Below are 115343 nucleotides of genomic sequence, written 5' to 3' on the forward strand. Positions count from 1 at the left end.
CTATTGGAGCCCCACAAGGAGTTTATCTCCGTAAACTCGTTTTAAAAATGCGCATTATCTCAGGAAAATACAAAGGGAAGCGGTTAATGGCTCCGAAGAAACTACCTGTCCGTCCCACAACAGATTTTGCAAAAGAAGCACTTTTCAACATTCTTGAAAATCATTTTTACCTGCAGGAAATTACTGTTCTTGACCTTTTTGCAGGCACAGGCAATATCAGTTATGAATTTGCCAGTCGCGGATGCCAGGCCGTTTCCAGTGTAGATGCCCATCCGGGCTGTGTGCAGTTTATACAGAAAACATCCCGGGAACTTGATTTCCCCATACGTGCCGTTAAAAGTGATGTATTCCGTTTTCTGGACAGGGCACGTACCAAAACGGATATCGTTTTTGCCGATCCTCCTTATGAAATGGCCCAGGAAGAATTCGCCCGGATACCTGATCTCGTCTTTGCTAATGACCTCCTGGAAGAAGGTGGTTTTCTTATTGTGGAGCACTCCAAATTCACCAAAATGGAACACCTTCCTCATTTCAGCTTTGAAAAGAAATACGGGAATTGTGTATTCAGTTTTTTTGAATGGCCGGATGAGCAGGAAGAAGAAGAAGAAACCGAAGATCAAGTTACAAAAAAATAACATAAAAAAACCGCGGAACATTAAAAAGTTCCGCGGTTTTTCTTAATCGCCTTTCCGATCCTAAAATTCGGACGGCCAGCTATTGTTGGAGATATTTACATCCGGAAGTTCTTTATCCGGGTCTATCTCTATTTTCTTTATTTCTTTATCCGCTTTCAGCAGGTGGGTCCATGCCGCCCCACGCTGCCACACTTCAACAGGAAGTATCTTTCTTTCCTTACTTCCGTCCGCATAAATAACTTCAAAAACTACCGGCATTGGCAGATCTCCCCTGTTACCGAAATTAAGGAGGTATCCCCCATCTACAGGACGAACACCATCTAACGAAAGGTCTATGTTCTCATTACCGTAGAACCAACCCTTCCAGAACCAGTTCAGGTTCTCACCGGCAACATTCTCTATGGTATTAAAAAAGTCTGATGGTTGTGGGTGTTTGTAGGCCCAGGCTTTGATATAAGCCCGGAATGCATTGTCAAAACGTTCATGCCCTAGGATGTATTCCCTGAGTATTTTTAATCCTATGGCAGGCTTGTAATAAGCAACCATACCCAGGTTATGGCTCTGTGCGACATCCGGGTAGGTAGAAATGCTCTCCCGCCCTTTGTCCGTAAGCCAGCCAACCAACCTACGGGCTTCTAATCTGGAAGGATATTCGCCATTGTTAAAGGCCTCTGTACTGTAGTGGTTGATAAAGGTATTGAACCCTTCATCCATCCATGCATAACGTCTTTCGTTGCTACCCACGATCATCGGGAACCAAATATGACCGAATTCGTGATCGGTAACTCCCCATAGTCCGGCGGTCTTTGCCTTATAGCCGCAGAAAACGATTCCCGGATATTCCATACCGCCAACGTTTGAAGCAACGTTTACAGCCACGGGATATGGGTATTCATGCCACATTTTGGAATAGTGTTCAATGGAAGCTTTGGTGTATTCGGTAGAACGTGTCCAGGCCATCTCTCCATCGCTCTCATCTGTGTATACCGATTGCGCCATGGCTTTCTTTCCACTCGGCAAATTGATACGTGCAGCGTCCCATATGAATGCTTTCGAACTTGCAAAAGCAATATCCCTCGCATTTTCCATTTTAAAATGCCAGGTGATCTTACCATCTTGTTTAGGCCGGGTAGTTGAAGTATTTCCTACTTCATCCGGGGTAATAATATAAACGGTTTCATCACTTTCGGAAGCCTTTTTCATCCGGTTCTGCTGTTCTTTGGTCAGCACATCACCGGCATTCACCAACGCTCCCGATCCTACCACGATATGATCGTAAGGAACGGTAACTTTATAATCGAAATCGCCATATTCCAGGTAGAATTCACCGGCACCGAGATAAGGTTCCACATTCCATCCTTTGATATCGTCAAAAACAGCTACTCTCGGGTACCATTGTGCCAGGGAATAAACAACACCTTTATTCATATTAAGACGACCCATTCTGTCCATACCTTTTTCCGGTATTTTGAACTCGAAGTTCATCGATACGGTGGCTTCTCCCCCTTTTGCAGGAATCGGTTCGTTAAAGAACACCTGCATACGGGTATCCGTAATGATATATTCGGAAGATGCTTTTCCCCTGCGTCCGGCTTTGGCTGTTACATCCGATACTTTATATCCGCCGTCTACATCTCCGGAATACCTGTTCCCTTCGATAGGAGTGGTTAAAGTTCCCCTGGAATCCTCCATAAAACGATTCTGATCCATTTGAAGCCAGATAAAGTCCAAAGGCTCCGGACTGTTATTGTGATATGTGATGGTGATCTTTCCTTTCAGGTAATTGGCCTCATCATCCAGTTCCGCTTCAATTTTATAATCGGCACCATTCTGCCAGTATTCCGGGCCGGGGACACCGGAAGCAGAGCGGTAAGTATTGCCCCGGTTATACATAAATTCGTCAAACAGTCCCTGGTTATTGCCATCGGCTTCCTGTGCATATGCACTGACAGAGAAGAAAGCAATAACCACCAGGACTTTTTCCATTAAATGTTTCATCATTTCGTTTGTGGTTTAAGTGATTATTTTCGTTAATTAGAAACTTTCGCGCTAAAATACACAAACATTCGGAGTGTCCCTAGAAGATTTAACAAAGGGTTAACTCAGCAAAGATAATTTTTCGGAGGTCTCCTTTTAACTTCTATTGCTTTCAGTTGCAGACACACAATTTTTAATTCCCTTTTTTCATTTTAAACCCTTTTGTTTCCGAACTATTCACCCCGCCTACCCTAATTACACGCATTGCATAATTTATCTTACTTTTGAAGTATGATTCGAACCTTTACTACAACCATTCTGTTATCCTTGTGCCTGTTTGCCTGTAAAAGGGAAAAACCACAGGTTTCCGACAAAGAGGGTACGGAAATCCGGGTGAACTACGCCAAGGGGTTCCAGGTTACCCGTTTTGACACCTATACCCGGATAAAAGTAACTGCTCCCTGGCCGGATTCCGACGAAAGTTTCACCTATATACTGACGGAAAAAGGCAAATCTGTTCCGGATAGTATAGATTATGATGTACAGGTAGAAATCCCTGTGCAGAGCATCGTGGTAACTTCCACAACACATATTCCTGCCCTGGAAGCCCTTGGGACGGAAGACCTTCTCACCGGATTCCCGGCTATCCGGTACATCTCATCCGAAAAGACCCGGAAAAATGTGGATAACGGCCACATAAAGGAACTGGGAAATAACGAAAGTATCAATACAGAAGTACTCATAGACCTGCAACCCGATGTAGTTGTCGGATTTGCACTCAACGGTAGTAATAAGGCTTACGAAACCATAAAAAAGTCCGGGATTCCCGTTGTTTTTAACGGGGACTGGGTAGAAGGATCCCCGTTGGGCAAAGCCGAATGGATCAAATTCTTCGCCCCTTTCTTCGGTAAAGAATCCCGGGCAGACAGTATTTTTACCCACATCGAAAGCGAATATCTCCATGCCAAAAAACTGGCCGGGGATATTAAGAAAAAACCCACTGTACTAAGCGGCGCCATGCATAAAGACGTGTGGATACTTCCCGGGGGGAAAAGCTGGGCCGCACAATTCATAAAGGATGCCGGAGGAAATTATCTCTGGGAAGATACAGACGATACGGGAAGCCTGTTCCTTAATTTCGAAAGTGTCCTGGACAAAGCTGCCGAAGCTGATTTTTGGATATCCCCTACCTTGTTTACAGGATATGAAGAGCTCAAAGCAACCAATCCACACTACGGAGAATTCAGGCCTTTCCGGAAGAAAACGATATATACCTACAGTAAAACCAAGGGCGCCGGAGGGGGAATGCTGTATTTCGAATTGGGTCCCAATCGCCCGGATATTATCCTGAAAGACCTCATTCACATCTTTCACCCGGAGAAACTTCCGGAATATGAACCTTTCTTTTTTAAACCTCTGGACAAATAAAACAAGTAAATAGTTTGAACCCGGTAAAATCATATAAGATCCCTTTTATATTATTCGGTTTACTCCTTGTTCTGTGTTTCTTTGTAAACATCAGCCTGGGGTCGGTCCGTATTCCTTTCAGCCAGATCGTATCCGTGCTGTTCAACGGAGAAACAGAGAAACAGGCATGGGATTACATTATTTTGAATTACAGGGTGCCAAAAGCTATTATGGCTGTACTCACGGGGTCCGGTCTTGCTGTAAGCGGACTTCTTATGCAAACCCTGTTCCGCAATCCCCTTGCAGGGCCATTTGTGCTGGGTATCAGTTCCGGAGCGAGTTTGGGTGTAGCACTTCTTATCATGGGGGCCTCCACCCTGGGTATCTCCTTTTTTCTGAGCAGCGTGTCTTTTGCCATAGCCGCCACTTCCGGAAGCTTTTTGGTACTTCTTGCCGTAATCTCCGTATCTTTAAAAGTAAGGGATACGATGGCAATTCTCATCATAGGTCTAATGTTTGGCAGCATAACCTCCGCGGTAGTGAGCGTATTGTCTTATTTCAGCAGCGCGGAAAAGCTGCAACAATATATATTCTGGTCTTTCGGAAGCCTGGGAAATACCGGGTGGAATGAGCTTTTATTACTTTCCATACTGGTTTTGGGCGGAATTATAATGAGCGTATTATCTCTCAAAAGCCTGAATTCCCTTTTACTCGGAGAGAATTACGCCAGAAGTATGGGGACCGACATCCGGCGAAGCAGGCTTTTGATCATAGCGGCTACCAGCATCCTGGCAGGGGGGATTACCGCTTTTGCCGGGCCCATAGCATTTATAGGGCTTGCAGTGCCGCACCTTACGCGACAGGTTTTTAATACCACCAATCACCGCATATTATTACCGGCTGTTATTCTTTACGGAGCGGTTTTAATGCTGGTATGCGATGCCATAGCACAGTGGCCAGCCAACGAACATACCTTGCCAATCAATGCCATTACCTCTATTGTTGGAGCACCGGTGGTCGTATGGCTTTTGGTACGCAAACGAAAAATGATCTTTTAACGGAAGGAATAAGAAAAGTCCTCATGACAGAAAACATTACATCCAAAGCTAAGAACACAGTTCTCCGGGCAGAAAAACTGTCAGTCGGCTATACGTCTGGAAAACAGGTTTCCGAAATAGCCCGGGATATCTCGTTTAGCCTGGATCTGGGGGAACTGACCGGGATTATAGGCGCAAACGGAATAGGAAAATCTACCTTGTTACGAACACTCTCCGGAATACAACCTGCTCTTTCCGGGGATATAATACTGGAGCAAAAATCTCTGGGCCGATATACCCACACCGCACTCGCACGGAAAATAAGCCTGGTACTCACTGAACAGCTGCCTTCCAGGAATCTTACGGTTGCCGAAACCATAGCTCTGGGCAGGCAACCCTATACAAACTGGATAGGCAACCTGACCAAAAGGGACTCCCTTAAAATAAAAGAAGCCATCACTCTGCTCGACCTTGAAAATATACAGCATCAGAAATGCTACGCACTGAGTGACGGACAACTGCAAAAAGTTATGATAGCCCGGGCCATAGCACAGGATACCCCGGTAATTATCCTGGATGAGCCCACCACTCACCTCGATGTTTATCACAAAACTCATATTCTCAAACTTCTAAAAGACCTGGCGCATCAGACCCGGAAGAGCATTCTTTATTCTTCACACGAAATAGACCTCTCCATACAATTGTGTGATAAAATGCTGGTTATGACAAAAAACCAGGCAGATTTCGGCACGCCCTGCCAACTGATAGAAAAAGGTAGTTTTCAACGTCTCTTCCCTCCCGATCTTATTGAATTTGACCGGAACACCGGGACTTTCCGTATAAAATAACAAGCATATTGTTTTTTAAATAAGCCATAACAGGCTTAACGGTGTAAATTAAAAAATTCTATCTTTGGAAAATAAATACCCATCAAAAAAATAGCCATATAAATGACTGAAAGTCTCCTCCTCTTTACCGTAGCTGTCATATCCGTTGTTGTGGGTGTATTTGCAGGTATATACATACAGGGGCTAAAATCTAAAACCCGCACCAGTACCTGGGCCGAGAGGGAAAACCAATTGCAATCGGCAATAAACGGGCTACGTGGTGATATGGAGAAACTGCATGCGGAAAAGGCAGATATTCAACGCGACAAGGAAGCTACGGGGCTTCAACTTGCCAGAAGGGAAGCAGAGCTGGAAAACCTCCGGCAAAAGAACGAAGAACAAAAGGAAGAAGTAGAAAAACTCCAGGAAAAATTCACACGGGAATTCGAGAACCTTGCAAATAAAATACTGGATGAAAAAAGTAATAAATTCACCCAGCAAAACAAGGAGAATATAAAAAATATACTCTCTCCCTTGCAGGAAAAGATCATGCTCTTCGAAAAAAAGGTAGAAGAAAGCCAGAAAGAAAATATAAGTATACATTCGGCACTGAGAGAACAATTGTTAAACCTGCAAAGCCAGAACCTGAAAATCACCCAGGAAGCGGAAAACCTTACCAGGGCGCTGAAAGGGGACAGCAAAATGCAGGGAAACTGGGGCGAACTGGTACTAGAACGCGTACTCGAAAAAAGTGGGCTGGAAAAAGGACGTGAGTACGAAATACAACAGAGTTTTACCAAAGAAGACGGTTCCAGGGTACTCCCGGACGTTATTATACACCTGCCGGACGGTAAGAAAATGGTAATAGACTCCAAGGTATCCCTTACCGCTTACGAACGTTTTGTAAATGCGGAAGAAGAGCAAAAAGAGCTCTTTATGAAAGAACATGTCAACTCCATAAAACGACATATAGAGCAACTTTCCGGAAAAAAATATGAAGATCTCTATGAAATGGAAAGTCCGGATTTCGTGCTTATGTTCATTCCGATTGAACCCGCTTTTGCCATCGCGATTAACCAGGACAATTCATTATACAATAAGGCTTTTGACAAAAACATCGTCATTGTCACCCCTTCCACCCTGCTCGCAACATTGCGGACCATAGACACGATGTGGAATAATGAAAAGCAACAACGCAACGCCATAGATATAGCCAGGCAGGCAGGAGCCCTTTACGATAAATTTGAAGGGTTCATAACGGACCTGACCAAAGTGGGTAAAAAAATGGACGAGGCCAAAACCGAGTATAAAGGGGCTATGAGCAAACTTTTTGAGGGCCGGGGCAATATCATTACCAGTATCGAAAAGCTAAAAAAAATGGGAGCCAAAGCCAAAAAATCACTCCCTGAAGCCGTTGTAAAGCGCGCCGGTGAAAACGAAGAAGACGAATAATACCAACAAAACTTTATCTATCTGTATATGAAAAAAGCCGCTATCATTATCCTGCTATCCGTTGTAGCTTTGTTTCTCATTTACTATGCCTTTATCTATTTTGTGCCTTACAGTACAGGGGTGCGTTCGGGAGAATTGATTAAAATAAGCCACAAAGGGGTTATGGTAAAGACCTGGGAAGGCGAAATCAGCCAGGGAATATCCGGAGCACAGATATTCAGCTTTTCCGTGTTGCCCAGAGATAAAAAGGTAATAGAAGACCTCAAAGAACTCCAGGGGCGCTATGTTAAAGTAGATTATGTAGAACGTATGACCACCTTTTTCTGGCTAGGCGATACCAAATATTTCGTAACCAACGTAGTAGAAGAACCTTCCCCCCATCAAAGAAAATTTTAAATATGACTACGCTTTTTAAGACCGTTGCAGAATCGGAAGTCACTATTTCGGAACTGATGCTGCCTTCTCATACCAATTTCAGTGGTAAAATACATGGAGGATACATTCTTTCTCTTCTGGACCAGATCGCTTTTGCATGTGCTTCCAAACACTCCGGGGCCTATTGTGTAACTGCTTCCGTAGACACGGTAGATTTTCTGATGCCCATAGAGGTAGGAGAACTGGTAACCATGAAAGCTTCTATCAATTTCACAGGAAATTCTTCCATGATAGTGGGCATACGGGTTGAGGCGGAGAATATACAAACCGGTGCCGTAAAACATTGTAATTCTTCCTACTTTACTATGGTAGCCAAAGACGATAATGGTAAAAATGTAAATGTTCCGGGCCTTATTATACGTTCGGAAAAAGAATTACACCGTATTCACAAAAGCATCAAACGTATAGAACTGCGCAAAGAAAGACAGGCGCATGCCTCTACCGTACATCTTACTACAAGCACGGCAGATATCTCTAAAAAATATAAAATCAGAATAGATATCATTGACTAGTCTCCTTTTTCACGACAACAATATCGTTTAATTACACGATAAAATTGAATATCGCTTAAATAGACGATAAACAAATAAATCGTTTTTAAAAGCGATATTTGTAAATATCGCTTTTTTAATAGATATTTGTTACATGACCAGTGTTATTACCGGAGATATTATCAATTCCCGCGAGGCTCTTTCTACCGTACAATGGCTTTCCGTATTAAAGGAAACCTTATCTCATGTATCTGTGGCTCCTAAATATTGGGAAATATTCCGGGGCGATAGTTTTCAGGTAGAAATACAGGATTACTACAATGCTTTTCAAACAGCGGTTTACATCAAAGCCAGCCTGAAAGAAATCAAGGGCCTCGACGTACGGATGGCGATAGGAATAGGGAGCAAGACCCACGAAGCGGCCACGATCTCCGAATCCAACGGAGGAGCTTTTATTTTTTCGGGAGAATTGTTTGAAACCTTAAAAAAAGAAAAGAAAAACCTGGCCATAAAAACCGGAATACATACTATAGACGAGGACTTAAACCTGTATTTCCGTCTCGGGCTTATAGCCATGGACAACTGGACCCCAAACTCCGCCGAAATTGTAAAACTGACCATTGACAATCCGAAAATTTCCCAACAGGAACTAGGAGATCTTATAAATATTAAACAAAACACTGTTAGCGAACGGCAAAAGAGGGCTTATCTGGATGAGATCATAGCCCTGGACCGTATGTACAGGCTTAAGGTCGACTACATAGAACACGCCCCCGGGTAATAATTGATATATCCCGAACAACGAAACCATATTTTGCATACCTCCAAAGCCCGAAAACCAAACACTGAAAACTTTTCTGCACCATGGTACTCTTATTAAAACTTTTATTAGCACACCTCATCGGCGATTTTATTTTGCAAAACGACCGTTGGGTCAAAGAAAAAGAAGAAAAGAAACTCGCTTCAGGAAAGTTATATATACATGCTGTACTGCACGCCCTGCTTACCCTTATTTTTTTATGGGATACCAAATTCTGGTATGCTCCGCTTATCATAGGCCTTACCCATTTTTTTATAGATGCGGCCAAACTGTTATTGCAGACCCCAAAAACCAAAAGACTACTTTTCTATATAGACCAGTTGTTACATCTTCTGGTCATTTTTATCGTATGGTGTTTAATGCAGGGCACAGTCCCCGCATTTTCCTTGTCCCAAAACCAATTACTATTGCTTACCGGCGGACTGTTCCTCACATTTCCGACATCCATCCTCATTAAGATAACCATATCTGTTTATACACCGAAAACAGATATGGAAAAAGACGATTCCCTGGAAAATGCCGGAAAGTATATTGGCATACTGGAGCGATTGCTCGTATTTATTTTTATTGTAACCGGGCATTGGGAAGGCGTAGGATTTCTTATCGCGGCCAAATCCATATTCCGTTTCAGCGACCTTACCCAGGCCAAAGACCGAAAACTCACCGAATATATTCTCATCGGTACCTTGCTCAGTTTCGGGACGGCCATTGTTGTCGCCATATTGTGTTCTTCACTATACTGATCGCACCTTATGACAGACCAGGATAAATACATGCAAGAATTGAGAACAGTAATGGAATGTTACAATTCTATAAGCGATGATTCCTGGTCATTGCTAAAGTCCATAACCGGGTTCCGGAATATAGAGAAAGGAGAAATACTACTCCGTCAAGGGCAGATAGCAAGGTACCTTCATTTTATTTGCCAAGGTGCCATGCGAATATATTTTACAGATCCGGACGGCAACGTGTACAATAAGAACCTCTTTATGGAAGGAAATTTTGCAGCTTCCAAAGCTTCGTTACTTCAAAATTCTCCCTCCTACTTCACCATTGAAGCCCTGGAAGACTCCGTACTATTAGACATCGAATATGAAGGTTACCGCAAACTTATCCGGGAAAAAGAGGATATCCGAAATTTCTATATCGCCTATATCGAAAAAAACTGGATCATTGAAAAGGAACAAAGGGAAATATCCTTTGTCATGGAAAATGCCACCGACCGTTATGTGAAACTACTGGAAAAACATCCGGATATAGACCGCCGCATCCCAAAATTACATATTGCTTCCCACCTGGGTATTACTCCTACGCAATTGAGCAGGATACGAAAAAAATTAAAATAAATTCCAAAATCAACCTATGTAAAGGCATACTTTATTTCCCGGAATTACTTTTGTCCCGATGCATCAATGAGTGTTTACCGGTAACACAAGTAATCTAGGATTAACAAAGAGAAAAGGTATGCAATTAATAGAAAATCTGAAGTGGCGCTATGCTACCAAAAAATTTGATCCTTCGAGGAAAATTTCTCCTGGAGATCTGGATAAATTGAGAGAAGCTATCCGGTTATCCACAACTTCTTATGGTTTGCAACTTTACAAGGCATTTATTATATCGGAACCGGAAATCCGGAAAAAGCTCCTGCCGGCCTCCTGGAACCAAAGCCAGGTAACCGATGCTTCCCATCTTATAGTTTTATGTCATTATACGGAAGCAAATACCGGTCACGTAGACGAATATATAAGGCTTCGGGCGGAAATACAGGATGTTACAGTGGAAGATCTGAAAGGGTACGGGGACTTTGTAGCACAGAAATTACGGGAAAAGTCCCTACATGAACAGAAAGAATGGAACGCCAGGCAAACCTATCTGGTATTGGGTCATCTGCTCAATGCCTGTGCCGAACTTAAGATTGACGCATGCCCTATGGAAGGTTTCGATCCGGAGGCATACGACCAGATTCTCGATCTTTCCGCCATGGGACTCAGTGCTTCCGTTGCCGTAACTATCGGTTATAGGTCACCCGAAGATAGTTCCCAGTACGAGAAAAAAGTGCGGAAAGATCCGAAAGACTTATTCGTAGAACTTTAACACGACTAAATGAATCAGCTAAACTTATCCGCACTGGCGTTTATCGGAGGCATTTTTCTGGCTATCCAGGGAGGTTATAATGCACGTCTCGGGGTTTTGTTAAAAAGTCCCCTGCTGGCATCTGTCCTCGCATTTTTTTTCAGTACCGTATTTGCATTGATCATAGCTGCCATCAGTCTGAAAAAACTTCCGGACAGGGAAATGATCAGACACATTCCCTTTTACCTCTGGTTTACGGGAGGCCTCTTTTCCGTTTTCGGAATCAGCTTGTATTACTATGTCATTCCCAAACTAGGGGTGTCTACGATGATTTCTCTCGGGCTATGCGGACAACTTATATTTGCCGTTATCGCCGGGCATTTCGGATGGTTACATTTACCTACGGAGCCTTTAACATTAAAAAGAATTCTCGGAGTCCTCTCCATGATGGCAGGAATTTTACTAATTAACATGAAATAAAAATGAAAACACAAGAAAACATACACAATCTGACCTCTTTATGGAAAACAGTAAGTAGTCCTTTCGGGATGTATTATCCTAAACAAGATTTTGACTATGCCATTGTTCCCGGTTCCGACTGGCCCAATCGCATATGGCCCAACAGGGACATTCCGGAAAGCAGCATTAAAGACATAATCCGGATCATGCGATCTGCTTCTGTAAAATTGACACTGCCCTACTGGGACATTTATCAAAATGAAACTCCTCTACTCCTGGAATCTCACGGTTTTTCAAAAACCTTTGAACAGGTAGGGATGTCCATGCCTCTTACCCGACACCTCCCCGAGCAAAACCGTCTGGACATCCGCCCGGTTTCTGACAAATACGAAGCCGCAACCTGGGCCACCTTATACCCGAAAGCTTTCGGATATCGCATAGGAGAAAATATATGGGACGCAACGCCTGGTAAAGTCCATTTTTATCTCGCCTATTACCAGAACAGGCCAATTGGCACGGCTATTATACATTATACGGGAAAAGTAGCCGGTATACATGGTGTAGGTATCCTTCCGGAAATGCGAAGAAACGGTTTCGCGGAAGAGATCATGAACTTTGCACTTAATCAGGCCGTGGATCACGGAGCCGAATATGCCACCCTGCAAGCCTCCGCTATGGGAAAAGGCCTTTATATAAAAATGGGATTTGCAGAGGAGTTTGTTATGAAGAATTATCAATTGTCTTAGCAGGAATCCGGGGATAGGTACCGCAGATAGCCCGGTACTTGTCCCTTTGATTCTGGTGCTGTGTTTGGGAGAAAAGATATTAATCTGTAATTTCGAAACCATATATATGGTTAATCTCAAAAAGCATCTCTATCCCAGCATTATGAAAATAATATATCTATGCATTCTGTCCCTGTTACTTCTTTCCTGTACGTCCCCAAAAAGTAAAACCAGGTTTATTGATGTTTCCGAAAGAGGATATTCTCACAGTGTGGAAATAGACATGGGAACATCAAAAATGGTTATCTTATCCGGGCAAATAGCGGTTGATGAAGAGGGAAAAATTGTAGGCACCGACAACTTTGAAAAACAGACCGATCAGGTTTTCAGGAATATAAAATCCCTCGTAGAAAAATCGGGCGGAACCATGGACAATCTCATTAAGATCGATTGTTATTTTACGGATATTTCCAGACTGGCCGACTTCCGAAAGATCAGGGATCGCTATATAAATGCGGAAACGCCTCCTACCAGTACGGCCGTAGAAGTTACCCGGTTGATAAACGGGGACCTGATGATTGAAATAGGGGCTATTGCAGTGATTGAGAAGTAATAGAATTCTTGCCTGTTGTATGACAATCCGGACATTCTCAATATAAGTTCCATTTAGTCTGCTTGTATTATTTTTAATTTAATCTCCTGAAATTTATTATAAACCATTTCTAAATCATCTGGCACCTCTTTTTTTAAGTTGCTTAATTTCCCATAAATAGTGTCTTTAGTGGTAAAGATTTTAACACTTATTCCCCCCCCATCATTTTCCCCATAAGTGCCCGATTTTTTAAATGACTCTTTTAAATTTAAGATTTTTGATAAAAATGTATTATTTGATGCTGCATAGGATTTTAAAATTCCTTTCTCCATCAGCTCTCCTTTTTCCCATATTTCCTCTACAAGATAAACACTATCATTATCCATCTCCAGAATATTGTATTTTTCAATCTCAAAATTCTTTGGAAATGAGTTGTTGAACTCGTAAAAACTCACCTTTACGGGCTTGTTTAATGATACTTGCGGTGTTACGATCTTTGGATCTTTTTGTTCTTTTTCCTGTGAGTTACAGGAAAGAAAACAAAGGAGCAATATAATGTATAAAATCTTTGTCATCAGTCAAGTTAATAATTAGTAATTAAACTTCTATCGCTTCTCAAAATATCCCATTGCCATTTAAATAAAGAATACATATTATTTTTAAAAATATTATCTCCCGAAGAGTAAAAACCTTTACTTAAATCATTAGGGTCAACCGGATTACCTTTTTGCCACTCATAATCCATATAATTATCCGTATATCCTTGATAAAATTTAAACGAACTCATTGAATCTGAAAAGATATGGGGAAGACTAAATGAATGTCCACATTCATGAATTACTGTTCTTTTACTAGATAACCCTGCATTAAATACAACATAATGGTTCCCCCAAACATTTGTTTGCGAATCTAATGAGCAAATTCCGGCAGTTCTTCCTTGCTGGATATCTGTATAAAACAAATAGGTTTGAGTATTACTGTTATCATCTATTTGCCCGGTCGGTGGTCTATGTCTTCCATATTTCTGATATAAGGTTTCAATGTTCTCCCTTATATTATCAGCACTCATTGAAGAATAATTGCTTAAGAAATGAGCTACATCATTATAGGATACCAAACGGGATAAATTTAGTACTTCTAATGCCACTACTTCAGCCCTTACCAATGCCTGATTAAACGACTGTTTTTTAAACAAAAATTGATAATCGTTCCTTAAGCTTGCCTGTATATTGCCGGTAATGACATTCACCACTACAATTTTTGCCTTTGGAATCATATCATTTTTATATACCATAAGTTTACCTACTTGCTCTTTTTGATTTTTTAACTGAGCAAAAACCTTTATTTCAGTATGCCTTGTTAAGGGTTTATCCTTAGATTGTATGTTAACTGCTCCCCTTACATGATAGAATTCTCTCCTATTATTACCTCCTAAATCTTTAATTTGTTTATTTCCTATAAGCGTTTTTAAATCAATCTTATCCGGAGTTATAACAAGATTAGAATCGCTCGATTCAAATATTAGTTTTGTGTCATCATGTACTAAAGCTTCAAGTTGTTCAATTTCCAAATCTAAAGTAATACCCTTGTCATGCATACGAGAACCATGAGCAAATTGTGCAGTTGTAGTATGTGGGAAAATAGATAACCAGGCCGGATAATAATTCTTTCCATAAGGGACAATTGGGTTTACATCCTTTTTAGGTTTGTTGTATTCATCCTTTAAAGCTTCGGGATTTTTACAAAGCGGAGTTTTAATACCAATTGTTGCTCCATTATTATCATTAGTAACCTTTTTTATAGGATAAATATATTCATCCCTTAACCAATCAAAACCATATTCTCCCTGATAATTAATTGGTCGCCTAAAATGAACCAGGAACTTCTTAAGTGTCGATGATATTTGCAACTCTTCATTAACCTCAAATTCCCGTCCTCCGGCCCTTATTTTATTTATTACCAAAGTCCTTGCCATTGTTATGTTTCTTTTTCAGTTTGTTGCCAGATCTTATTTATGCTTATAGATTGTAATTCTGCGGTACCATCCGCCTGTACTCTCCCGGAATAAATCATTTGTTGCCGTCCATCGTCTAAGTCCTGTCCCTCTTTATCTGCCATTTCTATCTCCAGGGTTTCTCCGGCGTCTATATTTTCCGTGCGCACGAAAAAACAGGCATTCTCCCCGTACTCTGAATTCTTTATTTTTCGGGAAGCCTCCTCATCCATCCAGTAACTCTCCACCACTTTAGGAGCATGGTCGGCACCTAATATTGCTCCCGGAAGCATCCGGGCAATTTGTATAAATTCTTCTGCTACGCTTCCGGCACTGTCTACCTGCAACGGATCGGTAATGGTAATTTTTCCTCCCGTGCTGCACATACATTCGGAATCGTGAAACAGGAACTTTTTGTTTTTGCCCAGGGTGGTCTTTTTACTGGTCTTTGTCCATTTTTGCAATGCAGGCACACATGGCAGATAATCACTGTTAGTAGGCTTCAATTTGCACTTTCCGAAGGTTTTGGGTACCTGCCTGTCCATATCTGTAGCCTTGAGTTTTCCCTGCACCCTTATTTTACGGTTTTCGGTCACCTTGAGTTCGGCAGGAGTAAAGCCCTGATCACATTGTAATACTGCTCCGTTACATACATAGATCTTATCGCTCATCTCTCAATAGTTTTAAACGGGTTTCGGTTTCTTTTCTGTAAATGTCCCCTATGGTCACCAGGGTTTTCACTTCTCCTCCTTCTATCCTCCCGGACTTCGGTTTAAGGTCGTAATGCCCGGAATAGTCAAACGACAATGCATGCTGACTTCCTTCATCCGCCAGGCTACCGACCAAAAGGTTCAGCTTTTTTCCAGGGAATTTCGGATGGTCCGTCTGTAATTCTCCCCGGAATTCCAGTTTCCCGGTATCCAGAATACGGTAAAAATCCTTTAGTTTTCCCTGCCATAAAACAGGTAACAAAAGTCCTTCGACAGCATCGTGAAGTACAAATTCCCGGTTCGTGGTGAAATATTCCGAATATGCTTTGTCGAATATGTCCGGGAACAAAAAACGGTAAAAAGTATCTTCCGTATAACACCGCTGTATATTGTCCTCCTTTAATTGCCATTCATAATCGGCTATATACTCCTTCAGGTCCGGGTAACGTTTCTCCAGGTCCGGCTTTATCCTGTTCCATTTTTCCCTGACCTCAGCAGTATTTTCCAAACGCAATATCTTTAATCCGGGACTTACCTGAAAAGTGAGGTCATTATTAACGCTGGCCAGCTGCAAAGCTATCTGCATAGCTTTTGAGACCTTTTTAACGGGGAATCCTCTGGAATCTACAGGGGTTTGTTTTTCACATTTCAACCGGTACCGCAGCATTTCCGTATTAAAATAGCCTTTGCATTCCAGGGAATACGCTGTTTTTATTCCGGAAAAAAAGGAGCGCTCCCCCTTTTTGATCCGGGTTTTTATCCAGGCCTCATAACCGTGTATTCCCGGCTCCGTATGGAGTCGGAGCACATAAGAAGTTTCTCTGGATTCGGTCAGGTTCATGGGACGTTGTTGTTTATCCGGAAACCGGGTATACTTTTACATCTGCCTTTTTTATCGGAATTTCTTCCTGTTCTCCCTTCAGAAACAGTCGGGCACCGGTATTTCCTTCTTCCACCCGGATCACCAATTGTACCCGTTCTTCTTTATTTTCCGCAAAAGCTTTTTCAAAAGCTTCAAATATCTCTCCTTCGTCAAAATAGGCTTTCATCCTGTAGCGGTCACCTTTATTGTTCTGCCAGGTTACCAGGATATGGTTTGGCAGTGCTCTTTCTTCATAAGATACAATCTCCGGATTATTTCCCGTAGTAAACAGGTCTTCCCCGTTATAATAAGTTATGAGTATCTCGGAGACGGTTTCATCCTGTCCGGAAAATACCATTTCCGGGTGCCATTGGTAACGCTTTCTGTACGTGTCCCATCGTTCCAGGGGAACCGGTTCTTTCCGAACGGCATCTTTCACATCTTCTTCTATTGTACTTCGGATGTGCTCCTCTAAAGACACTTCGGAATCCGGCATAAACTCTTCTTTTGTTATCACCGTATCTTTAGCCCGGAACCAGTCTATTTCAACCTTTTTCCCGCTTCCTGCCATCCATACGGCAACTTTTCCTCCGGGAGCCATTCCCACATTAATAACATCGTAAGTCTTCTTCTTTCCCGTCCGGTCTTCAAAACCTTCCCTGAACAATTTTGCAATCTTTTCTTCCGGAAGTTTAAAACGTCCCGTATAAAACTTGTTTTCGCGATAAGATAACCAGGTGATATCAAAAGAACCGGGAATTTCCCTTTTATCATCATCCGAGTAATGTGACGGCCCGGGCATTCCCCAGTCCTGTCCGTTTTTAGCCCCCAGGGTATGCCCGGTGGGAATACGTACCGAGGAGCCATCCCCGTAATAAAAAGTTCCTTTATATACCTCCATAGGGTAATTCTTCGGCGCAGACACCGAAGGTATCCATTCATATTTTTCCATGGTAGTCTGGCTTGTACAGGAAAGCACTCCTGTTATCACTGTTACTAAAATGATATTGCGTATTATGTTCATCCGCATTCTTATCCGTTATGTATTACTCGTTGTCTTTGTCCGTTCTCCCAGTTTGGCCGCATAACAGACGTAGGTCCGGGAAGCCAGTTACTGTAATAGGCTGAGAAATGCAGGTACCGGTTCCGAAGCCATCGCAATGTTTCCCTGTCCTGCTCATTTTCAAAAGACATCGGTCCCAACTCTCCTTTCACATAGGCATCCAAACGCGACTTCACACCGCTCAGTTCACCGGTTACGGGATGTTTTCTACTCAGTTTTGACATTTCCATCGCTACTTTTTTCGCTATGCTGTATTCCGCCATGATATGTAACGGAATATCCCCGTACCTGCTGCTAATGCCGGTCCTGTTCCCGTTCAGGTTTCCCCAGAAATTGTTGATCCTTATTTCTTCGGGAAGGTACCACCCTTGTTCAATTAAAAATTGACGGTCTTGTTCCAGGTTAGAAATGGAAGCATTCCTGTTGAGAAAACGTTCTTCATCCGCATTATCTTCATAACCGCCTCCGATATCGGAATGTACTCCCGGTAAAACTTTTTCTACTCCTTTTCCCCCGGCACTGGCTATATTGGTAAGGCTGAAGTTTACCCGATGCTCATCGGCAGCTGCTAATTGAAAGGTGTTTCTGGATTTTTTTATGGCATCCAGGTTCAGTTGGCGGGTATCGTTACTGTGGATCAGCCCGTAGGAAGCCACCGTATCGTATAGTCCCACAAAGCGGACTACGATCATTTTGGCTTCAATTCCTTCTTCTGCCAGCGCCTCTCCCAAAGCGCCGCTATCCACATCATATCTTATAATACGCGGAGGTGTACGGGGATTACCCTGAATAATTTGCTTTACGTCTCCTTCCTTTTGGGTTACTTCATGCACAAAATTACGTGCCGCGGCAGCACCCCGGCTAAATCCATAGGTATCGAGAACCAACAGGTCTATTTCAAAAAGATTTCTTCTGCCAATATTTTCCACTACTTTTTCACAGGCTTTCACCACTTTGGCCCGTACCCCGGCACCACCGGTCCCGAAACCACCACCGAAAGTCGTATCCTTCTCAAAATCTTCCGTTCCTATTCCCTCTATATAGATAGCCAGTTGCTTTTGCTTTTCCTCGTTTTTAATTTCATAGAAAGGTTCGAGCCGGGCTACATTGGAATAGTAATTTTCAAAACTGTTCTGCCCTTCGATATACCTGTCTGCGAGCCCGGCATCAAAAGACAGGTTGTTTTCTCTTTTTTCGTGTTCCAGCCTCGAATCCGTATTATTACGGTTGTTCCAGGTACCGTCAAAAAATACCCCGACGGTGACATTTACCGCATCTTCGGACAGGTTTTCTTCATAATCCGCTTTCCCTACATACACTGTGGAAGTCTGAACATTTACACCACTCAGTACCTCCCGGCTTTCCTGTTCCGGGGCTCCTGTTCTTTCTGCGGTTAATAAAACAGTAGCGTTAGCATTTTCCATGATACTAATTGTTATTCTCCGTAATCCACTCCTTCGGCACTGGCAATAGTGATCAGCCCCCCTGCGTTGGTTTTTATTTCCCCGCTGGTATCTGTTATTATTTCCTGTGCCTGTTGTTTATAAGTAGTGCTCAATACCTTGATCTCCTCGTTTACCCTGACATCTTTGTTATTGGCCCTGAACATATGATCGTTGGTCACTATTTCCGACTTGTTATTCCCCACCTGAATATCCAGGTCTTCCTCCACATTGATCTGCATGTTTTTCGCATTCAGGGTCATGGTTTCATTGGCGGTGATATCTATATTATTTCCTACGGTATCTATAAAAATAATATTCTTGTTCTTGTCTGTAATTGTTATGCTCTCCGCTCCTTTGGCATCACTGAGCTTTATGATGTGACCACTACGGGTGTGGATCACTTTAAAGTCGTTTTCCGCCGTGGCGTATCCGCTGGACTGTTTGCCATTGTACAGGGCACCCGTAACATAGGGTTTCTCGGCATTGCCTCCTTCAAATGCCACCTGCACCTCTTCTCCCACTTCGGGTATAAAGTAAAAACCTTTGTTCCCTCCGCTGTGAGGTTGTACCATAGGTATCCACGGGCTTTCGTAATCCCAGTGAAATTTGACCTTCACCCTTCCTAATCCTTTGGGATCGTTATTATCGGTTACTATGGCCGACTGGGTCTCAGCTACGGGTGGTGTGAAAATATTGGTATAGGGGGGAACTTCTACCGAATCGGGCACCGCGGTAAATTCGTTGCTGTAGTTTCCTTTGCCATCGCAATGATGCGTTATGGAGGTCACGTAATAATTGCCATAGTACTTTTCCTGTACCAGGTCTTTGGGATTTTGTGTCAGGCCGAATTTCGGCTCTTTGATACCTATAATATCTCCCACATGAAAACGCGTATCTTCCGACACTCCCGTGGCAAGTACCAGGCGGGAGACTCTTGCCTGGGCCTGAGTTTTCACCCTGCTCAGCAGGTGGCTACGGGCATTGCCCTCGGCAAGGGGATGATGGTAAAACAACTCCGATTCCCCCTCCGGGTACATTTTTTCCGATGTTTCCACCATGTATTGTAAAAGGCCCTGCGAATTGTGTCCTATTTCCGAAGACCTGGCATGCTGCACCTCCGCCGAAGCAGCGTCATACCCGGTATATTGAAAACCGAGTGGCCTGGCGCTGATCCTGATATCAAATTCTTCCAGGGTGCGCCCGTATTCCAGGGAGACCTGCCTGCCTTTCGGCCTGCCGAATACCAGCTCTTCACCATTGAAATAAAACCATTGTCCTTTTTTCTGTGCCAGGCGGCGTAAGAAGTTGAAATCGCTTTCTTTATACTGTACGATATAATCCGGTTGTTCGTCGTCCGCATTCTGGGTAAACCGTACCTTTCCCGTGTGTAACCGGGTAGCTTCGTGGATGATCTTAGTAAGACTTTCTCCCACAAAATTCCTGGTCTTGGGCACACCGTCCATATAAATAGTGGGACTGTGGCCGGAAACGACAATGCCGCCCGCATCTCCCCCGGCGCGGGCCAGACTGGCGTCGGTTACCACCCCGCGAAATACATGCGTATCCTCTTCTCCGAAGTTTTTGGGAGTAATCTCCACGTGAACGGCGCCACCTATATAACGTTGCATCCTCTCCAGCGCATTTTCGGAAAATCCCTTATGGAATACCTCCACAAAGGAAAAGGTATGATGGCCGTTTACCTGCTGGGTTATTTCCAGGTTGTCGAATTCTATAATATCCTCACCATCTATGCGGATTATTACACTGGTCTGGGTTGCCATAGCCTGTGTTTTTTAGTTAAAGTATATGTATATATTCGGTTCATTTTTTTTATAGATCGGGGCTATTTCTACTTCTTTTAAGCTTATGTCACTTTAAAAAGTTACTATTTGCACGCTCATTAAAAAATATTAATGTATAGTATCCTTTATATAAACATCCTTTTCAAAATAACTTCTATGCTCATAATAGTTATGATTTAATGAATCCGGTACATGGTTCTCTGTATAGTAATATTCTACAATAATCCCCCTGAATTTCTTTGGGCCCGGAGTATCATAATATCGCCCGAAAATTACGGTCCAGGGATAATTTCCTTCCATCTTAAATGCCTTTTTTATATCCGTTTCTATATTCAGATTACGAGTTGTATCCGTTTCAACTTCTTCTATATTTGAAAAATCTTTATTAAAATTTTTCGAATAATCTTTTGGTACTACCACCATGACCATTGAATTTTTATCCTTAAACAAAGGTTCCTTTAAACTAATAACTGCCTGAATAGGCCTGCCTAAAGAAATTGTATCATTGTCATATTGTATCGTATAATAATTACTTTTATTAGGAATAGTATCTCCCTTATTATCAAAAACCCAATTCCGGTTTAAATGAGGTTTCCCCCCGATATTCTTAATTTCCTTTATTTCCTGCAAAACACCTTCTTCATTGTAATATTTCCATTCTCCTATCGGGAAGTCTTCATGAATTATTTTTCCCTCGGATTTAATTTTTCCGTTTTTATGAAAATTTTTTCTCCATATACTATCTTCACTCATTTCCGTATTCATTTGTAAAGAATCAGGAAGCTTAATTTCTATTTGGGATGTGGAATTCTTTTCTTCCTTCTTCTTTGTTTTGTTATTACATGAAGAGAATAGCAGGAATCCACTTAAAAATATATAATAAACAATGGGGCTATTGTCTTTTATTTCTTTCATTGTATTAATGTATAGTATCCTTCACAAATACATTCTTGGAAATAAGGGTTTCATTCGTTCTCATTTTCACATTTCCATCCTTATCTTCACCTTTTTGGATAATAATATCCTCAACAACCCCATTCAGCAAATTATTCCCGGGTTTGGTAAATACTGCTTCAAATGAAAAGTAACCATGTCCGAGAGTATCCTCGTATATAAAGTGTTCCGTTTTTTTTATTTCTTCCAGGCTTATAAAGTCCTCTTTGGGGTCAATGGCAATATGAAGGAAAACATACCTTTTATCAATATTCGAAGGCCTGATAGTATCTAATCTTGATACAAGGTTATACCATAATTTTCCTAGTATGAGTCCCTGTCCGAGGGTAACAGTATCCGGGAAATCAATAACTACAAATTCTTCGATATTTTTATTTTTTTGTTCGTTAATGTCAATTATCTTTTTACTATCTGGTTTTCTGTTTCTATCACAGGAAATCACAACCAACAAAAACACTATTAGCAATAAATGTATTTTACCATAAGCGCATATATTGTTTTTCATATTTTTCCTATTGTTCATTCATATCTCCTTTATCATAGATAACAATAGGATGAACTATTTTTGTTTCCAATGTGGTAATTTTCACATCTCCCTCCTCTACATTCTTAAATACCTGGTCTACAACTACTCCATTAATAAATTTCTTACCAGATTTTTTAAATAATATATTATAGACCGGGATCAAATGTGCTTTATTGATCGGTACAAAGGTGTCCATCTCCTGTTTTTTTAATTCCTGAAAATCCGATATAGGGTTATCTCCTTCGGATAAATACAGGTATATATATCTTTTTTCTTCGTTCTTCAGGCCTACAGTATCGAAATCCGAGCTGTATATGATCTCTCCTTCCATTTCCGTATTCGTTTGTAAAGAATCGGGAAACTTAATTTCTACTTTGGATGTGTAATTCTTTTCTTCCCTTTTTTTTGTTTTGATGTTACATGAAGAAAATAATAGGAATCCACTCAAAAACACACAATAAACAATGGGGCTATTACTTCTTATTCCTTTCATTATATTTACGTATTGCTTCCCTTAATTTGGAATTATTTATAGAGTCATTTTGTCTTTTTATCTTATCTGCTTCTGTCTTTTTTACAGTTGTATCATAAATTCTCTTGGTTATTTTTTCGTAATAGTATCCTCTATCTCTTCCTACATAAGGAAAATGTTCTTCCAAAGTAATAGACATATTACTCACTTCTTCTTTTATCTGACTCATCCCCATATTTTTTACTTCCGTTTTATGTAGGTGAATAATATTAAATCCTTCTGCATCCGGAACCATAGGGGTGCTATTGGTTACCGGGAAAGATGGTCCCCATAACGTCATAAAAGGGTCCCACCAGGCATCCACATTATGGGTAATCACTTCAACACCGGGCGCCGCTACAGGTGTGTCCGTCAACCCGGATTTTCCCTGTGAAGATGTAAATTGAATTCCCATCCCCCCGATGCCCCGCGACATGCGGTTACCACGAAGGCTCATCGGACCGGAAAGGCGGGCCTTTAACCACCGTCCAAGCTGTCTGGCATCATTTCTGATATCGTTGACCATATCTCTGGTATTCACCCGTATTTCCAGTTTTACAACCTGCCACCTGTTAAGCTTACGGGGTGCAACCACGATCACTTCTTCCAGTTCAATAATCCCAACCTCACCATAGTCACGGTCGTACTTACTGTTCATTACATCCGTTTTATCTCCCATACTGTCACATCCTCCTTCCATGTAATCTTCTTCCTCCTGCGCTCCCAAAAAGGTATCGGGCTGAATACGACGACGTTTCGTCGTCAACATCGGTTGCTGATGATGATCGGCTGCTATTTGAAGTAACCTGTGTGCCAGGGCATCGTTCATAATGTTTCTGTTAAAGTAATATTACGTCCTGAGAGCCCAGTTTTTAGTGAATGGAATGCTGTTAATTACAATATCCTTGGCGGAGATCACAATCTGCACCCGTAAGGGCTTGTCACTGTCTGCGGAAAACCGTTCCCGGTAATTCAGGCAGTACCCGTGTTTGAATTCTACCTCCCGAAGCTTGCTCAACGCGTCCCGCTTGTAAAAAATGATCCTGCCATTCTTGGTTTGTGAACTGCTTATCATCCATTCGTAAAGCATGGTACTCCTGGTCAATTCCACCACCAGGCGTATCTTTCCGCCACGAGGATCGGAAGACGGTTTATCGCTGATATCCGAATCCTGGTCGAATATGATCTCATAATCCAGCACATTCATTTCCTGGCCGTCTATGACAAATTTTGACAAAAAACTCATGGTATGAAGCGTGTTTAAAATAGTTTTTTAAATAATATACCGATCGTTACATACTATCGTACATCATATTTGCTTACCTGTTAAAAATGCTTTTTCACACCGGCTTATACAACAGAACTTCCGGAACACATCAGTTTAACAGCATACAACTACTTCCTGTACATCTGGAAACGCGGAAGGGATATTCCGGTATCCTCCTGAATTAGTATTGCTTGGGAAAGAGAACTGAAATAAAAAATAAAGGGGCAGCTTTCACCCCCCCTTATACAACATTCGATTTGATCTTATATTAAAAAAATATCAGATCAGGGGATGGGTTATACCCATTCGTTCATGTGTTCTCCGCCTCCACTGGCGATAACACGACACGAAATGGTAAAGGTTTCCGTTAAAGGATTCCTCCCTGCTGCTTCAAAATTTTCTCTGTATTTTACCAGATAGCCTTCGGTGAAGTGAACTTCCCTGAGTTTGGCATCCGTATCGCGCTTACTATAGGTAATAAAACCGTTTTTACGCTCGAAATTGTTGGTCATCCACTCAAAAAAGAAAGAGTCTCCGGTAGATTCAACGGTCAGATAAATCCTGCCTCCGCGTGTTACGGAAGAAGGACGTCCCGTGGCATCAACTTCCTGTGCCAGGTCATAATTGGCGCTTAAAATATTTACTTTTTTACCGCCTACGTCTAAAGTTGCTTTAAATGACATACTAATTAAATTTTAAAAATTAAGGTTAAATAAAAAGATATACCAAATCAAATATTGAATTATTTATACTCGCAAGATATTAAACATAATACTACTACACAACTAAATGCGAGGTATTTTCCTCTTTTATATTAAGAATTAACCGTTAAGAAATATTAGTAAAGATGTGATAAGACAATACATTTGGAAAAAATATTTACTTTTGAAAATAAAGGAGCATTAAGTAAGAATACCATAGAAAACGAAATAATCATTCAGGGTTATTCCGCAATACGTATAAACAATAATAATCTGAAAAGATCAACCCGTTTTATAAAACCGACCCGATGTTTAAAAAAACTTTGTTACTCCTCGTCTGTACCATGAGTTTCCTGGCCTGCAAAGACAAGAAGAAAGAATCCGGCATTTCGACGGATAAAACAGAACACCCCCCCGAAACAGATACATTAAAAGAAGCTTCTTATGCCTTCATAGGAACATACACCAGGAAAGAAGGCCATGTGGACGGACAGGCAAAAGGAGTGTATTTACTGGAACGGGATGACGAAAACGGGAAACTGGTACAGGAAACCGTCGCCGCAGAAGTGGTAAACCCGTCTTACCTGGCCATTTCTCCGGACAAAAAGAATTTGTACGTAGTGAGCGAAGTTGCCAATGAAGGAGAAATCGGCACTATCCACATATATGGACTGGACGAATTTCAAAAGCCGGTCTTTCTCCAGGAATTGCCCACCGATGCCAAGGCTCCCTGCTATGTAAACCTCGATTCCGAAGGCGATTATGTCTTTGTAGTAAATTATGCCGGTGGCGTCGTTAAAATGTATAAGCGTGATGAAAAAGGCATGCTAACCCCTGCCGACGTTGTACAATTACACGGGTCGGGACCAAATGAAGGCAGACAGTCCGAATCACATCCGCATTCGGTGATCATATCTCCCGACGACCGCTTTGCTTTTGTCCCTGATCTGGGTAGTGATAAAATATGGAGTTTTGAAATAGACCGGGAAGAGGATAAACTTATCCCTCTTTCCAACGGTTTTGTATCCACCGCTCCCGGTGCAGGCCCCAGGCACCTGACTTTCCATCCCAGCGGTAAGTACGCGTACCTCATCAATGAACTCTACAATACAGTCAATGCTTTCTCTTACGATGCGGAAAAAGGCCTGCTTTCCGAAATACAGACTATCTCTACACTTCCCGACGGATTCAATGAATTAAGTAGTGCCGCCGATATTCATGTACACCCTAACGGCAAGTTTTTATATGGTTCCAATCGCGGGCACAACAGTATTGTAGTCTACGCCATAGATCAGGAAGACGGAAAACTCTCCCTTGTACAACATCAGTCCGTCAAAGGAAAAACACCGCGGAATTTTGCCATACACCCCTCCGGAAAACAACTCTACGCTGCTAACCAGGATTCGGGGAATATCGTACAGTTCGCGATTGACGGGGAAACCGGAAAACTTTCTTTTGAAACGGAACTGGACGTTAATTCGCCCGTTTGCATTAAATTTTACCCGTAGATTCCGGGATTTTAACTATTTTTGTGCTTCATTTACAACCAGAGGCAATGGTGTCTGCCCTGAACCGCCCCTTTACAGGGGATGATGGCGCCTGTTATCCCGACCGTCACCAGGTATGTGACCGGTGGAAAATTTATAATGTATAACAGGCCATATTTATGACACGACAAGAAGTTTCCAGAAAGCTGCGTTCCGTAGAACAACTCCCTTCCCTTTTCTTTATCGGTAAATGGATCGTATTATCCGCATTGGTGGGTATTCTGGCCGGATCGGCATCGGCCCTGCTGCTGTTTTCGCTCAACTGGGCTACGGATTTCCGGGAGGCCAATACGTGGATCATATGGTTACTGCCCTTCGGAGGATTGCTCATAGGGCTCAGTTATCATTATTGGGGACAGGATGTGGTAAAAGGAAATAACCAGTTATTGGAAGAATTCCACACTCCCAGGCAGATCATACCGCTAAAAATGGCTCCTTTGGTCTTATTCGGTACCGTTGCCACACACTTTTTCGGTGGATCAGCCGGACGTGAAGGCACTGCGGTGCAGATGGGTGGCGCCATTGCCGACCAGTTTACAAAAATATTCCGGCTGCGGCCAAGAGATCGCAAAATACTATTGGTCATCGGTATAAGCGCCGGTTTTGCCTCGGTTTTCGGAACTCCGCTTGCCGGGGCTATATTTGCCCTGGAAGTCCTGGTCATCGGGAGAATGCGGTACGAAGCCCTGCTTCCCAGTTTTATCACTGCGGTTATAGCGGATTATACCTGCCGCCGGTTGCAGGTGGGACATACGCATTATCATATTGACATCATCCCCGAAATGGAGTTTCCTTTTCTTATCTGGGCCATACTTGCCGGGATCGTCTTCGGCCTTGCTGCATTGCTGTTTTCCCGGTCCACGCACTTTTTCAGTGATCTGTTCGGTTCCAATATAAAATATCCACCGTTACGGCCCGTGATCGGGGGAGTCGTTCTTGCCGTTGTGGTCTATTTTATGGGTACTACCAAATATATCGGTTTGGGAATACCTACAATAGTGGACGCCTTTGAAACGGAACTCCCTCCCTACGACTTTCTGCTAAAAATACTCTTTACCGCATTTACACTTGGGGCCGGGTTTAAGGGAGGTGAAGTTACACCGCTCTTTTTTATAGGCGCCACACTCGGAAATGCTTTATCCTTCTTCATTCCGTTACCGGCAGCACTACTGGCCGGAATGGGATTCGTAGCCGTATTTTCCGGGGCTACAAATACCCCTATAGCCTGTACCATCATGGGAATTGAGTTATTTGGTATTGAAGGCGGGGCTTTTATAGCCATTGCCTGTGTAACGGCCTACCTCTTTTCCGGGCATTCCGGTATTTATTCCGCACAGGTCATCGGTAGCCCAAAACACCTGTTTTATGGGCGCGACCGGGGAAAAACGCTTACCGAAATAGATCAAAAACACAAGAAGAAATCCGGCAAACAATAAACATCCGACAACACGGATTGTTAAACCTCCCGCTATGATATGGTATCCTGAAAACAATACGCTAACTTGCATCCTGTAACCACTTATTTATGGAAAATAAAGCAAATAATAACGGATACCGGCAGTCTGCAGAAATACCGAGTACCATAAAATATACCGGGAAATTCCTGCAATCGCTCTCCCCTGCCCTTGCTACAAAATTTGCCACCAAACTGTTTACTTCTCCTCTCAAATACAGGCTCCCGAAACGGGAACAGCATATGGATGAGGAAAGTAAGCAAACGCGTGAAATCGTCCCTGTCCTCAACAAGGAAATCATGGTTTATGAATACGGGAACGGCACCAAAAAAGCGCTCCTGGTCCACGGTTGGAGCGGCAGGGGAACACAACTCGTAAAGATCGCCGATGCACTCCGGAAAGCGGGATATGCCATAATAAGTTTCGATGCCCCGGCGCATGGCAAAGCGGAAGGAAAAACGTCCAATATGTCCGAATTTATTGATGCCGCACTATTCCTGAAAGAAAAATACGGGCCCTTTGATATTGCCATAGGCCACTCCCTCGGAGGGATGACCGTACTCAACGCGGCAAAAAGAGGACTAAAAATTCGCAGGGCTATTACCATAGGCGCCGGGGATATGGTATCGGATATCGCTGTCGATTTTGTCAAGGCCCTGGGGTTAAAGGAGGAAATCGGGCATAACCTGAAAACTTCGTTTGACAAGCGTGTAGGTTTTGATATCAACGAACTCTCCGCCAGCGTAGCTGCCAGGGAAGTAAATATTCCCGTATTAATACTTCACGATGAAGAAGACCTCGACGTACCGGTCAGTGCCGCTCAAAACATATTGCAGAACCTGAGTCATGGCGAGCTGATGATCACCAAAGGGTTAGGACACAGAAAAATTCTCGGCGATGCCCGGGTAATAGAGAAAATTATTACCTTTATCCAAATTTAAAACAAAAGCGATGAAAAAAATTCTTGCATTAGTATTGGTAAGCGCACTGGCATTTGTTTCATGTGAAGGAGATCAGGGACCTCCCGGTGAAGATGGATTGGATGGTTTACAGGGACAGGTTTTTGAGATTGAAGGCGTAGATTTCGTTTATGAATCTGAATTTAATCTGTATAGTGCTCCATTTGCATTGGAAGAATATACAAATTTTGACATTTTAGAACAAGATGGCCTGCTCATTTATCGTTATGGTGATCTAAGAGATGTAGAAGGAAACATCGTAAATGGGTGGGAATTACTTCCCCTAACTGCTTATGATGGAGAAGGTAGGTCTTTCCAATATGGTTTTTCCCATGCTCAACTGGATGCCGAAATTCGAATTACCAGTGAGTTTGATATTTCTGACTTGGAAGCAGGGTATACACAAGATCAAATTTTTAGATTTATCATTTTACCTAACGATTGGGCTCCCGAAGCTGGTTTAAATAAGAATAATATGGAGGAGGTTCTGAATTCTCTTAAAATAGATAAAATAGAGCGATTAAACTTAAAAAATTAACCAGCAAGCAGATTCTATTTTTTTAAAGGAACAAAAAAGTAAGCCTTAAGAAATAATAAACAGGGCTATATCCACAGCGTAAAAACTACCGGATATAGCCTTTTTTTATTGAAATCTCCTTAATTTTGCATTCATAATCCAATCCCACGCGTCAACATGCCAGACAAAGATTACCCCATAACCAAACCTGAAGAAGAATGGGAAGCCGAACTCTCCCGGGAATCTTATTGGGTGCTGAGGCAGGGAGGCACCGAATTTCCGCATTCGGGAAAATACAACCTGCATTTTGAAAATGGAACGTATTGCTGTGCCGCCTGTAGTACCCCGTTGTTTGAAAGTACACATAAGTTCCGGAGCAACTGTGGCTGGCCCAGCTTCGACCAGGCCATAGACGGAAGCATAGAATACCTGAAAGATACTTCACACGGTATGATCCGTACCGAAATACGCTGCGCTAACTGTGGCGGGCACCTCGGCCATGTTTTCGATGACGGGCCTACACAAACCGGAACGAGATATTGTGTTAACTCGGCCGGTCTCAATTTTGAATGATCCGGACCAAAAACTTCTCCGGAGTGTCCCGTTTTTAAAGCTTTCCACGGATACTAATACCACACCTTTAAATACCTATTTTTCCAATCGTTAACTCCCCCCTTTAACGGGAAAATTTCTTTGTTAAATGCCGTTGAAACCTTTCCGTATTTCTTACCTTTGGCTCCATATTGTTCATTTACACAATATTCCTGTAACAGAGGCCAGGATTTAAAAGGATACACTAAACACTTAAAATTTAATCAGAGAAATGGGAAAAGGTTTTTTTCACGTTCCTGTGGCGGTCAATGAACCCGTAAAGTCATACACCCCAGGGAGCCCGGAAAGAGAAGAAGTTTTAAATCAGTACAAAGCTTACTTTAACGGTTCGGAAGACATTCCGCTGTACATAGGCAGCGAAGAGATCCGTACCGGGGACACCAGGTCCATCACTCCGCCGCACGACCATCAGCATGTGATAGGACAATACCACCTCGCCGAAAAATCACATATAGAAAAAGCTATCTCCGATGCCATGGAGGCCCGGAAAAAATGGGCCGCCCTTACCTGGGAACAACGTGCCGCCGTCTTTTTACGTGCTGCCGATCTTATAGCCGGACCTTACCGTGCCAAAATGAATGCGGCCACCATGATAGGACAATCCAAGAACATCTACCAGGCGGAAATAGATTCGGCTTGTGAGATCGTAGATTTTCTGAGATTTAACGTGGAGTACATGTCTCAGATATACAACGATCAACCGGAATCTTCCGAAGGTCTCTGGAACCGTGTGGAATACCGTCCGCTGGAAGGGTTTATTTATGCCATTACTCCCTTTAACTTTACTGCCATTGCCGGAAACCTTCCTTCCAGTGCGGCCATGATGGGGAACGTCGTGGTATGGAAACCCAGTGACAGCCAGATATTTTCAGCCAAAGTTATCGTAGACGTATTTAAAGAAGCCGGTGTACCCGACGGCGTGATCAACGTAGTCTATGGCGATCCCGTAATGATCACCGACACTGTACTGGCAAGCCCGGATTTTACCGGGATACACTTTACCGGATCTACCAATGTATTTAAAAGTATATGGGCCAAAATAGGTTCTAACATAAACACTTATAAAACGTATCCGAGAATTGTAGGGGAAACCGGGGGAAAAGACTTTATCATAGCCCACCCGAATTCCAAACCCAAGCAGGTCGCTACGGCCATTTCCAGGGGAGCTTTCGAATTCCAGGGACAGAAATGCAGTGCCGCTTCCAGGGTATACCTTCCGAAATCCATAGCACAGGAAGTACTCGACTTCGTTAAGGCCGATGTGGAATCTTTTAAAATGGGATCGCCCGAGGATATGAGCAACTTCATTACCGCAGTTATTCACGAAGGTTCTTTTGACAAATTGGCCAGTTATATAGACCAGGCAAAAGCAGACCAGGATGCGGAGATCATTATTGGAGGAAATTACGACAAATCCAAAGGGTACTTTATTCAACCTACGGTAATCCTGACAACAAACCCGAAATACAAGACCATGACCACGGAATTGTTCGGACCTGTAGTAACTGTTTACGTCTACGAAGACGAAAAATGGACAGAAACCCTGCAACTCGTAGATACCACATCGGAATACGGGCTTACGGGAGCTGTTTTCTCCAATGACCGCTATGCTGTAGATGAAGCTACCAAAGCCCTGGAAAACAGCGCAGGTAACTTTTACATCAACGACAAGCCTACCGGAGCCGTTGTCGGACAGCAGCCATTCGGAGGCGCAAGGGCTTCCGGCACCAATGACAAAGCAGGTTCCATGCTCAACCTTTTCCGTTGGGTTTCGCCGAGACTTATCAAGGAAACTTTCGTGTCTCCGGAAGACTACCGATACCCGTTTTTGGGATAGGTCCGGTTGCTGAAAAACAACATTTACACATCACCGCCGCGAGAACAAACGCGGCGGTTCTTTTTTGCCCTTTTCCCAGTAAAATAACACGTTCGCAGATGTTAAATGTAGGATTTTACATTTAACAAACATTTAACCAAATCCCCTTAAACCTTGACTTACTTTTACGATCTAACTAGAAAACCTTAAAAAAGTAACTCACCTAAGTAATGAAAAAAATCCTATTATTACTGAGTATTTTCCTTGTGCAATACTCTTTTGCCCAGAATTCGGTCACCCTTACCGGGACAGTCATAGATGAAGAGACGAAAGATCCCCTGGAATTCGCCACACTCGTTTTACGAAGCCTGGACAAGCCGGATGTTGTTACAGGAGGAATGACCGACATGGACGGAAAATTCAACGTAACGGTAAGTCCCGGAAACTACGATGTAAGTGTAGAATTTATTTCATATCGCCCTTTTACGCTTAAAAACCAATCTATAACGAGTTCTAAAGACCTCGGAACCATCCCGCTGTCTCTCGACATCGCGCAACTCGATGAAGTGGAAGTTGTGGGAGAACGGACTACTGTAGAACTGCGCCTGGACAAAAAAATATACAATCTCGGTAAAGACCTTACTACGCAAGGGGCTTCCGTTTCAGATGCGCTTGACAATGTACCCTCCGTAACAGTAGATGTAGATGGTACCATTGCCCTTCGTGGTAACGACAATGTACGTATCCTTATAAACGGGAAGCCTTCAGCCATGGCCGGTTTTGGAGATACCAACATCTTTCAGCAACTCCCTGCCGATGCCATTGAAAGTGTAGAAGTAATCACAAGCCCGTCAGCACGCTACGATGCCGAAGGTACTGCCGGTATCCTTAACATCATCTTGAAAAAAGATGAAATACTGGGCTTCAACGGCTCTGTTTCCCTTAGGACCGGGATACCTGAAAACCATAACATTTCTGCCAACATTAATTACAGGAAGAAAAAATTTAACATCTTTAACACTACAGGTGTTTACTATCGAAAATCTCCCGGGAATGCTTTTTATGAAAACCGTTATTTAGGTGATAGCGTAGATGTAGACCACACTTTGGAAGACAGGGATACAGATCGCCGACGTAGGGGCATTAATACTAATTTGGGAATAGAATATTACCTTACCGAAAACTCTTCTATTACCGGTAGTGTTTTTGGCAGATTGGGTGATGACAAGAGTATTGTAGAGAATATTACCTCACGTTTCCTTAATGACGAAACGGTAAACGAAACCTCCAGGGTAGAAACCGAAGGGGAAAAAGACACCAGCATACAGTTTGCGGTAAATTATATCAATAATTTTAACGATAAAGGACACAAATTAACTGCTGACTTTCAATATTCATATGACAAAGAAGACCGTCCAACCTTTATTCAGGAAAATTTGTTTTATCCTACCGAAGGTTTAATGGCGATGGAACAGATTTTCCAAAAGGAAAAACAAAAAGAATACCTTATTCAGGCCGATTATGTATTGCCGATGGGCGACGCTCAGTTTGAAGCCGGTTTCAGGAGTAAGATGGAAAATGAGGTTACGGATTATGCACTGGAACAATACAATTTAAACACTGGTGAATACGAACCCAACTTAGGGCTTACCAATATTTTTGATTACACAGAAAACGTACATGCCCTCTACACACAATACGGCAACAAAATAGGAAAAGTGTCCTTTTTATTGGGCTTGCGTCTAGAGAATACCGTTTTAAAAGGAAAGGTAACAGGCGAAGATTCGGCTATCGACCTCCCTTACGAGCCTAATTTTGACAAAAATTATCTTGGTCTCTTCCCCACTGTAAACCTAATTTATGAATTGGGCGAAGAAGAAAACCTTTCTGTGGGATATAACCGCCGTATTAACCGCCCCAGGGGCTGGTTCATCAACCCGTTTCCCTCCCGCGATAGCCGTACTAACATTTCCCAGGGAAATCCGAATTTAAACCCGGCCTTTTCTAATGCTTTTGATGTGGGCTATTTAAAAAGATGGGGGAAACTCACCTTTTCCACCTCGGTCTATTTTCAACACGAAACCGAATCATTTGAATTTATCCAGGAAGATACCGGTTTGACCACTGAAGATGGTGTGGCTATTATTCGTTCCATCCCTATTAATCTTTCCAGTGAGGATCGTTTTGGAGGTGAGTTCAGTATCATGTACAACCCTTCAAGGAAAGTTAGGCTCAATACCAGTTTCAACGTATTTAAATCTCAAACCGACGGAGAATTTAACGGTATAGACTACGGTGCTGAAAATACCAGTTGGTTTTCCAGGTTAAGTGCCAACATCACCTTACCTGCCGAAATACAATGGCAAACCACCGGCTTTTACAGGGGACCTTCTAAAACTGCCATTTCTGAAAGAAAAGGTATGTTTGGAGTTAACATGGCCGTTAGCAAAGACCTTATTAAAGACAAGGCCACAATCAACCTAAACGTAAGCGACTTGTTTAACAGCCGTAAAATGAGGTCATATACCTTTACCGATGACTTTACCTCTGATAGTGAAAACCAGTGGAGAGAACGTCAGTTCACTCTCTCTTTTACCTACCGTTTTAACCAGCCTAATAAAAAAGAGCGCGAAAAAGGCCGGGGAGGAGATAACGGTGATGACGATATGGGCGGTTTTGAAGGATAATATACATCGATTTTACACCCTTCATATTATAAAAAAGCGGGAGATTCGGCGAATCTTCCGCTTTTTTATTGTAAGGGGCAACTACTCCCCTAAAAAATGAAACTTTGTCATGGGCTTATGAGAAAACTATACTCAAAGCCCTGCTGTCCCGGATGTCGAACCGGCCGTTTCATATTTGGGGCGGAACGCTTTCATCGTATTTTCCAGCCTGGTAATGGCTTCTTTTATTTCATCGGGATTCAATGCCGCAAATCCCATGCGAATTCCCGGGTAAGGCGCGTCTATATTGTCTTCTTCATCTCCGCAATAGCCTCCCAGTTTCAATCCGTACCTGGCTGCTTCTGCCTTTACCTTATCCCAGTTAAGCCCTCCCCGGAGTTTTACCCATACGGCCATTCCCCCTTCCGGCGCCTCGAAATCAAAATAATCGTTTAGTCTTTCGCGCAACAGGGAACAGAAAAGATCTCTTCGTTCATGATACACTTTCAGCGCTTTTTTACTATGTCGCTGTATTTCTCCGTCACGGATCATATGGGCCAGAGTAAGCTCCAGGAGCGGATCGCCCTGCCTGTCTATAACTCTACGAAGCCGTGCAGCTTCGTCCACAAAATCCGTAGGAGCTACCATATACCCGACCCGGATAGCGGGGGCCACGATCTTACACAAAGCCCCGATGTAAACTACATTGCCTTTCGCGTCACTGCTGGCCAGGGGTAATATCGGAGCATTGCTGTAGTGAAAATCGTAATCGTAGTCGTCTTCTATTATGGCAAAACCATATTTCTGTGAAAGTTCCAGTAAATGCATTCTCCGATGTGCGGAAAGAGTTACTGTAGTCGGGTGATGATGGTGCGAAGTCACATAAACCGCCCGTATTTTTTCCATTCTGCACAGTTTTTCCACATCATCGGTTACGATTCCGCAGTCGTCTACCCCAACCCGTTTAAGCATTCCCCCGGATTCAATAAATACCTTATTGGCCGACCGGTAATTCGTTTCTCCTACGATCACATTCCCACCACCTGTTAACAACAATCGGGAGGACAAATAAATTCCCATCTGGCTGCCCCTGGTAATAAGGATATTTTCCGGTGAAGTGCTCAGGCCCCTGGTATCATTGAGATAGTCGGTAAGTACTTCCCGTAATTCCATATTGCCATATACGGAACCATAGGAAAGGTGTTTTCGGTTATATGATTTCTTTACTACGTTCCTGTATTCCCTCGCGATCTCTTCAATGGGCGCAATACGGTTATCCGGTACCCCGTCGTTAAAGGCTATAATACCTTGTTCCGGAAATTCGGCATCCCTGCTTTTCAGGTGTTCCCTCTGTATAAACGGGAAACCGGAAGTTCTTTTAGCTTTTCGCATTTCATCCTTCCACCCTGTACCCGGAAGGGACCTTTGCTCTATAATGGGGAGTGAACTGTTTACAAAAGTTCCTTTGGCCGGACAGGCTTCGGTCCACCCCTGTGCCATTAACTCATCATATGCAGCTATAACGGTCTTCCTGTGAATACCAAGCGTATCTGACATCCACCTCGTTCCCGGTAATTTCGTGGAAGGAAGGAGGACCCCGCCCTTTATCAGTTGAATGACCTGGTTGCACAACTGAATGTACAATGGTGTACAGGCTTTTTTATCTAATCGTATAATCGTTTTGTAAGGAATCATAACCGGACTACTTTATATGTTAAAACCGGACCACTAAAACACCCCATAAAACTACTACTTTTGATGATATAAATCAAAATATTATACCAAGATCCTTAATAATAGCATCTGATAAAGGGCAGAACCATGACCAAAGTACACGAATATAAACTTACGGTAAAGTGGACGGGAAATAAAGGAACCGGGACCAGTAGCTACAGGGCCTATGACCGTAACCACACCATACTAACGGATGGAAAACCGGATATTTCGGGTTCTTCAGACCCTTCTTTCCGTGGCGATAAAACCAGGCACAACCCGGAAGAACTGCTCGTAGCTGCGGTATCATCCTGCCACATGCTCTCCTTTCTCCATATGTGCGCTCAGGCCGGGGTAATCGTTACGGACTATGAAGACGGCGCCACGGGTTTTATGGAAGAGACCACAGGTGGTGGCGGGCATTTTACGAAGGTAATTCTCCATCCGAAAGTAACAGTACAGGAGGAATTCATGAAAGAGAAACTGGATGCCCTGCACCACCAGGCTTCCGAACTGTGTTTTATAGCGAATTCATGTAATTTTCCCATATATCACGAGCCTGTTGGTCTCGTTCGGGGTAATATATGACAAGTATATCCTTAATCAAAAAATGATACATTATGCCGGATTATGAAATTTCCGCTTTAAACAAAGTGACCCGGGGCCCAAAACGGGCTTCTTATGACCAGGAAGAAATAAACGGTATTCTCGATGCCCGATTCTTATGCCATATTGCCTATACCTGGAATGGAAAGGCTATTGTTATCCCTACCGCATACGGGCGGGACGGGGATAAACTTTACATACACGGTTCGTTAAAAAACCGGATGATGTCCTGTCTCCTGGAAGCAGGAGAAGCCTGTGTGTCCGTAACGCACCTGGACGGACTTGTACTGGCCAGGTCCGCATTTCATCATTCGGCCAATTACCGGTCGGTAAACATCTTCGCCAATGTGAAATCCATAGAAAATGATGATGAAAAAATGCATGCACTCCGGTGTATTATAAACCATATGGTCCCGGACCACTGGGAACATGTACGGCAGCCTAATGATAAAGAACTCCGTGCCACCCTGGTAATGGAGATAAAAATCGACTCCGCCTCTGCAAAAATACGTACAGGTGATGTCGTTGACGAAAAAGAAGACCTGCAACTGCCTGTATGGGCAGGTATTGTCCCGGTATCCGAAACTATCGGAATGCCGATCAGTGATCCGCTGCTGGGAGAAAACATCCCGGTACCGGAATCGGTTAAAAATTATGTACAAAAGTCAAATCTTAAAAACAAATAGCCATGTCCACATCCGCACCATGCCAATGCTGCACAGCAAACTATCCGGGAGAAAATCAATATGGTTCTTCCGCATTTATAGAAAAGCATCTTTCCGGGGCAACTCCGGAAAGTATCTCGTCGCTACGGCCGGAATACCTGGCGTATAGCAAATAACAAAGAAACAGGCCCGGAATACCACCGGGCCTGTACATAAAAAAGTATAGCTTAAGCAGGTTTAGTATACCGTAACCTCAGCCATTGCAGCAAACTGAAGTCCGTCGTAAGCCGATTTCATGACCAGTTTAAAATACCGGAAAGATTTGCTTTCCGAAAGGTCTATATTCTGTGGTGCAGCCGTTTCTTCCAGCACATGATCTCCGAGGCTTTCCCAGTTCGCATTGTCATTACTTACCAGTATTTCCAGGTCCTTTACTTTTCGCTGGCCGTCGCGTTGTGTCAGGGTAAAACCATTCACCGCAGTAGTTCCTTTCATGTCCACACTCACATGATGCGGATATTCTGCCGCATTATCGCCAGACCATTGCGAATGCCAGTACGTTACGGGGTCACCATCTATAATGTTGGAAGCCCTACCGTTTTCTCCACTCGTCTCCTGGGAACTGTAATCTGTTATCAGCCATCGGCTTTCCCAGTCCGGATCGTCGGTCAGTTCCGTCAGGTCTTCTTCCGGTTCCGGCAGGTTTAATGCCGCGATTTCGTCATAAACGGAGGTGCTTACTTTCAGTCCCCATTTCTGAAAAAAATCACCCAGGTCATTACCGGATATTTCACAGGCTTTCAGCATAAAATAACGCATTTCGGCTTCCGTGCTTCCCGGGTTGGGCTGTTCTTCCATGGTTTGTTTATGCAACTGCTGAAAAAAAGTGTCTCCATACGCAAGCCATAGTTGCTGAAACATACCGAGACGTACAAATAAACTTGCCGCACCACTGTTAAAATCCCGTTCTTCATCGGGCAGCACAAGATAATCGGCTACGGCATACCACACGCCGTCCCTGACCATCCGTGAAGGCGTTACACCCATTGCTCTTTCTGCCGCAAGAGAATAAATATTCACGGTTACTTCACCCAATCCGTCCCACGTCCAGGCTCCCTGCTGGTGCATGTGTCCCAGTTCGTGCCAGGGGCCCCAGCCGTCGTTACCCAATCCGTCCACCGTAAGAATATGGTTTACCACATCCCGATGGTACCAGGTCCGGTACCATGTAGCGGCCATAAAAGTATCTTCCATATCGGTCTCCGTCATCAGTAACCGATGGGTATTCCGTTGGTGTTCCGGTGCGGAACCGTCCTGGCCGCTGATAGCCGCTTCGGCATCCAGTATCTGTTCAGCAGTGTTAAGTAACTGGACCTGATCTTCATTGCGGTACTGAAGGGCCTTGTCCATAGAGGCCACTATAATGGCTTTGTCACTGACCAGCAATACATCAGGGGCATCTGTCCAGGTGTCGAGCATGGTTTGCCATTGCCCGTTGGTCGTTTCTCCGTGTACAAAATACGGCATGGGCTGATGTCCGTCCATAAATTCGATACGAACCTGCCCGGAAGCGATATTACCTTCACCGGTATTGTACCGTATGTACATAATGCCTCCGTATTCATCGCCGGGAACCGTATTGATGCCATCGGTCAGCGCTATTTCCGTCGGGTTCCACTTGGCTTCGTACCTCGAATACGAACCTATGAGCAATATGGGAGAACCGCTTCCCGGCTCTAACTGGTCTACCTTTACAACAAGTTCGGTATTCGGAGGGAGATAAAAACCCGTAGGCGTGAAATCGGAAGCCGGATTGGACTGACCGAGCCTTGCCGCTTCCTGTGTACCGGAAGGCGTCTCGTTGAATTCCAGGATTTCTTCGACAATTATTTCATCATCGCCGGGAACGGAAGGTCCCTCCGGATCTGTTTCGGATGGTACACCGCAGGAAAATACTCCCCCTGTAAAGACCAGGAGCAGTATAACCAGGTTAAGATTCACATAAGAATGTTTCATAAGTATTTGGATTTATGGTTAATAAATAAGTTTCAGGGTTAATACAAGATGTATGACTTTTTTCAGTAATACACCCCGATTTCCGCCAATGCGGCAAATTGTTCTCCGTCGTGAGAGGATTTGGCCGTAAACCGGAAATAGCGGAAATTCATTTCTTCTGCCAGTTCGATAACCTGTTCATAAGTATCTTCCAGGTCTCCCTGTATCACAGTTTCCCAGGAAGCGTTATCATTGCTTACTTCTATTTCATATGCTTTAACAGCCCGTTTTCCTACCCGCTGGTGTATTACGAATCCTTTTGCAGATAATTCTTCTCCCGTATCAATGACGAGATAATGCGGGTAGCCTGCCGTATCCGTATTCCACCTGGAATGCCAGTAGGTCTGTGGGCTACCGTCCAGAATGTTAATGGCTGCCCCGTCTTCGTTAACCGTTTCTTCGGAACTGAAGCCCGTTACCTGCCAGTTACTTTTATCGTGAACATCCTGCTGTCCTATGCTGATATCTATATCGGGAATATCGGATTGAAAGGCATAATTGAAATCTGTCCAGGTATTGTTTCCGTTTTCGTGGTGCAGGATAATGCTGAACGTATATTCGTTGTTTTCTTTTTCCTTGAATTCGGATACCGGCATACGGATGGAAAAGCTGTTATCTGTCAATGGCTCACCTACCCAGGTAACGGCGCGGTATCCCCCGGGATCAGTTCCCGGTTTGTGGTAATAGGTAATATCGGTCACCGGGATATCGGTCACATAAGAACCGGAAACAATAATATCCCCGTCTTCGTAATAGGCCCGTAATGCGTTTACATGAGCATTTGTATCAGTATAAAACATTTCATTTTCCCTGGAAAAAACCTGGCAGTTATTCACTATAGCCGCACTGGAATGTGCCAGAAATGTAGGGCTGATACCAAAAGTTGAATTTCCCGGCCCCATGAGAGACGTTCCGTAATCGCTACTTTCGGATTCGGTTAACGTAGACCCGCAATGCGGCAGGTTAAGACCATGTCCCATTTCGTGATACAGTCCGCCTATCCACACAGTAGCTTTCCATCCCACATCTCCCCCGGTTCCGAGGTTATCGTAACTCATCCCGGGATAATCGAGTGCGTAGGCATCCCGTCCGATACCGTAAAAGGGTACGCCGACTTCCATTTCCTCTCCTTCGTCCAGCTTTTCGTTCACCGCACAGATGATCAGGTTGTGATCACTGGCCTTTTCTTCCGGGTGCTCGGTAAAATAGGCATCTATTTCTTCTTTTACTGCCGATGCCCCTCCCTCGTAAGGGTAGTTTTCGGAACTCTTTTCTCCCTGAATAAGATGAATTTTTACCCGTTGCTTAATCTCGTCCTTCAGCAATCCGAAGGTTTTATTGCCATAACCCCAGTGTTGCATCCAGTCGGCAAAAAATTGTTGTCCCTCCAACATTATTTTACTGATCCTCTCTTCATAATCCTCGTTGACCTGCCTGTCATTGGACACAAAGTATATGACATTGAGGTTATAGGCATAATCGGATGTATAATTTACCTCATCGGGATTATCGGGGGTTTCCGGTAAGGAATCGTCCGGCACACAGGCATAAAACACCATAGCCATGAGGGCCATCATTCTCAAAATAATTTTTCTTTTCATTTTTATAAAGTTTAGTGGTTAAATTCAGTATTTATATCGGCCAGGATGGGGGGTATCACAATCTCCTTCTACATTAAAACTGCCCCTGCCTTCAGACAGGGGACAGCCTGTCAACTAACTAGCTCTGTCAACCGGTTCCGGTCAACTCAAATCGGACTTTATGTTTTGTCTCCCGGTTTATTATTGATTATTTCACCATATCAAACCATGATTGTCAATATCCCGGGTTTTGTTCCAATACACCTTCGGACAGATCCATTTGCGATTGTGGTACGGGCATGAGGTATAATTTATCTTCCCATACCCGGTCCTGTGCAATAGTGTTCTTCAGGTTTTTGATATTCTTCATCACTTCCGGGGCGATCTTCCACCTGCGGATATCCATATACCGATGACCTTCCAGGGCAAGCTCTACTCTTCTTTCATTGCGGATCACTTCCCGCAATTTCTCCTGGGTGTTATATAAATTCCTGTCTACAGAAGGCATGCCCGCTCTTTCCCTTATCTGGTCTAGGGCGTCATAAATACTGGTGTCCGGGCCGCTCAGTTCATTTTTGGCTTCGGCATAGGTCAGCAGGACTTCGGCATAGCGCAGGAGAATAACATTGGCGTAGTTCCCTATATTTTCCCGGTATATCTTCGGATCGACAAGTTTCCGGAAGTTATAACCGGTCTGCGACATGTTGGAAGCCCCTTGTACCCATTCGAATGTAAATCCGTCTTCTATGGCATTCCACGGCGCCCCGGGAAACATTACAGTTGCATACAGGCGCGGGTCCCGGTTGCGGAACTCTTCTTCAAAGGCAGGATCTCCGTTATTATACCATTCGGCCCTTTGTTCCGGTGCGGGAAGGGTTACCTGTTCTCCTGTCTTATAACTGTTGTAGCTGTTTACCAGTTCCTGTGTGGGGGTTACGGAACTCCATCCGCCGATAGTACCGGGAGGCAGATAGGTGTTGAGAAAATTATCATCGATCTGTGCTATACGTTGCCTGTCCAGGATCACTTCGCTATTTCCTTCATATTCTTCGTGAAAAAGTGCTTCGTAACTGCGTAAACCAAGCCTGAAATTCTGCTTGTCCTGTTCATCGTCAAAGTCAATCCAATGACTGTAGTTGTCTACCAGGTTAATATCGCTTTCGGCATCCAGTTTAAAGAGGTCGTATATCCCCAGGTCCATTACTTTTTGGGCGGCATCCACAGCTTCCTGCCATTGCCCTTCGTAAAGATGGGCCCTTGCTTTGAGGCCCAGGGCTGCCCCACGGGTGATCCTGCCTTTTTCATGGGGTTTTCCTCCCGGATAAGTTACCGGGAGTATTTCCGCAATGTCTTCCAGTTCCGTTACAATGAAATCCAGTACTTCTTCTCTCGGGGTACGGGGAATATCCACTTCATCTATTTCGAGCGTACGGGTCACCAGAGGAACGGCTCCGAACTTACACATCATCCGGAAATAGGAATAAGCCCGTACAAAGCGTACTTCTGCCTTGTACCTGTTAAGCAGGTCCGGGTCCGCATTTTCCACGGCATCCGCATTTTCCAGGAAATAATTACAGCGACGCTTGTCTTCATATCCCCAGCCCGCATCATCGGCTGTGATAATACTGCCCGCAGAAATTACCGTGGCTTTACTTTCCCAGGGGTATTGCGCATGTGCATTATCGGAAGAACCGTCGTCATAGATAAATCCCTCAGCGGGCAACTGGCTGTAGATACCGTTTACAGCCTTGTACAGGTCTTCTTCCGTTTTCCAGAATGTTTCTTCGGAAACGTCATCCAGCGGCGGTCTTTCCAGGAAATCATCGGAACAGGATACAGTAAATATTAGAAGTGCCGTACATGTATATAGAATTGTCTTTCTCATTTTTTTATACTTTATACCATTAACAAGGGGTTAAAACCTGAAATTAAATCCGAGAGAAAAGGTCTTTATCCCGGGATAACCTCCCCGGCCCGATCCCAGTTCCGGATCGTAATCAGCCAGGCGTTTGTCGGCCATGAACGTAAGCGGGTTGTTGGAAGTGCCATATACTCGCAGCATGGTCATCCCCAGTTTTTTGCTGATCTCCTCCGGAAAAGTATACCCGAGGGTAATGGAACGTACCCGGAAATAAGCAGCATTGAACAACCAGAAGGAGGATATATTTTCGTAATTATGTGTTCCGTCCTGGGACAGTAATAACCGTGGAAAGTCTGCATCCGGATCCGGATTGGCTTCTGTCCACCTGTTTTTCAGTTCTTCTTTTATCCCCGCACCGTTAAAGAAAGGGAAAGAGGCTTCATTGGCCAGGTAGGTCTTTACTTTACCGACCCCATAGGTAAGTACCTCAAAACTGATCCCTTTGTATTCGGCACTCAGGTTAAAACCGTAATTGAACCACGGAACATCGTTCCCGATAACCACACGGTCCTGTTCATTGATTATCCCGTCACCATTCACATCCCTGTATTTGATATCTCCGGGAGCAGTTGCCGCCGACTGGTACGCGTGATTTTCCACATCGGCAACATCCCTGAAAAGGCCATCGGCCCGGTAACCGTAAAAATCACCTACGGACCCACCTACTCTTTCTATCCAGTAGCTGTTTATCCTTTCTTCGACACCCTGCCCCAGGTTCAGTATCTCGTTATCTATGGTGGAAAGGTTTCCGCCGATAGTAAACCGGAAATCCTCTCCTATCCTGTCGGAATAATTGACCGCAAGTTCAAACCCCCTGTTCCTGGTTTCGGCGGCATTGACATAAGGAATGCCGCTATTCGGAAATCCGTAAGTACTCAAGACGGGTAATTGCGTGAGTATTCCTTCGGTTCTTTTAACATAGTAATCGGTTACAATATTTACCCTGTTACCAAAGAGGTTAATATCTAGCCCTATATCCAGCATTTTCACCTTTTCCCAGGTGGCTGAAATATTAGAACCCCTGCTCTGCCAGGCCCCGCCTTGTGCGGTATCTTCGAAATTATAGGAATAATCAAGGTTCAGCACATCGAAATAGTTACCTATCGTAACGACATTCTGGTTCCCCAACGAACCCCAGGACCCACGGATTTTCAGGTGATCGAGCCAGGAAATATTTTCCATAAAGGATTCCTTTGAAACAATCCACCCCGCAGAGAAAGACGGGAATACGGCCCGCCTGTGATCGGGATGAAAACGAGAAGAATAATCTATCCGTGTATTGGCTTCCAGCAGGTATTTATCGGCAAACGTATAATTTAGCCTTCCGAAAAAGGAGCGCATGGCCCATTCTTCCTGGTTGCTCCGGTTGGCTTGTCCGTCATCGTCAGAACTTATGTCTTCCGAATTCCCGGAGCCACTGCCCACGGTTTCCATATCGTTGTTAGGGAAATTTTTCCTCCCGATGAAAGCAGTCCTGAAAACATTGCTTTCCTGGCTTGCTCCTACAGTGATCTTCGCATAGTGTTGCTCTCCGAAACGACGTTCGTAATCTATGGTTCCCTGGATGAGGAATTCCTGTCTTTTTCTCCAGTATTCCGTCATTTCATTGGGTGTTACCCTCGTGGAGTTCATTATATCCCCGGTGAGGAAATTGTTTATGGGATCTATGGTACTGTTAAAAGACCAGGAATTGGAATTGGTATATTTGAGAGAGGTAAGTCCATTAATGGTCAGTCCTTCCAGGGGAGTAAGCGTTGCATTTGTGGCGAGCTGCAGGTAATTGTCCCTGTCCCAGCCGCTACCTCCTTCTTCCAGTATACGTAACTGGTTGCGCTGTGCCGTTTGTGCATTGGCCACCCCTCCGTCTATGGAGCCCCATTCTCCGTTGGACTGGCGCACTACCGATGTAGGAAGGGAGCGATTGAGCTCTGTCCAGCTCATGTTTCCACCGTCACGATCAAAATCCTGTTTGATAAAAGAGAAGTTTGTTCCGACTTTCAATAGGTTCTCTACGATATGGCTTTCGGTATTGAGTTTGGCAACGATACGGTCCTGTTTTTTACCCGGTATCAGGGATTCCTGGTCAAAATATGTGAGGCCCAGGTAGTAATTGGTAATTTTCCCCGGTGCACTGATATTAAGACTGGCTTCCCTTTGTGGCGCTGCCGAGTGCAGTACGGTCTTATACCAGTCCGTATTGGGGTACAGGTCCGGCTCGGAACCATCTGCAAACTTTCTTATCTGGTCTTCGGTATAAAGCGGGTCCCTTCCCTTGTTGCCCAATGCTTCATTATATAAAGCAGCATAGTCCGCAGAATTTACATAATCGGGTAACCTGGTAGCGGATTGCCATCCGTAGCTGGTATTGAACTGTACAGTGGCCTTTTCCCCTCCTCCGCGGTTGGTCGTAACCACAATGACCCCGTTTGCTGCACGTGAACCGTAAAGAGCGGCAGAAGAAGCATCTTTAAGCACCGACATACTAGCTATATCATTGGCATTCAACGATGCAAATTCCTGTGATGTTGCTGGGATTCCATCTATGACATACATAGGACCGGGAGAACCGAGGTTACTGCGTCCCCTTATGGTTATCCCCCCGGTATTGCCGCTTGTTCCGTCGGAATTACGTCCTACATCCCCGGGACGTTGCAGTATGGTTACCCCGGGAGCTATTCCCTGAAGGGCATTTTGCGTGGAGGCTACGGGACGATTGGCCAGTTTTTCGCTGCTTACGGAAACTACGGCACCTGTAAGGTTTTCCTTTTTCTGTGTTCCGTATGCCACTACGATAACCTCATCAAGTTCGGAAACGTCTTCTTTCAGGACCACATCTATCGCAGTAAGGCCGTTTACAGGGACTTCTTTTGTTACAAACCCAATATAGCTAAAGGATAAAACAGCATTTGTCCCCGAGACCAAAAGTTCGTAATTCCCGTCAAAATCGGTCGCCGTTCCATTTTGTGTGCCCTTCTCCATGACGGTTACACCTGGCAGAACATTTCCATTCCCGTCCTTCACTATGCCGCTGACCTGCATTTGCCGGATTTCCGCTGTTCCTTGGCCATCCGTCTTTTCATTTGTTTCCTTAACGGTGAGAAATATTTGTTTTTTTACAATATTATATACCGTTGCGGTATTTCCGAAAATGTGGTCCAGCACCGAGGTGATCTCTTCTTCCTCGGCCTTGACGGATACTTTTCGTTCCAGGTCCACATCCCTGGTCTTGTACACAAAATGGTAATCGCTCTTACTTTCTATAACATCTATCAGACGTGCTATGGTGATGTTATGCATGTCCAGGGATATCCTGGATTTTTGGGAATAGGAAGTATTTGCCTGTGCTGTCAACAATACAATACTCAAGAGTATGGTACTGATCTTCGTTTTTGTTTTAAATTTGACATACACCATCCACCCCTTCCTTCCGGAAAGAAATTTTTTCATACTTTTAAACGTGTTTAAGTGTGGTTAAATTTTGATTTAATCACCATTTTCAAATCGGGAAATGGTCCGACATTTTCCGATTTTTTGTTGATGATCCTGCCTACACGGCATTAGTGCCATGGATAATAGCTACTGGCTTACTGATCGTTTCATAGGTATTTGAATTTTAAGTGTTAGTTTATTGTTATGTTGTCTCCTTCTACCGTATACCGAATGCCATAAGTCATCTTAAAATATTCCAGTACTTCCTCCACAGGTTCCCGGTCGAAACTGGCATTGAACTCTTCCCCCGCCAAAGTTCTGTTTTTCATAGTTATATCGACATTATATTGTCTTTCAAGCTTTTTGAGAATATTTTCAAATGTCATATTCCGGAAAACCAGTTCCCCGCCTATCCACGAAGTGTAAACCGAAGTTTCCACCGCACTTATCTCTATATTTTTGTCATTCCGGTGAAAACTTCCTTTATGGCCGGGGGTGAGCATAATCCCTTTCTCCGTATGCCGTATATCTTCATACATACCTACCGACCCTTCCACCAATACCACATCGGTGAGATCATCTTCCGGGTAGGCGGAGATATTGAAACGGGTACCGAATACTTTTACATTTAATTCTTTCGTATTTACTACAAAAGAATGTTCTTTATCTTCGGCCACTTCAAAAAATGCTTCTCCGGTGAGCTCTACTTCTCTCCTGCCTTCACCGGGAAAATTTTCCGGATATTTCAGGGAACTGCCCGAATTCAGATATACTACAGTGCCGTCCGAGAGTTCCACATCAAAGCGTTTTCCGTAAGGAACTTTTAAAGTGTTATAGGAAATATGCTTTTCGCTCTTCCCGTTTGCGACGTAGGAAATCCGGTTTTTATCCTGTTTCCCCACTACATCACCGGAAGCGTTGTGTACTTCCCCGGAACCTTCGGATTTTATAACTTTTATTTGCCCGTTATCCAACTCAAGGGTAATTTCCTCGCGGACCTCAATCACCCCGTCTTTTTTTAACAGGGAACTTCCGAAGAAAAGACTACCTGCGGAGATCAGGACCACGGCCATTGCTGCGGCCATATAATATTTTCTTCGCACCTGTTTTCCCGCTTTCCGTCTCTCTATGACTTCAGCGTTTTTCCGTATCCGGTTGTAAACATGATCGGCAGCACTTTCTTCCATCCGCGGGCTTTCCCTAAGCAGGGCCAATACTTCGTCAACCGAAGGTATTCCTTCCGAATGTTTATGTGTTTTTAAATACGCTACGATCTCTGCGATCTCCTCCGGCGAACATTGTCCCAAAGAATATTTTTTAAAGAGTCCGCGTATATTCTTATGATCTTTCATTAAAAATGTTTTCGAGCACATTCTATATATATAATACAGTTGACAATTCCGTTGGTACTATTCCGAAACGGATTTTTTTTCTTTTTATGAAGATTTGATATTCCGGTTGCTGTTCCGTCAGTGGAAAAATGTCAGGGATAGAGACGAAAATCACAGGTTCCCCAGGAGAAAGGCTGCAATTATAAAAGTGACATCGCTATGTGAAAAAAGAAAATTCCGGATGGTTTCCAATGCACTGCTCATCTGGTTCTTTACGGTGCTCACGGAGATTCCCAACTCACTGCTTATCTCTTCGTAACTCTTGCCTTCTTTTCTGGACAATTCGAAAATACGTCTTCTTTTAGGCGGGAGTTTTGCTATGGCCTGTAGCCTGATCTTCTCATAATAGGCATCATCGATCCTGCTTTCTGCGTGGTTATAGGTTTCTCCCCTGCCATAGAATATTTCTTCCCGGAGCTTACCGTCATTTGCCGCCTTATGCAGAAAGTTAATGGCGAGATTCCGGGTTATGGTGAATACGTAGGCCCGGAAGGACAGATCGGGATTCAGGTTTTCCTTGTTCAGCCATATTTTTAGAAAAACATCCTGGACAATCTCTTCGGCATACACGTCATACTTCAATATACTTTTGCCATATGCATACACATCCTGGCTATAACTGTCAAAGAGATCCCGGAACGCTTTTTCATTATGGCTCATCAGTTCTTTCACCAGTAATTTCTCCCTGTTGTTCTCTCTTGTGCGCATGGACTTTACATTTCTAACATTAAGGTTGTTACCATTTTATACCGCTAAAAAAACGACCGCTTTCCGAAGATAAATTTTGGAAAAACTAAAACGGGTACGAGCACATTTTGTTTTACACAAAATCACTTAAATGTTCGTTTGACTCTTAATTTTTCACAAAAAATCTTAAATAAATCTTAAAAAACATAGCTAATATATGATTTTTTTTATGTCTACAAAATAATTATTTCATTTTCCCATCCCGGAATTCTGCCAATGTTCCTAAAATAAAAGGCCGTTTTTCCTCTATTCTAAAGAGAAAAAACGGCCTTTAAGGTTTGGTCAGTCCGACAGGCTATACGCGCCGTTAAGACGGGAATACTCAGGTTTTTGCTTTCTGATAATGTCCCCCATCGGCATCAGACTCCGTGGTTTCTATTACAATAACAAAAGGTTTTTTTACAGGGGTCATCGGTTTGTAATGAACAAAATATTCATTGCGATGTATTTCTTCTATAGTGATGTCGCTTTCGGGTTGCTCCAACAGATATGCTTTATCCGGTCTGGTATTGTCGGGTACTTTTACACGAAGCGCCCTTGACACCGGCATATTGAATACTACCATATATTTTTTACCGGTTTCCCGGTTTACGGTATAATATCCCCAATCTTGTTTCTTCCAATCCAGGTACCCGCATCCATAAACCACCTCTTTATTTACATCCATCCAGGCTCCTATTTCCGCTGCCAGTTTTGTTTCTTCGGGGCGTATATTTCCCTCACCATCAGGTCCGAAATTAAGAACAAAATTGCCATCCAGTGATACGGATTTAACGAGCATCTCTATCAGTTCGTTACTCGTTTTCACATGACCTTTCCAATCGGAGTGATACCCCCATTGATTTTCCGGAACGGTCATCACACAATCCCAGTCATTTCCGTGAATATCTTCTATCGTTTCCGGTATTTTTCGTTCCCAGCCCTGTTCGTAATCTCCCATCATATCGCCATTGGTATCGAAGTGGCGATTGCCGTTTTCATCGGCCCGGAAACGGCTTCCTATGATCAGGCCGGGGATCATTTCGCGCAGTTCGCTGCCCAATTCGTCTGCAAATTCCGCCTGTTCTATCCAGGCTTTATCCCAGCTGCCGTCAAACCAAAGCCCTTTGGTGGAGGGATAACGTTCCAGTAATTCCACCAACTGGTTCCTGGTAAAGGTCTTGAAGTCTTCATATTCCTTCCTGTCGGCCTCACTTTTCAGACTGCTTCGGTAACCGGGGTGGTTCCAGTCTATAATGGAAAAATAGAGATATACATCAATACCTTCGGCATCATAAGCATCGACCAGTTGGCCGATAATGTCCTTTTTATACGGGCTTTTGGCTATGGTATAATCCGTGTACTTACTGGGCCACAAGCAAAAGCCGTCGTGGTGCTTGGTGGTGATGATCACATATTTTGCTCCCATTTCCTTAGCTTGTTTTGCCCATCCCCTGGCATTGAATTTCTCCGGATTGAATTTCTTATAGAGATTGTCATAAGCCTCTTTGGGCATTTCTTTCCAGGAACGTATCCATTCCGCGGCTCCGGGATAGTATTTACCTTCCCAATGCCCGCCGGGGATGGCGTATACCCCCCAGTGGATAAACTGCCCCAGACCGTAGTTCCGCCAGGTTTGCATTTGTTTATCAGTTCGTTTTCCCAGGCGATGGGCTCCATGTTTCAGCGTTATGGAAACCCGTTTCTCCGGTTTCGTCTGGGCCATGGTCGCTGTCGTAAATGCAAAAAATGCTGTTAATACATAAATAAACGGTGATCTTCTCATATTTTCTTGTTTCTTTTTGGTACGGACCGGTTCCGGCATATATTCCGGAAACCGGACCGTTGTTATTTGTTTCTTTATTTCAGAGTGTTCATTTACTTCACTGTACCAGCCATTCCATTTCATCCGAAAGGTCTTTTCCTTTACTTTTCCCTACTGCCCTGATCTTGTTTTTACCTTTTTGCAATTCCACTTCGAATACCCAATGCCGGGAATTCACGCCCTGTTTCCCGGAAACTTCTTCTCCGTTGACAGTGAGTGTTACGGTATTGAGATTGGAAAAGACCTGTACGCGGGTATGTAATTTGGTGCGTTGGTCATCCCTGCGATTGGCGAGGTAGATCATGGGCTCCGGGTTCCAGTTGGCCTTGTACCAGTAAAAGGCATCTTTTTTCCGTTTGCGGTCAAAGGTGATCAATCCTTTCAGGTTCCGGGCATTTACACCGCCGCGGTTCCACATGGGTACGGCAAATTCGAACATATTCCATAAATAGGAGGCTGTGATATAGGGGTGTTTTTCAATGATCGCCCATTGCTGAATATGGGTTTCGGTCTGGTAGTTTTCAGGGAAAAATTTACCGCTTACGGGATTGCGGTTTCCCGGTAAATCTTCGGCGCCCTGGTCCATATTTCCATCGGCACCGTATTCGGCGAGGACAACCTTATAAGCGGGATATCCTTTTTCCAATCCGCTTACCCAGTTTTCGAGATCGCCTATTTTTCCTTCATACCAGCCATAATAGCGGTTCATTCCCTGTACATCTCCCGCCAGGTTTGCCGGCCTGTCCATTTCACCGTATCCGCTTACGGCACCTGTAAGCCTGTCCGGATCATTGGTTTTAGCTATATCGTTGAGTTCGCGCGTCAGTACGGCGACATACTCATCCGGATTTTTGGAGTACACCTCGTTATGCATGCCCCAGATGTATATGGAAGGGTGATTGAAGTTTTGCCGGACCAGTTCGGTCATCTGCTGTTTGGCGTTGGCCGCTTCTTCCCGGCTGTAATTGTTCACAAAAGGGATCTCCGCCCAGATAAGAAAACCCATTTTGTCGGCCAGGGAATAGATATTATCGGATTGCTGATAATGCGCCAATCGTATGGTAGTGGCTCCCATTTCCCGGATGAGTTCCATATCTTCCTCTTCCTGTTCGGGGGAAAGGGCATTGCCGTATTGCCAGCGGTCCTGGTGACGGGTTACGCCATACATGGGATATTTTTTACCGTTCAGGAACATCCCTTCTCCCGCCCTTAATTCGAACTTTCTTATCCCCAAAGGTTGTGTTACGGCGTCTGTTTCTTTTCCATCCCTTTTTACGGAAGTGGTGAGGGAATACAGGTAAGGGTTTTCCACGCCCTGCCACAAATGGGGTGACCTGAGGGTGAGTTGTTGCTCGGCAACTGTTATTCCCTGCGGACTTACAGCTACTTCTTTTTCTTCTTTGGCGACCTGTTTTCCTTCGGCGTTTCGGATAACGGTTTGCAGTATAACTTGTTTTGTTACTCTTTCCTTGTTTTCGAGTTTTGCTTTGACGGTTATACCTGCCTTTTTACCGGATACATTCTTTTGTGAGATAAAAATACCGGGAGAAGCATGGTCGGTAACCGTGATGTTTATTTTGTCGGTAACGATCAGGTTGACGGGACGGTATATTCCCCCGTATATGGGGAACAAAAAATGATTTACCGGGAGGACATCGGGTCTTGCTTCATTATTGACTTTAACTTCGATGTTATTGTCTTTACCGTAATTCACACTATGTGTAATTTCGAAAGCAAATGCGGAATAACTTCCCTTGTGCTCCCCGATAAACCTGCCGTTTACATAGAGGGACGCTACGGAACCAACACCCTCAAACCTGAGAAAAAGCCTTTTTCCCTTCCATTCTTTGTTGACATGGAGTTTTTTACGGTAGAAGGCATCCCCGGTATAGAAGTTTTTTCCGAGTTGCATATCTTCTTTATTATAAGAATGCGGCACATCTACTTCTTCCCATTCCCGGCTGATAAAGCCGATACTTTTATCATAATCTTTTTCTCCTTTTTTGAATTCCCAGTTTTTATGGAGATTAATAACCTCCCTGCCCTGGGCATATCCGCCGGAAACATAAAGGATACTCACAGCGATAAAAACAGCAATTCTGCGAACAGACAGGTCCCTGCCATTACACTTTTTCATTAAACCGGTTCCGGTTATTTTTCTTCTTAGTAGATAATCTTTTATTCTCATGTTTGCGGTTACAGTATTTTCAGTCAGGTTATTTCTTGCAATATAAAATAATTCTAAAAATGGGTTCGAACACAATATACTTATATCTCCGTTTGTTTGTTAAATTAAGGCTCTCCCCCCCCGGATCAGGAAGAGGAGAGCCTGTGAAATAAACTAACTAACTCAAAACTCAAATCGAGTATGAGACTTTTATCTGCCCTCCTATTCCCGTAAGCGGGATGGGGGGCAGTTTTCCCGGGGTCGAAAGTTTTATTTCAACTATTCGTCCCGTAACAATGTAAGGTCTTCTGCCGGTGCCGGCAGGTTCAGTGCTTCAATTTCGTCATATACGCTTTCGGGTACGGGCAATCCCCATTTCCGGAAGAAACCGGTAAGGTCGTTACCGGATACACTACATGATTTCAGCATAAAATACCGCATTTTGTCATTGTCATCTCCCGGTTCCGGGTTTTCTTCCCTGGTTTCTTTGTGCAGCTGAATATAAAAATCGTCCCCGTAGGCCAGCCATAGCTGGTGGAACAGGGCCATACGTACACCATTGGAAGCTGCTGAAGTATTAAAATCACGATCTTCATCCGGCAATGCCAGGAAAGTTTCTACGGCGGGCCATTCGTTATTCGTGCTTACCCTGGAAGGCGACAACCCGAATTCCCTTTCGGCTGCAAGAGCGTAGATATTTACCGTAGATTCCACTACTGCGGACCAGGTCCAGGCAGCCTGCTGGTGCACATGCCCGGCTTCGTGCCACGGTCCCCAGCCATTGGTACCTCCCAGTTTTTCGGGCATCAGTAATCTATCTATAACGCCCTGAGTAAAATACAGGGCTATACTTGCCGCCATATATCCCCCGGATTCCGGGTCACGCACGGTAAGCAGGAACCTGTAATTCCGGTTTTCGTGAACGGGAGCCGATCCGTCCAGGCCGCTTATTGCCGCCTCAGCTTCCATAATCCTGTCCAGGTAGTCGCACATCAGGTCCTGGTCTTCGTCTTTATGAGTGATGGCGTCTTCTACTCCAACAGTGAGCATGGTGTGATCGGTAACGAACATGATATCCCTTACATCCCCGAAAACATCCAGCATCTGTAACCACTCACCCTTTGTGGTTTCTCCTTTTACATAATAAGGCACTTTTTTAAACCCGTCCCCGAATTCGATCTCTGCGGAACTGTTGGGGTCTTCGGTAGTGACGTAACGAACGTAAACTGTTCCGCCGTATTCATCGGCTATAAAGGTGTTTTCCCCTTGTTGCACATCGTAATACGTCCGTACAGGCCTTACGTTATCCCGGAACGGGGTTCCCACCACGACCTGTGGCATCCGGTTCCCGGTAAGCTTATTGGCTGTTACTTTCAGGGTATCGAAAGGGTCAACATGAAACCCGGTAGGTAACATGTCATTGTGATTCCCCCGCTGTGCCAGGCGTTCCTTTACCTGGCCCTGGGTAGGGCCCTCTTGGAATGTTTGCAGACGACTGGCCCCGAGCGATTCTTCAATCGGAATGCTGTCTCCCGGTTGCGGAAGGTCGTCTCCCGTTCCCGGGGGAAAATCACAGGACGCCGCCAAAACGGACAGGGCTCCCCAAAACAATATGTTTTTTACTCTTTTTGTGCAGGTTTTCATGATTTGTGGTTTTTTATTTGGTCAATACTTATTGAGCTCATCTTCACTTTCCTCATTGGCTAATCTTCTTCCACAATTATGGAGGATGTCTTGTCGTTGAAAGCGGATAAGAAGGAGACATTCCCCGTGGTTACCTCGTAAGATTCCCCCGTAAAATTATCTTCGGAATAAAGGGTGACTTTAAGACCGAGGGGCACTCTTACGGAACTGATATCGTTGTCTATTCCTCCCAGGGCTACGAGCTGACTTGTTGTGTATGATCCCGCTTCGAGTTCCACTCCCCACCCGTTATAACTGGAATGCTGGTACACCCCTGCTTTAGTTTCGGGAGTATATTCGCCGTTTACAAACTCAAAAGAATAGGTATGGGTTTTAATGGTTCCGTTTTGCATGAGCAGTTTTATTTTCAGCTCATACTGCCAATCTCCGTGGTCCTGTATTTCCTGAACCGGCAAGTTTATGTTATAGGTATTACCACTCAAAACCAGACCTCTCCAGCCTACGGAATTGTAATCTTTGTTTACTCCTGACCCTTCATTGTTCACGTTGGGATCTAACCAGAACAGTATATCGCTTACGGTCTTGTCACTGGTAAAGCTGCCTTGTACATGGAGGCTCTGGGTAGCATCATCAAAAGTCAGCTGCGGACTGGCCGTGGTTGTAGCCCCTTCGTATATGCCGGGTACCGGTGTAGATTGAAATATCTGGTTCCTGTTGAGGATTGCACAGTCTACCTCGGTAATAAATGTGGGTTGTCTTCCGAAAGTGGTGTTCCCTGATCCCATCAGAGAAGTCCCGAGAGATTGCTTCTCGGAAACCGTTGCTTTATTGTGAGAAAGTCCCAGTCCGTGACCGAGTTCATGGAGCATTCCCCCGATATAGTTCGAAGAAGTTACGGGAATCTCTTCTACTTTGATATTGGGATTGTCGAGAGCAAAACAGCTTCTCCCGGAACCGTAGAAAGGCTGACTTCCGCCATCCGTCCGCTCCGGAAGGATTATAAGCGTATGCTCACTGCTGAAATCTTCCGGGTGAGTCTGTTTGTAGGCATTGATCTCACTGATAATGGTACTCCCGCTTCCGTAATCGTACGTAGCCTGGTCGTGCTCTCCCTGAATGGTAACCAGCTTAACGCGATTAGTTATGGTATCTACAGGAAGACCGAAAGTTTTCTGACCGAAACCGTTACGGTCCATTTCCGACTTTACATAGTCCTGAAAATAGATGAGAAGTTCACTCAAACGTTCTTCGTAATCTGTTACTGCCGGGTTATCGGTAGGAACAAAATATACGATATTCAGGTTTTCCGGATGCGTGACAAACCCGGGGGTCGGTTCTTCCGGAAAAGCTTCTTCTCCTTCCTCCGGAAAGTCGCAGGAAACAGCAAACAACAAGGCAATCCATAGCACTGCGGACAATGTCCACTTATACATAGTTTTCATAATTTAAAGGATTTTGGTTAATAATTAAGGTTAAAGCATTTCAGGGGTATTAATTGGATTCCCAGCCCGGGTTTTGTTCCAGGTTCGGGTTGAGTACCAGGTCTTCTATAGGTATGGGGAACAGGTACTGACGATCATCCCAGGTGCGGCCTTCGGGCAGTACCTGATAGTAGGGCAAAATATCCCCTTCTCCACTTAGAAACACATCTGCTCCCACCACAACTCCGGGGAATTGCTCCTGTACGAATTTGATGCCTTCCACCGGTTTTTCGAGAAATTTCCCGGCTTTCCACCGCATCAGATCATCCCACCGGAAGTTCTCAAAGGCCAGTTCCACACGTCTTTCCCTTCGGATTTCCCGGAGTACGGGTTCGGGGACATAATCGCAATACGTAGCATAATCGTTGTCCAGTGCCGGATCGGCAGGTATATTACCGAGATTAAGCGCCGGCATGTTTACCCTGGCCCTTACCCGGTTTATCGTTTGATCTATAATATCCTGCGATAGCTGTCCCAGTTCGTATTTGGCTTCGGCATAATTGAGCAGAATTTCAGCATAGCGGAATACAGGAGCGGCCTGCATACCATTTGTTAGCCGCCCCCAGTCGTCCGGCTCATTAAAGAACCATTTGCCAACCCGGTATCCCGTAGGGCATTTGTTCCCGCTAAGACCGGGAATATTGGGCAAGGGGGCATTATCGGCTCCCATTGCCCCTTCTGCCAGGGCATATTCCCCGAAATTACAGATGGTTTGCCTCAACCGGGGATCGCGATTGAGCATTTCCTGTTGTATGGAATCTTTCCCCTGGAACAGCGGGCTGTTGGCTATAGGTTGCCCGTCAATACACAGATAAGAATCTACCAGGGCCCTGGTAGCTCCGTGTCGATGACGTAAATTCTGGGCGTAATACCTGCTGAAGGCTACACCCAGATTTTCATTGGCACTGTATTCTTTCCATAAAATAATTTCCGGGTTATCAGCATAGGAATACTGCGCAAAAAGGTTGTGGTAATCTTCATTGATATCCCCCGTGGTATATATGGAATACCCGGCATTCATCAGTTTTTCGGAGGCATCGGCACTGGCTTCCAGAAATGCCGTTCCTTCCAGGCCAAGTTCGGTATGATATTTCCGGTAGGTTCCTTCAAAAAGGCCTATGCGCGATTTCAGGTGTAAGGCTACATCCTTATGGATCCTTCCCGGTTTCTGTGCTCCTTTTTCAGGGAGATAACCAATAGCATCATCAAGCAGTTTCATTACGGAATCCATAACTTCTACCCTGGGTGTTCTGGGTGCATACAGTTCTTCTGAATTGGTTTCCAGGACATGGGTATACCACGGTACATCTCCGAAGATCTTTACTTTTTCATAATAGTCCCAGGCTTTAAAGAACATTACTTCCCCCAGGTATACATTCCTCACATCGGGATCTACATCGCCTCTCAGGTAATTATCGAGAAAATAATTGAGTTTTCTCATATTCCCCCAACTCCAGCCTCCGCTGCCACTACCCCCGGTAACATGGCCGTTATATTCGTTGGCAGCTACCCTGGAATAGGAATCGGGTGCAGCATTGTCGGTAATAACATCCCCGTACGGAATAGTGGCTTCATTATAGCCATACGGGCTAACGTTATTTTGCCCCCAGCCATAACTAAAACCACGGATATACTGGGCATAAAGATCATTGCAATACAATTCCAGGTCCTGCTCCGTCTGCCAGAAGTTTTCATCCGTAACTTCATCCAGTGGATACCTTTCCATAAAATCATCGTTACAGCTACCTGCCAGGAGCCCGGCACATACCGTTAAGACTATATATAATTTCTTCATTTGGAAATATTTTAAACGTTGTTAAAAGGTTACCTGCAGGCCAAGTGCAAAAGACCGCATCATAGGGTAATCGGCACTCATGAGTTCGGGGTCAAATACATCAGGGACTTTAGTATATTCCCAGATATTGTAGGCGGAGGCGGATAAACGCAATCTTTCTACCTTTATCTTCTCACTGATCTCCTGTGGCAACGTATAACCCAATGCCAGGTTTTTCAGGCGTATATAGGCTGCATTTTGTATAAACCTGCTTTGTACCTGCCTGTTGGCTGCTTTGTTTTTATATACGGGGAAATGGGCATCTCTTTGCTCGGGTGTCCAGGTATTGTTATAAATCTCCCAGGTCCCTGCCCCGTTGGACAATCCTCCCCAGTACAGACTTTGCGAACCATCTATCCAGTAATCTCTTTTCCCAACTCCCTGAAAAAAGATGTTCAGATCGAAATTTTTCCAGAAAGCGTTCATATTCAGGCCAAACTGGTATCTCGGGGTGCTGTTTCCTATTATTTTCCGGTCTCCGGGATTTTCCACTGTCTGTTCTCCCGGGCTTATCTCACCGTTACCATCCAAGTCGGCATAACGAACATCTCCCGGGAACCACTGGGAATTGAGTAAATGCTGACTTGGAGCGGCTTCTATCTCTTCCTCAGTCTGAAAGATCCCGGAAGTCTCATAACCCCAGATCTCTCCCATTTTTTGTCCTTCGTATAAACTACTCAATAATTTATTCGGGTTCCCGTCAAAAGTCACGACCTCGCTTTGATAATCCCAAAGGTTCAGGGCCACATCATACCTGAAGCCAGATTCGAACCGGTCTTTCCATCTCACTTCCAGTTCCCAACCTTCGGTTTGCATAGCTCCCGAATTCTTTGTAGGTGAGGACGCTCCCAGAACAGCCGGGAATTTATCGCCTGCTATCAGTATATCTGTAGTTTTTCTCCTGTACCAATCAAAAGAAAGATCGAGTTTATTACCCAATAGTGTCATATCCACCCCAAAATCCAGAGTCGTGGAAGTCTCCCAGGTAAGATCGGGGTCCACCAGTCCGGGAGGTGTGATGCCTATGGGGCGTACCCCGTTAAACATGTGCTGTACCTGTGAAACTGTTCCGTATGAAGGGATATAGATATAATTGGATACGTTCTGGTTACCAAGGCTACCGTAACTCGCCCTGAACTTCAATTCGTCAAACACAGGTTTTAAGAATCCGCTGAACGATTCTTCCGAAAATCTCCATGCCCCGGAAATAGACGGAAAGAACTTGAACCTCCGGTCCGCAGGGAACCTGGAAGTTCCGTCGTATCTTCCGTTGGATTCCAGCAAATAACGATTATCATAATTATAGGTTATCCGGTAAAAAGCCCCCCTTACGGCCCAATGGCTTTCACTATCATAAGCATATTCATTTCCGGTAGTCTGATTGATTACCGGAATATTGGGCGATAAAATTCCCTCTCCTCTTCCCCTGAGATGTTCATACCTCAACCATTCCTGGTTAAATCCGGCCAGCAGGGAAATATCGTGTTTTCCCAGCGTAGTATCGTAATTGGTGTAAACATTCAGGGTATACTGATCTGTGCGATCACTCGTTTTATCAATGTAAGACGGGTTGGTATGGGAATTTATAAGATTGTTCCAATCAGTATCCACACGCAATAATTCGGGCAATACTTCTTTTTGCCTGTAATTCCTGGACATATACGAGAAATCCGCTTTCAGGTTCCATCCTTTCAAAAGTTTTATGGTAGGAGCTATTTTCATAAGCAAGCGTTCGTCCATGCTTTTTCTGTTCGATCCGTAACTCATAAAGGACAGGATATTATCCGTATACATCTCACCCACGGGAGAATCTGCCGGGGTTTTTATGGGCATATTGATATTCCGGAAAGGTTCCTGCGCCATAGCATACCACCAGCTACCTTTTCCTGCCGGACTAATGGGCTCTTCATATATGGTATTATTCCAGGAGATCTGGTAATCCATACCGAGCCAGTCCGTGATTTCGGAACCTACATTAACCAGTACATTATACCTTTTGAACTTATCCGTATTTATTTTATAGATCCCTTCCTGGTCCTGGTAGCCCAGGGATATCATATAGGTGTTTTTTTCCGACCCTCCCCTCAGGCTCAGGTTGTGCTTCATCATGGGTGCGGCATTGCGTACCGCTTCGTCATATGGCCTCGTATTCGCCACCCATATTATACTCCCTCCCGGGCTCATTATATAAGGCGGATTCTCCTCCGGATTATCCATATATGCCTTAATGGCATTGAGTTTATCGTACATATCTCCGGAAGGGGTACGGTTTTCATACTCCACCGCTTTTATCGCTGCATCCTGTATGGTATAGGCATCCAGGAGGTCCGGACGGGCAGAAGGACGGTTAAACTGGAAAGAAGTACTGTACGTGATCTGCGGTTTTTGTGACCGCCTTCCTTTCTTGGTCGTTACCAGTACCACACCATTAGCGGCACGGGCACCATAAATTGCTGCCGAAGCAGCATCTTTCAGAATACTTATGCTTTCGATATCTTCCGGGTTGAGCATGTTAATATCCATTTGCACTCCGTCTACCAGTATGAAAGGGCTACCGGACTGAAATTCATACTTACTGTCATCAGAATTATATTGGAGTGAAGTCCCTCCCCTGACATTAAAAGAAGGTGTAGCATTGGGGTTCCCGCTAGGTATACTGATATTGAGGTTGGGAAGCACGCCCTGTAAAGCCTGCCCCAGATTTGCCACGGGCCGGTTTTCAATGGCTTCTGCCGTTACCTGGCTCACGGCCCCGGTGAGGTTTACTTTCTTCTGGGTTCCGTATCCTACCACAACTACTTCTTCGAGGTTGGAAACGTCTTCCTCTAAGGTAACCTGTATTTCCGTTTGTCCCTTTACCGGGATCTCCCGGCTTATAAAGCCCATATACGAAACCAGCAATACCGCATTTTCACCGGAAACGGTTAGAGCATAATTCCCGTCAAAATCGGTTTGTGTGCCATGTGTCGTTCCCTTCTCCACTACATTGGCTCCGGGCAGGGGCATGCCTTCGGAATCTTTTACCGTACCGGATATTTCTATGCCTTGCACAACCGGAACGTTAGTACCGGTTTCGTTAGTTTCGGGTATTTTTGCCGGTTTTTTACGAACAACTACCTGCCTGCCATCCAATTCGTAAGTAAGATCGGTCTGGCCGAATACCCGGTTCAGGATATCCTGTAATGTAATGTCTTTTGCCGTAAAGGAAACCTGTTTGTTTTCATCTAAGGTGCCATCCTTATAAAAGAATATGTACTCACTCTTTTTTTGTATTTCTTCGAATAAATATTTTACCGTAACGTTTTTAACATCGATATCCATTCGCGTCTGGGCGGAGGAATGACTTGCATAAACCGAAGATAATCCGATGCCGATAAAAAGAAGAAAAATTCTCATCGCAGTCCACAAGTACCTCCGTAAGGGAAATTTCCCCCGGGAGCCAAGGTTAGCATTTTTATTCATACTTTTGTTGTGTTTGTTGATTAATTTTTACTGGTAAAGCACAGTAAGGTTAATTTCTTTCCACCGGGGGATGTTGGAGCATCTTCCGGTTTCTTTTTGTAATTCTACGGTTTCATAAATAAAGTTTTAGTTAATAATCCATTGGTTGTTTTCTTCTGATCTGAAATATTTGAAATCAGTGGTCTTGTTTATTGTCCGTATTACGTTTTCCACACTTTCCTTTAAATCGAGATGGCCGGAAAATGTCTCTTTTGCCAATTTCTCATCTTCGATCTTTATCTCTATGTTATAATACCTGGACAGCTTTTTTACGATATCCTCCATTTTACTGCTTTTGAGGATCAGCACGCCTTCCTTCCAGGAAAAGAAATCTTCTACGTCAACTTCCCCGGATGTCATTTTTCCGGTGTTCTTTTCGTATTCGGTCATGGTTCCCGGTGCAATTTTAATGGTTTTCTTTCCCTTCCAGATTCCGTCTCCTCTATACTCCACCTCAACGCTTCCACTCTTTAACACGGTCTTTACGGAATTATCTTCTTTGTAATTGCTCACATTAAATACCGTTCCCAATACCCGGATCTTATGGTTATCGGCAAGTACCATAAATGGCTTTTTCGTGTTATGGGTAACCTCAAAAATTCCTTCCCCTTCCAGGTAAACTTCTCTTTTATCATCCGGAAAAGCAGTCGGGTACACCAGTCGGGAACCGGAATTCAGCCAAACTACAGTGCCGTCCGAAAGTTCTATCCTGGACCTCCTGCCATAGGGTACAACAAGCGTGTTGTATGCTGTTTTTTCTTTACCCGTATTCTCCCGGGAAATAGTTTTTGACTTTCCTATAGTTACCTTGCTCCCCGTCTGCGAATAGGTTATGGTAGAATCGCTCTCCGCCAGTTTAACACGCTGTCCTTTTTCTAAAATAAGTTCTACGTCGCCCCCGTTTTTTTGACTATCCCTATCCAGGCTTCGGGCATAATCATAAATAGCGGAAGGTTGCTCTCCTCCCAAATAAAACCACCCTGCCGATAACATCAGTACGGCACATCCGAGAACAAGAGTTCCCCGTTTTATTCTTTCGCGCCTTTTATAGCCTGTTACGGACCTCATTATCCGTTCTTTTAATTCCCTCTTTTCTTCCTTTTGGATATCCACCGTAACTCGTATTGTTTTTTTTTCGTTTATCGTAATTCGGTCATTATCTCTTATCGGAAAATAATGTCATCGAACACAATAAAAACGCCTTTACTATATAAGAGAGCGTTTTTGCTCCCGCATAGACAATTTTTTAAAGATTTTTTTAAAAATATTTAACCTCTTTTCTAAAAAAAGCAAATAAGGGCTTCGGAAAAATTAAAAAAGAGAAACACGGTCCATAACAATCATAAATTCGATAATCCACAAAAAAGACCATGTAACTCTTTTCTTTAAAGCTTTGGCCTTCTTTGACAACCGCAGACAATCCTTTCAATCTTTTGCGCGGAATGCATCAGCAATGCTGATACCAAAATAGGACATGAGTTGGTGAAATAACCAGTATACCATAATATCTAAGGATAGATTTTACGGGTATATTCAGGAGTGTACCTGTTTTTTTTCAGGGTAAGGTAGACCCACATGGTATAAATCGAAGTCTATTTTCCGAAAAAGAGGCCCGAAAGGATGAGCAGGCAGGGAAGCAAATGGGCACGCAGTACTTTTACTGCCCGGTAGATCAACGTTCTGGAAGTTTCTATGGAAATATTCATGATCTCCGCTATTTCTTCGTATGGTTTTTCTTCCTTGAACTTCAGGAATAAGGCCTGTCGTTGTCTGTCGGTGAGTAAACTAAACGACGATTCCATACGTATGACCCTTTCCGTATGGAATTCCTTAAAAATATATTCTTCTTCCGTAGAATTTACCACGAACAACGGTGCAGGGATATTTTGCCCCGTACTTTCTACGGAAACCGTTTTTTCCTCAGTCCTGTATTGTTGATTGATCTTTCGTTGCAACGAACGGACCAGATAGGATTGTACATTGGAGCAGGGTGAAAGTTTTTTCCGGTATTTATACAGATCCAGGAAAAGGTCATGCAGGCCATCGAGAACCTTTTCACGGTCCCAGGACATCCGCATGCCATAGGAGAACAGGACATCGGCATATTCGTCGTATAGGGAACCAAGAGCCACTGTACTCCCTTTCCGGAGTTCTTCCCACAAATCGTCTGTTTTCCTGTTTGTCTCCAAAATAACTGAAATCCGTTTATCTTAAAAAAGATTTTTTATAAGTATATTCATGAATATTTGTGTAACTGGTCCGGCAGACCGGATGAGAATCCGGAGCCGTTTATAATTTCTTACAAAAGCATTGCTATTTTTATGTTATCGAACACATGGACAGAAGTAAAGTTAACATAATTTTCACAAAAACAAATTTTTAAACCTGAAAATTCGATTAAAGCAACAAATAAGACTGAATATCGCGAATATTTCCTACAATTGTATTAACAATTATTTCTCTTGTAATCAGACTTTCCTTAAAGGCAGATTGTACCGGGAAACAAGGATTAGGATTAACCGAGATACAATGATTTAACCATCCCCCTGGATACAACCTGATAAACAAAATTGTATTCCGGGGGATTATTACTCTTAGAGAGCCAAAGCAGGCTATTTCACATACTCATACAAGCCTAGGTCTATATCTTTCAGTGCCTTTACAGCAAGTCCGGAAACTTCTCTTGCCCCCTTAACAGACAAGTGGGTATCGTCCTGCTTTCCATCGGGATAAATATCCAGTTGTCCGGGAGCATACCATAAATGGAGTTCTTTGGATTTTTCGGGCCCGTAGGACAGCTCCATATTTTCCGTAAGGCGTTGCAGGTCCACAAAGGCTACTTCCATGGTATCGGCAACCAACCTTACCACTAACGGATAGTCTCCATGCGTATCGATAAGGGTGCCGTATTCATTGAAATTCCTGCGTACTATAGACGTGAAAAGTACGGGAGTGGCACCCTTCTCCCGTGTCTCTTTTACAAATTTCTCCAGGTTTTGCCGGTACCCCGTATACGGATTGGTATACCTGGAAGGGTCCTTCGATTTCTGATCGTTATGACCGAACTGTATAAATACGAAGTCTCCTTTCTTCAATCGGGAAAGGACTTTGGTCCACCTTCCTTCCAAAATAAAACTCCTGGAGCTTCTGCCGTTGACCGCATGATTTTCCACTATCACATCACCGGTGAGAAATTCCGGAAGCAACTGGCACCATCCACGCTCTGGATTTCCCCCTTCCAGGGGTTTGTCTGCCATGGTGGAATCTCCTATAGTGAAGATTGTCACCGGCTTGTTTTGTTCTTTGTCCGTAGCCTGAGCAAGACAAATGGCGGTGAATAATATAAAACACATGCTAAAACAGATCTTCCGGCCTAGCACATTATATTTTTTCCTATAATCCATGTTTTTTTATTCTAAATCCCATATCAATCTTTACTGTTCAATACGAAACCAGTCGATATCCGCGAAACCGGAATCATTGATCTTCGTATCCCTTATGGCAAAAAGCCCTACTTTAGCCCCGATCCATTTTCCGGGGACCGCCCTGAAAGTCTCCCCTAAAGACTTAAGCTTACTTCCATTGGTACTATAGCCGAACGTACATTTCCCTCCCTCGGTCACTTCTACCCGGAACTGAACTTTATTTCCTTTCAATTTCACTGTCTCTACAATTCTTTCCGGTTTACCGTGTTCCGCATCTTCGCAGACCACCTGGCTGATATGTATTTCACCGTCTTTACTTTCCAGCGAAATATAGGCATAGCTCATCCCCATGACGATGAGTCCTGTTTTTTCGTTATCCAGTTTGGGATTAGGATGAAATTCCAGTGCGGTAGTGGCTTTAAATTCTTCCGCCGGAAATTTTTGCAGAAGCAGGTTCGGCGCATCCCAAAGGTTTTTGCCGTCATCCGGCAATTTATCAGTGAATAAACGCAGTTTCCCCGCAGCAGGATTGGCAAAAGCCCATGTTGCTTCTGGGTTTGCGTGCCATTGCCATTGCAAGCCAATGTCATTTCCGTCAAACTCATCGGAATCCTGGGGGGTTTCTATGGGATATGACCTTCCCACATCCGGTTTTTTATGCCTTAAAACAGGCTGACCTTTACCGTCCCCGTCACGATCTTCTCCTATTACCGGCCAATCGTTTTTCCATTCCATCGGCTGCAGGTGTACAATACGTCCGTAAGCTTCTTTGTCCTGAAAGTGTACAAACCAGTTTTCGCCATTATCAAGTTCCACCCATCCTCCCTGGTGTGGACCATTAATACCGGTTTTTCCCTGGTCCATAACTATTCTTTCTTCATACGGCCCGTACGGATGCTCAGACCGCATGGCCAGTTGCCATCCTGTAGAAACTCCCCCGGCCGGGGCAAATATATAGTAGTATCCGTTCCTCTTGTAAAATTTGGCCCCCTCTACCGTAGGATGGGCATCGTGACCATCAAAAACCAGTTTACCGGCCCCTGTAATTTCCGTCCCCTCGGCATTCATGGGTTTTACTACAATAACACTTTTTATCCCGGCCCGGCTTCCTGCATAGGCGTGTACCAGGTAGGCTTTTCCGTCATCATCCCAAAGCGGGCAGGCATCTATAAGCCCTTTTCCTTCTTCCACCAGTACGGGTTCTTCCCACGGTCCGGCCGGGTCCTGGGATTTTATCATGTAAATACCAAAATCCGGGTCGCCGTAGTAGATGTAAAATTCTCCGTTATGATGTCTGATGGACGGAGCCCATACCCCGTTACCATGCTGTGGCTTGCTGAAATGGTCGAAAGGAGGCTGGCGGTCCAGCGCATAACCTATAAGTTTCCAGTTGACCAGGTCCTTCGAGTGCAGTATAGGCAGTCCCGGAATGGCATTAAAGCTGGATGCCGTCATGTAAAAATCATCGCCTACCCTACAGATGTCCGGATCGGAATAGTCGGCATGTAAAATTGGATTTTTATAGGTTCCGTCTCCCTGGTCGGATACCCAGGCTTCGGATACGAATTCCTGGGCAAACAGAACAGGTTGTGACAGCAATAGGGTAAATAACGCTATGGTCGTACTTATTTTATGCATCGGTAATATTTATTTTTTATACGTCCGGCCTAAAAGTGTCATCGGCACCGGAAAAACACACCGGGATCTTACAATTCCCGAACTAATAACTCTTATATTTATATTTTCATCAGGAACACACCCCTAGCCCCTCTCAAGAGGGGAACTTAGAGGCCATAAAGAAAAATACCAGATAATTCACAATTCCGGAACTATTTATCCAGTTCCAGGCTGGCCAGGATGAACGGGCCTGTCCCTTTCGGATCATTGGACCTTATTTTTTCGTTGACATAATATTCATAGGTACCATCGCGATACGGATTTCCACCCAGTCCTGCTACGGCACATACCTGTGTAAGGTTTACCACACCATTGTCTTCGACTTCTATAAGGTGGTCCAACACCCCCTGATATCCTTTTTTTGCTACATCCATGTAAGATTGTGGCAGATAACCCTTTCGCACACCTTTGGCCAGGGAATAAATAAACATACAGGAGCCGGAAGCTTCCAGGTAATTGCCTTCCCTGTCCCCTTGATCTGTAACCTGGTACCAGAGTCCGGAATCTTTATCCTGATAATCCGTCAAAGCTACGGCGAGTTGGTTCAGGTATTCGATTAAGTCCTTCCTGGACGGGTGATCTTCGGGGAAGAAGTCCAGTACGTCTACAAGGGCCATAGCATACCAGCCAAGGGCCCTGGACCAGAAATGCGGGGAAGTCCCGGTTTCTTTATCCGCCCATTTTTGCTCACGGCTTTCGTCCCATCCATGATATAACAGTCCAGTTTCCTCGTCCCTTGAGTGTTTTTGTATTTGCTGAAATTGCAGGGCTATATCGTCAAAAGCTTTTTTTGCGGCTTCTCCTTTGTCAAAAGTTTTGGTGTATTCCGCATAGAACGGTTGTCCCATATATAGACCGTCCAGCCACATCTGCCAGGGGTATATTTTTTTGTGCCAGAACCCGCCTTCGGAAGTCCTGGGGTGATTGTCCAGTTGCTTTCTAAGCGTTTGAATGGCCAGGAGATATTTTTCTTCCTCCGTTTTATTGTAAAGATAAAGCAGCGTCTTACCGGCATTGATCATATCTATGTTATACTTTTCCATATCATAGGTAAGTATCTCTCCTTTGGCATTGACCATAGTATCTCCGAAAGCCTTTATATAATCATAATAGGTTTCCTTACCGGTTTTCTTATACAGTTCTTCAAATCCCTTCAAAACCAATCCCTGGGTATAACTCCATTTGGGTTTGGTATGAAAATCGAGTTGCCAGGCTTCGGGAAAACGCTCCATTTCCGACAAGGCCATTCTTTCGGACCATTTGAGGTCTTCAGCAACTGTTTTTGTTTCCTTTTGAGATGCGGTCTTTTCTTCTTGTTTGGATTTACAGGAAAAAACAGCTACTGAAAGTAGCAACAAACAAACGGTTTTTATCAGGTTGATAATTTTCATTCTAAAACGGTTAATCTGGTTAAATTTCTAAAAAACGGAACAGCTACTCCAGCTTCCCTTCGGAATCCAGTTGAGTCAATAGTTCATTCAAATGGACAGTGAATTCTTCCTGGGTTGTAATTCCGTCCTTTTCCTGGTCCCAGGCGGCGAGAAGGTAATACGTTACCGTATCGGCCGGTTTAAAGATAACCAGGTGGTCATGTTCACCTTTAGTGGTTTCTTCGGTTTCCGAAAGCTTATAGAAAACGGCCATTCCAAGGTCATCATCGTCACCCGATAGGGATTGCTTGCCATAAGTGGCGATGTATCCCCATTGTTCACCTTCCTTTTGAAGAAAATCGATATCGTCAAACTTAACGATACCGGTACAAAGACCTTCCACCTTTTCCGAAGGTTTCAGCACGGCTTTCATATAACGTCCGTCGGGATACATGCTGAGTTTGCTTTGCAGATCGATAGTAGCGCCGGGGGTTTCCCACCCGTTGTAATTGATGGTTACCAGGGCTTCATTATCCGTATTTTCGACTTGGGCCGAGGTATTTGCCACAACATTAAAATGATGGGTAGTCCCTTCAACCTGGCGGCCGTAACTACCAACGCCCAAACCTTTGGCAACTTTAAGGACATCCATTCCCCAATCGGCAGGTTCGTGGTAGGAATCGAAACCGTCCTGCCCTACGTAAGGCAACACGAGGGTATCCACTTTTTTTCCCCAGACGTCGATAGCATTACGCCAGTCGAGGTACAGGCGATAGCCCACATTTTTGTTTTCCCAACCCGGGCCTTCGTAACGGATGTACCAGGTGTGATCGGTGTGTTCTTCAGGAACTTCCAGGCTATTAACGTTCTTAAACGTCCCCCCCACGTATTCTTTATGGTCCCGGGGGCCGTCCTGCCATTGACCGCCTTCCTTGATCGAAATTTCGGCATAGACATGTTTTGGTGGAACTGCGACTTTCACCTTTTCTGTTCCGGGTTCTTTTTCTTCTTTTTTTTCCTTGTCTTTACAAGATACTAGAGCTAGTAGAGACAAAACGACTGTGATTTTAAATGTATTCATGGTTTGATCGTTATGATTGAACTTTAAATTCCAAATCTCTCTTCACTGGGATTCTTTGCTTTAGCCTGCCTTGAGCGACAGTCGAAAGGCTCAGAATGATATTGAGGATTGGAATTTTAAAAAAAGGAGCCCATTAAACAACACACTAACCGGGCTCCTTTCAAACACTAAACTTAATTTATAAGAACATGCTATCTGTTATAGCCTTCATTTTGGGTAAATTCACTTTTATTGGTAACGGCATCGAGCTGGGATTGCGGTATGGGCCTGACCTGGTGGAAAGGCTGAATATTAGCCGATGCATCAGGGTTCCATTGCTGTACTCTTTCAATGAGTTTGCCGGTACGCTTAAGGTCGAACCAGCGCAATTGCTCTCCTGCGAATTCTCTCGCTCTTTCATCGAGTATCATATCTATATTCAGGTCTCCTTCGGCAATCTCCATATCCTCTTCATGCCCGGGCAGGGCCGCCCTTCTTCTCACCTCGTTAAAATATTGTACGGCATCGCCCATATTTCCCAGGTTCATTTCCGCTTCGGCGACAATGAGGTACATTTCGGCAAGCCTTATAACAAAAGCATCTCTTTTTCCCTGTTGCTGCGATATGGTCTGACGTGAAGGATCGAGAAATTTTCGCAGGGATACATAACGGTCCCTTACCTGCGGAGCATCATTGTCATTATATGTCCTGCTACGGTCAATAATCGTATAAGGCTTATTTTCTTTCTCTGCATCGGGGATCACGTATTTGGTTGCATAGATCGCCGTATCACCCAGTTGCATGCCTTCCGGGGCATTGCTCAGATTATTGCAATACCAAACACTCTGGAATGTGGCATCGAAACGGGAATCCATTGTTTCGTCAAAAAGGTCCAGTAAATGCGCAGTAGGCATAAACCTTGCAAAAGGACGACCGTTTTCTATATCCCTGGTCATTCCGGGCAACTGGTCATAGGTCATCAGGAAGAACAGGTGGGAGTTATTGCCCCCGTCCCTGAGGAGTATATCCTCATCTTCATCGGGAGTCTCCAGTTCCAGGTTCAGCACCAGGTCGGCCGTAAAATTTACCAGCCATACGATCTCCGGGTTCCTTACATTGTTTATATCCCAAAGATCGGCATAGTTGTCTACCAGCGAAAAGCCATAGTTGTTTATTACATTCTTAGCATGCCGGGAGGCAAGGGCATCTTCACCCCTGGTGAGATACATCCTGGCCAGGAAGGCTTCTGCCGCTGCCCTGTTAGCCCTTCCGTAATCATCGGACGAGGGTGGCAGGTTTTCAACCGCAAATTCCAGGTCTTCGAATATCTGGTCGTAAAAACTGTCTACCGGGGTACGGGTAGCGGTTTCCTGTATATTTTTTACTTCTTCGGTAAAGAGGTGTACACTGCCCCAGGTTTCCACAATATGCCATAAATAGAATGCACGCAGGAACCTCGCTTCTGCCTGGCGAACCGGTTTCAGGTTTTCTTCCAGCGGGGATTCGGGTATGCGCTCTACCGCCGCGTTACAGGTATTCAGCGCAGAATAAAGCCTGGTCCAGTAAAACTCTATGGGATCATTGGCCCCCGACAGGTCGGAGTTATACAATGCAACCGGTGGGTTTTCCATACCGTTACCACGGGTAAAGATATCGGTCCCCGTTTCGGTTAAGGCTATTCCGTTTTCTTTTCCATACCAGAAACGCATAGGGGTGTAACAGGAGTTTACCAGTGCTTCTATACCTTCTAAAGTAGAATAATAGGCGTCGGCGGTAAGTCCGGATTTGTTATCTTCTTCGAGGAAACTTTCGCAGGAAGCAAACACGCCGGCTATAAGTGTAATAAGTATTATGATTCTTAATTTCATCTGTTCATTTTTATTTGTTTTTCAAAGGTCATCCCGATGATTATCGGGAGGAATGCCTAAAGCAAGCACATTAATCGGTATCACAATTTTGCTTATAGGCATTTCATGATTTCCAGCTTTTCTTGAGTTCTTACAATTCTAAATTAATTCCGAATACCAACTGTCGTGTCATAGGGAAACTCAGATTTCCTCCTCTTTCGGGATCATAAGGATCTATTTTGCTAAATACAAAATAATTCTTGGCGGTAGCATAGCAGCGAAGTTTGGCTATCTTCAGGTATTCTGTTACGGACTGCGGAAAGCTGTAGGCCAGGGTAATATCCCGGATCTTTATAAAAGAACCGTCCACATATTGCAGGGTAGAGTAATATTGTGTACTTGCACGACTGGTCCCTGCATCGGGTCTCGGATAGGCATTGGTCGGGTTTTCCGGGGTCCAGTAATCTACTTTCGGGCCGTTTTCCAGGGCATCTACCTTGTAAGAACCTGCAGCTTCACTGATAATACTTTGTCCTTGTCTTGCATATACAAATACATTAAGTTCCAAGCCTCTATAGCTGAACCTGTTGTTAAACCCGAGGGTATAATCGGGTACGGTACTTCCAATGATTGTCCTGTCTTCGGGAGTAATCACTCCGTCTCCATCCTGGTCTTTTACTTTTATATCTCCCGGCTCCTGCCCATAGGATGCCGCCTGTTCTGCTTCATCGAGTTGCCAGATACCCAGTTTTTCATAATCATAGAAAGATTCGATGGGTTGTCCGACAAACCAACCGTTAGCCAGGTCGCGATCTCCTTCCGGAAGTTCTCGTATTTCTTCTTTGTTTGTTGTGAACGTAATATCCGAACTCCAGCCAAAACCATTGTTTTGCGGAACAATATTCATCGTATTGATATAAAGTTCGAGTCCCCTGTTACGGGTCTTACCGATATTGTCCCATGCTGTGCTAAATCCGGAAGATGTAGGTAATGCTCTTTGCATCAAGAGGTCGCTTGTGTTTTGTTGGTACAGGTCAAGAGAGCCTGAAATCCGGTTATTGAAAAAACCGAAGTCCAGACCGACATTGGTCGTTGCCGTTGTTTCCCAGCTTAGGTTATTGGAAGCTATGAGTGACGGGTAATACCCGAATGCCGGGGTTTCGTCCGTACCCTGGTCATAAGCATATGTACTTTTGGAAAGGCTTCCGAGAGTTTGGTATGGTGACACCGCGCTATTACCGGATATACCGTAGCTTATCCGGGCTTTTAACTGTGATATGGTCTGGTTATCTTTTAAGAAATTCTCTTCTTTAAGCACCCAGGAGAATGCCCCGGAAGGAAAATATCCCCACTTGTTGCCCGGTGCGAGTACGGAAGAACCATCTGCCCGCATCAACAGGGTAAAGAGATACTTGTCTGCGTATTTATAATTGACCCTTCCGAAGAAAGAAGCCAGTTGTTTTTCTTCCAGGCTGCTGTTCACCCTTATCTGGGACTGCAGTCCGCCCAAATTGTGGAACAGCATCGTAGCCGAAGCCAGGTCCCTTCCTTCCGCGGTATAATTCTCTTCCGTGGTTTTCCAAATACTGGTACCGAGTAATCCGGATATTTCATGTTTCCCGGTAGTGTAAGTATAATTGGCAAAGTTTTCCCAGGTGGTCCGGTTAAAGGTTCCGTTCTCGGCACTGGCCAGTGACAGTCCGTCCGCACCTACTTCGAGGGTATTGGTAGCGGAAAATATACCTCTCCGGAAGTTCATATGGTCTATCCCGAGCCGGGAGGTGAACGTAAGGTTTTCTATAGGTGTCCAGTCCAGGCTGATATTACCGAAGAAACGTTTGTTGTCTTCATTGTCCGTATAATTTCCGGGCAGTTCATCCACCAACGGGTTAAGTGTAGAGCTATCACCTACGGGAAAAGTAATAAGATTTCCCTCATCGTCATAGGGCCTGCCCAGCGGGCTCATTTTGTTCGCCTGGTTGAGCGGGTCTCTCCTCCGGTCATGGTCTTTCATGGTATACATAATGTTGGAGGAAACTTTCAGGTTGTCCAGCACTTTATGGTCCACAGTCAACCGGCCGCTGTAACGGTCCAGGTTATCATTTTGCAGAAGGCCTTCTTCTCGGAAGTATTCCATAGAGAAATAATATGTCGTTTTTTCAGATCCTCCCGAAATACTTACCTGGTGATTTTGTTGGCTACCGGTACCGAGAAGCTGGTCGGCCCAGTCCGTCCAGATACCGTTCTGAAAATTCTGTAATTGGGTCGGGTTAAAAATATTGGCATCATCTGCCGGACTGCTCCATTCCCCTACGGTCCTTCTGGACTCTCTCCGTAATTGTACCCATTCCGGGCCGCTCATAATATCCGCATATCCTCCCAGGGTCTGTATACTGTAATAACTGTTTACGGAGACTTTGCTCTTTCCGGATCTCCCTTTTTTAGTCGTGATCAATACAACCCCGTTTGCTCCCAACGTACCGTATATAGCGGTGGCGGATGCATCTTTCAGTACTTCCACAGAGGCTATATCATTAGGGTTTACGTCCAGTGTAGAGCCATAGATCATACCATCCACTACTACCAGCGGGCCATTATCGGCATTCAGGGAGCGGTTTCCCCGTATGGAAAAATTAAGACCGGCACCAGCTTCTCCACTGGATTTAGTAAGGTCTACCCCCGGCACTTTTCCCTGCATCGTTTCGAGGGCATTGGTAACGGGTATCGACGTAAGGTCGCGTTCTTTTACAGAAGCAACAGAACCGGTAAGGTCCGATTTTTTCACGGCCCCATATCCGATAACCACAACTTCATCCAATGCCTCGGCATCTTCACTCATCTGCAGGCTAACAGTATCCGAATTCCCGACAGTCCTTTCTTCCTTTTTCAGTCCGATATAAGTAAACATCAGTACCTGCCCCGGTGCGGCGTCAATAGAATAATTACCGTCAAAATCGGTTTGAGTTCCGGTGGTCGTTCCCTGTACCAGGATGTTCACCCCTGGTAACGGCACGCCTTGCTCGTCAGTTATTGTACCTGTAATTGTCTTTTCCTGGGCATGGGCAGATTGTGATAGAAACAAACTCCCCAATAAAAAGAAAGTCCAAACGGTCTTTACAGGCACCATAGAGAATAGCTTACAATTCATTATTGTTAAAAAATTAGTTAGTTAATAGATGATTAAGCATTTTGTAATCGATTGCACTAAAGTATATAAAAATAAACTATCCACAAATTTTTTAGTGTATTTTTTACAAAAAAGACATTTGAATAACCAATTTTTAAACTTATAACGCATTATCTTTACATTTTTCTTCAGATAAATAACTTCAAATAAAGGCTATTATTAGCACTTTTCTTAAAAGGCCGTTCGGCTTTCCGGGAATGTACAGAACAAAAAGGGAGTGAAGGACCTCACGGTTTGAAAGCTGCAAAACAGCAATAAACGTAACCTTGTTTATGCCGGATAGAGTTTAGTATGCAGCTTACCCATCCCCGTTAACCACTTACCGGGTTGCTTTTGATGTCACACCCGGTTGCCTTAGCAGTAAACAGGATTCCGCTTTCATTGTACCGGGAATGGGTGAACGGCCCAAGGAATCCTGCTTGTCGTAAACGGAATTCTGTCAACCGTTTACCGGGTTACGGCTTATTTCATACCCGGATGGGTTTACCGCATAACAGACAAGGGTATAAGCCGGGAGTATTCCGTTTACGGCTCAGGGGGATATATAGGCAGTACCGAGACCCCGGTTTACGGTGCCATGGATAGGTTTAACGGTAAAGGAAAAAGGGGATGAATACCTAAGAAGTTGGGAGAGCGGTCAACCCGGTTGCCTGTGAATGTATGCGCAAATGCAAAAGCGGCAAACTGAGATCAGTTCGCCGCTTACCCGGTTACCTTTTCGGCGTACGGGGCTCGGTTCCGTATATACGTATTCCCTTAAATGGGACTATCCGGGCTTGTCCGGAAATAAAAACCCCAACAGTTTCCACCACCGGAAATGCTTCCGGACGACCCAGCCAAGGATTATAAAAGCCATGACTGCTATGGCCATCAACTACCGGCGCGCGCACCGATATTCATGGGGACGGGGTTCCCGTTCGATGTCCTGGCTTCGCAATGTTGTACTTCTCTGGAATGGCTGCTATACGCAGTTTATATGTTTTCTGCTGTGTATGGCTTCGATGTTGGTTTTGCAATACATCGCAAGCCACATACTATGGAATCACCTTTTCGGCCTGCCCAGGAAGGAGTGGTTTTCTACTCCACATTTACATTAAACCGTAAAACAAGACTATTCAATAGACTTTATAACTGCTTTGGGAGCTTCTTTGCGACTTCCGTCAAAGCCGTCTACTCCACTAACCGTAGTATATTTCATCACATACTTTTTACCGGGATTCACGATCTGGTAAGCACTCTGGCACATCAATGTAGCTTCGTGAAAGCCGCAAAGGATGAGTTTCAGTTTTCCAGGATAGGTATTTACATCTCCTATCGCGAAAATTCCGGGAACATTGGTCTGAAAATCCAGGGCATTATTTACTTTTATGGCATTTTTTTCAATCTCCAGGCCCCAATTAGCTATGGGGCCAAGCTTGGGAGCAAGACCGAAAAGGGGGATAAAATGATCTGTTTCCAGTAGTTCCGTTTCCCCGTCACGGTTCAGGGAAATCGCTTCGAGTTTACCATTTCCATGCAGGGCGGTAACTTCGGCAGGAGTGACCAGGTTTATTTTCCCCAGTTTTTTAAGTTCCTGGACTTTTTCTACGGAATCCAGGGCTCCGCGGAATTCATTACGACGATGTACCAGGGTCACTTCGGAAGCCACATCAGCCAGGAAAATACTCCAGTCGAGAGCAGAATCTCCTCCTCCGGCGATAACTACTTTCTGGTCCCGGTACATTTCGGGGTCCTTAATAAAGTAGGCCACACCATTATCTTCGTATATATCAATACTTTCCAACGGGGGCTTTCTCGGCTCAAAACTCCCGAGCCCGCCTGCTATGGCAATAACCGGAGCATGGTGTCTGGTTCCTTTATTCGTTGTAACGATAAAACTGCCGTCTTCCAGTTTTTCAATGGTCTCTGCCCGTTCTCCGAGGGTAAACCCGGGCTCAAAAGACCTGATCTGTTCCATGAGATTACCTACCAGGTCTCCCGCAAGTACTTCGGGAAAACCGGGAATATCGTAAATAGGCTTTTTCGGATATATTTCGGACAACTGTCCCCCGGGTTGTGGCAGGGCATCGATAATATGACATTTCAATTTCAATAACCCGGCCTCAAAAACGGCGAACAATCCTGTTGGACCGGCACCGATAATAAGTATATCTGTTTTAATCATTGTATAGTAAATTAGGATTTTTCTACTCTTTTCCGAAACCCCGGAAAAATGCGGGCAATACAAATTCTGTCCCTTTACCCCAAGTATAAAGAGAACTTTGTACTGCCTTATCGTGCCCTAACTAACGCCTACTACCTGTTCTATCTGAGGGGCGTACTTTTTAATAGTTGTCTCTACCCCTGCCTTAAGTGTCATATGGTTTACATGACAATCCGTACAGGCACCTTCGAGACGTACTTTAACTAATTTACCGCCATCTATGGAAACAAGAGATATATTACCGCCATCACTTTTCAGAAAGGGGCGGATTTCGTCCAAGGCTTTTTCTACATTCAATTTTAATTCTTCTTTTGTCATCTTTCCATGTTTAAGACCACTGCCGGGAAATTACCATAATCTCCTTCGGGGTCAGCATACTATCTTTTTTTCACCGCCGAACATCCGGCCATTGTTGTTATTTTTATTGCTTCGGTAGCCGGCAGACTTTCGTTACGGCTCACTACTTCCTGCACTACATTCTTCGTCAGTTCTTCAAAGGACGCTTCGAGAGGCGTTGCCGTCTGTAAAGCTACGGGCCGCCCTACATCTCCCGCTTCGCGGATACTCTGCACCAGCGGTATTTCTCCCAGGAAAGGGACATTGAGGTCTTCAGCCAGATCTCTGGCTCCTCCTCTTCCAAAGATATAATACTTGTTATCCGGTAATTCTTCCGGGGTAAAATATGCCATATTTTCCACAATGCCCAATACCGGAACATTAATGCTTTCCTGCTGGAACATGGCCACTCCTTTTCTGGCATCAGCCAGTGCCACATTTTGTGGTGTACTCACCACTACCGCTCCTGTAACCGGGAGCGACTGCATGATACTCAAATGAATATCCCCTGTTCCGGGAGGTAGATCTACCAAAAGAAAATCGAGTTCTCCCCACGCCGCATCAAAGATCATCTGGTTCAGTGCCTTGGAAGCCATTGGGCCACGCCATATCACAGCCTGATTGGGCTGCGTAAAAAATCCGATAGACAAGACTTTGACCCCGTAATTTTCCACGGGTTTCATCTTGGACTTTCCGTCCACCTGGACGGCAATCGGCCTTTCCCGCTCCACATCCAGCATGATAGGCGCTGACGGACCATATATATCGGCATCCAGCAATCCTACGTTAAATCCCATTTTAGCCAGGGTAACCGCAAGATTAACAGTTATGGTTGATTTCCCTACGCCTCCTTTTCCGGAAGCTACGGCTATGATATTCTTGATGCCCGGCAGGGATTTTCCTTTTATCTGTGGCTTTTTTTCCGGGGCCTCTACCTTGAGGTTCACTTTTATTTTTGCCTTTTCGTATACTTCTTTGTGAATAACCTTCAGTATCTCCACTTCGGTTTTTTTCCGTGCCTGTAAACTGGGATTTTTTATGGTGATATCCACCACAATCTCATCGCCGAAAGTCATCACATTGGTGACAGCGCCGCTATCTACCATGTTTGTACCTTCTCCGGGAACAGTTATGGTTTCTAATGCTTTTAATATTTTTTTTCGATCTAACTTCATTAGTGCAGATTCATTCTAAATTAAACTCATTCTAAATTACAAAGATAAGGTTTCGCTTCCATATTTTAAAGCCTTTATATAGAAATACTCAATCCGGAGATAGGCATCCTTTATTTTATGCCGGCAAAACAATCTTTTTAACTTTTCAGGGTTTTTTACAGTATTTACCTATTGCCTTCCGCCGTTTGATCCAGCGCTTCGGAAGGGTCCCAAAAGATTTGGCGGAAATTTGTTATCTGGCTGTTTTCAACCTCAACACCTTCGTTTTCCAGGAGTTGCTGCATAAGATTGGTCCCTTCAAAATGGTGCTTCCCGGTCAGTAGTCCTTTCCGGTTTACCACCCGGTGTGCCGGAACGTCTTCCCTACCATTACAGGCATTCATGGCCCAGCCTACCATACGTGCGGAACGGGCCGTGCCCAGGTACCGGGCTATAGTGCCGTAGGAAGTGACCCTTCCGTAAGGGATTTTCCGGGCTACAGCATATACTTTTTCAAAAAAGTTTTCGTTATCGGGGTTCATGGAAGTATTTTTCGGCTTCAAACGGTTTGGTTTTTCAGGGAGGGGACACCCCCTCTGCCTACGGCATCTCCCCCTAAAGGGGGAGAAATTATTCATCTTTTTAACTCCATTATCAAATTATCCCATTGACACATTATCACATCAGCCCACCTCAAATTCGCTGTAAAAGATACGAATCAGCGTTATAATTACCAAAACCAGCATCAATCCGCTGAGTATGTAGTCCGAATATTTCGTAAATCTCCCTTTACGTTGCAGTCTATTAAAATACACGACATAAATATATAGCGTGGCGAAGGTACCAAGCCCGGCAGCGAGGATAAAAATAAGGATATCCGTTACCTCGAACTTGATCCACCCGGAAACGTTCCAGGCCGCATTAAGACCGCAAAAATACGGAATGGGCAAAAGATTGAGTGTTGATAACAACATTCCCTTGAAAAAACTCTTTCGCTTGCTTACATAGGCGGACCGCATTTTCTTTTCTTTCCTCTTTCTTCCGGTCATAAAAAAATAGACGGCAAAAAAAGCAAATACGATCACCGCCACTTTGAGCAATGTATCAATAATGTGCGGGTTTCTGTAAAGATATTTAGATACCAGCACCCCTATATAGGCCTGTCCTATGACGATGAGGGATGCCCCTACAGAAAACAAAATACCGTTAATCCTGCCTTTTAATGCACTTGTCTTTGCCGCCGTCATATTTATCAACCCCGGGAGCATAACGCCCATGGAAGCCGCGGAAAATGTGGCAAAAAAGAGAATTACTGCATGTGTCATTTTCGGTTGGTTATATTTTCGGGGAATATGTAGTTCCCTGTTATTTTCGTTCCGGAAGGTTTCAGAGCCTGAATTTTATGTACGTTATCGGTTTTTGTTGCTCAAGATACTGTTTTTCATAGAAAGTCTGTATACCGGTCACTTCTTCCGGCGAATATTCATTGCCATACACATCGTGATGTGCATATAGTATTTCGCATCCCAGTCCATGCAACAGGCCCAGCGTATAACCGTGCATGAATTCGCTGTCCGTCTTGAGATGCATAATACCATCTTCCTTTAATATTCTTTTGTATTTCGCAAGAAAATCCGAATTGGTCAGCCGATGTTTTGTCCTTTTGTATTTGATCTGCGGGTCGGGAAAAGTAATCCATATTTCATCCACTTCGCCCTGGTCACAGAACAGGTCAATAAGTTCTATCTGGGTCCTCAGAAAGGCCACATTCCCCAGGTTTTCCTCCAGTGCGGTTTTTGCTCCTCTCCAGAAACGGGCGCCTTTGATATCTACCCCTATAAAATTCTTATCCGGGTATTTACGCGCAAGACTTACTGCATATTCCCCTTTACCGCAACCGAGTTCCAGTACCACGGGATTTTCGTTTTTAAAAACATCGGACCTCCATTTCCCTCTGAGGGAGAAACCTCCGGAAATTATTTCGTCTCTCTCCGGTTGTATAACATTGGAAAAAGTTTCGTTCTCCTTAAACCGCCTTAGCTTATTTTTGCTGCCCACAACAATTATTTAATTTTTTGGCAAAATTAAGGAAATATTTATCTGTTTGGGAAATCCTTATTTTGCAAGTATGAATAACCGAATACTTGTTGCCCCCCTGAACTGGGGCCTGGGGCACGCCACCAGGTGCATTCCCGTCATACGGGCATTGCTGGAAAACGGCTTTTGCCCTGTTATAGCTTCCGACGGCATTGCCCTGGAACTGCTGAAAAAAGAATTTCCCGAACTGGAAAGCCTCTACCTGCCTTCATACCAGATAGAATATGCCAGGGAAGGAAAGTTCTTTAAGCTGAAAATGATATGGGACTCGCCTAAAATGGTCAAAGCCATCGCCCGGGAAAAAAAACTGGTGAAAAAGATCATCCGCGAACAAAAAATACATGGTATTATTTCCGATAACCGCCTTGGGGTATATAACAAAAGTATCCCCTCCGTATTTATAACACACCAGCTCAATGTCCTGACGGGGAGCACTTCCTGGCTCAGTTCCAGGGTTCATCGCAAATTCATACGAAAATTTGACCAGTGCTGGGTCCCGGACGTAGCGGAAAAACCCAACCTCAGCGGAAAACTGGGACACCTCAAAAAAGAATCCATCCCTGTCAAGTATATAGGCCCCCTCAGCAGGCTGCAAAAAAAGGAATTGGACATACATTACGATCTGGCCATCATACTTTCCGGACCGGAACCGCAGCGCACTTTACTGGAAAATAAACTGGCCAGGGAAATCACTGATTACCAAGGCAATATTCTTTTTGTAAGAGGAGAAATAGAGGCAACACAACACATAGAGAAAAAAGATAATATTATCGTATATAACTTTATGCGGTCCGAAGAACTGGAAACCGCACTGAACCAAAGTGCCATGGTACTTTCCAGATCGGGTTACACCACCATCATGGACCTGGTTAACCTGAAAAAAAAGGCCTTTTTTATTCCTACCCCCGGGCAGTACGAACAGGAATACCTGGCAAAACGTCTGCACAAAAAGGGCATGGTACCTTACGCCAAACAAAAAGATTTCCGGATACAAATGCTTTCGGAGGTGGAAAAATACAGTGGCCTGCCCGAACTACCGGTGAACAGCTTTGACTTTTCCGAATTATTCGAATTGTTTACATCTCCAAAGGAAAATTTCGAAGTTTTATAGATCGGGGTTTTAGTTTTGGTGGAGTTTTTTTTGACCTACGGGGGTACTTACGCTATTGGGGAACGATCCCCCTCCGCCTTCGGCACCTCTCCAAAATGGGGAGGGATTTATACATTTTAATTCTGATTTTCGCTTTGGTTCTTTCACTTTTTAACTCATAATCCACAATTATCAAATTATCGTATTGACTCATTATCTTCCACCTTTTCCAGTGTAAAGGAAAATTCGGAGCCGATACCGAAAACGCTTTCCACGTATATTTTTTCATTATGTGCTTCCATAATGTGTTTTACTATGGAAAGCCCCAGACCTGAGCCACCTTCTTTCCTGCTCCCGCTCCTATCTACCCGGAAGAAACGCTCAAACAACCTCGGGATATGTTGTTTTTCGATACCTTCTCCGTTATCCGTCACCCGGACAATTACTTTATTCTTTATCAGGTTTTCGATACTTACCTCCGTCGTTCCATCAGGCTTCCCGTATTTTATGGAGTTGACCACCAGGTTTGTAACCACCTGTTGAATACGTTCTTTATCGGCACGCACCATGATCGGATCTTCATACCCCATATCAAAAGTAAGCGTGATATTCTTTTTTGCCGCTTTCATTTCCAGCAGGTCAAAAGAATTTTCCACCACTTCTACGATATTGAACACTTCGTGATCGAGATGCAGGTCACCTACCTCCAGTTTGGTTATCATATCCAGGTCGCGCACAATGTAAATAAGCCGTTCCACACCCTTAGCTGCCCTTTGAAGATACTTTTTCCGGATAGCCTTATCTTTAATAGCTCCGTCCAGTAAGGTCAGAATATAGCCTTGTACGGTAAAAAGCGGCGTTTTTAATTCGTGCGATACATTGCCTATAAATTCCTTACGATAGGTTTCTCTTACCTTAAGGGTTTCGATCTCCAGTTTCTTACCCTGTGCGAATTTTTCGATCTCCCGGGTAAGCGTTGCCATATCGGTAGTTATGGGCTGCTGGTGAAAAGAAGTGGATTCCAGGAGAGAGACATCGTCATAGATCTTTTTCACCCTTTTGTAAATAAACCGCTCCACCCGGAACTGGATAATAAGAAAACAGAAGAGAAAACTGGCTATGGCGAAAACGGTTAATACCTTCCAATAGACCTCTACAGTCTCCGGCACGGAAAACAAATAGAGCAATAAGCCCACAAAAGCACCGGAAGTCATCGTGATATACAGGGAAGAACGCAGTGCAAACTTATAGGATTTCTTTAATTTTGTAGGCATCTCACAGGATTGATCGTTTCTTCCGTACAAAGAAACGGAAAGTTTTGGAAATACGGATGTTCGGGTAAGCGGGCGTACGGGTGAATGGGTATTCGGAAGACGGATATTCAAGTAGCAAAAAACACTTCCCCTGCCTTCGGTTTCTTCGTTTCCATAGCAATCAGCACAGCGCAGAGTTCTCCCTCTACCTTCGGTATCTTCGTTTCCATGGCAATCAGTACAGGGGCGAGACCCCCTCTACCTTCGGCATCTCCCCCTCAAGGGGGAGAGATTATCATCTTTTTGATTTTACTTTTTGCCCCGGATCACTTGATACATGATCACATGGCTTTCACAGGCATCTTACAATACAAACTTATACCCCACTCCTTTTACCGTATTGAAGTGGTCATCACCGATCTTTTCACGAAGTTTACGGATATGGACATCGATAGTACGGCCACCGACAATAACCTCGTTGCCCCACACTTTATCCAGGATCTCTTCGCGCTTAAAGACTTTACCGGGCCGGGATGCAAGAAGCGACAGCAGTTCAAATTCCTTTCGGGGCAATATGATCTCATTGCCTTTTTGAACTATCTTATACTCGTCCCTGTTAATGGTTATATCTCCCACTTTCACCACAGTTTCCTCCGGTTCCTGCTGGTCCTTTAACCGGCGTAAAAGAGCTTTTACCTTGCTTACCAGGACTTTCGGTTTAATCGGTTTGGTGATGTAGTCGTCCGCTCCCGCGTCAAAACCAGCTACCTGCGAATAGTCCTCTCCCCTGGCAGTCAGGAAGGTTATCACAGTGTTGGAAAGTTCAGGTATCTTGCGTAGCTGTTCACAAGCCTCAATACCGTCCATTTCGGGCATCATTACGTCCAGGATAACCAGGTGCGGACGTTCTCTTTTGGCCTTTGATATGGCTTCCAAACCATTGCCTGCCGTAGACACGCTATACCCTTCCGTAGAAAGGTTATAACTTACGATCTCCAGAATATCCGGTTCGTCATCTACCAGTAAAATCCGGATGTCTCTTTTTTTCATTTGAATGTTAATTTACGTGGTGTTAGTCATGCCAAAAGTAAAGATAATATTAAAAAATTAAAGCGGTTAACATTCTTTTAATCTGGTAACGTAAACCTAACATGAAAGTTACATACATTTAATTTGTGCGTAACACCATCTTTACAAACCCCTCCTTTCTTTGCCCTTGAATAAATCAAAGTAATTGTTCACAAACAACAATCTCAGAAAACACAAAGAAATTAATTAAACCTGATTTAAAATGAAGAAAATCAAATTTTTATCCATTATTGCTTTACTGGCAGTATTTATTTCAGCTTGTTCCAGCGATGACGATTCTTCTACCCCGGAACCAGAACCAGGAGAGGAAGGAATAACTAAAAGTGGTATTCTTACAGAGGACGAAACCTGGACTGCTGATAATATATACCTTATGGAAGGCAAAGTGGTAGTAGACGACGGTGTTACACTTACTATCGAACCCGGTACTATTATAAAAGGTAAGCCCGGACAGCAGTCAGTGGCTTCAGCACTAGTTGTAGACCAAGGCGGGAGACTTATGGCCGAAGGTACTGCGGAAAACCCCATCATCTTTACTGCTGATTCCGATAACATCCAACCAGGTGAATTACAAGGTTCTAACCTAGATGAAAACGACAACGGTCTTTGGGGCGGTGTTATCATTTTAGGGAAGGCACCTATTTCTGCAAACGGAGATAGCGAAAATGCACAGATAGAAGGTATTCCTCCTTCCGAATCCTATGGACAGTACGGAGGCACCGATCCTGATGACAACTCTGGTGTAATCCGATATATTTCTATTCGTCACGGTGGTGTAGCCATTGCTCCGGACAATGAGATTAACGGTCTTACCCTGGGTGGTGTAGGTAGAGGAACTACAATTGAAAACGTAGAAATAGTGGCAAATCAAGATGATGGCATCGAGTGGTTTGGCGGTACTGTAAATGTGACAAATGCCTTGGTTTGGGCGCAAGGTGATGATGGTTTTGACACCGACCAAGGATGGTCAGGTACCATGGATAATGGTCTGGTAATCATGGGAGCAGGATCCGGAACCGGTCTTGAAATGGATGGACCTGAAGGAACTACCGATTCCAACATGATGCACACTATGAGAAATATCACCTTGATTGGTGCAGGAGTTGAATCAAGCGGTTATGCGGACTTGAGAGACGGTTTGTTGGCTAATCTCGAAAATATACTGGCTTATGGTTTTGGAACCGGAGAAGATGTTGTAGTAAACATCAATGGTGCAGATTCTGCTACAGAACTTGCCAATGACAACATTACATTCTCAGACTGGCAAATAGTATTGCCGGAAGGTGCTGCCTGGGAAAATATATTTGCAGGTGACTTCGAGCCGGGTGATGAAACCAAATTCTACGAGAATGCTGAAGCTATTGACGCAGCTGATGCTACAAGTGGAGCAGATACTTCTGTATTCGGTTGGACCTATGCCGCTGCAATGGTTGAGTTCTAAAACAGAATACAAAATCCGATATTTCAGTAAAATGTCCAAGGGTATTCTTCTCTTGGGCATTTTGCTTAATTTAAAAAAAACTAAAATTACCATTTGACTGATGTTAAAGAAACTTTTTTCAGTTGTTGTTATCTCCGCTATAACCCAGTTATTATCTGCCCAGTCGGGTACGGTTACCGGGAAAATAATGGACGGTGAGTTTAATGACGTACTCCCTTTTGCCAATGTAGTAATAAAGGGCTCCACTAACGGAACCACTTCTGATTTTGACGGACTTTATTCCCTGGATGTTGAAGCTGGCACTCATACACTTATCTTTTCGTTTATAGGCTATGAAACCAAGGAGATCACAGGAGTAGAAGTAACCTCCGGCGGAACCGTGGAACTGAACGTTACCCTCAACCAGTCTTCCACTGCTTTAGAAGAAGTAGTAGTCACCACCACTACCCGGAAAAACACGGAGGCTTCAGTACTCAATATCCAAAAGAATTCCGTCACCTTGTTGGACGGACTTTCCTCCGAAGGGATAAAAAAAACCGGGGCCAGTGACATTGCCTCAGCAGTAAAACGGGTTCCTGGGGTATCTGTGCAGGAAGGAAAATACGTATATGTACGTGGCTTGGGGGATCGCTACACCAAATCTACCTTGAATGGTATGGATATCCCGGGTCTGGATCCGGACAAAAACACAGTACAAATGGATGTTTTTCCCACCAATATCCTGGAAAATCTGATCGTACAAAAATCAGCTGCCGCCGAACTTCCGGCTGATTTTACCGGGGGAATGGTTAATATAGTAACGAAGGATTTCCCCACTTCGAAGCAAATGTCTCTTTCTGTTTCGGGAGGTTTCAATCCTGATATGCACTTTAAAGACAATTACCTGAGCTATGATGGAGGAGGCACCGACTTTTTGGGGTTTGATGACGGTACCAGAAAATTACCTGTCTCATCCACTGCCAATATTCCTCTCCCTCCTTCCGACAATGGTACTCTGGAAGGGATCACCCGTTCTTTTGACCCCCAAATGGCGGCACAACGGAAAAACTCCATGCCCAATTTCGGCTTGAGTTTTAGCTACGGAAATCAGTTTGATGTAGGTAATGATAACAAACTGGGGCTTATTGCCTCTTTGGACTATAAAAACACCACTTCCTTCTATGAAAATTTTGACGAAGGGGTATATCAAAAATGGAGTGAATCTGATAATTACGAAATGAGATACGACCGTAGGAGAGTTGGTGACTTAGGTATAAACAATGTATTACTTTCCGGATTAGCAGGATTATCTTATAAGACAGAAAGATCTAAATATCGCTTTAATATCCTCCATCTTCAAAATGGAGAAAACCAAGCCTCTATCTACAATCAAGATACACAAGTTTCTAATTCCATACAAGTAGTAAAAGATTACCTGGAATACACAGAGCGTTCGGTGACCAGTCTATTGTTTTCCGGTAAACACTCCAATAAAGACGCCTCATTTACTACCGAATGGAATGTAGCTCCTACCCGGGCCAGTGTTCAGGACAAAGATGCCAGGCTAACCACTTTTATCATCAATGGAGACGGAACCTATAGTATAAGTTCCGATGCAGGTTATCCGTCACGGTTATGGCGCGATCTTGTAGAAGACAACATCGTCGGAAAACTGGATTTCACCAAAAATTTCTCTCTGTTCGACAGGAAGTCCGTGTTAAAATTCGGAGGTCTATACAGCTACAAGCAACGAGATTACAGCATATACAGTTATGATGTAGGATTACGTTCAGTTAATACTGTCGACTTCAACGGTAATCCGAATGCCATACTTGCTCCGGAAAATATCTGGACACCCGAAACCAACACAGGTTCTTTTATCCGTGGGAATTTTCAACCGGCTAACACCTTTGACGCAAATCAAAATACCGCAGCCCTATATATTTCAAACGAGTTTAAGCCTATCGAAAAACTCAGAGCTATTATCGGGTTAAGGGGAGAGTACTTTACACACTTTTTCACCGGGCAGAACAACAGCGGTACAAGGACAATGGATAATGAAAAAGTATTGGATAATTTAGACCTGTTCCCTTCTGCCAATCTTATTTACGGGTTGAAAGACAATATGAATCTCCGCGGGTCCTACTCCAGAACTATCGCTCGTCCTAGCTTCAAGGAAAAATCACTGGTTGAAATTGCAGATTTACTTACCGGATTGGTCTTTATCGGAAATATCGACCTGGAGCCCACCAAGATAGACAATGTAGACTTGAGGTGGGAGTTATTTGGCGAAGAAGCCCAGATGTTTGCTGTCAGCGGATTTTACAAACACTTCAAAAACCCTATAGAAATTGTAGCTTATGACAATACGGCACCGACCAACTACACCCCTCGAAACTCACCTTCTGCAGAAGTGATCGGGGTAGAGCTGGAAGCCCGTAAGCATCTAGGATTTATTACGGAAGGATTGAAAGATTTATCCCTAAATCTAAACGTATCTTTAATAGACTCTAAGATGGATATGGCAGAACAGGAATATGCTGCGCGTAATCTCTACCTGAAAGAAGGGGAGACCATAGACAGAAAAAGAGATTTACAAGGTCAATCTCCGTATCTCGTCAATGTGGGACTTAATTATAAAAACGATGGGATAGGCCTGGAAAGCGGGCTGTTTTATAACGTTCAGGGCAAAACCCTTGAAGTAGTAGGTTCTGCCGGGCTAAACCCCGATGTGTATACCATGCCTTTCAATAGCCTGAACTTTAACTTTTCTAAAATGTTCGGCAAAGATCAACGCTCCAAAATAAGTATCAAGGTAGACAACATTATGGATGATGACAGGGAAAGCCAGTATGAGTCCTTCCGTGCCGAAAACCAGAACTTCTCGTTCCGTGCTCCGGGAAGGGAGTTTTCTATCGGGTACAGTTATCAGTTTTAACAAACTTTGAATATTTATCTCACAAAGCTGCCCTAAAATCGGGCAGCTTTTTTTTAGATAAAACTGAAAAACTCAAAATACCGAACTAAAAACGAAATCATGAAAACAAAAAACTTTATTTATCAAACAATTCTCATAATCGCGCTGATTTTTTCTTCATGTTCAAATGATGACGACCTAAACCAGGAAGGTCCCGAACTCAGTACTAAAGGAGACGCCATTGTGTTCAGTTACCAGAATCAATCTTTCCGGGACAGCCTTAATCTTCAACTCGCTTTTCCCACTCAGCAGGATACTACTACATCAGAGTCAAACCGATGGGTGTACCTCGGGTTTTATAATGAGTCCGGAAAAAATGAGTGGTTTCCCATTCCGGGAGTCAGACTGGATAAAAAATACAAGATTTACAATGAATATGAAAAAGATTCATCAAATCCCGAACTTGTAAAGTTTAAAATCATTGCCGAACAGTCTAAAAATTCAGAATCTTACGAAAAAACATTGAATTATAAGAAATTAAAAGTCATAGCCATAAAACCTGAAACTATACGCCACATTACCCCGGCGGACCTTGACTTTAAAGATTTTTTTGCCGTAATGGACTATTTCGGACTGGATAAGGAATAACGATCCCATATCCATTTTAAAACAATACAATTTTCATTCGCATACAGCCGTTATTACACTTCGTAATAGCGGTTTTTTTATCCCCTTATAGTTGTTTGGAATAAAATTTGAGTAGATTGTATGAATTCTGACACATTTTTATAAATAATATCGTATCGGATTAACAAAATATTAGCAACGGGGAAACATTTTTTTAATAACTTTGTATATACCTAATAATGTGGCCAATGAAAAAATTTTACCTTCTTATCCTAACGCTCGGTTTTTTATCCACGGGACACTCCCAGGAAAAACAAACAAAAACGCCTTACAAGACCAACTACAGGGCTCTTGTTACAAGGCCTAAACAAGATACGATTCCGAAGAAGGATATAGAAGAACTTCGCTTGTTCCCCAACCCGGTCACTGACGGTACGGTAGTTATACATTCCAAGAAAAATCTCCCGAAAAACGTATCTATCTTCGATGTCCTCGGAAAAGAAGTGCTGCGTACCAAAATAAACGGGAAAACCCTCAATGTTTCCTCCCTTAACGCTGGTATATATATTATAAAGGTTACGGAGACAAACAATATTTCCACCAGGAAACTGGTTATAAAATAATTGTTCCGGGCCCGTGAACCAAAATCGCCCCTCCGTGTCTTAGGAAATAATACACATTTTTACACACGCTGTGTAGGTTTTACACATACCCTCTCTCCATCCTGATTTCAACCCGCCCGGTTTGTTCCCTGAAGTTCTCCATAAACGATTTTATAAAGAGAACAACTAACTTTAACCCCGGAGTCTCTCCCCTATCCCTTTTATCCGTTCCATTTTAGTACATGTTATTACATCGTTAGTTTGTAACCTAAAGGAATGATGAATGATTAATATCCAATGCTGAAGTTTTAAGGATTTATAACGCATAGCAGGTACTTCGACATGCTGTGGTTCAACATTCGATATTCAGCATTTACAGATACTAAAAAGTACATAACAAGAATTTCATTTCGATAATCCCTCTCCCGAAAGTTCCGCTATTTATCGGGATCGGGATGTTGCAACTGACCGCAGTAACGTTACCAGTCGAAACGAACGCAAAATCATTGAGAACAGACAGGTTTGAAGTTGAAACGATACCGTGGCCAGCCGAAACGGATACACCACCATTGGCAACAGGAACGTTCCCGGCCGAAACGGATACGTGACCATTAAAAACCATACCGTGACCAGCCGAAACGGATATGTGACCATAAGAAACGATACCGTGGCCAGCCGAAACGGATACATGACCATAAGAAACGATACCGTGACCAGCCGAAACGGATACATGACCATAAGAAACGATACCGTGACCAGTCAAAACCATATCGTGGCTAGCGGGGACGATACCGTAGCCGGCCAAAATGAATGCACGATCATTGGTAACGGACAGGTTTGCAGCCGAAACCATAAGGTTTCGGCCAACAACAAAACTCCGGTGCATGACAGGAGTCTCCCTATGATCCGAAACGATACTGTCCCTGTTAGGGATGATACCGTGCCGGCATAAAACCTTATCGTGCACAGCACCTTCCGGTTGATTGAGGTATCGTGAAGAGGGTGCACCCCTCTGTGTCCCCTTCAAGGGGGGAGTTGTGACGTTTTAAAAAAAAGAAGATACCCCATGAGACGATATACTGAGTATTCGAAGAAGGGGCGAAAGGGTACCGAAGCCACCAGGTTAAAACAATTGCTGTCATACTAAACCGTTCCATATAAAAATCTGAAAAAATCCTTTCGGATAATTTTATTATATTTATCCTATCCCCATAATATATTTACTGAATAATGACCACCAAAACCCTGTTCAATGAAAACACTTCTATTTTTGTACTTTATTCCCATGAGTATCACTTATGCACAACACACTGTGCAATGGCAGGAAAACTCGACATCGCCGGCCGGCCAACTCTCTGAACTTTCCTGGATATCCGGTCACTGGCAGGGCACAGCCCTCGGAGGGGTTACCGAAGAAGTATGGGGCTCTCCCCTGGGTGGTTCCATGATGGGGTCCTTTAAACTCGTAGTGAACGACGTAGTGAAATTTTACGAACTGTGTACCATCAGTCAGCAGGATGAGACGCTGCTGCTGCGTATCAAGCATTTTGATAAAGATTTAAAAGGCTGGGAAGAAAAAGACGAAAGCGAAACGTTCCGCCTGGTCCGTATGGAAAAAGACAAGGCCTATTTTGACGGCCTCACTTTTGAAAAGACCGGGAAGGACGAAATCAGCATTCATGTTCTTTTCGAAGAATCCGGTGAAGAAATGACGTTTCAGTACAAACGTGCGGAGTAATGGCCAGAAATTGCCTGGAATGCGGGGAGAAAGTTTCCGGACGGACGGACAAGAAGTTTTGCAGCGATCATTGCAGGAATACTTATAATAACCGGCTGAACAAGGACAGTAAAAATCTCATCAGGAACATCAATAACAAACTGCGCAAAAACTACCGGATCTTATCGGAACTCAACCCGGGAGACAAAACAAAAACCACAAAAATGAGACTCATGGAAAAAGGATTCGATTTCGAATACTTTACCAATGTCTATACAACAAGGAACGGCACCATATACTATTTCCTCTATGACCTGGGGTACCTTCCCCTGGAAAACGATTTTTATATGGTGGTGAGAAAAAACTGAAATACACTAACATGACACGAACCTCTTTTTATCAACAATAGACAAACGGCTTTAAATCCGTACTAACGCCAGTGGTGCCCGCTTAATTTAAGAATGGCAAGCATAACGTCCTTACGACTGATCTGCCCGATCAGGAAACCGTTTTCCACTACCGGAAAACGACGGTGCCTTGTTTTATGGAACTGGGTAGCCGCATCAAAAATACTGACATCGCCCTGTATGGTCATTACCTCGCTGGACATGTACTTTCGTACGGTCATATCTCCTATGGGCATATTAAAATAACGTCCCTCCGATATCTGTTTCATACAGTCACTATCCGAGATGATCCCAATCAGTTTTCCGTTGTCATCTATTACGGGGGCCCCGGTGATCTTGTGCTTCATAAAGGCTTCCATAACCTCCAGAAGACACTGTTCCGGCGTAAATGTTATTAGCTTCCTCGTCATATAATCTGCTACTGCTATGGGGCGGAGGTACTCTCTTTTGATTTCCTGTCTGGCCCCTTGAAAACTCTTGATTCCCATGGTTGTTCTGTTTTAAGTTCTCCTCTAAATTTAATGATTTATAATTAATTAACATAATTTTATATCATAAATCATTATTAAACTTTAAAAAATACCATAATAATAAATCACGATACTCCCCGGTTTTCAGGCACACACCAGCCCTATCTTTAAAAAAGGCTCTCCAGGTCATGACTATTTCCCATATCCGCAGATATTCGTATTTTGTACGGGAAATTTTGTTTTCACTAAACCGCCATACCATGAGACGTTACGCCGCCACACTGTCCCTTCTTTTCATTATAGGAGCCGTTTACTGGTCATTTTACGCTATTATGCCGCATACCTATACCAAAGTAAATGCACCGGAAAACACCTTTTCTACGGAAAGGGCAATGATGCAGGTTCGGGCCATCTCACAAAAACCCCATTACGTAGGTTCTGCTGCCCACGAAGAAGTCCGGGAATACCTGTTGGCCGAACTCCGTAAAATGGGACTGGAAGCACAGGTGCAGGAAGGTTATACCTCGGGCAACTGGGGCAATGTCAGTAAAGCCCGGAATATATTGGCTCGTATTAAAGGTAGTGGCAACGGCCGGGCCCTGATGCTGCTTTCCCATTACGACAGCAGTCCGCATTCCTCCTTTGGCGCCAGCGATGATGCCAGTGGCGTAGCAACCATACTCGAAGGTGTCCGGGCGTTCCTTTCCGAAAATAAAGTCCCGGAAAACGATATTATCATCCTGTTCTCAGATGCCGAAGAACTGGGACTTAACGGCGCACGGCTTTTTGTAAAACAACACCCCTGGGCAAAAGACGTGAAACTGGTGCTCAATTTCGAAGCCAGGGGAAGCGGAGGCCCGGGTTTTATGCTGCTGGAGACCAATGGCGGAAACTCCGGACTTATCCGGGAGTTCACCAAAGCCCGTCCCGAATACCCGGTGAGCAATTCCTTTATGTACAGCATATACAAAATGCTCCCCAACGATACCGATCTCACCATTTTCCGGGAAGATGCCGATACGGAAGGGTTCAATTTTGCTTTTATAGACGATCACTTCGATTATCATACCGCGCTCGACACGGAACAAAGGCTGGACCGCAACACCCTGGAACACCAGGGCAGTTATCTCATGCCCCTGCTGCACTATTTCAGTGATGCCGATATTTCCAACCTGAAGAGCAACGAAGATTACGTGTTTTTTAACGCCCCCTTCTCTACCTTGATATCCTATCCCTTTTCCTGGATCACGGCCATGAATATCCTGGCTGCCGTACTGTTTTTAGCGCTTCTCATCTTCGGTATAATTAAGAAGAAGGTTCATGTGAAGGAAATGCTCCTGGGGATACTGCCATTTGTCATTACCTTGCTCGTAAGCGGGCTTATAGGGTACTACAGTTGGCCTTTACTGCTTAAAATATACCCGCAGTATGCCGATATTCTTCATGGTTTTACGTATAACGGATATTACTATATCGCGGCTTTCACAGCCCTGAGCCTGGCTGTTTGTTTCTTTACCTATCATAAATTCAGTCACATACGACCGGTAAACCTGTTTGTTTTCCCCGTTTTTTTCTGGATTATCATCTGTATCCTGCTCGGAATTTACCTCAAAGGGGCTTCCTTCTTCGTTATCCCCGTATATGCGGCGCTTATTGCTATGGCTATACTTATTTTCTTTGAGAAACCCGGCCTTTTGCTTATGGCCGTTCTTACCCTGCCGGCTATCTGGATATTTACGCCCTTTGTGCAGATGTTCCCCGTTGGTCTCGGGCTTAAAATGATGGTGGCCTCCACCCTGTTTACGGTATTGCTGTTCGGATTGCTCATACCCGTATTCGGATTTTACAGGCAACAGGACAAACTGGCGTTGTTTACCGGCGTTGTAACCATAGTATTGCTTATTACCGCACATATGCAATCCGGGTTCACCAAAGACAGGCCGAAACCGGACAGTTTGTTATATGTAATGGATACGGATACGGGTAAAGCGGAATGGGCCACTTACGACAAGCTTCCCGGCATATGGACTTCTGCCTACCTGGGACAGGAAAAAAAAACACCCTCTCCCGGTAAAGAAGCTGCCATTGCGAGCAAATACAACACCGGGTTCTCCTATACGGCCATCGCGCCGGTAAAAGATGTCCCTCCACCCGTAGTAGAAATACTCAGCGACACGCTTATCGGTACCGACAGGCAGGTGGAAGTTTGTATAATACCACAACGTAACGTTACCCGGCTGGATGTCTTTACTTCCCTGAAAAACATTATTTCCTGTAAAGTAAACGGGTTTGCCCTGCCTGAAAAATATCTTCAAAACCCGAAAAGGGAAAACCGGCTGTTTTCTCATTTTATAAGTGAGAACGACTATACGGAAATAATCCTGCGTTTCCCGGAAGGAGAAACCCCGGAACTCATATTATACGAAGCATCCAACGACCTGCTGGAAAACCCGTTGTTTACGGTTCCCGCCAGGCCCGAAGATCACATTCCTATGCCCTTTGTCCTTAACGACGCGGTCGTGGTCAAAAAAACCGTTACTTTTGGTCGTCCATAAACAAATTGTATTTCTATGCGGATAGCAATTCTCGGCTGCGGATGGCTCGGTTTTCCACTGGCTGAAAAATGTATTGAAAAAGAATATCATGTTAAAGGCTCCACTACTTCTGCAGAAAAGGAAAACGTACTCGCTGCAGCGGGGATACACCCTTACCTGATCCGTTTGCAGGAAAATCAGATAGACGGACCAATGGACCGCTTCCTTAAAGATGTGGATACACTGCTTGTAAACATTCCCCCGAAACTACGAGGTGCCAGCCCGGAAAATTTTGTAGAAAAAACGAAACGACTATTAGCAGCAGTGGAGAATTCTTCTGTTAAAAAACTCCTTTTTATAAGCAGCACATCCGTATTCGGGGATGACAATACGGTTATTACAGAAAAGACCGTTCCCGGTCCGGAAACCGAAAGCGGAAAACAATTGCTGGCTGCCGAACAGTTATTACAATCCTCATCCTATTTCCAAACCACAATACTCAGGTTCGCCGGTCTTATCGGGCCGGACAGGCATCCTGTATATCACCTGGCGAGAAAAAAAGGACTTCAAAACCCGGATGCCCCGGTTAACCTTATTCACCTGGACGATTGTATTTCCATCATCCTGAAAATACTGCAACAGGAGAAATGGGGCGAAACCTATCATGCCGCTTTTCCTTTCCATCCCACAAGAAAAGAGTATTACACGAAAAAAGCGAGGGAATTTGATCTTCCTGCACCGGAATTCAAAGATACTCCCGTGAAAGGAAAAATAATCTCTTCCAAAAAACTGTCCGAAGAACTTCAATATACTTTCCGTACAAGCATTTAGCATCAAAAAACTTTCTTAAAATGATAATTTTACCCCGGCGCCTATTGCCGTACTGCTGCGGGACACACCGTTAAAACGTGTATATTCCCGGCCGCCTTCTGCCAGGTACAGCGTATCTGTGCCTGTCCCCGTGCTCCCCGTTTCATAAGAGACGAACAGCAAAGGGGAAAACCGCCTTTCCGGAAGGAAAATCAATTCGTGTATTCCGGAAAAATGATGCCCTTTAGCCTTGTGCTCAAAGCTTACGGGATGGGCAAAAGCATCTATAAGATTCCAGTTGGCCGCAGCGTAATACTGTTGTTGAGCATAAGTGAATGTGCATGTCACTTCCCAGATACGGGAACTATAGAAAGCGGACAGGCGAAAAACCGGGCCTTTCCACCTTGTTTTATAGGAACTGTTGAGCGCCTCACCGTCCAGCAGGAACAGGTTTTGGCGTTGTTCACCATAACCGATGGCCGGGATCAGTCCGAATCTTTGTCCTATGTTGAAAAGATAACCGGCAGTAACATTCCAGGTGTAGTTCTCTCCCTTATCTGCCATCAGGTTTGTTTCAAACTGTTTCTCCGTCCTGTTGTTCCCGGCATAATCCGTATCCGTAGCCTCTCCACCCGTACTAAAGAAAACAGAAAGATCCGCTCCTATCACCATATTTTTCCAGACGGTACCCTCTCCACGGATCTGCACTCCCGGACCGCGAAGACCGGACCAGGATAATTCGGACAGGATATCCGGGTTTTCTCCCTGTATGTTACCTGCTATCGACCAGGACTGATTTCCGTACCATACACCGGGAAGGATTTCCAATCGATACCGGTCTCGCTTTTCTCCGTGCTGCGCGGAAACGTGATATATTCCGCATAACAGGATAACCGGTATGCTATTTTTTACTTTCCTGTATAATACAGAAAAGGCCGGGAGCCTTTTCAAAGGGTTCCCCGGCCTTCTTCGGTCGGATATTGACATTATATCTGGTTCCAGCTTACATTGTCGTAATAAATATAACCTACGCTATCGGACTCCCAGTAACTCTGGCTCCCGCCCCGGAACGTATGAAAAGACAGGGCGTTGATAAGGCGTTTCGAATCGTTCGTTGTCCACCGTACATTTTCATCCAGTAATGTGGTATTGTTTACCGTAATACGGGCACGGCCATTGGCGCTGGACCCCGTATTGCTTTCCACGCGGATAACTACGGTGTACCACGTTCCCCTGGAAATACTCCCGGAGGAAGGATAGGAAAGTCCGAAATGATCCCCGCATTGTTCGGGCTGGTCCCTGTAGTACAGGTACGGGCGAAAATATACCCTGTTGTAATCGTTATACCACATGAGCCTGGCACTTCCCCCGTTTCCATCGGTAGGGCGGTCACATCCGGTGTTCCTGTCACCGATCAGGAGGCCGAAACCGAGTTTTCCTCCCCTGCTCCAGTCAAAAGCGCTGTGAAACCTTAGCTGGTAAGACACCTCATAACCGTCGCTGGCCGGCAGGCTTACATTGGCGGTCATCCCGGAACCTCCCCCTACAGCATCCGCTATCAATGTAACGCGAAGGGTTTGGTTGGAAACATAGGTCCTCGATGAATTCCAACCCCATCCGTCACCAAAATCCTCCTGTGCCCAGGAATTCCAGTATGAATTTCCGTGTGAACGATTGTTAAAATTCACCGTACGGCTGGAATATACGGCACGGGCTGTTGTTTTCATGTCTTCGTCCACGAGCATATCGGCATCGTCCATATCCTTGTTGCAGGAAGACAATCCACAGATAAGCAAGGTACATAACAGCAACGACCTAGCTGTTTTCATTGGTTTTTTCATAATAAATGGGTTTAATTGGTTAATAATTGAACTATTCTGCTTTGGTAATGACATTTTCCCGGTTCTTCAATGCCGTCCTCAACAACCGGACCCGCATGTCGGCCTCCGGAGTTCCGGGCTTTATGGTGTCTATTTGATCGAGGTAAGCGGTAGCACTCCGGGTATCGGAATTCATAAGACTGGCTTCGGCAAGATCGAGTTTTATAGCATCCGACTCCGGGAACACTTTTTCGCAATACCGGAAAAACGACAGCGCCTTTCCGGGTTCTCGGAGCCTGTAAAGCAGGTTCGTACCGAGCTGTTCCAATGATACTGCGGAATAATCGTAGGCTTCAGGATCGTTTTCCTTCAGGCGTTCATATAAACGAAAAACACTGTCCATTTGCCCGGTTGTTTCCAGTTCTTTTCCCAGTACTGCAGCGAGTAGAGGTTTTACCTCTCCGGGACTCTCCTGCTCTTGTTTCAGCCATCGTACTATGCCATTGCGAACGGATTCCGTATTAAAATCCCCGGCGATATTGCTCATCACCGCCACCGCCAGTCCTTCCGAAGGCATCATGGTTATTCCCGTCGTAAAATTACCTGTGTTGTGTTCTTTGTAATACACAGTTTTGTCTTTTGCCGGGATGACTTCCCAGCCGCATCCTATAGCACTCATCTCCCCCGTTCGCTGCCAGGCGAGCAGTTTCTCACCGGTACTTCTTTTTAAAAACTGATATCCCTCCGCTGTTTTCCCCTTGTGCATTATCATAAAAAGCCATCTCGACAGATCGCGCAACGAAGTATGCCAGCCCATACTACCCGAATATTGCCGATTGAGAGGATATGTTGTTACGGTATCGATCGTATAGGTAAGCCAGTTCTTTATACTATGTGGTAAGGCCACGCTGTTTTTGAAACCGTCATTTTTCGGAAAAAAGGAATCTTCCATACGAAGCGGTTCCAAAATGCCTGCTTTCATATAATCTTCAAAGGGCATCCCGGTTACTTTCGCTATTAAGTCGGCGAGAATATCAAAATTATAAGGGGAACGTTTAACTCTCGTTCCGGGCAGGGCGAATTCAGGTTGTTGCAGACGAATACTCCGGGTTGTGCTTTCCAGGGCAGAACCGCTGAAATCCGGAAGGTCCCACATTGCGGAATGATAGGGAATTCCCCCGGTCTGGTTCATCAGGTGCTTGATTTTTATTTCCCCGACATCGGTATCCGCCAGGGCAAAATAGGGCAGGTAATCGACTACTGCCGCATCCATATCCAGTTTTCCTTCATCCGTCAGGCGTGCTATGGCAGTAGTTACGAGAAGCCCGGACAATTCACCTGTAAAAAAGGGAGTACGGTCGGAAAACACTATCTTTTGCCCCTCACTATATACACGGTGCCCTGTAGCCCGGACATAAATATCTTCGCCCTTTAGAGCTACAACCCCCAGGCATGGCAAAGGCAGTTTTTGCCGGAGCCCTTCAATGTAAGCATCCAGTTTCTTTACCTCTCCTGTCACCAGCCTGCTGTCCGGTTGCCTGTTGCAGCATACCGTCAATATGGTTGTTGTGACAAAAAAGAGGATAAGCAAAGTTTTTTTCATATAGCTGTGTTTGAAGTCATTACTACACATCTGTTTTCTTTCCACAAAAAACATCTTCCCGTTAACTCCCGGGGACACAGAGCGATGACAGAACAAACTTACAGAAATGAAGAACAGAAAAAGGTAACAGAAATTCAATAAAAGGGTCTCAAAAGTACAATAAAGCTAATTTTAGTTGTAAAAAATTACAAATGACTTAAACACACTTCGATTAAAAGAGGACAAAAAGTTTTTTATTTTGAAGCACCAGATAGGCCGAAGATAGGCTGTGACGGAAAAAAATACGGTATTCCTACAAGATAAAAAACACTTATTTTTCATAAACGATTTAATTAAAGTTAATTATTCCTCTTTCAATCCTATTTTTTTTTAGTTTTGAAGACCTTAAAAACACGTTTGAACAAAATGAAGAAAATTATTATCCTGGCCATTTTTGCATCATTTTTCGCTGCAAACGGCCAAAGCGACCTTAAAAAGCATTACGACGCTTTTTACAAGCAAATGAGAACCCAGGGAGATATTAGGGGCGCTATCAATGCACTGACGCATTTATATGTTATAGAGCCTTCCGATGCAAGAAAAGATACCCTGGCTTTCCTATACGCCAACTCGGGACAGTACATGCAGGCCATAAACCTCCTGGGGTCGGAAAAAGACGCTTCCGCTTCGGATATGGCTGTCGATGTAAAAGCGATTTCCCTGAAATCCCTTGACCAGCCACAACTGGCCGTACAGCAATACGAGATTCTCTTTGAAAGAAAACCGGATGCCTTTCTCGCATACGAACTTGCGGACCTCAACCTGCAGATAGGAAAAATAGAGGAAGCCAAAAAACATATTGCTTACGGACTGGAAAATGCCAAAGACGATATGAAAGTTCCTTTTTACGAAAGCAAACCTCCGTATGAAGTGCCGTTAAAAGCTGCACTGACTTATGAAAAGGGATTGCTTACCTATAATGAGGACAAGGCCAAAATAGATGAAGCCCTGAAACTGATCGATGAAGCTATAACCCTGGCCCCGAATTTTAACCTGGCCAAGCAGATCAGGCAGGCACTGAACAATCAAAAGACCAAAATCACAGAAGAAAAAGGAGAAGGAAAATAGCCCGTATTTTACAGGCTGTTTTCTTTTAACGGGCACGGAATTCGTAATTTCGAACAATAGTATTGTCCCGCAATTCGTTATTATAAAGAACCTGAGGTAAAATGGAATTTATCCGAATGAGAAAGACCGCTGTTTTTTTTATGCTTTCCCTCGTCCTGGCAAGTTGTACTACCCCTAAGAAAACAAACACCGATCTCATTTCCCATATCCCGGAAAACACCTCCATTGTAGTCAAAATATCTAATCCGCAGGCATTTTTCAATGCATTGAAAAACAATGACTTTTTAAAATCCAATACGCTTATCCCTCCCGGACTTTCCAAAAAACTGGAACCGCTCCGGGTACTGGACAAAAAAAGCGAGGCCCTTCTTTGTATTATCCGGAGTTCGGACAGTATTTATGACTTTGCCTATGTTTCCGGGGATACGAACAATTATTCTACACTGGATTCCCTGAAGGGGTGGAAAACCGAAAATTCCTCCCTCAACAAAACACCGATTAAACAGGTTTCCTCTGAAAATCACAGGTTCTTTAATACGGTTATCGACAGTGTTTTTATAGCGTCTTCCTCGGAAACCCTGATGGAACAAAGTATACTCGGAGGAAATACACCGGGACGGGATGCTTTCCGGAAAGTATACGAACTGGCCAACAAGGACAAACAGGCTTCGTTCTTCTTCCGCGACCATCCTTTTTACCCGGGAAACCTGACATTGCCCGATAGTACTGCCAAAATACAAAAGCCCGCCAGGTGGGCTATGTTTGACATTTCTCTGTCTCCCGGAGAGCTTTTGCTTACGGGAATTGTACCGGGTAAAGACACTATTTCCGAAACGACTTCCATACCTGTCGGACGTCGAAAAACTACAGAAATAACGCCTTCCGATGCCAAAGGAATGCTGTCTCTGGCCCCGTATGATTTCAGTGCATATAAAGATTCCCTGTCCGGCTCTCCCCTTCGCGACCTTCTGGCTACGGCGGATGAAGTCGGGATTATTTATGGTGAAAGCCATGATGTGGTGATATTTCACACTTTTGATGCCGGTATGGCGGAAAAAGCATTTTCCGGTTCTGCTGTATTACAGAATACCTTTCGTGAGCACAATATTTATAAGATAGACACCCTGAAGCCGTTTGCGGAAACCCTTCCGCCCTTCGGAAGAGGAAATACCATGCGTTTCTACACCGCGGTGGACGACTATATCGTGCTGGGAAGCGACCCCGAAGCGCTCGCTGACATCATTACAAGTTATCAAAACCAGTCTACCCTGGAAAAACGGACTTCATTTACGGGAATTATGAAGAGCCTGCCCGATGCCTCATCCATGCTTGCGGTGGGTATTGCTTCGAAATACAAGGAATTGTTCCTCGAAAAAATGCTCTCCGGGTATCATGACGATCTTTCACTATCGTCACCGGATGATTTTCCGTACCTGGTGGTACAGGCCATTGCAGATAAACATTTTACACACACCAATATCTTACTGCAAAAACCCGGAAAAGCAGGTGCCTCAACCGGGATCTCGGAAAAATTCAATATAGCCCTGGATGCCGATATAGCCATTCCGCCTCAACTGGTGACCAATCACCTGAATAAGGAAAAAGAAGTAGTAGTACAAGACATGGAGCACAATCTGTACCTGATTTCCAACGAGGGGAAAGTGCTTTGGAAAAAGAAATTAAACGCCGGGATATCAGGAAAAATAGAACAGGTAGATATCTTAAGGAACGGAAAACTACAACTCGCTTTTACTCTACCGGACGGTATTTATGTCATAGATCGCAATGGTAATGATGTTTCGCCCTTCCCGGTAAAAGTACAGGAACCAATCACCAAAGGGCTTGCATTGTTTGATTATGACAACAATAAAAAATATCGGTTTTTCATAACCCAGGGAAATGTTATTGTTCCTTTTGACGCCAATGGAAAAAGAGTAAAAGGATTTGACTTCAGCGGTTCCAAAAGTCCTGTCCTCAATCCTCCCCAACACTTCCGGACAGGTACTAGAGATTACATTGCCCTGCAGGAAGAAAACGGCACGCTGCACCTGTTGCACCGTACCGGGAAAAGCAGGGTTAACGTAAAAGGAAATATCGATTTCTCAGACAACAAACTATATCTCTACCAGGATAAATTTACAACCACCAATAGCGATGGCGACCTCATCCAGGTAGATGAACGCGGCGGACTCAACAAAATAGCCCTGAGCCTGGCCAAAGACCACCATATTGCCGCAACATCCAGAACACTGGCCACATTGTCCGACAACATACTGACCATAAAACAAAACAAATACGAACTGGATTACGGTATTTATACCGGTCCCGATATCTTTTACATAAACAATAAAATATACGTAGCTCTCACCGACATTCAGGCAAAAAAAGTATACCTGTTTGACAGTAATGCACTATTACTCGGCAATTTCCCCGTATACGGAACTTCCGCTATAGACCTTGCCGATATGGATGGCAACGGAAAACTGGAATTTGTTACCCAGGGAGAAAAAGATAAGATCATCGTATATGAAATAAGATAATCACGATATTTACACCTGGCAATATCATTGCTTCCTCTTTTCATTCGTATAGTATATTTCGGGAAATCGGGTGGCTATAATTAAAAAAACGGATCATTATAGATTGAAAGTCTGTATTAGGGAAATACATGGATACAATAATAGTTATCCTCAAATTATCCGTGTATTCGCGGCAAAAATTTATAAAATAAAGAAGCATGCAAGAACTTTATTCCAAAATAACAGGACAAGGAAACCCCCTCATCATTCTTCACGGATTTCTCGGAATGTCAGACAACTGGAAAACCCTGGGGAATCAATATGCCGAAAACGGGTTTGAGGTCCACCTTATCGACCAGAGAAACCACGGTAGAAGCTTTCATTCCAATCAGTTTTCCTACGAATTGCTTATCGAAGATCTGCACCGTTATTGCCTGAATCACAAATTGGAAAAAATCACTCTCATAGGGCATTCCATGGGAGGAAAAACCGCTATGCTGTTCGCTACCACCTATCCGGAAATGGTAGAAAAACTGATCATTGCCGATATTTCGCCCAAATACTATCCCGTACACCACCAAACCATTCTCAACGGGCTCCTTTCCATCGACTTTAAAACAACGAAAAGTCGTAAAGAAGCTGATGAGCAACTGGCAAGATATATCCCGGAATTGGGTGTAAGGCAATTTCTTCTGAAAAATATCTACTGGAAAGACAAGGACGAACTTGCCTTCCGTTTTAACCTCACCGCCCTTAATGACAATATCGAGGAAATAGGAAAAGCACTCCCCGACAATGCCGTATACAAGGGAAAAACACTTTTTATAAAAGGAGGTAATTCCGAATATATCACCACTCAGGACGAATCTCTCATCTTCCAACACTTTCCCGAAGCTTCGGTTTCTGCCATACCAAATGCAGGTCATTGGGTACAAGCGGAAAATCCGAAAAAGTTCTTCGATATCACTTTCGGATTTTTGAAATGTTAAATTTTAAGGTAAATTTACTATGCATGCATAATTTCATGCTCCAAAAATTGCATATTTCATATTTTATCACAAAATTTGCTTATATTCTTAAGAAACTGAAAACAGGTATATTTTTCTACCCCGCATAACGCGAAAGTTTCCGGAGGTATTAACGTAACCTGTGGCTTTTCGCAAATTTAAGAGCCGTAACGGTTAAAATCTATTCACAGTAAATATGAGGGGATTATTTGCTTTAAATTTATTTAACAAGTAATATCTGATACTTTGACAGTAAAAACACAAAAACCGAAATAGACAATGATAAAAAGAACCTACATTTCAGCAATTGTGGTATTGATTACTACCTTTGCCTACGCCGGAGGTTACCGGGTAGCCTTGCAGGGGCAAAAACAGCTTGCGATGGGGCATACGGGAGTTGCTGTTATCAATAGCGCAGAGTCCGTATTCTTTAATCCGGGCGGACTTACCTTCCTCGACAAGAAGATTACGATCAGTGCAGGGATCAGTCCCATTTTTTCCAACATTCATTTTCAGAACAGTCAATTTGGCTGGAGCACCGAAGCCGATAACCCTATTGCCACACCTTTTAACGTGTATGCCGCGTATAAAGTCAACGAGTGGATGAGCGCCGGTATCGGGGTCTATACTCCTTACGGAAGTGGTGTGGAATATCCTGAAAACTGGGAAGGTTCGCACCTCGTTAATAAAATAGAACTGGCTGCTATTTATATACAGCCTACATTATCCTTTAAAATTAATGACAAACTGAGTATAGGCGGGGGGCCTATCATTGCTATTGGTAGTGTAAACTTCAACCGTAGCATAGATCGTTCCATGACCAATGTTGCCGGAGAAAGAGCCAATGTTACCATAGATGACAGCGGGGTTACGGCCTGGGGATACTCTCTTGGTCTCGCATTCCGCCCTACGGACAAACTCACGCTGGGTTTAACTTATAAATCCGAAATGAAAATGAAAGCCAGGGGCGGAGAAGCTGAATTCAACAATATCCCCAGCACTGCTCCGGGCACGTATGACAACGTCACTTTTGACGCCACCTTGCCCCTACCTGCCGAACTTGCCGTAGGTGCTTCTTATATGATCAATGAGAAGTGGCTTGTAGCCTTCGACTATAACAGGGTATATTGGGACGCCTACGAATCCCTCGACGTTTATTTCAGTAACGGTACGGATTCCCATAACCCGAGGAACTATAAGAATTCCTCCGTATATCGTTTTGGACTGCAGTATATCGCCACCGAAAGATTTACGATCCGGGGAGGATATTACTATGACGAATCTCCGGTACAGGCAGGATATTTTGCCCCGGAAACCCCGAGAAACGATTCCAACAACTTTACAGGGGGACTTTCATTTAACATATCCGAAAGGTTTGCCATAGATGCCGCATTCCTCTTCATCCACTTCGATGAAGTAGATGCAAGCTACGATCATTACCAGGAAAACGGCCAGAATGTACCTTTCGGAGGCACGTATAAGAATAACGCCTTTATCCCCAGTATCGGGGTTTCCTATGGCTTTTAATCTATTTTCCTAATCTTTCTAAAGAAACGATAGCGATGAAAAACAATATAAAACTATTAGCACTTTTAGCATTAGGACTGGCAGCCTGTGAACCCGAATTTGACAAGGAAGTAAGCGAATCCGGGTTTTACTCGGCAGGTGATGCCGATTTTACCAACTACGTTGCCGTAGGTAATTCACTCACTGCGGGATATGCGGATAATGCCCTTTATCTCCAGGGACAGGAAAACTCCTATCCCAATATGATGGCCAAGCAATTTGCTCACGTAGGCGGCGGTGATTTTACACAGCCGCTTGTGAATGACAACATCGGAGGGCTGCTTGCGGGAGGCAATAAGATAGCCGATACCAGGATGGTATTGGAATTTGATGCCGAAGGCAACCCTTCTCCCGTTAATCTCGATGAAGAGCCCACTACGGATATCACCAATACCATCGAAAGTCCCATGAACAATATGGGAGTTCCCGGTGCAAAGATCTATCACCTTGTAGCGGAGGGCTACGGTAATATCGGAGGAGTGGGCAGTACGGCCAATCCGTATTTCGTTCGTTTTGCCTCTTCGGCCAGTACTTCGGTTATCGCCGATGCCGTAGCACAGGCCCCCACCTTTTTCACATTGTGGATAGGCAACAATGACATTCTTGCCTATGCCACTTCCGGAGGTGTCGGAACCGACCGGACCGGTGACATGAATCCTGCCGGGTATGGCGAAAATGATATTACCGATCCGAGTGTGTTCGCATCGGTATATGACAATCTGCTGACCGCTCTTACCGGGAACGGCGCCAAAGGTGCCGTGGCCAATATTCCGGATGTAACCTCTATCCCCTACTTCACTACCGTACCTTATGCTCCCGTTCCTATGGACGAAGCAACGGCTAACCAAGTAAATCAAGGGTATGCGGATTATAACCAGGCTTTACCCCTGTTCGTGTTATTAGGTCAGATAGAGGAAGAAGAAGCGCAACGCAGAGAGATCAAATTTCAGGCCGGGCAAAATCCCGTAGTTATTCTGGATGAAGACCTCACTCCTTTAAAACATCCCGTTACCGGTGAAGATATTCCCAATTTAAGACAAACAACTTCCGAAGACCTTATTGTTCTCAATGCCTCGTCTTTTATCGGAACACCGGTAGGAGAAGACCCGACACAGATCAACGGGGTTTCTGTTCCGCTGGGAGATCAATGGGTTTTAACACCGGAAGAACAGTTACTGGTGTCCAATGCCCAATCTCAGTATAATGCCACTATCAAGGCACTGGCGGAGCAATATGAGCTCGCATTTGTAGATGCCAGGGCTATGCTGGCACAGGCTGCCGAAACCGGTATACCCTATGACGGAGGTATGCTCACCTCTACCTACGCCACCGGGAAAGCCTTTTCCCTGGACGGAGTGCATCCTACGGCAAAAGGATATGCTCTTGTTACCAATGCCTTCCTGGAAGCTATAAACGAAACGTACAATTCCACTATTCCCGAGGTGAACCCGGGAGCTTATCCGGATGTATTTGTGAAATAGGTACAGGAAAATGTATATATAAAAAGCGCTTGTTTTTTAAACAAGCGCTTTTTATATATGACAAATCGTATTTTCTCATGCACATCATAAAACACCGGAATTTCTCATCAACATCCGAAAGCTCCACGCATTAATTCCTGTTCGGCTCTTGGAATTCCTATTTTAGATGCTATAGTTTTCCATTGGCTTACGCTGGCTAAAACCTCACTGATAATTTTGTCCATTCGGGAGTTGTCTAACCTGAGATATTCTCCTATACTTTTGGCCAATTTCAAGTCCAGGGCATTGTTATCCATATCAATGTTTAATGCCAGGCCGTTTTTGTCAACGGAAGGATTCAAATCATAAGCCGGCGATAAGATCCAACCCTCATTTGTTAAAATAAATCCGTGGTTCCGTAAGTGGTCATCGGTGTTGGAAATGGCTATATTAAAAACAATACGTCTCCATAACTGATGGAGGTTTTCTTCTACATTTACTCCGTAAGTTTGAATAAAGTCTGCCAGGTCCAGATAGCTTGCCGGATTATCGCGAACGGTATTTTCATTGTTCCCGGTCATTGTCATGGCCGAAGCGAAATGTATGCGTTCGTTTTTGTCTCGGTCAAAGCGTTTTGTGAAAAACGTATGGTATTTTCCTCCAATTTTTTCTATGCTGCAAGGCATCATGGTTATGCCTGCATTGATGGCCAGTTCGTAGGCCAGATATTCCCAGGCCCCTTTATCTGTCGTATCGTTTTTTGAAGGAAATTTTGCAATCCATAATTCCCTGTTGTCATCCAGAATATTAGCTTTTGGCCTTGCTCCTCCCAAAGAAGAACCAGGGGCCATCAGGACTGCCAGCCATTTTTTTATTTCTTCACTGTCCTCTTCATTTTCAATTTTTCCCGCTGCATACTGCAATTCCCGGACAGTAGACCAGGGTGGTGTTGGCTTATCACTGTTATCATCAAGGAAAGGCCCGTTCGGGTCTGTCTTAAAACGCAAAGCTCCCATGCGGGTTTCGTCATAAACCCCCAGCAAATAATCTATATCGTATAAAACCGATGATTTCTCTCCCCGTTCTACGGCTTCCTGAGCTGCTCTTCTTTTCATAAGGGTACGTCCCCATGTATCGGGCATGCTGTCCAGAAAAACACCAAAGTTCTCTTTGTTATCGGGATATTGTGCTCCAGTAAAAAACCGGATGTCCGGATCCAATAAACGCTGCTCTTCCGATTTTATCCATGCTTTGTCGTATTCGAAACTGAAAGCCTTTTTTCCTTTGGCAAAATGTGCCGAAAGTATTCCGATGATTTTGGGTTCCGACATCCCCTTCCAATGGGCATATACATATATGTCAAACTTATTCTTCGCCACCTTTTTATTTTAACAGTTCCAGGTCCTGTAGCTTTCTTCCGAAATCATCATCAGCACCTAACTTTAAAATGTCTTCCTGTAATCCCAAAACTCTTAGAACATTGAAATAAGCTCCCAATGCCACCGTTGACTCTCCTTTTTCTATCAGATACAGAGTAGAACGGGCTATCCCTGCCCGTTCCGATACCTGGACCATAGTAAGCTTACGCCGCTTACGTGCCAGTTTCATATTCTCCCCCATCTGCTCCAACAACCGGTTATATTTTGGTAAAACAATTTGTTTTTTCTTGTTCATCTTTACTTAATGATCGTTATTTCATACAAAAGTAGTTATTTTGATCGAAATAACAAACATTTACACTCAACCACAGAGATCTTCTTCTGTTAAAAACCAGGGAGTTCCTATCGAAATTATTAACCAAGTTCTGAAATGCCCTTATATAGACCATTGTCCATTTTAAGTTTATTCTATTATCACCTCCACTTATCCATCATCCGTTCACTCAAAATCCAACATCTCCTATCTAACATCTAAACTCTTACATCTCCTTACTCACAATCCCACCGGAAGTTGGCCACTTTACCATTGGAGGCACTGGTCAGGTTATAATGCCACCATTCCGTCCGTATTCCCCAGAAACCGTGCTTTTCCATTGTTTCCTTCAATAATTTCCTGTTTTCCAATATTTTCTTTGGATGCTCCATATAATCGTGATGCGCTTCCTTCCCGAAGAAATCGAACCCGGTTCCCATATCCAGTTCCTTACCATCCACATCCACCAGGGTGATATCCACTGCCCCACCCTTGTTGTGAATAGATCCTTTTGCGGGATTGGCAACATACTGTGGATTGGGAACTATTTTCCACATTTTTTTCTGTACGTCATGCGGACGGTAACAGTCAAAGAATTTGATCCTGTAGCCTTCACCCATCAATTCCGTATTTGCAGCCATAAGCGCCCGGGCCGTTTTCGCCCTGACGTAACATTCCGCACAGTCGTATACTTTGGTCTTTAAAAAATTATCTTCCGTAGCGTATTTCATGTCATAAACAAAATCGTTACTGTAATCCCGTAAACGGACAAAAACAGTATCTGCCACATCGTTCAGAGACAACAAGACCGGTTCCGGGTCTTCTTGCCCTATTTCCACTACGGAATCTTTTATTTCAACACTGTCTTTTACTATTTCAGCCGGGACTTCCTGTTTTTCACGCTTCTCTTTACAAGCGGCAAAAAGAAACAAAAGTATAGGTATAATAATTTTCTTCATATCACAAACTTACACGGAAAATTTGAATTGTAGTCTAAATAAGGATACCAGTTCTATATACGCCCAAGCTATCAGAAACAATTTAAATATTCCAAAAACCCTTCCCGGTTTTTCCATCAATTTCACTATCTTGAATCCGGGTTATCCCACAACTAAAACTTAAAAAACATATACTATGAAAATTCTCTGGACTATTTACGGAATAGGTCTGGTTGTCTCATTATTCATGCTACGACAGGAAAAAGGACTGGAAGAAAGCATGAAAAACGGAAAAGAGATCTATACCGATTTTTGTGTCACCTGTCACCTTCCGAATGGAAAAGGAGTGAAAAAAGCCTTTCCTCCCCTTGCAGGCTCCGATTATCTTCTGAACAATCGCGAAGCCAGTATCCGGGCCGTAAAATACGGGCAAAGCGGCGAAATAACAGTAAATGGCATTACTTATAATAATTCTATGGCGCCTTTGGGATTGACCGATGAAGAAGTAGCGGATGTAATGAACTATATACTGAACTCCTGGGGCAATACTTCCGAAGAGATGGTTACTACGGAAGAAGTAGCACAGATGGAAAAATAAAAATAATTTTGAGGGTGGTTGATCCGCATACAGGATAGTCCATGACTAACTCACCCCAAAACCCGGACACTAATTTTTGTGAAGTCACTGACATTTTTGACTTGCATTCGTTAAATTTGCCGAAAAACCAGTCTGTTCATGCTAATTATAGGAATCGCCGGTGGAACGGGTTGCGGCAAAACCACCGTTGTAAACCAGATCATTGACGAATTACCGGAAAACGAAGTAGGTGTTATTTCCCAGGACTCCTACTACAAAGACACTTCGCACCTGTCTTATGAAGAACGTACCAAAATAAATTTCGACCATCCCAGGGCCATCGATTTCGATCTCCTGGTAAGTCACCTGAAAACACTCAAAGAAGGAAAACCGATACATCAGCCGGTATATTCTTTCGTGAAACACAACCGGACCAAAGACACTATTCTTACGCATCCCAGGAAGGTGATGATCGTGGAAGGTATTCTGATCCTGACACACCCGGAAATAAGAGATATGTTCGATATAAAAATATTCGTACATGCCGATTCCGACGAACGCCTGATCCGTCGGTTAAAAAGAGATATTAACGAACGCGGAAGGGACCTGGATGAAGTACTGGCCCGCTACCAGACCACCCTGAAGCCCATGCACCTGCAATTTATAGAGCCGACAAAAGAATTTGCAGATATTATCATTCCGAACAATAAATACAATACCGTAGCAGTTGGTATAGTAAGAACAATTATTAACGAAAAACTGGCCTGAAAAGCCTTGTAATACAGAAAACCACAAACTACCCCGTATACGATCTCATTTGCTGCCGGACAAGCGGGCCACGCATCCGTTCCGGTACAAAAAATTTTATAAGCAGGAAAAAAATTTATATTCATACAACATGGATTTTATAAAAAAAATAAGACAGAACAGGTGGTTTTCCTTCTTTAGTAATATCTATGTTATTGTAATAACGGTATTTGCCATTTGGATGATCTTTTTTGATACCAATTCCCTGCTCACCCATATGGAACTGGAAAAAGAGATCGATAAACTGCAAAAAAACAAGGAATACCTGCAAAAGGAAATCGAGCGGGACAAAGAAATAATCCGTAACTTAAAAGACGACGGTAACATTGAAAAATTTGCCCGGGAAGAATACTACTTCAAGAAAGAAGATGAAGAGATTTATATTATAGAAAAACAGGACAGCATTACATGGAATAAGAAAAAAGCGAAAAAAGAATAGTGCCCGGAGAAAAACGGTATCAAAAACGGGTAAGTCCATCGGGGTGGCACCGCAATGAGCTTATAAGAGCCCTGAAGTTCAGGAAAACAGTACTCCGGCAATCAAACTCAACCGTGACGGATTAGAAATCCATTGGTTTCCCGACGGGCTAAAAATCTGTTCTGCCACAGATACACGAATAATTTAAAAAAACTATTAATATATCCGTGAATCAGTGGCTGAAATTTATGGAAACCGGTAGACTGTCTATAGCAACTGCGATATAATTGCAGACCTGCCTCCGGCTGACAGGGTTTAAATCCGGAACGGAGATCAATAAAACACCACAAAACCTGCACAGGCATGAGTAAACTTCTGTTTGACGAATTCTCCGAAATTTCCGCAAAAATGTGGAAACAAAAAATACAGTTCGACCTCAAAGGCGGAGATTACAACTCCCTGGTCTGGAAAACTGCCGAAGGCATTGATGTAAAGCCTTTTTATCATACCGATGATGCCATCACATCACATACCGGATTAAAAAAATCCTCCGAATGGAAAATAACCCAGAAAGTCTTTGCCGGCAATGAAAAAATGGCATCCAAAAAAGCGGTAAACGCCTTGAGTCGGGGAGCAGAAAGCATATGGATTACCATTCCGTCCGAAGAAACTGATTTGTCCGTACTGCTGGACGGCATAGACCTATCCACCACCCCCTTGCATTTTTACCCGCTTTTTTTATCTCCCGGTTTTGCAAAAAAATTAAAGGAATGTGTTCCTTCCTCCGATGCTGAAATATATATCCATACCGATATTATCGGAAACCTGGCCCAAAGCGGCAACTGGTTTAACAGCCTGGAAAACGACCATGCCCTGTTCAGGGAAACTACTTCCATATGTAGTGATTTTACTTCTGCGGTTTCCGTAAACCTCTCCCTTTATCAAAATGCAGGTGCCACTATGGTACAGCAACTTGCCTATGCCATTGCTCATGCCAATGAATACCTGAATTTTCTGCACGATACACCTGCATTAAAAGAGCAGAAAATAGTATTTAAAACCGCTGTCGGCTCCAATTACTTTTTCGAAATAGCAAAACTCCGGGCCCTTCGTATATTATGGTATACCCTTGCCGCCGAATACGATGCCAACCCGGAATGCCATATCCTTGCCTATCCCACAAGGCGCAACAAGACCCTGTATGACTACAATGTGAATATGCTGCGTACCACAACGGAGAACATGAGTGCCATTCTCGGTAGCGCGGATACCGTTTGTAACCTGCCTTATGATAACATATACCATAAAGACAACGAATTTGCGGAACGCATAGCCCGTAATCAATTGCTGATCCTGAAACATGAAAGTTATTTTGATAAGGTACATAACCCGGCAGACGGAACATATTACATAGAAGACCTCACCGCCCGGATGGCCGAAAAAGCCCTGGATATTTTTAAACAGATAGAAGCCGGCGGAGGGTTCCTCAAACAATTGAAAGAGCATACCATCCAGAGAAAGATAAAGGAAAACGCCCGGGAAGAACAACAGCAGTTTGACGAGGGACGGGAAATCCTTATCGGCACCAATAAATATCCCAACCCGGATGACAGGATGAAAGAAACCCTGGAATTATACCCCTTTGTAAAAACCAACCCAAGAAAAACACTGATCGAACCTATCGTTGAAAGACGATTATCAGAAAAAACAGAGCAGGAACGATTAAAAAAGGAAGATCATGCCCTATAAAGATGTACGATCGTGTATCTCAACCGGAATAAAACCGACCAAATGAAATACAAAGGAAAATACAATACCGGATCATTCCGGATAAAAGAACGGGAAGAAGCCCTGTTATATGATAACTACCATTTATCCGTATGAAAAGAAAGAATCTGCAAAATATAAAAATATCCTACCCAGGCGCACGGCCGTACACCGCAACAGATGAACCCGGCACGACAAAGGATGGACCAATCCCATCCGAAAAAAAATACGTTTTTGCGGAAGGCATAGAAATAAAATCCTTTTTTTCCGAAAAAGACTTAGAAAATGCCGAGCACCTTGATTTTGGCGCTGGCATTCCCCCTTTCCTAAGGGGGCCGTACAGTACCATGTACGTCACCCGCCCCTGGACGATTCGCCAATATGCCGGATTTTCCACAGCAGAAGAGAGCAATGCTTTTTACCGGCGTAATCTCGCGGCGGGACAAAAAGGCCTTTCCGTAGCCTTTGACCTGGCAACCCATCGCGGATATGACAGCGACCATGAGCGTGTCGTGGGTGATGTGGGAAAGGCCGGAGTCGCTATAGATTCCGTTGAAGATATGAAAATACTGTTCGACCGGATTCCCCTGGACCAGATGTCCGTATCCATGACCATGAACGGGGCCGTCCTTCCCATCATGGCTTTTTATATCGTAGCTGCAGAAGAACAAGGGGTCTCTCCCAAGCAGCTATCCGGGACTATTCAGAATGATATTCTGAAGGAATTCATGGTACGGAATACCTACATCTATCCGCCCGAACCTTCCATGAAGATCATTGCGGATATTTTTGAGTACACCAGCAAGAATATGCCTAAATTTAACAGTATCAGTATCTCCGGATACCATATGCAGGAAGCCGGGGCCACTGCCGATATTGAACTGGCTTATACCCTGGCTGACGGATTGGAATACATACGAACGGGACTTAAAGCGGGTATGGATATAGACACCTTTGCCCCCCGTCTCTCCTTTTTCTGGGCAATCGGGATGAACCATTTTATGGAGATCGCCAAAATGCGTGCCGGGCGGATGCTGTGGGCCAGACTGGTAAAACAATTCGGCCCACAGAATGAAAAATCGCTTTCCCTTCGTACCCATTGCCAGACCAGTGGCTGGAGTCTTACCGAACAGGACCCGTTTAATAACGTGGTTCGTACCTGCATAGAAGCCGCGGCTGCGGCTTTCGGGGGTACACAATCGCTTCACACCAATGCACTGGATGAAGCCATTGCACTCCCTACCGATTTTTCCGCCAGAATAGCGCGGAACACACAGCTTTATCTACAGGAAGAAACCAAAATAACTAAAACCACAGATCCCTGGGCCGGCAGTTATTATGTGGAATACCTCACCAACGAGATTGCCCGCAAAGCATGGGAACTCATAGAAGAAGTAGAAGAACTGGGCGGTATGACCAAAGCCATAGAAGCGGGCATTCCGAAAATGCGGATCGAAGAGGCCGCCGCCAGGAAACAGGCCAGGATAGACAGCTCCCAGGATGTAATCGTAGGGGTTAACAAATATCGCCTGGACAAAGAAGACCCACTTCATATCCTGGAAGTGGACAACGAAACTGTTCGAAAACAGCAAATACAACGCCTGGAACAGATAAAATCGGCCAGGGACGACCAAAAAGTACAGGAAGCCCTGCAAAAACTAACCGAATGTGCCCGTACGGGTAACGGAAATTTATTAGCTTTATCCGTCGAAGCCGCAAGGCACCGGGCTACATTAGGAGAAATAAGTGATGCGCTCGGTACGGTGTTCGGCAGACATAAAGCCAAAATCCAATCATTTACCGGCGTGTATTCCAAAGAAATAAAAAACGATGAAAGCTTTGAAAAAGCCAGGCAACTTGCCGACAGGTTTGCCGCAATCGAAGGCCGGAGGCCACGGATCATGATCGCCAAAATGGGCCAGGACGGCCATGACCGGGGTGCTAAAGTTGTAGCGACCGGCTATGCAGACGTGGGTTTTGATGTAGACATCGGCCCTTTGTTCCAGACACCTGCCGAGGCAGCAAAACAAGCCGTGGAAAACGATGTGCATATACTTGGGGTTTCTTCGCTTGCCGCCGGCCATAAGACCCTGGTTCCCCAGGTTATCGAAGCCCTGAAAAAATACGGCAGAGAAGATATTCTCGTCATTGTGGGCGGAGTTATCCCTGCCCAGGATTACGATTTCCTGTTTAATGCCGGGGCTGTTGCTGTTTTTGGGCCGGGAACCAAAATCAGTGATGCTGCCATACAGATGCTGGAAATCTTGATTGGGATCAACGAGTAAAACCACTATACGGAAACTTATATAATTAAGATACCGAAAGAATTACTACCAGTGTATTCCAAAGCGTAGCGTGTAGTTGCCCGGGTAAAATAGATTGAAAAAATAGAATAAGAATAGACTATCAGGTATTAAAAAACACACTGCCACAATTCCTTTTATACATGATCATGTATAAAATAATTAAAGAACAAAAAACCTTATTCTGAAATAGTTACCAGGTTAAAGTCTGTTATTTTTATTTTTCCAAATTATTTCATCAGGTTTCCTAATGCCGTTGTAAAGCCTTCTTTAAAGCCCATTTCAATCAATTTTTCCAAACCCTCAAGACTATCATGTCGTAAGGTGATGTTTACAGTTGTAATACCATTATTTTCGGCAAAGATGTTTGTCCGGAAAGAACGCTGATTTTCTGTATTTTCATTGCCATTTTCGTTGCAAAATGCATCCAGCCACGAAAGAGATCTCCTGACTTCGATGGCTTTGTAATCAGCTCAGCACCAATGTTTTTTATTTTCGGGACTAACCATCGCATATAACCACATTCCACCTTCTCTCAAATCCAAAGATTTGGTTTCGGTATGATAGGGTCTGAGAGTCCGCCATTTGTCGAGAATTTCGGGTTTGGTCCAGGATTTCGGTACAACAGTTATTACTGTTTTTCCGCTCTTAACCGTTCTATTTCTTTGTTTAAGGTTTGCTTTTCCGTCCTTGATTTTGTCAGCTTGATGGCCTTTTTGTAATGGTCAATAGCTTTGTTAGTATCCGACCCTGTATACAAATACCCCAGTAATTCGTGGTAATAATTGCTCTCCTCCAGCTTTAATTCTTCGGTTTCGCAGATGGCTTTTTCACGTCCGTACACTTTAGAAAAGGCAAACGCCCGATTCAATGCGGTTACGGGTGAATATTCCGTAAGGATCAGCTGATTATACAGTTGCAAAATATGTTGCCATTTATTTTTGTCGGTTGAAGCGGTATGCCAATATGCAATGCCTGCTTCAAGGTGATATTTTGATATTTCATTCCCGTCGGTAGCATTCACCAGATAGTAATTGCCTTTTTCAATAAGTGATTTGTTCCACAGGTTTTTGTCCTGTTTATCAAAAAGTATCGCCTCTCCTTTATCATTGGTCCTTGCTGCCAATCGCGAACTCTGAAAACACATCAAAGCAAGTAATGCATTGGTTTGCGGTATGTTTGTCCGCCGATTTTCTGTTAGCACCAGGGTTAACCTTACCGCTTCTGAGCAAAGTTCTTTTCGAATAAGCTGATTATCGGTTTTAGAAAAATAACCTTCGTTAAAGAGCAGGTACAACGTTTTTAAAACGGTGTTCAACCTTGACTGAATCTCGGATTCTGTTAATGCCTTAATTTGAAAATTATCATTGCGAAGGTTATTTCTTGCCCTGTGTAACCGCTTTTTAATGGTTTCGGTCTTCGTCAAAAAGGCGTTGGCAATTTCCTCTACACTAAATCCACAAAGAATTTGCAGCGCTAACGCAATCTGGCTCTCCGTGGCATTTACAGGATTACAAACGGCAAAAATCATGGCCAATTGGCTATCTGAAATATTTTGGTTGTTAAACTCAAAGCCTTTCTCTTGAGCCTCGTT

Annotated in this window: 97 protein-coding genes and 1 riboswitch (2 of these 98 only partly in view); of the genes, 45 read left to right on the forward strand and 52 right to left on the reverse strand. The window is 44.1% G+C overall.

Annotated elements, in window-relative coordinates; all coding sequences use genetic code 11:
- Nucleotides 1-45: the final stretch of a DUF3822 family protein gene (locus ACVBDY_RS03915; protein ID WP_447174160.1), read on the forward strand. Its footprint begins 789 nt before the window's first position; only the last 45 of its 834 coding nucleotides appear in the window; the start codon falls outside the window, past its left edge; it ends in the stop codon at nt 43-45.
- A 2-nt stretch (nt 46-47) separates the two neighbouring features.
- Nucleotides 48-635: an RsmD family RNA methyltransferase gene (locus ACVBDY_RS03920; RefSeq protein WP_447174161.1), complete on the forward strand. Its 588-nt coding sequence runs from the start codon at nt 48-50 to the stop codon at nt 633-635.
- Between the two features lie 60 nt (nt 636-695).
- Here ACVBDY_RS03920 and ACVBDY_RS03925 read toward each other — a convergent pair whose 3' ends face one another.
- The gene (locus tag ACVBDY_RS03925; protein WP_447174375.1) at nt 696-2633 is read right to left on the reverse strand and encodes a M1 family metallopeptidase; all 1938 of its coding nucleotides are present in this window, start codon (nt 2631-2633) and stop codon (nt 696-698) included.
- A 270-nt stretch (nt 2634-2903) separates the two neighbouring features.
- Here ACVBDY_RS03925 and ACVBDY_RS03930 point away from each other — a divergent pair, with 270 nt between their 5' ends.
- From ACVBDY_RS03930 to ACVBDY_RS03990, 13 genes are all read left to right on the forward strand, one after another.
- Nucleotides 2904-4040 (forward strand): ABC transporter substrate-binding protein, encoded by a 1137-nt coding sequence (locus ACVBDY_RS03930; protein WP_447174162.1) that lies wholly within the window; start codon nt 2904-2906, stop codon nt 4038-4040.
- A 14-nt stretch (nt 4041-4054) separates the two neighbouring features.
- Nucleotides 4055-5077: a FecCD family ABC transporter permease gene (locus ACVBDY_RS03935; RefSeq protein ID WP_447174163.1), complete on the forward strand. Its 1023-nt coding sequence runs from the start codon at nt 4055-4057 to the stop codon at nt 5075-5077.
- A gap of 23 nt (nt 5078-5100) precedes the next feature.
- Nucleotides 5101-5904 (forward strand): ABC transporter ATP-binding protein, encoded by an 804-nt coding sequence (locus tag ACVBDY_RS03940; RefSeq protein WP_447174164.1) that lies wholly within the window; start codon nt 5101-5103, stop codon nt 5902-5904.
- A 102-nt stretch (nt 5905-6006) separates the two neighbouring features.
- A complete protein-coding gene (locus tag ACVBDY_RS03945) occupies nt 6007-7335 on the forward strand; it encodes a DNA recombination protein RmuC (RefSeq protein ID WP_447174165.1) in 1329 nt (442 codons plus the stop codon).
- A gap of 27 nt (nt 7336-7362) precedes the next feature.
- Nucleotides 7363-7731, forward strand: coding sequence for a 6-phosphogluconate dehydrogenase (locus ACVBDY_RS03950; protein WP_447174166.1), 369 nt, complete (start codon nt 7363-7365; stop codon nt 7729-7731).
- Between the two features lie 2 nt (nt 7732-7733).
- A complete protein-coding gene (locus tag ACVBDY_RS03955; RefSeq protein ID WP_447174167.1) occupies nt 7734-8282 on the forward strand; it encodes an acyl-CoA thioesterase in 549 nt (182 codons plus the stop codon).
- Nucleotides 8283-8415: 133 nt separating this feature from the next.
- A complete protein-coding gene (locus ACVBDY_RS03960; protein ID WP_447174168.1) occupies nt 8416-9042 on the forward strand; it encodes a transcriptional regulator in 627 nt (208 codons plus the stop codon).
- Between the two features lie 83 nt (nt 9043-9125).
- Entirely contained in the window at nt 9126-9824 is a 699-nt protein-coding gene (locus ACVBDY_RS03965) for a DUF3307 domain-containing protein (protein WP_447174169.1), read from the forward strand.
- Between the two features lie 30 nt (nt 9825-9854).
- Nucleotides 9855-10427 carry a Crp/Fnr family transcriptional regulator gene (locus ACVBDY_RS03970; protein WP_447174170.1) on the forward strand — a complete coding sequence of 191 codons (573 nt, stop codon included), beginning with the start codon at nt 9855-9857 and terminating at the stop codon, nt 10425-10427.
- Between the two features lie 118 nt (nt 10428-10545).
- On the forward strand, nt 10546-11175 hold the full coding sequence (locus tag ACVBDY_RS03975) for an NAD(P)H-dependent oxidoreductase (protein ID WP_447174171.1): 630 nt from the start codon (nt 10546-10548) through the stop codon (nt 11173-11175).
- Nucleotides 11176-11184: 9 nt separating this feature from the next.
- Nucleotides 11185-11634 (forward strand): DMT family transporter, encoded by a 450-nt coding sequence (locus ACVBDY_RS03980; RefSeq protein ID WP_447174172.1) that lies wholly within the window; start codon nt 11185-11187, stop codon nt 11632-11634.
- A 2-nt stretch (nt 11635-11636) separates the two neighbouring features.
- The gene (locus ACVBDY_RS03985; RefSeq protein ID WP_447174173.1) at nt 11637-12359 is read left to right on the forward strand and encodes a GNAT family N-acetyltransferase; all 723 of its coding nucleotides are present in this window, start codon (nt 11637-11639) and stop codon (nt 12357-12359) included.
- A 142-nt stretch (nt 12360-12501) separates the two neighbouring features.
- On the forward strand, nt 12502-12951 hold the full coding sequence (locus ACVBDY_RS03990; protein ID WP_447174174.1) for a RidA family protein: 450 nt from the start codon (nt 12502-12504) through the stop codon (nt 12949-12951).
- A gap of 53 nt (nt 12952-13004) precedes the next feature.
- On the opposite strand, the gene ACVBDY_RS03995 is transcribed toward ACVBDY_RS03990, so the two are convergent.
- The 13 genes from ACVBDY_RS03995 to tssD (ACVBDY_RS04055) all read right to left on the reverse strand — a co-directional run bounded on the left by ACVBDY_RS03995 (nt 13005) and on the right by tssD (ACVBDY_RS04055) (nt 24746).
- Entirely contained in the window at nt 13005-13505 is a 501-nt protein-coding gene (locus tag ACVBDY_RS03995; protein ID WP_447174175.1) for a hypothetical protein, read from the reverse strand.
- A gap of 8 nt (nt 13506-13513) precedes the next feature.
- Nucleotides 13514-14905 (reverse strand): hypothetical protein, encoded by a 1392-nt coding sequence (locus ACVBDY_RS04000; protein ID WP_447174176.1) that lies wholly within the window; start codon nt 14903-14905, stop codon nt 13514-13516.
- 2 nt (nt 14906-14907) lie between these two features.
- A complete protein-coding gene (locus ACVBDY_RS04005; RefSeq protein ID WP_447174177.1) occupies nt 14908-15594 on the reverse strand; it encodes a DUF4280 domain-containing protein in 687 nt (228 codons plus the stop codon).
- Nucleotides 15584-16474 (reverse strand): hypothetical protein, encoded by an 891-nt coding sequence (locus ACVBDY_RS04010; protein ID WP_447174178.1) that lies wholly within the window; start codon nt 16472-16474, stop codon nt 15584-15586. The genes ACVBDY_RS04005 and ACVBDY_RS04010 overlap by 11 nt, the downstream gene beginning before the upstream one ends.
- A 13-nt stretch (nt 16475-16487) precedes the next feature.
- Complete coding sequence (locus ACVBDY_RS04015) at nt 16488-17519, reverse strand: DUF2931 family protein (protein WP_447174179.1); 1032 nt, start codon at nt 17517-17519, stop codon at nt 16488-16490.
- Between the two features lie 8 nt (nt 17520-17527).
- The gene (locus ACVBDY_RS04020; protein ID WP_447174180.1) at nt 17528-18982 is read right to left on the reverse strand and encodes a T6SS phospholipase effector Tle1-like catalytic domain-containing protein; all 1455 of its coding nucleotides are present in this window, start codon (nt 18980-18982) and stop codon (nt 17528-17530) included.
- Nucleotides 18983-18993: 11 nt separating this feature from the next.
- The gene (locus ACVBDY_RS04025; RefSeq protein ID WP_447174181.1) at nt 18994-20784 is read right to left on the reverse strand and encodes a type VI secretion system Vgr family protein; all 1791 of its coding nucleotides are present in this window, start codon (nt 20782-20784) and stop codon (nt 18994-18996) included.
- 129 nt (nt 20785-20913) lie between these two features.
- Nucleotides 20914-21720 carry a hypothetical protein gene (locus ACVBDY_RS04030; RefSeq protein ID WP_447174182.1) on the reverse strand — a complete coding sequence of 269 codons (807 nt, stop codon included), beginning with the start codon at nt 21718-21720 and terminating at the stop codon, nt 20914-20916.
- 4 nt (nt 21721-21724) lie between these two features.
- Complete coding sequence (locus tag ACVBDY_RS04035) at nt 21725-22264, reverse strand: hypothetical protein (protein WP_447174183.1); 540 nt, start codon at nt 22262-22264, stop codon at nt 21725-21727.
- A 7-nt stretch (nt 22265-22271) separates the two neighbouring features.
- Nucleotides 22272-22778: a hypothetical protein gene (locus tag ACVBDY_RS04040; RefSeq protein ID WP_447174184.1), complete on the reverse strand. Its 507-nt coding sequence runs from the start codon at nt 22776-22778 to the stop codon at nt 22272-22274.
- The gene (locus ACVBDY_RS04045) at nt 22759-23625 is read right to left on the reverse strand and encodes a hypothetical protein (RefSeq protein ID WP_447174185.1); all 867 of its coding nucleotides are present in this window, start codon (nt 23623-23625) and stop codon (nt 22759-22761) included. Before ACVBDY_RS04045 ends, ACVBDY_RS04040 begins: the two co-directional genes overlap by 20 nt.
- 21 nt (nt 23626-23646) lie before the next feature.
- Nucleotides 23647-24042: a type VI secretion system tube protein TssD gene (gene tssD / locus ACVBDY_RS04050; protein ID WP_447174186.1), complete on the reverse strand. Its 396-nt coding sequence runs from the start codon at nt 24040-24042 to the stop codon at nt 23647-23649.
- Between the two features lie 317 nt (nt 24043-24359).
- Entirely contained in the window at nt 24360-24746 is a 387-nt protein-coding gene (gene tssD, locus ACVBDY_RS04055; RefSeq protein WP_447174187.1) for a type VI secretion system tube protein TssD, read from the reverse strand.
- A 326-nt stretch (nt 24747-25072) separates the two neighbouring features.
- Here tssD (ACVBDY_RS04055) and ACVBDY_RS04060 point away from each other — a divergent pair, with 326 nt between their 5' ends.
- From ACVBDY_RS04060 to ACVBDY_RS04090, 7 genes are all read left to right on the forward strand, one after another.
- Nucleotides 25073-26272, forward strand: coding sequence for a lactonase family protein (locus ACVBDY_RS04060; RefSeq protein ID WP_447174188.1), 1200 nt, complete (start codon nt 25073-25075; stop codon nt 26270-26272).
- A 34-nt stretch (nt 26273-26306) separates the two neighbouring features.
- Nucleotides 26307-26373, forward strand: a riboswitch (Fluoride riboswitch).
- 57 nt (nt 26374-26430) lie between these two features.
- A complete protein-coding gene (locus tag ACVBDY_RS04065; RefSeq protein ID WP_447174189.1) occupies nt 26431-27747 on the forward strand; it encodes a chloride channel protein in 1317 nt (438 codons plus the stop codon).
- A gap of 89 nt (nt 27748-27836) precedes the next feature.
- Nucleotides 27837-28706 carry an alpha/beta hydrolase gene (locus ACVBDY_RS04070; protein ID WP_447174190.1) on the forward strand — a complete coding sequence of 290 codons (870 nt, stop codon included), beginning with the start codon at nt 27837-27839 and terminating at the stop codon, nt 28704-28706.
- Nucleotides 28707-28716: 10 nt separating this feature from the next.
- Entirely contained in the window at nt 28717-29262 is a 546-nt protein-coding gene (locus tag ACVBDY_RS04075; protein WP_447174191.1) for a hypothetical protein, read from the forward strand.
- A 156-nt stretch (nt 29263-29418) separates the two neighbouring features.
- Nucleotides 29419-29814, forward strand: coding sequence for a peptide-methionine (R)-S-oxide reductase MsrB (gene msrB / locus ACVBDY_RS04080; RefSeq protein WP_447174192.1), 396 nt, complete (start codon nt 29419-29421; stop codon nt 29812-29814).
- 250 nt (nt 29815-30064) lie between these two features.
- Nucleotides 30065-31690 carry an L-glutamate gamma-semialdehyde dehydrogenase gene (pruA, locus tag ACVBDY_RS04085; RefSeq protein WP_447174193.1) on the forward strand — a complete coding sequence of 542 codons (1626 nt, stop codon included), beginning with the start codon at nt 30065-30067 and terminating at the stop codon, nt 31688-31690.
- Between the two features lie 209 nt (nt 31691-31899).
- A complete protein-coding gene (locus ACVBDY_RS04090; protein ID WP_447174194.1) occupies nt 31900-34356 on the forward strand; it encodes a TonB-dependent receptor in 2457 nt (818 codons plus the stop codon).
- A 132-nt stretch (nt 34357-34488) separates the two neighbouring features.
- Here ACVBDY_RS04090 and ACVBDY_RS04095 read toward each other — a convergent pair whose 3' ends face one another.
- Nucleotides 34489-36030 (reverse strand): aminotransferase-like domain-containing protein, encoded by a 1542-nt coding sequence (locus tag ACVBDY_RS04095; RefSeq protein WP_447174195.1) that lies wholly within the window; start codon nt 36028-36030, stop codon nt 34489-34491.
- Between the two features lie 126 nt (nt 36031-36156).
- On the opposite strand from ACVBDY_RS04095, the gene ACVBDY_RS04100 reads away from it, so the two are divergent.
- Genes ACVBDY_RS04100 through ACVBDY_RS04110 form a run of 3 tightly spaced genes read left to right on the forward strand, consistent with a single transcriptional unit; the run spans nt 36157 to nt 37495 of the window.
- Entirely contained in the window at nt 36157-36636 is a 480-nt protein-coding gene (locus ACVBDY_RS04100; RefSeq protein WP_447174196.1) for an OsmC family protein, read from the forward strand.
- Between the two features lie 32 nt (nt 36637-36668).
- Nucleotides 36669-37340, forward strand: coding sequence for a pyridoxamine 5'-phosphate oxidase family protein (locus tag ACVBDY_RS04105; RefSeq protein ID WP_447174197.1), 672 nt, complete (start codon nt 36669-36671; stop codon nt 37338-37340).
- A 2-nt stretch (nt 37341-37342) separates the two neighbouring features.
- Nucleotides 37343-37495, forward strand: a complete 153-nt coding sequence (locus tag ACVBDY_RS04110) for a hypothetical protein (RefSeq protein WP_447174198.1) — start codon at nt 37343-37345, stop codon at nt 37493-37495.
- Nucleotides 37496-37556: 61 nt separating this feature from the next.
- Here ACVBDY_RS04110 and ACVBDY_RS04115 read toward each other — a convergent pair whose 3' ends face one another.
- The 26 genes from ACVBDY_RS04115 to trmB all read right to left on the reverse strand — a co-directional run bounded on the left by ACVBDY_RS04115 (nt 37557) and on the right by trmB (nt 79190).
- A complete protein-coding gene (locus tag ACVBDY_RS04115) occupies nt 37557-39335 on the reverse strand; it encodes a M60 family metallopeptidase (protein ID WP_447174199.1) in 1779 nt (592 codons plus the stop codon).
- 62 nt (nt 39336-39397) lie between these two features.
- On the reverse strand, nt 39398-40975 hold the full coding sequence (locus ACVBDY_RS04120) for a discoidin domain-containing protein (RefSeq protein WP_447174200.1): 1578 nt from the start codon (nt 40973-40975) through the stop codon (nt 39398-39400).
- A gap of 214 nt (nt 40976-41189) precedes the next feature.
- Nucleotides 41190-42839, reverse strand: a complete 1650-nt coding sequence (locus ACVBDY_RS04125; RefSeq protein WP_447174201.1) for a RagB/SusD family nutrient uptake outer membrane protein — start codon at nt 42837-42839, stop codon at nt 41190-41192.
- A 30-nt stretch (nt 42840-42869) separates the two neighbouring features.
- A complete protein-coding gene (locus ACVBDY_RS04130; protein WP_447174202.1) occupies nt 42870-46322 on the reverse strand; it encodes a SusC/RagA family TonB-linked outer membrane protein in 3453 nt (1150 codons plus the stop codon).
- A 173-nt stretch (nt 46323-46495) separates the two neighbouring features.
- The gene (locus tag ACVBDY_RS04135) at nt 46496-47656 is read right to left on the reverse strand and encodes a FecR family protein (RefSeq protein ID WP_447174203.1); all 1161 of its coding nucleotides are present in this window, start codon (nt 47654-47656) and stop codon (nt 46496-46498) included.
- A 150-nt stretch (nt 47657-47806) separates the two neighbouring features.
- Nucleotides 47807-48403, reverse strand: coding sequence for an RNA polymerase sigma-70 factor (locus tag ACVBDY_RS04140; RefSeq protein WP_447174204.1), 597 nt, complete (start codon nt 48401-48403; stop codon nt 47807-47809).
- A gap of 361 nt (nt 48404-48764) precedes the next feature.
- Entirely contained in the window at nt 48765-50207 is a 1443-nt protein-coding gene (locus ACVBDY_RS04145) for an alpha-L-fucosidase (protein ID WP_447174205.1), read from the reverse strand.
- Between the two features lie 97 nt (nt 50208-50304).
- Nucleotides 50305-52383, reverse strand: coding sequence for a glycoside hydrolase family 2 protein (locus tag ACVBDY_RS04150; RefSeq protein ID WP_447174206.1), 2079 nt, complete (start codon nt 52381-52383; stop codon nt 50305-50307).
- Between the two features lie 309 nt (nt 52384-52692).
- Nucleotides 52693-54057, reverse strand: a complete 1365-nt coding sequence (locus ACVBDY_RS04155) for a M60 family metallopeptidase (RefSeq protein WP_447174207.1) — start codon at nt 54055-54057, stop codon at nt 52693-52695.
- A gap of 59 nt (nt 54058-54116) precedes the next feature.
- Complete coding sequence (locus tag ACVBDY_RS04160) at nt 54117-55499, reverse strand: beta/gamma crystallin family protein (protein ID WP_447174208.1); 1383 nt, start codon at nt 55497-55499, stop codon at nt 54117-54119.
- Nucleotides 55500-55548: 49 nt separating this feature from the next.
- Nucleotides 55549-57333: a RagB/SusD family nutrient uptake outer membrane protein gene (locus tag ACVBDY_RS04165; protein ID WP_447174209.1), complete on the reverse strand. Its 1785-nt coding sequence runs from the start codon at nt 57331-57333 to the stop codon at nt 55549-55551.
- A gap of 21 nt (nt 57334-57354) precedes the next feature.
- Entirely contained in the window at nt 57355-60834 is a 3480-nt protein-coding gene (locus ACVBDY_RS04170; RefSeq protein ID WP_447174210.1) for a TonB-dependent receptor, read from the reverse strand.
- Between the two features lie 126 nt (nt 60835-60960).
- Nucleotides 60961-61941, reverse strand: coding sequence for a FecR family protein (locus ACVBDY_RS04175; protein WP_447174211.1), 981 nt, complete (start codon nt 61939-61941; stop codon nt 60961-60963).
- Between the two features lie 524 nt (nt 61942-62465).
- Nucleotides 62466-63062 carry an RNA polymerase sigma factor gene (locus ACVBDY_RS04180; RefSeq protein WP_447174212.1) on the reverse strand — a complete coding sequence of 199 codons (597 nt, stop codon included), beginning with the start codon at nt 63060-63062 and terminating at the stop codon, nt 62466-62468.
- Between the two features lie 423 nt (nt 63063-63485).
- Nucleotides 63486-64226, reverse strand: coding sequence for a rhamnogalacturonan acetylesterase (locus ACVBDY_RS04185; protein WP_447174213.1), 741 nt, complete (start codon nt 64224-64226; stop codon nt 63486-63488).
- Nucleotides 64227-64307: 81 nt separating this feature from the next.
- The gene (locus ACVBDY_RS04190) at nt 64308-65936 is read right to left on the reverse strand and encodes a glycoside hydrolase family 43 protein (protein ID WP_447174214.1); all 1629 of its coding nucleotides are present in this window, start codon (nt 65934-65936) and stop codon (nt 64308-64310) included.
- Nucleotides 65937-66127: 191 nt separating this feature from the next.
- Complete coding sequence (locus tag ACVBDY_RS04195) at nt 66128-67366, reverse strand: glycoside hydrolase family 88/105 protein (protein WP_447174215.1); 1239 nt, start codon at nt 67364-67366, stop codon at nt 66128-66130.
- A 43-nt stretch (nt 67367-67409) separates the two neighbouring features.
- Nucleotides 67410-68426: a DUF4861 family protein gene (locus tag ACVBDY_RS04200; protein ID WP_447174216.1), complete on the reverse strand. Its 1017-nt coding sequence runs from the start codon at nt 68424-68426 to the stop codon at nt 67410-67412.
- A 191-nt stretch (nt 68427-68617) separates the two neighbouring features.
- On the reverse strand, nt 68618-70273 hold the full coding sequence (locus ACVBDY_RS04205) for a RagB/SusD family nutrient uptake outer membrane protein (RefSeq protein ID WP_447174217.1): 1656 nt from the start codon (nt 70271-70273) through the stop codon (nt 68618-68620).
- A 130-nt stretch (nt 70274-70403) separates the two neighbouring features.
- Nucleotides 70404-73400 (reverse strand): SusC/RagA family TonB-linked outer membrane protein, encoded by a 2997-nt coding sequence (locus ACVBDY_RS04210; RefSeq protein ID WP_447174218.1) that lies wholly within the window; start codon nt 73398-73400, stop codon nt 70404-70406.
- Nucleotides 73401-74550: 1150 nt separating this feature from the next.
- The gene (locus ACVBDY_RS04215; protein ID WP_447174219.1) at nt 74551-75603 is read right to left on the reverse strand and encodes an NAD(P)/FAD-dependent oxidoreductase; all 1053 of its coding nucleotides are present in this window, start codon (nt 75601-75603) and stop codon (nt 74551-74553) included.
- A gap of 117 nt (nt 75604-75720) precedes the next feature.
- Nucleotides 75721-75960, reverse strand: a complete 240-nt coding sequence (locus ACVBDY_RS04220) for a NifU family protein (RefSeq protein ID WP_447174220.1) — start codon at nt 75958-75960, stop codon at nt 75721-75723.
- Between the two features lie 59 nt (nt 75961-76019).
- Nucleotides 76020-77153 (reverse strand): Mrp/NBP35 family ATP-binding protein, encoded by a 1134-nt coding sequence (locus ACVBDY_RS04225; RefSeq protein WP_447174221.1) that lies wholly within the window; start codon nt 77151-77153, stop codon nt 76020-76022.
- Between the two features lie 164 nt (nt 77154-77317).
- Nucleotides 77318-77674 carry an MGMT family protein gene (locus ACVBDY_RS04230; RefSeq protein WP_447174376.1) on the reverse strand — a complete coding sequence of 119 codons (357 nt, stop codon included), beginning with the start codon at nt 77672-77674 and terminating at the stop codon, nt 77318-77320.
- A 141-nt stretch (nt 77675-77815) separates the two neighbouring features.
- Complete coding sequence (locus ACVBDY_RS04235; protein WP_447174222.1) at nt 77816-78457, reverse strand: LysE family transporter; 642 nt, start codon at nt 78455-78457, stop codon at nt 77816-77818.
- A gap of 61 nt (nt 78458-78518) precedes the next feature.
- Nucleotides 78519-79190: a tRNA (guanosine(46)-N7)-methyltransferase TrmB gene (gene trmB, locus ACVBDY_RS04240; RefSeq protein ID WP_447174223.1), complete on the reverse strand. Its 672-nt coding sequence runs from the start codon at nt 79188-79190 to the stop codon at nt 78519-78521.
- 70 nt (nt 79191-79260) lie between these two features.
- Between trmB and ACVBDY_RS04245 the strand changes: the two genes are divergently transcribed.
- A complete protein-coding gene (locus tag ACVBDY_RS04245; protein WP_447174224.1) occupies nt 79261-80340 on the forward strand; it encodes a glycosyltransferase in 1080 nt (359 codons plus the stop codon).
- A 176-nt stretch (nt 80341-80516) separates the two neighbouring features.
- Here ACVBDY_RS04245 and ACVBDY_RS04250 read toward each other — a convergent pair whose 3' ends face one another.
- Both ACVBDY_RS04250 and ACVBDY_RS04255 read right to left on the reverse strand, forming a co-directional pair.
- On the reverse strand, nt 80517-81593 hold the full coding sequence (locus tag ACVBDY_RS04250) for a sensor histidine kinase (protein WP_447174225.1): 1077 nt from the start codon (nt 81591-81593) through the stop codon (nt 80517-80519).
- A gap of 342 nt (nt 81594-81935) precedes the next feature.
- Nucleotides 81936-82622, reverse strand: a complete 687-nt coding sequence (locus tag ACVBDY_RS04255; RefSeq protein WP_447174226.1) for a response regulator transcription factor — start codon at nt 82620-82622, stop codon at nt 81936-81938.
- A 241-nt stretch (nt 82623-82863) separates the two neighbouring features.
- Between ACVBDY_RS04255 and ACVBDY_RS04260 the strand changes: the two genes are divergently transcribed.
- The 7 genes from ACVBDY_RS04260 (at nt 82864) to ACVBDY_RS04290 (ending at nt 90312) form a co-directional block, all read left to right on the forward strand.
- Entirely contained in the window at nt 82864-84102 is a 1239-nt protein-coding gene (locus ACVBDY_RS04260; RefSeq protein WP_447174227.1) for a beta-helix domain-containing protein, read from the forward strand.
- A 100-nt stretch (nt 84103-84202) separates the two neighbouring features.
- Nucleotides 84203-87019, forward strand: a complete 2817-nt coding sequence (locus ACVBDY_RS04265; protein ID WP_447174228.1) for a TonB-dependent receptor — start codon at nt 84203-84205, stop codon at nt 87017-87019.
- A gap of 99 nt (nt 87020-87118) precedes the next feature.
- Nucleotides 87119-87646, forward strand: coding sequence for a hypothetical protein (locus tag ACVBDY_RS04270; protein ID WP_447174229.1), 528 nt, complete (start codon nt 87119-87121; stop codon nt 87644-87646).
- Nucleotides 87647-87873: 227 nt separating this feature from the next.
- Nucleotides 87874-88248: a T9SS type A sorting domain-containing protein gene (locus ACVBDY_RS04275; RefSeq protein ID WP_447174230.1), complete on the forward strand. Its 375-nt coding sequence runs from the start codon at nt 87874-87876 to the stop codon at nt 88246-88248.
- Nucleotides 88249-88768: 520 nt separating this feature from the next.
- Nucleotides 88769-89179 (forward strand): hypothetical protein, encoded by a 411-nt coding sequence (locus ACVBDY_RS04280; RefSeq protein WP_447174231.1) that lies wholly within the window; start codon nt 88769-88771, stop codon nt 89177-89179.
- A 300-nt stretch (nt 89180-89479) separates the two neighbouring features.
- Nucleotides 89480-89965: a DUF6265 family protein gene (locus tag ACVBDY_RS04285; protein WP_447174232.1), complete on the forward strand. Its 486-nt coding sequence runs from the start codon at nt 89480-89482 to the stop codon at nt 89963-89965.
- Complete coding sequence (locus ACVBDY_RS04290; protein ID WP_447174233.1) at nt 89965-90312, forward strand: hypothetical protein; 348 nt, start codon at nt 89965-89967, stop codon at nt 90310-90312. Before ACVBDY_RS04285 ends, ACVBDY_RS04290 begins: the two co-directional genes overlap by 1 nt.
- A gap of 62 nt (nt 90313-90374) precedes the next feature.
- Here the strand turns inward: ACVBDY_RS04290 and ACVBDY_RS04295 are convergent, their stop codons facing one another.
- Entirely contained in the window at nt 90375-90839 is a 465-nt protein-coding gene (locus ACVBDY_RS04295) for a CBS domain-containing protein (RefSeq protein WP_447174234.1), read from the reverse strand.
- Between the two features lie 242 nt (nt 90840-91081).
- On the opposite strand from ACVBDY_RS04295, the gene ACVBDY_RS04300 reads away from it, so the two are divergent.
- Complete coding sequence (locus tag ACVBDY_RS04300) at nt 91082-93376, forward strand: M20/M25/M40 family metallo-hydrolase (protein ID WP_447174235.1); 2295 nt, start codon at nt 91082-91084, stop codon at nt 93374-93376.
- Between the two features lie 15 nt (nt 93377-93391).
- Nucleotides 93392-94186 (forward strand): SDR family oxidoreductase, encoded by a 795-nt coding sequence (locus tag ACVBDY_RS04305; RefSeq protein WP_447174236.1) that lies wholly within the window; start codon nt 93392-93394, stop codon nt 94184-94186.
- Between the two features lie 15 nt (nt 94187-94201).
- Here the strand turns inward: ACVBDY_RS04305 and ACVBDY_RS04310 are convergent, their stop codons facing one another.
- From ACVBDY_RS04310 to ACVBDY_RS04320, 3 genes are read right to left on the reverse strand one after another with little or no spacing between them, the layout of a single operon-like run.
- Nucleotides 94202-95152: a hypothetical protein gene (locus tag ACVBDY_RS04310; RefSeq protein ID WP_447174237.1), complete on the reverse strand. Its 951-nt coding sequence runs from the start codon at nt 95150-95152 to the stop codon at nt 94202-94204.
- Entirely contained in the window at nt 95152-96006 is an 855-nt protein-coding gene (locus tag ACVBDY_RS04315; protein ID WP_447174238.1) for a polysaccharide lyase, read from the reverse strand. Before ACVBDY_RS04315 ends, ACVBDY_RS04310 begins: the two co-directional genes overlap by 1 nt.
- 31 nt (nt 96007-96037) lie before the next feature.
- Entirely contained in the window at nt 96038-97588 is a 1551-nt protein-coding gene (locus ACVBDY_RS04320) for a serine hydrolase domain-containing protein (protein WP_447174239.1), read from the reverse strand.
- A 405-nt stretch (nt 97589-97993) separates the two neighbouring features.
- Between ACVBDY_RS04320 and ACVBDY_RS04325 the strand changes: the two genes are divergently transcribed.
- The 5 genes from ACVBDY_RS04325 (at nt 97994) to ACVBDY_RS04345 (ending at nt 105268) form a co-directional block, all read left to right on the forward strand.
- On the forward strand, nt 97994-98695 hold the full coding sequence (locus ACVBDY_RS04325; protein WP_447174240.1) for a tetratricopeptide repeat protein: 702 nt from the start codon (nt 97994-97996) through the stop codon (nt 98693-98695).
- Between the two features lie 116 nt (nt 98696-98811).
- Entirely contained in the window at nt 98812-101235 is a 2424-nt protein-coding gene (locus tag ACVBDY_RS04330) for a hypothetical protein (protein WP_447174241.1), read from the forward strand.
- A gap of 197 nt (nt 101236-101432) precedes the next feature.
- On the forward strand, nt 101433-102203 hold the full coding sequence (locus ACVBDY_RS04335) for an alpha/beta fold hydrolase (protein WP_447174242.1): 771 nt from the start codon (nt 101433-101435) through the stop codon (nt 102201-102203).
- Between the two features lie 300 nt (nt 102204-102503).
- On the forward strand, nt 102504-103748 hold the full coding sequence (locus tag ACVBDY_RS04340) for an OmpP1/FadL family transporter (protein ID WP_447174377.1): 1245 nt from the start codon (nt 102504-102506) through the stop codon (nt 103746-103748).
- Between the two features lie 35 nt (nt 103749-103783).
- A complete protein-coding gene (locus tag ACVBDY_RS04345; RefSeq protein WP_447174243.1) occupies nt 103784-105268 on the forward strand; it encodes an SGNH/GDSL hydrolase family protein in 1485 nt (494 codons plus the stop codon).
- A gap of 107 nt (nt 105269-105375) precedes the next feature.
- On the opposite strand, the gene ACVBDY_RS04350 is transcribed toward ACVBDY_RS04345, so the two are convergent.
- The 3 genes from ACVBDY_RS04350 to ACVBDY_RS04360 form a co-directional block, all read right to left on the reverse strand.
- Entirely contained in the window at nt 105376-106626 is a 1251-nt protein-coding gene (locus ACVBDY_RS04350; RefSeq protein ID WP_447174244.1) for a type II toxin-antitoxin system HipA family toxin, read from the reverse strand.
- A 4-nt stretch (nt 106627-106630) separates the two neighbouring features.
- Nucleotides 106631-106921 carry a helix-turn-helix domain-containing protein gene (locus ACVBDY_RS04355; protein WP_447174245.1) on the reverse strand — a complete coding sequence of 97 codons (291 nt, stop codon included), beginning with the start codon at nt 106919-106921 and terminating at the stop codon, nt 106631-106633.
- A 254-nt stretch (nt 106922-107175) separates the two neighbouring features.
- Entirely contained in the window at nt 107176-107898 is a 723-nt protein-coding gene (locus ACVBDY_RS04360; RefSeq protein WP_447174246.1) for a M15 family metallopeptidase, read from the reverse strand.
- A 175-nt stretch (nt 107899-108073) separates the two neighbouring features.
- On the opposite strand from ACVBDY_RS04360, the gene ACVBDY_RS04365 reads away from it, so the two are divergent.
- The 5 genes from ACVBDY_RS04365 (at nt 108074) to scpA (ending at nt 113731) form a co-directional block, all read left to right on the forward strand.
- The gene (locus ACVBDY_RS04365) at nt 108074-108475 is read left to right on the forward strand and encodes a c-type cytochrome (RefSeq protein ID WP_447174247.1); all 402 of its coding nucleotides are present in this window, start codon (nt 108074-108076) and stop codon (nt 108473-108475) included.
- Between the two features lie 138 nt (nt 108476-108613).
- A complete protein-coding gene (gene udk / locus ACVBDY_RS04370; RefSeq protein ID WP_447174248.1) occupies nt 108614-109222 on the forward strand; it encodes a uridine kinase in 609 nt (202 codons plus the stop codon).
- 130 nt (nt 109223-109352) lie between these two features.
- Nucleotides 109353-109700: an FtsB family cell division protein gene (locus tag ACVBDY_RS04375; protein WP_447174249.1), complete on the forward strand. Its 348-nt coding sequence runs from the start codon at nt 109353-109355 to the stop codon at nt 109698-109700.
- A 342-nt stretch (nt 109701-110042) separates the two neighbouring features.
- Nucleotides 110043-111428 carry a methylmalonyl-CoA mutase subunit beta gene (locus ACVBDY_RS04380; RefSeq protein ID WP_447174250.1) on the forward strand — a complete coding sequence of 462 codons (1386 nt, stop codon included), beginning with the start codon at nt 110043-110045 and terminating at the stop codon, nt 111426-111428.
- Between the two features lie 131 nt (nt 111429-111559).
- Complete coding sequence (gene scpA / locus ACVBDY_RS04385) at nt 111560-113731, forward strand: methylmalonyl-CoA mutase (RefSeq protein WP_447174251.1); 2172 nt, start codon at nt 111560-111562, stop codon at nt 113729-113731.
- Nucleotides 113732-114222: 491 nt separating this feature from the next.
- Here scpA and ACVBDY_RS04390 read toward each other — a convergent pair whose 3' ends face one another.
- On the reverse strand, nt 114223-114444 hold the full coding sequence (locus tag ACVBDY_RS04390; protein ID WP_447174378.1) for an SRPBCC domain-containing protein: 222 nt from the start codon (nt 114442-114444) through the stop codon (nt 114223-114225).
- On the reverse strand, nt 114381-115343 hold the 3' portion of the coding sequence (locus tag ACVBDY_RS04395) for an RNA polymerase sigma factor (protein WP_447174252.1). It continues 282 nt past the right edge of the window; the window shows 963 of its 1245 coding nt (coding positions 283-1245); the start codon falls outside the window, past its right edge; the stop codon is at nt 114381-114383. The genes ACVBDY_RS04390 and ACVBDY_RS04395 overlap by 64 nt, the downstream gene beginning before the upstream one ends.

The organism is Sinomicrobium halophytocola, from assembly GCF_052983395.1.

What these genes read in the sequence shown, in the direction of transcription:
- ACVBDY_RS03930 (WP_447174162.1), top strand. Translation starts at nt 2,904, where the DNA reads ATGATTCGAACCTTTACTACAACCATTCTGTTATCCTTGTGCCTGTTT.
- tssD (WP_447174187.1), bottom strand. Translation starts at nt 24,746, where the DNA reads ATGTCATTTAAAGCAACTTTAGACGTAGGCGGTAAAAAAGTAAATATT.
- ACVBDY_RS04190 (WP_447174214.1), bottom strand. Translation starts at nt 65,936, where the DNA reads ATGCATAAAATAAGTACGACCATAGCGTTATTTACCCTATTGCTGTCA.
- ACVBDY_RS04045 (WP_447174185.1), bottom strand. Translation starts at nt 23,625, where the DNA reads ATGAACGATGCCCTGGCACACAGGTTACTTCAAATAGCAGCCGATCAT.
- ACVBDY_RS04155 (WP_447174207.1), bottom strand. Translation starts at nt 54,057, where the DNA reads ATGAAAACCTGCACAAAAAGAGTAAAAAACATATTGTTTTGGGGAGCC.
- ACVBDY_RS04220 (WP_447174220.1), bottom strand. Translation starts at nt 75,960, where the DNA reads ATGACAAAAGAAGAATTAAAATTGAATGTAGAAAAAGCCTTGGACGAA.
- ACVBDY_RS04105 (WP_447174197.1), top strand. Translation starts at nt 36,669, where the DNA reads ATGCCGGATTATGAAATTTCCGCTTTAAACAAAGTGACCCGGGGCCCA.
- ACVBDY_RS04175 (WP_447174211.1), bottom strand. Translation starts at nt 61,941, where the DNA reads ATGAGGTCCGTAACAGGCTATAAAAGGCGCGAAAGAATAAAACGGGGA.
- ACVBDY_RS04160 (WP_447174208.1), bottom strand. Translation starts at nt 55,499, where the DNA reads ATGAAAACTATGTATAAGTGGACATTGTCCGCAGTGCTATGGATTGCC.
- ACVBDY_RS04250 (WP_447174225.1), bottom strand. Translation starts at nt 81,593, where the DNA reads ATGCCTACAAAATTAAAGAAATCCTATAAGTTTGCACTGCGTTCTTCC.
- ACVBDY_RS03960 (WP_447174168.1), top strand. Translation starts at nt 8,416, where the DNA reads ATGACCAGTGTTATTACCGGAGATATTATCAATTCCCGCGAGGCTCTT.
- ACVBDY_RS04290 (WP_447174233.1), top strand. Translation starts at nt 89,965, where the DNA reads ATGGCCAGAAATTGCCTGGAATGCGGGGAGAAAGTTTCCGGACGGACG.
- ACVBDY_RS04075 (WP_447174191.1), top strand. Translation starts at nt 28,717, where the DNA reads ATGAAAAAAATTCTTGCATTAGTATTGGTAAGCGCACTGGCATTTGTT.
- ACVBDY_RS04070 (WP_447174190.1), top strand. Translation starts at nt 27,837, where the DNA reads ATGGAAAATAAAGCAAATAATAACGGATACCGGCAGTCTGCAGAAATA.
- ACVBDY_RS03925 (WP_447174375.1), bottom strand. Translation starts at nt 2,633, where the DNA reads ATGAAACATTTAATGGAAAAAGTCCTGGTGGTTATTGCTTTCTTCTCT.
- ACVBDY_RS04000 (WP_447174176.1), bottom strand. Translation starts at nt 14,905, where the DNA reads ATGGCAAGGACTTTGGTAATAAATAAAATAAGGGCCGGAGGACGGGAA.
- ACVBDY_RS04165 (WP_447174209.1), bottom strand. Translation starts at nt 57,333, where the DNA reads ATGAAGAAATTATATATAGTCTTAACGGTATGTGCCGGGCTCCTGGCA.
- ACVBDY_RS04275 (WP_447174230.1), top strand. Translation starts at nt 87,874, where the DNA reads ATGAAAAAATTTTACCTTCTTATCCTAACGCTCGGTTTTTTATCCACG.
- ACVBDY_RS04040 (WP_447174184.1), bottom strand. Translation starts at nt 22,778, where the DNA reads ATGAAAGGAATAAGAAGTAATAGCCCCATTGTTTATTGTGTGTTTTTG.
- tssD (WP_447174186.1), bottom strand. Translation starts at nt 24,042, where the DNA reads ATGAGTTTTTTGTCAAAATTTGTCATAGACGGCCAGGAAATGAATGTG.
- ACVBDY_RS04270 (WP_447174229.1), top strand. Translation starts at nt 87,119, where the DNA reads ATGAAAACAAAAAACTTTATTTATCAAACAATTCTCATAATCGCGCTG.
- ACVBDY_RS04170 (WP_447174210.1), bottom strand. Translation starts at nt 60,834, where the DNA reads ATGAATAAAAATGCTAACCTTGGCTCCCGGGGGAAATTTCCCTTACGG.
- ACVBDY_RS03940 (WP_447174164.1), top strand. Translation starts at nt 5,101, where the DNA reads ATGACAGAAAACATTACATCCAAAGCTAAGAACACAGTTCTCCGGGCA.
- ACVBDY_RS04375 (WP_447174249.1), top strand. Translation starts at nt 109,353, where the DNA reads ATGGATTTTATAAAAAAAATAAGACAGAACAGGTGGTTTTCCTTCTTT.
- ACVBDY_RS04095 (WP_447174195.1), bottom strand. Translation starts at nt 36,030, where the DNA reads ATGATTCCTTACAAAACGATTATACGATTAGATAAAAAAGCCTGTACA.
- ACVBDY_RS04020 (WP_447174180.1), bottom strand. Translation starts at nt 18,982, where the DNA reads ATGGAAAATGCTAACGCTACTGTTTTATTAACCGCAGAAAGAACAGGA.
- ACVBDY_RS04295 (WP_447174234.1), bottom strand. Translation starts at nt 90,839, where the DNA reads ATGGGAATCAAGAGTTTTCAAGGGGCCAGACAGGAAATCAAAAGAGAG.
- ACVBDY_RS03950 (WP_447174166.1), top strand. Translation starts at nt 7,363, where the DNA reads ATGAAAAAAGCCGCTATCATTATCCTGCTATCCGTTGTAGCTTTGTTT.
- ACVBDY_RS04335 (WP_447174242.1), top strand. Translation starts at nt 101,433, where the DNA reads ATGCAAGAACTTTATTCCAAAATAACAGGACAAGGAAACCCCCTCATC.
- ACVBDY_RS04065 (WP_447174189.1), top strand. Translation starts at nt 26,431, where the DNA reads ATGACACGACAAGAAGTTTCCAGAAAGCTGCGTTCCGTAGAACAACTC.
- ACVBDY_RS04345 (WP_447174243.1), top strand. Translation starts at nt 103,784, where the DNA reads ATGAAAAACAATATAAAACTATTAGCACTTTTAGCATTAGGACTGGCA.
- ACVBDY_RS04140 (WP_447174204.1), bottom strand. Translation starts at nt 48,403, where the DNA reads ATGCGCACAAGAGAGAACAACAGGGAGAAATTACTGGTGAAAGAACTG.
- ACVBDY_RS04100 (WP_447174196.1), top strand. Translation starts at nt 36,157, where the DNA reads ATGACCAAAGTACACGAATATAAACTTACGGTAAAGTGGACGGGAAAT.
- ACVBDY_RS03980 (WP_447174172.1), top strand. Translation starts at nt 11,185, where the DNA reads ATGAATCAGCTAAACTTATCCGCACTGGCGTTTATCGGAGGCATTTTT.
- ACVBDY_RS03970 (WP_447174170.1), top strand. Translation starts at nt 9,855, where the DNA reads ATGCAAGAATTGAGAACAGTAATGGAATGTTACAATTCTATAAGCGAT.
- ACVBDY_RS04060 (WP_447174188.1), top strand. Translation starts at nt 25,073, where the DNA reads ATGTTTAAAAAAACTTTGTTACTCCTCGTCTGTACCATGAGTTTCCTG.
- ACVBDY_RS04135 (WP_447174203.1), bottom strand. Translation starts at nt 47,656, where the DNA reads ATGAAAGATCATAAGAATATACGCGGACTCTTTAAAAAATATTCTTTG.
- ACVBDY_RS04015 (WP_447174179.1), bottom strand. Translation starts at nt 17,519, where the DNA reads ATGAACATAATACGCAATATCATTTTAGTAACAGTGATAACAGGAGTG.
- ACVBDY_RS04320 (WP_447174239.1), bottom strand. Translation starts at nt 97,588, where the DNA reads ATGAAAAAAACTTTGCTTATCCTCTTTTTTGTCACAACAACCATATTG.
- ACVBDY_RS04145 (WP_447174205.1), bottom strand. Translation starts at nt 50,207, where the DNA reads ATGAGAAGATCACCGTTTATTTATGTATTAACAGCATTTTTTGCATTT.
- ACVBDY_RS04035 (WP_447174183.1), bottom strand. Translation starts at nt 22,264, where the DNA reads ATGAAAAACAATATATGCGCTTATGGTAAAATACATTTATTGCTAATA.
- ACVBDY_RS04285 (WP_447174232.1), top strand. Translation starts at nt 89,480, where the DNA reads ATGAAAACACTTCTATTTTTGTACTTTATTCCCATGAGTATCACTTAT.
- ACVBDY_RS03955 (WP_447174167.1), top strand. Translation starts at nt 7,734, where the DNA reads ATGACTACGCTTTTTAAGACCGTTGCAGAATCGGAAGTCACTATTTCG.
- ACVBDY_RS04235 (WP_447174222.1), bottom strand. Translation starts at nt 78,457, where the DNA reads ATGACACATGCAGTAATTCTCTTTTTTGCCACATTTTCCGCGGCTTCC.
- ACVBDY_RS03985 (WP_447174173.1), top strand. Translation starts at nt 11,637, where the DNA reads ATGAAAACACAAGAAAACATACACAATCTGACCTCTTTATGGAAAACA.
- ACVBDY_RS04110 (WP_447174198.1), top strand. Translation starts at nt 37,343, where the DNA reads ATGTCCACATCCGCACCATGCCAATGCTGCACAGCAAACTATCCGGGA.
- ACVBDY_RS03965 (WP_447174169.1), top strand. Translation starts at nt 9,126, where the DNA reads ATGGTACTCTTATTAAAACTTTTATTAGCACACCTCATCGGCGATTTT.
- ACVBDY_RS03920 (WP_447174161.1), top strand. Translation starts at nt 48, where the DNA reads ATGCGCATTATCTCAGGAAAATACAAAGGGAAGCGGTTAATGGCTCCG.
- msrB (WP_447174192.1), top strand. Translation starts at nt 29,419, where the DNA reads ATGCCAGACAAAGATTACCCCATAACCAAACCTGAAGAAGAATGGGAA.
- ACVBDY_RS04215 (WP_447174219.1), bottom strand. Translation starts at nt 75,603, where the DNA reads ATGATTAAAACAGATATACTTATTATCGGTGCCGGTCCAACAGGATTG.
- ACVBDY_RS04245 (WP_447174224.1), top strand. Translation starts at nt 79,261, where the DNA reads ATGAATAACCGAATACTTGTTGCCCCCCTGAACTGGGGCCTGGGGCAC.
- ACVBDY_RS04380 (WP_447174250.1), top strand. Translation starts at nt 110,043, where the DNA reads ATGAGTAAACTTCTGTTTGACGAATTCTCCGAAATTTCCGCAAAAATG.
- ACVBDY_RS04130 (WP_447174202.1), bottom strand. Translation starts at nt 46,322, where the DNA reads ATGAAAAAATTTCTTTCCGGAAGGAAGGGGTGGATGGTGTATGTCAAA.
- ACVBDY_RS04265 (WP_447174228.1), top strand. Translation starts at nt 84,203, where the DNA reads ATGTTAAAGAAACTTTTTTCAGTTGTTGTTATCTCCGCTATAACCCAG.
- ACVBDY_RS04195 (WP_447174215.1), bottom strand. Translation starts at nt 67,366, where the DNA reads ATGAAAATTATCAACCTGATAAAAACCGTTTGTTTGTTGCTACTTTCA.
- ACVBDY_RS04030 (WP_447174182.1), bottom strand. Translation starts at nt 21,720, where the DNA reads ATGAAAGAAATAAAAGACAATAGCCCCATTGTTTATTATATATTTTTA.
- ACVBDY_RS04310 (WP_447174237.1), bottom strand. Translation starts at nt 95,152, where the DNA reads ATGTCAATATCCGACCGAAGAAGGCCGGGGAACCCTTTGAAAAGGCTC.
- ACVBDY_RS04355 (WP_447174245.1), bottom strand. Translation starts at nt 106,921, where the DNA reads ATGAACAAGAAAAAACAAATTGTTTTACCAAAATATAACCGGTTGTTG.
- ACVBDY_RS04150 (WP_447174206.1), bottom strand. Translation starts at nt 52,383, where the DNA reads ATGAAAAAGTGTAATGGCAGGGACCTGTCTGTTCGCAGAATTGCTGTT.
- ACVBDY_RS04185 (WP_447174213.1), bottom strand. Translation starts at nt 64,226, where the DNA reads ATGTGTTTTATATTATTCACCGCCATTTGTCTTGCTCAGGCTACGGAC.
- ACVBDY_RS04300 (WP_447174235.1), top strand. Translation starts at nt 91,082, where the DNA reads ATGAGACGTTACGCCGCCACACTGTCCCTTCTTTTCATTATAGGAGCC.
- ACVBDY_RS04200 (WP_447174216.1), bottom strand. Translation starts at nt 68,426, where the DNA reads ATGAATACATTTAAAATCACAGTCGTTTTGTCTCTACTAGCTCTAGTA.
- ACVBDY_RS04115 (WP_447174199.1), bottom strand. Translation starts at nt 39,335, where the DNA reads ATGAAACATTCTTATGTGAATCTTAACCTGGTTATACTGCTCCTGGTC.
- udk (WP_447174248.1), top strand. Translation starts at nt 108,614, where the DNA reads ATGCTAATTATAGGAATCGCCGGTGGAACGGGTTGCGGCAAAACCACC.
- scpA (WP_447174251.1), top strand. Translation starts at nt 111,560, where the DNA reads ATGAAAAGAAAGAATCTGCAAAATATAAAAATATCCTACCCAGGCGCA.
- pruA (WP_447174193.1), top strand. Translation starts at nt 30,065, where the DNA reads ATGGGAAAAGGTTTTTTTCACGTTCCTGTGGCGGTCAATGAACCCGTA.
- ACVBDY_RS03945 (WP_447174165.1), top strand. Translation starts at nt 6,007, where the DNA reads ATGACTGAAAGTCTCCTCCTCTTTACCGTAGCTGTCATATCCGTTGTT.
- ACVBDY_RS04125 (WP_447174201.1), bottom strand. Translation starts at nt 42,839, where the DNA reads ATGAGAAAGACAATTCTATATACATGTACGGCACTTCTAATATTTACT.
- ACVBDY_RS04365 (WP_447174247.1), top strand. Translation starts at nt 108,074, where the DNA reads ATGAAAATTCTCTGGACTATTTACGGAATAGGTCTGGTTGTCTCATTA.
- ACVBDY_RS04005 (WP_447174177.1), bottom strand. Translation starts at nt 15,594, where the DNA reads ATGAGCGATAAGATCTATGTATGTAACGGAGCAGTATTACAATGTGAT.
- ACVBDY_RS04325 (WP_447174240.1), top strand. Translation starts at nt 97,994, where the DNA reads ATGAAGAAAATTATTATCCTGGCCATTTTTGCATCATTTTTCGCTGCA.
- ACVBDY_RS03975 (WP_447174171.1), top strand. Translation starts at nt 10,546, where the DNA reads ATGCAATTAATAGAAAATCTGAAGTGGCGCTATGCTACCAAAAAATTT.
- ACVBDY_RS04210 (WP_447174218.1), bottom strand. Translation starts at nt 73,400, where the DNA reads ATGAATTGTAAGCTATTCTCTATGGTGCCTGTAAAGACCGTTTGGACT.
- ACVBDY_RS04010 (WP_447174178.1), bottom strand. Translation starts at nt 16,474, where the DNA reads ATGAACCTGACCGAATCCAGAGAAACTTCTTATGTGCTCCGACTCCAT.
- ACVBDY_RS04260 (WP_447174227.1), top strand. Translation starts at nt 82,864, where the DNA reads ATGAAGAAAATCAAATTTTTATCCATTATTGCTTTACTGGCAGTATTT.
- ACVBDY_RS04205 (WP_447174217.1), bottom strand. Translation starts at nt 70,273, where the DNA reads ATGAAATTAAGAATCATAATACTTATTACACTTATAGCCGGCGTGTTT.
- ACVBDY_RS04120 (WP_447174200.1), bottom strand. Translation starts at nt 40,975, where the DNA reads ATGAAAAGAAAAATTATTTTGAGAATGATGGCCCTCATGGCTATGGTG.
- ACVBDY_RS04305 (WP_447174236.1), top strand. Translation starts at nt 93,392, where the DNA reads ATGCGGATAGCAATTCTCGGCTGCGGATGGCTCGGTTTTCCACTGGCT.
- ACVBDY_RS03990 (WP_447174174.1), top strand. Translation starts at nt 12,502, where the DNA reads ATGAAAATAATATATCTATGCATTCTGTCCCTGTTACTTCTTTCCTGT.
- ACVBDY_RS03995 (WP_447174175.1), bottom strand. Translation starts at nt 13,505, where the DNA reads ATGACAAAGATTTTATACATTATATTGCTCCTTTGTTTTCTTTCCTGT.
- ACVBDY_RS04230 (WP_447174376.1), bottom strand. Translation starts at nt 77,674, where the DNA reads ATGAACCCCGATAACGAAAACTTTTTTGAAAAAGTATATGCTGTAGCC.
- ACVBDY_RS04315 (WP_447174238.1), bottom strand. Translation starts at nt 96,006, where the DNA reads ATGAAAAAACCAATGAAAACAGCTAGGTCGTTGCTGTTATGTACCTTG.
- ACVBDY_RS04360 (WP_447174246.1), bottom strand. Translation starts at nt 107,898, where the DNA reads ATGAAGAAAATTATTATACCTATACTTTTGTTTCTTTTTGCCGCTTGT.
- ACVBDY_RS04090 (WP_447174194.1), top strand. Translation starts at nt 31,900, where the DNA reads ATGAAAAAAATCCTATTATTACTGAGTATTTTCCTTGTGCAATACTCT.
- ACVBDY_RS04025 (WP_447174181.1), bottom strand. Translation starts at nt 20,784, where the DNA reads ATGGCAACCCAGACCAGTGTAATAATCCGCATAGATGGTGAGGATATT.
- ACVBDY_RS04330 (WP_447174241.1), top strand. Translation starts at nt 98,812, where the DNA reads ATGAGAAAGACCGCTGTTTTTTTTATGCTTTCCCTCGTCCTGGCAAGT.
- ACVBDY_RS04225 (WP_447174221.1), bottom strand. Translation starts at nt 77,153, where the DNA reads ATGAAGTTAGATCGAAAAAAAATATTAAAAGCATTAGAAACCATAACT.
- ACVBDY_RS04255 (WP_447174226.1), bottom strand. Translation starts at nt 82,622, where the DNA reads ATGAAAAAAAGAGACATCCGGATTTTACTGGTAGATGACGAACCGGAT.